We start from the raw sequence: 111,755 nt of genomic DNA, 5'->3' as shown, positions 1-111,755 counted from the left end.
ATGTTCGCCATGGTGTTCTCGCACTGTTAGGTTTCGCATAAAGCGGGAACGGTCAACACTGCAATTCCATTTGAATCGGCAGCATTTTTCCTGGATAGTGGATACAACCATGACGTCACGCACCATCCTAATCGTCGATGATGACGAAGACCTGAGGACGACGCTCGTCGAGCAGCTGTCGCTCTATGAGGAATTCGATATTCTTCAGGAGAACACGGCCACGAAGGGCATTCAGTCTGCACGCAACGCGATTGTCGATTTGCTCATCATGGATGTCGGCCTGCCGGACATGGATGGGCGTGAAGCGGTCAAGCTTCTGCGCAAGGGCGGCTATCGTGCACCGATCATCATGCTGACGGCGCAGGACACCGATTCGGATACGATCCTTGGCCTTGAGGCCGGCGCCAACGATTATGTCACGAAGCCGTTCCGCTTTGCGGTGCTTCTCGCCCGCATCCGTGCCCAGCTTCGCCAGCACGAGCAGAGCGAGGACGCCACCTTCGCCGTTGGTCCCTATACGTTCAAGCCCTCGCAGAAACTGCTCATCGATGAACGCGGCGGCAAGATCCGCCTGACAGAAAAAGAAGCCGCGATCATCAAATACCTCTATCGCGCCGAGCAGAAAGTGGTGACGCGCGACATCCTTCTGGAAGAAGTCTGGGGATACAATTCCGGCGTTACCACCCACACGCTCGAGACCCATGTCTACCGTCTTCGGCAAAAGATCGAGCGCGATCCTTCCAAAGCTGAAATTCTTGTGACAGAAAGCGGTGGTTATAAGCTCGTTCCGTGAGACTGCGCCATGAGGGCGTTCGGGGATCGCCGGGAACGGGTCGGGGACAACGTCAATGGCGCTGGACGATGATATTCGCATTCTGTCCGGCGTGGGTCTGTTTGAGGGATTCACGCGCGAACAGTTGCGCCTCATGGCATTCGGCGCCGAAAGCATGACGCTTTCCGCCGGACGGGAAATCTATGCCGAAGGAGCACCTGCCGACTGCGCCTTCATCGTCGCCTCCGGAAGCGTTGTTCTGTTTACCGAACGGGATGGCGAACGACAGATTGTCGAAAGGCTTGGGCCCGGCGACATGATGGGCGAGTTCGCACTGATTGCCGAAGGCCGCCGTATGACAAATGCGATGGCTGAAAGCGAAACGCGGCTTGTGAGGATCAGTCGTTCAAGCTTTCACCGGATCCTCGAGGAATTCCCCGAAACAGCGGTCCGCCTGCATGAGAGAATTGTCGATAATTTGCAACTCATGATCTCCCGGATGGAGCAAATCGCAGCGCGATTCGCCGACTGATTTTTTTTGGAAAACACGCACGTTTTACCCCTTTTTCTTTCAAAAAAGGCGTTTTCGCTGAAAATACGTGAAATTCCCGAAAAATCGGTCAGCCGAAGTCGAAGCCTGCTATGACAGGGACGTGGTCAGACGGCCGGTCCCACCCACGCGCCTCGCGCAGCACTTCGATCCGGTTCAGCGCTGGTGAGAGATTGGGCGACGACCAGATATGGTCGAGCCTGCGTCCACGATCAGAGAGCGCCCAGTCCTTGGCGCGATAGCTCCACCACGTAAAGACTTTCTCCTCCGGCGGTATCTTCTCCCGCATCAGATCCACCCAGCCGCCTTCCTTCCGCAGCCTTTCCAGCCCCTCGGTCTCGACCGGTGTGTGGCTGACGACTTTGAGAAGCTGCTTGTGTGACCAGACATCGGTTTCGAGCGGCGCGATATTGAGGTCGCCGACGAGAATGGTCCCCGAATTGCCGCTCTCTTCGGCGCGCAGCGCATGCATTTCTGCAAGAAAGTCAAGCTTGTGGCGAAACTTCGGATTGATCTCCGGATCGGGCTCGTCGCCACCGGCCGGCACATAGAAATTATGGAGAAGGACGGTGCGCCCCGCGCCCGCATCCAGGGATACGGAAATGTGCCGGCTATCGCCCATCCCGCAAAACGCGCGCTTTTCAACGAGTTTCAGCGGGCGGCGCGCGATGGTGGCAACACCGTGATAACCCTTCTGGCCATGGATCGCCATGTGCTCATATCCAGCCTTTCGGAAAGCCGCGGCGGGGAACTGGTCATCGGCACATTTGGTTTCCTGCAGGCAAAGGACGTCCGGGCTATACCGTTCCAGAAACTGCTCGACGAGCGGCATGCGCAGCCGCACGGAGTTGATGTTCCAGGTGGCGATGGTGAAGGGCATGGAGACAGTCCGGGCTAGAAAGCTTGCAGGAGGCGCAAACCTGCCCGGAACGGGAAAGAATGACAAGCAGATCGGCCTGCCACAAAAGAAAAGGCCGGACTTTCCACAGCCCGGCCACGCACCAATTCGCAGGTATCAGCGCCCGTTGCGGCTCATTTCATCAACCCGCCGGTAATCGATCTTGAATACGCTTGGATCGAAGGTCACGCCCTGCTGGACATTGAAAATCATGACCGTCGTGTCCTTGCCCTGCGCATCGGTGATGGTCCACTGGCGCAGGTCATATGAATTCGTGTCGAACATCATGGTGATGGTCGAATCTCCGAAAACGGACTTGTCGGACATCTTGATCGTCGTGAGATCATTGTCCTCACGCACGGTCTGGACCTTGTCGCCCGAGAGGTCGATACGCTCGTCGAGAAGAAGCTTCAGCGGCGTTTTCGAGAGCGGGTAAAGGTCCGCCGTGTTGAGCTTCTTGTTCATAATGACCACCGAACTGCCGTCCGAGGTGACACGAAAGCCTGACGGTTCCTCATAGTCGAAACGGATCTTGCCCGGCCGTTCGATATAGAACTTGCCGCCGGTCTGCTCTCCGCGCGGCCCGAATTGCACAAATTCGCCCATCATGGTGCGGACGCTGGAAAAATGCGCCGCGATCTGGTCAGCACTCTGCGCAGCCTGCGCCGCCAGAGGCGCAACGCACAACGCCGACAGAGCGATCGCCGCGATCGCGATACGCCGGGCCAGAAAGTCGGTTACCCCAAAATTCATCGTGTTCGATCTCCACATTTGCCCTCCCGAATAACCAACCAGTAGGGCCGAAATTTGGCTGCAGGTTAACGGCCAGTGCCGACGCCGGTTCCAGCGCCGGGCATGATCAGACCTCGTCCTGCTCCGTCGGCACGAGAATCTCGCGCTTGCCCGCATGATTGGCGGGGCCGACAATGCCCTCTTCCTCCATGCGTTCGATGATCGAAGCGGCACGGTTGTAGCCGATGCCCAGGCGGCGCTGGATATAGCTGGTGGACGCCTTTCCGTCGCGCAGAACCACCGCAACCGCCTGATCGTAGGGATCGGCAGAATCGCCCAGATTGCCGCCGCCCGATCCACCGCCACCGGCAGACCCGCCATCCTCCTCGTCATCATCCTCGGTAACAGCGTCAAGATAATCCGGCACGCCCTGCATCTTCAGGTGACTGACGATGCTCTCCACCTCGCCATCGGAAACGAACGGGCCGTGGACACGCTGTATACGCCCGCCACCGGCCATGTAGAGCATGTCACCCATGCCCAGAAGCTGCTCGGCACCCTGCTCTCCCAGGATCGTGCGGCTGTCGATCTTCGATGTCACCTGGAAGGAGATACGTGTCGGGAAATTCGCCTTGATCGTGCCGGTGATGACGTCCACCGAAGGCCGCTGTGTGGCCATGATCACATGGATGCCGGCGGCGCGCGCCATCTGAGCCAGACGCTGCACGGCGCCTTCGATATCCTTGCCGGCGACCATCATCAGGTCGGCCATCTCATCGATGATGACGACGATGAAGGGCATCGGCTCGAGATCCAGATCCTCGCTCTCGTAGATCGCCTCGCCCGTCTCGCGGTCAAAGCCCGTCTGCACCGTGCGCTTGATCGTCTCGCCCTTCTTCTTGGCGGCAACGACACGCTGGTTGAAGCCCTCGATGTTGCGCACGCCGACCTTGGACATCTTGCGATAGCGGTCTTCCATCTCCCGCACGGTCCATTTGAGCGCGACGACCGCCTTCTTGGGGTCAGTCACAACCGGGGTCAGGAGATGCGGGATGCCATCGTAAATCGACAGTTCCAGCATCTTCGGATCGATCATGATCAGGCGGCACTGCTCGGGCGTCATGCGGTAGAGCAGCGACAGGATCATGGTGTTGATGGCAACCGACTTGCCGGAACCGGTGGTACCGGCCACCAGAAGGTGAGGCATCTTTGCGAGATCTGCGATCACCGCTTCACCATTGATGGTCTTGCCCAGCGAAAGAGCAAGCTTGGCCTTGCTCGCCTCGAAATCGCGGCTGGCAAGCAGCTCGCGCAGATAAACGGTTTCACGCGTGGAATTCGGCAGTTCGATGCCGATGGCGTTGCGGCCGGGGACGACCGCGACGCGAGCCGCGATGGCGCTCATCGAGCGGGCGATGTCATCGGCAAGGCCAATGACACGCGACGACTTGATGCCGGGTGCAGGCTCCAGCTCATAGAGCGTGACCACGGGGCCCGGACGCACATGGATGATCTCGCCCTTGACGCCGAAATCCTCCAGAACGCCTTCGAGAAGGCGGGCATTCTGCTCCAGCGCATCCCGGGAAAGCGAAGGGTCCTTTGTCGAGGTTTTTGGTTCCGCAAGCAGATGGAGTTCTGGAAGTTCAAAGGTTCCGCTGTCGAGGAAAGAGGGCTGTGCCTCGCGGCGAACACGCGCACCTTCCGCCGGTCTTGGTGCAGGATTCTCAACCCGTTGCGTCGCAGGCGCGGACACTGCCTGCCGCGATGATGCGGCAATAGGCTGCGGCACCGGGGCGTCAAATTCGGGTTCAACGCGCGCGCGCGGGGCTGCAGGCGCCTCGTTGAAGTCCGGCTCAACCCGGGCATCCATATCAAAATCGTCGAAGCCCGTCTCTTCATCCTCGTCCAGATCCATCGCCCGCATCCGATGGCTATCGCGAGGGCCGGCACGGACAAGGTTGCGTCGGAAAAATGCGCAGAAGGACAACCACCAATGGGCCATATAGCCAAGGATGACCGAACCTCCGCTTTCATCATCTTCATCCAAAGCATCGAAGGCAGCGTCGTCGTCTTGCTCCTCGGCAAAGTCGTCGGCTGAGGGACGCGAAAGCACGCCGGCGCCGAAGGCAAGGAGCCAGCCCGCCGGCAGGCCAAGAATTGCAGCGATCACGAAACCCGCAAAGCCGCGCGGATAAGCGCCCGTGAATTTCGCAGGGACGGAAAGGATCATGTCCCCCAGCACGCCGCCAAGGCCCGTGGGCAAGGGCCAGGTTGGCGGCGGCGCGAAAGCGCCGACAATGCCGGCGGCCAGAACCGCACCAAGGAACCATGCACCGGCGCGCTTCACGGTACGATCAATCTGCCGCCCGAGCAGAAGAAGAGCGCCCCAGCACACCGCCGGCACAAGCCCGATCAGCGCCGCCAGGCCGTAAAACTGCATGGCAAGATCGGAGAAAACCGCCCCGGGATACCCCATCGCATTGGTGACAGGATTGGCAGTGGCATGGCTGAAGCTCGGATCGGCAACGTTCCATGTGGCAAGCGCCGCCACACCAAACGCCACGAAGGCAAGCAGCGCAAGGCCGCCTGCACGCGCTGCCTGACGGCGCAGGAAGGCCTGCAGACCGTAGCTGTTTTCATCCATCGCCAAGAATGCCGAAGACCCGGAACTCATGCGCTCAATTCTCCGCTCGCGCGTTGCTTTCGACGCGAAACGCGCCGTGATGACTCGCCTGTGACCCTAGCGAGCGGATGGTTAAGACGGCATTAACCATGGAGGGGCGGGTTGCAATTTCTCAAATCAATAAAAAAGGGCCCGGCGAACCGGGCCCCTTCAGGAAGGCAACCGGCCCGAAGGCCGATTGTCAGGCAAGTGCTTGCCCGATCAACGCCCATGCATGGGCATGAACTCGGGATAGGCTTCGACACCCACCTCGGCGACGTCGAGACCACTCATCTCGTCTTCCGCGCTCACGCGCAGTCCCATGGTGGCCTTGAGGATCATCCAGACCACGAAGGAGACGACGAAGGTGAAGACACCATAGGCAACGATGCCGACGATCTGGACACCGAAGCTGGCGTCGCTGTTGGTGAGCGGAACGGCGAGCGTTCCCCATATACCTGCAATCAGGTGAACCGGGATGGCACCGACAACATCGTCGATCTTCAGCTTGTCGAGCAGCGGCACGGTGAGCACCACGATGACACCGCCAATGGCACCGATGATGATGGCCATGAACGGGCTCGGCGTGAGCGGTTCAGCGGTGATCGACACCAGACCGGCCAGAGCACCATTGAGCACAAAGGTGATGTCGACCTTCTTGTAGAGGATCTGCGTGAGGATCAGCGCAGCGACGACACCTGCAGCGGCGGCCAGATTGGTGTTGGCGAAGATGCGGCTGATGTCGGATGCATCGGCATTGGAGCCCATGGCAAGCTGCGAGGCACCATTGAAGCCGAACCAGCCGAGCCAGAGAATGAAGGTGCCAAGTGTGGCAAGCGCCATGTTGGACCCTGGAATTGGCGAGACCTTGCCGTCGGAGGAAAATTTGCCATTGCGCGCGCCCAGAAGGATCGCACCGGCAAGAGCTGCCCAGCCACCCACGGAGTGAACCAGAGTGGAGCCAGCGAAATCCTGGAAGCCCATGGCATCGAGCCAGCCGGCACCCCATTTCCACGAACCTGCGATCGGATAGATGAAGCCGGTGAGCACGACGACGAAGATCAGGAACGGCCACAGCTTGATTCGCTCGGCCAGCGTGCCCGAGACGATGGAAGCAGCGGTGGCGACAAAGACCATCTGGAAAAACCAGTCGGAGGCGACGGAATAATCGCCCTCATTGGCCGTGCCGGCAGCAGGCCAGCTATAGGGCGCGAAGGTGCCGATATAGCTCGACACATCCACATACATCAGGCTGTAACCCACCACCCAGTACATGATGCCGGCGATGGAATAGAGCGCGACGTTTTTCAAGAGCTGCATGGAAACATTCTTGGTGCGCACCATGCCCGCTTCGAGCATGGCAAAACCCGCCGCCATCCACATGACGAGAAAACCGCCCATGAGAAAGAGCAGGGTGTTGAAAATAAACGCCGTCTCAGAAGCCGAGGCAAATTCCGGGGCCGCCTCAGCGGAATCCTGTGCCAGAGCCGGAAAGGACATGGCTGCCAGCGCGAGCCCGCCCAGCGCCAGCGGACCCGCGGCGCTCTTCAGTGTTCGATACATCATCTGATTCTCCATCGGAATATGCTGCCGCTTAAAGGGCTTCGACGCCGGACTCGCCGGTGCGGATGCGCACCGCCTTGTCGAGCGCGTGGACAAAGACCTTGCCGTCACCGATCTGTCCGGTGCGGGCGGCCTCGACGATGGCTTCAACCACCTGGTCGACCATGTCGGAATCGACCGCCACCTCGATCTTGACCTTGGGCAGGAAGGTCACGGCGTACTCGGCGCCGCGATAGATTTCCGTGTGTCCTTTCTGTCGTCCGTAGCCCTTGACCTCCGTGACGGTGAGGCCTTGGATGCCGAGGCCGGTGAGCGCTTCGCGCACGGCCTCCAGCTTGAAGGGCTTGACGATTGCCATCACTATTTTCATGGCAGTTCACCTTTGCTGTTGCGGGATCCCGCGGGTTGCCTGCATCGCGCGAACCGCCATGCGGACCGCGACAGCAAAAGAGAATCAAATGCCGTGCCAGTTCGAATGAACAAGCTTCAAGCTATTGAAAAATATAATAAAGTAATCGGCCCGCTCGGGCAGAGGAGAATCTGGCGCCGCAAGATCTGCGCAATAAATAGGCAAAACTTTCATTTTGCCTATTTTGTGCGCAATCGCACCAGTCCTTCTTGAGCAACAGATGCGATCAGCGTGCCATCAAGCGCATAGAGACTACCACGGGAGAAGCCACGCGCGCCCTGCGCCGATGGGCTGTCCTGCGTGTAGAGAAGCCAGTCATCGAGCTTGTGCTGCCGATGAAACCACATGGCGTGATCGAGGCTTGCCATCTGGATATCCGGATCGAACCCGTTGCGACCATGGGCGAAGGTGGAGGTATCGAGCAGCGTCATGTCGGAAAGATAAGCAAGCACAGCGGCCTGCAGTGCCCGATCGTCCGGCACCGGACCCGTGGTGCGGATCCACACGTCCTGGCGCGGCGGCAGCTTGTCGCGGCTGGTATAGTGCTCAATGATGACCGGTCGCACCTCGATGGGACGCTCGCGCGCCCAGTAGCGACGGATGTTTTCCGGCACACGCTCGCCGAACTCGGCCAGAAACTCGCGCTGGGTGCGCAGATTTTCCGGAGGCGTGACGCCCTCAGGCATGGGAAGCTGATGATCGAGGCCGGGCTCCTCTTTCTGGAAAGAGGCGGAGAGCGAAAAGATGGCGTGGCCATGCTGAATGGCAACCACGCGGCGGGTGGTGAAGCTGCCGCCATCGCGGATGCGATCCACTTCGTAGATGATCGGCACTGCCGGATCACCAGGCCGCATGAAATAGCAATGGAGCGAGTGGACATGACGGGCGGCATCGACGGTGCGCTGGGCGGCGACGAGCGCCTGACCGATCACCTGCCCGCCGAAAACGCGTTGCCAGGCCGATTGCGGACTGCGACCACGAAACAGATTGTGTTCGAGCGTCTCAAGATCGAGTATGGCAAGCAGGTCTTGCATGGCCGACGACATGAATGGCTTCCCTCCGGCAGCGAATGTTAGGGCTGATGATGTCCAAGACGAAGGCGGGAACCAAGTCAAGGCCCCCGGATTGGGTCAGAGACACGCTGGAACGCTGATTTAAATGAGGTGCCGCTATGGCCAGGAATACGAAACAGACATCCAGGCGCGAACTCGACATCCTGATCGCCGGGGCCGGCTATGTGGGGCTGGCGACCGCTGTTTCCATTGTGCGCGCCCAGCCAGGTCTCAAAGTGGCGCTGGTGGACGCCGCGCCCGAAGGGGTGTGGCAGCGGGACGGGCGCGCTTCGGCCATCGCGGCTGCGGCCTGCCGCATGCTCAAACGGCTCGATTGCTGGACAGAGATAGAGCCGGAAGCTCAGCCCATCACAGAGATGGAAATCACCGATTCGCGCACCGCCGATGTGGTGCGGCCGGTGTTTCTCACCTTTGGAGGAGAGGCCGGGGAGGGCGAGCCCTTCGCCCACATGGTGCCGAACCGCGTGATGAATGGCGCATTGCGCGCCCGCGCTGCCGAGAGCGGCATTGAGATTATTGACGGTGTCGCAGTCGACGGCTTTGCCAATATGGGTGGCCATGTGACGGTGAGCCTTGCAGATGGCACGACCTGCCGCACCCGGCTTCTCATTGCTGCCGATGGCGTGCGCTCGCGCCTGCGCGACATGGCCGGTATCAAGACGGTGAAGTGGGATTACGGCCAGTCGGGCATCGTGTGCACCGTGGCGCATGAGCGCCCGCACCATGGTCGCGCGGAGGAGCATTTCCTGCCCGCCGGCCCGTTCGCAACGCTGCCGTTGACAGGCAACCGCTCGTCCATCGTGTGGACTGAGCGCACGGAAGATGCTGAGCGCCTCGTGAGCGAGGATGACCTCGTCTTCGAGCAGGAGCTGGAGCTGCGCTTCGGCCTAAAACTGGGCGAGATACGCGTGGAAGGCCCGCGCCGCGCGTGGCCTCTGGGGCTCACGCTGGCGCGCGAATTCGTGAAACCGCGCTTCGCACTGGCGGGCGATGCGGCGCATGGCATCCACCCCATTGCGGGGCAGGGTTTGAATCTCGGCTTCAAGGACGCGGCAGCGCTGGCCGAGGTGATTGTGGAGGCCGAACGGCTGGGCGAGGATATCGGTGCGCTCGACGTGTTGCAGCGCTATGAGCGCTGGCGGCGGTTCGACACGGTGCAGATGGGTGTGACAACCGACATTCTGAACCGGTTGTTCTCCAACGATATCGGCCCGGTGCGGGCGCTGCGTGATTTTGGTCTTGGCCTGGTTGAACGAATGCCGGCCATGAAGCGTTACTTCATCCAGCAGGCTTCGGGACTGGCCCCCGGCACGCCGAGACTGCTGCGCGGAGAGGCGATCTAGCCTTTTGGCTTCAACGCACTATTTCCAATAAGGAGAAGACCATGGCAATGAAACGGCATGCGGACGTCACCTGGAAGGGATCACTGGTCGAAGGCTCGGGCAGCCTCGACACACAGAGCGGTGCGCTTTCGGGCCTGCCCCTCGGTTTCAAGGCCCGTTTTGAGGACGAGAGCGGCAAGACGGGCACCAATCCCGAAGAGTTGATCGCGGGCGCCCATGCCGGCTGTTTCGCCATGCAACTCTCCCACATGCTGGCCGAGAGCGGCACACCGGCGGAGAAGCTGGACGTGCGAGCCGACGTCTCCCTGCAGCCGGCCAAAGGCGGCGGCTTCGAGATTACCAAAAGCGCCCTAACGCTTGTGGGCAAGGTGCCGGACCTCGATGAGGCAAAGTTCGTTGAGATCGCCGAGAAGGCCAAGGCCTCCTGCCCCGTCTCCAAGGCGCTCGGCGCAATCGAGATAACGCTGGACGCCAAATACGGCTGACGACACTTTCGCGATGAAAAACCGTCGGCCGACGCAATGGAAGGTCGTTCGATGGCACCACTTCGCAACCAAAAATCAGGCGATGCAGCTAGAATTTCCTTACGAAACAAGTCGTTCGGGAGGAATGACATGCTGCATACTCACACACCGCGGACGCTGAAAACCGCGGCACAGAAACCCTCACTCACCATAACCGACATCACGGCCGAGGCCGCGAAGCTGGACGCGTTCGACAATCACGAACGCGTCTGGCACGGCCGCGACGGGGAACGTGGCCTGAACGCCATCGTGGCAATCCACAACACCGCGCTTGGTCCCGGTCTCGGCGGTACGCGTGTATGGCCGCACGAGAGCTTCGAGGCGGCCCTCACCGACGTCTTACGCCTGTCGCGCGGAATGACATTCAAGTCGGCGGTGGCGGGCATGGATTTCGGTGGTGGCAAGGCACTGATCATCGCCAATTCCAAGACCGACAAGACGCCGGCCCTGCTTGAGGCCTATGCGGAGATGCTGGCAGCGCTCGACGGCCAGTATTTCACCGGAGAAGATGTCGGTTTCACTGTCGCTGATGCGGATTTTCTGCGCGAGCGTACCCCAAATGTGACCGGCACCACCGTGGGCGGCAGCGGCAACCCTTCGCCCGTGACCGCCCATGGCGTGTTTCTGGGGATCAAGGCCGCGCTGAAGCACCGTGGCGTCGCCACGCTCGACGGCGTGCACGTTGCCGTGCAGGGGCTTGGCTCGGTGGGCTGGACCCTGTGCGAAAAGCTTCACGCGGAAGGCGCGAGGCTTTCGGTGACCGACATCGACGCAGCCCGGATGGAGCAGGCGAAAGACACATTCGGCGCAACACCGGTTGCGCTGGACGACATTCTGAAAGTGAACGCCGACGTATTCGCCCCCTGCGCGCTGGGTGGCGTGCTCTCTTCCGAAACGATCCCGGCGCTCGGCGCGCAGATTGTTGCGGGTGCCGCCAATAACCCGCTGGTCCGACACGAGGATGCCCGGCTCCTGATGGAGCGCGGTGTGCTCTATGCGCCTGACTATGTGATCAATGCCGGCGGGCTCCTGAACGTTGCAGCCGAGCTCGCGCCAGGCGGCTACGACCGTGAAGCCACGATGGCGAAAGTGGCGAAGATACCCGAGACTCTCGCAGACATTTTCACCCGCGCCGAGGCACAGAAGCGCGCCACCAACGATGTGGCCGCAGAGATCGCGTTTGAGCGGATCAACGCGGCGCGGTAGCGCTGAACAACTGGCGGGTTGCGCGCGATGGGCGCAGCCCGCTCAGTTCAAACGCGGATCACTTGATCCCCGTAAAGGCCGCCTCACCCCAGACCTGGCGAACGCGTGCATCGCGACCGCAGCCCTCGCGGTAGCCCTTGTAGGCGTCTTTCTTCTTCACCAGCCCAAAGCGGGAGAGGATGTGCTCGTCGCTCTGGTAATAATTCTGGTGGTAATCCTCCGCCGGCCAGAATTTAGCAGCCCCGAGTATCGGCGTGACGACATTGCCACCGAGCGCGGCGCTTGCTTCCTGTTTGGCTTTCTCGGCTGCAGCCTTCTGTGCATCGTCAAGCGCATAGACTGCTGTTGAATAACTCTCGCCCCGGTCGCAGAACTGGCCGCCGGCATCGGTCGGGTCGACCGAACGGAAGAAGATTTCCAGCAACCGGTCATAGCTGACCGTCGCATCGTCGAAATCGATCTTCACCACCTCCCGGTGGCCGCCCGAGGAATAGGTGCGGTAGGTCGGGTTTTCCGTGCTGCCGCCCGCATAGCCGGACACCGTGTCGAGCACGCCGGGGACCTTGTCGAAATCGGCCTCGACGCACCAGAAACAGCCCCCTGCGAATATGGCGGTCTGCTTTTCAGCCGATGCTGGCTGTGAAAACGTCGCAATGGCGGTAAGGGAAAAGGCCGCGGCCAAAAGGGAACGTCGCAACATCGATATCTCTCCTGTATTCGCCACAGAGCTACAACGTAGGCCGGCGAATTCAAATCAACCCGCTACACGCTTGCGTGAGGTGAATGAAGCTGAAGAGAGGGGGCAGCGATCCTCCCTGCCGTGACACACAGCGGGCAGGGAGGAAAGACGTATTCTAGACGCGGCGCTCGACCATCATCTTCTTGATGTTGGCGATCGCCTTGGCCGGGTTAAGGCCCTTGGGGCAGGCCTGTGTACAGTTCATGATCGTGTGGCAACGATAGAGCCGGAAGGGATCTTCCAGATTGTCAAGACGCTCACCCGTCTTCTCGTCGCGCGAATCGATCAGCCAGCGATAGGCCTGAAGAAGCACGGCAGGGCCGAGATAACGTTCGCCATTCCACCAGTAGCTCGGGCACGAGGTCTGGCAGCAGAAGCACAGGATGCACTCGTAGAGCCCGTCGAGCTTGGTGCGGTCCTCATGGCTCTGCTTCCACTCGGTCGCAGGCTCCGGCGTGATGGTCTGCAGCCAGGGCTCGATGGAGGAAAGCTGCGCATAGGGCACGGAAAGGTCCGGCACCAGATCCTTGACCACCGGCATGTGCGGCAGCGGGTAGATCTTGACCGCATCCTGCGCCACCTCATCCATGCCCTTGGTGCAGGCCAGCGTGTTGGTGCCGTCGATGTTCATGGCGCAGGAGCCGCAGATGCCCTCACGGCAGGAGCGGCGGAAGGTCAGCGTCGGGTCGATCTTGTTCTTGATGTAGATCAGACCGTCGAGAACCATCGGCCCGCAATCGTCCATGTCGACATAATAGGTGTCGACGCGCGGGTTCTCTTCATCATCCGGCGACCAGCGATAGATCTTGTATTCGCGCAGATTGGTGGCGCCTTCGGGCTTCGGCCAGACCTTGCCCTCCTTGACGCGGGAGTTCTTGGGAAGGGTGATTTCAACCATGACTTCCTCAGCTATCAGTAAACCCGCGCCTTGGGCGCGATTTTCTTGGGATCGATGCCGCCATCTTCCGGCTTCAGCATCGGATCGGTGTGAACCGGACGATAATCGAGCGCGACCTTGCCGCTCTCATCGACCCAGGACAGCGTGTGCTTGCGCCACTCCTCGTCATTGCGGCCGCCCATCGGACCATCCTTATAGTCCTCACGGGCGTGCGCACCACGGCTCTCCTTGCGCGCCTCGGCGCTGTAGACCGTGGTGATGGCGTTGGCCATCAGGTTCTCCAGTTCCAGCGTCTCCATGAGATCGGAGTTCCAGATCATCGAACGGTCGGAGACCCTTACGTCGGGAAGCTCCTTCCAGACAGCACTGATGCGCTCGCAGCCCTGCTCCAGCGATTCCTGCGTGCGGAACACGGCGGCGTCTTCCTGCATGGCGCGCTGCATCTTCTCGCGCAGATCCGCCGTGGGCGTGGAACCGGAGGCATGACGCAGCCGGTCGAAGCGCTCCATGATCTTTTCGCAGGCTGCCTCGTTGAGCGCGGGCACTGGCGCATCGCGATCGACAACCTCACCGGCGCGGATGGCGGCGGCGCGACCGAAGACCACGAGGTCGATCAGCGAGTTAGAACCAAGACGGTTCGCACCATGCACGGAGGCACAGGCCGCCTCGCCGACGGCCATCAGGCCGGGCGCCACCGCATCCGGGTTGTCCTTCGTCGGGTTTAGCACCTCACCCCAATAGTTGGTCGGGATGCCGCCCATATTGTAGTGGACCGTCGGCAGGACCGGGATCGGCTCGCGGGTCACATCGACACCGGCGAAGATGCGGGCCGATTCGGCGATGCCGGGCAGGCGCTCGTGGATCACGGCCGGGTCCAGATGGTCGAGATGCAGGAAGATGTGATCCTTGTTCTTGCCGACGCCACGGCCCTCACGAATCTCCATGGTCATGCAGCGCGAAACCACGTCACGCGAGGCAAGGTCCTTGGCCGATGGCGCATAACGCTCCATGAAGCGCTCGCCCTCGGAGTTGACCAGATAGCCGCCCTCGCCGCGCACACCCTCGGTGATGAGGCAGCCGGCGCCATAGATGCCGGTGGGATGGAACTGCACGAACTCCATGTCCTGCAGCGGCAGGCCGGCGCGGGCGATCATGCCATTGCCGTCGCCCGTGCAGGTGTGGGCGGAGGTGCAGGAGAAATAGGCGCGGCCATAACCGCCCGTCGCCAGCACCACCATCTTGGCGGAGAAGCGGTGAATCGTACCGTCTTCGAGGTTCCACGCCACGACACCGGTGCACACACCATCGTCGGACATGATGAGATCGAGCGCGAAATACTCGATGAAGAACTCGGCGTGATTCTTGACGGACTGGCCGTAGAGCGTGTGCAGGATGGCGTGGCCGGTGCGGTCTGCCGCCGCACAGGTGCGCTGCACGGGCGGGCCGTCGCCAAAATTCTGCATGTGGCCGCCGAAGGGACGCTGATAGATCTTGCCTTCCTCGGTGCGCGAAAACGGCACGCCGTAATGCTCCAGCTCGTAAACGGCGGCGGGCGCCTCACGGGCGAGATATTCCATGGCGTCGACATCGCCGAGCCAATCCGAACCCTTCACCGTGTCGTAAAGGTGCCACTGCCAGTGGTCGGGACCCATATTCTTGAGCGAGGCGGCGATGCCGCCCTGTGCCGCCACCGTGTGCGAACGGGTCGGGAAGACCTTGGTGATACAGGCCGTTTTCAGACCCTGTTCGGCCATGCCGAGCGTGGCGCGAAGGCCGGCACCACCGGCTCCGACGACGACGACGTCGAACTTGTGGTCGACATAGGTGTAGGCGCTTCCCGCCTTCTTTTCTGTTGCCTTTGCCATAACCGGGTTCAGCCTCCGAGGGCGATCTTGACGAGGGCGAGGAGAGAAACGACGCCCAGAATGAGTGTGAAGAAGATGTTGCCGATCAGGAGCGCGACCTTGCCGCCCTCGCCGTGGACGTAGTCCTCAATGATGACCTGCATGCCGAGTTTCATGTGGTAGAGCACCGACAGGACGGCGAAGGCCAGAAGCACGGTGACGACCGGATTGGCGATGGCCGCGCGAACCTCTTCATAGGAAGCGCCATTGTTGGCGATGACGAAGCCGATGAAGAAGATGACAAGCGGAATGTTGGCGATGGCCGTGAGGCGCTGACGCCAGAAGTGATCCGTGCCTTCCTTGGCCGAACCGAGACCGCGAACGCGGTTGAGCGGTGTGCGCATGTCGCTCATGATCAAAACCCTCCACGGACGGCATAGCCGATGATCCAGACCAGGATGGTCAGCACGATGGAGACGGCGATAGTGGCCTTGGCCATTTTCGTGGCCGTCGTCTTTTCAAGGCCGCGCCCCGTGTCCCAGACGAGATGGCGAAGCCCGCCGACCAGGTGATGGATCATGGCCCAGGTGAAGCCGAGCAGGACGAGACGGCCGAACCAGGACCCGTAGATGCCGTTGACGGTGTCGAAGGTTTCCTTCGAGCCGCTAGCGGCGGCAAGCCAGATGACGAAAAGCACCATGCCGAAATAAAGCGCGCCACCGGTGATGCGGTGGACGATCGACATAAGCATTGTCGGAATGAGGCGATAGACTTGAAGGTGAGGCGAAAGCGGCCTTGCCTTTACAGTTGCGGTTTTGCTCATGGCTTCCCCAATTCGATACCGGCGCGGCGGGGTGGCTGTTGCGAGAGCGACATCGGGTCCCGAACTCGCGCCCTGCGGCTGTGGCTTTCTAATGCGGTTTTTGCAGTGCGTCAAAGCCGCAAAAGCAATCCTTTGGCCGAATATATTGCAGCGCGCGCGCAGGACGACCAGCATTGTGCGACTTCAAACGATTGAAGGCATTTTTTTGCCTGTCGACACAGCAGCCCTTCTATCTGCGACAGGTAATTGGCACCTTGCCGCTAACCATCCACAGCGCCTCGCTACCCTCGATCACAACAGCGTAAAGCGACTCGCCGTAGCGGACGCTTTGCCCCGGCGGCGACGCCGGCAAATCCAGCTCCAGCCCCCGAGGGCTGACCACGGATATACCGCCACGCCTCGGGGAAATCGTCATCTCCATACCGTCATCGCAGGCCAGCTTGACCGGTCCTGAAAAAGCAAGTCCGGTGGCCTTGTTCGCCTCCTGAGAGGATGGCGCGACACAACCAGCCAACCCAGGCACAGATGCGGTGAGCAGGAAACCGAGCATGCCGAACTGGCACGTCCGCCATGAAGGCAGTCCTGAAAACGTCATTCGAAAGCCTCTATTGCGGATCTGAAGCCGGCATACGTTCGCTGGACTGCTCAAAACGGATGACATGTGTAGTCCAGTCTGCCGGGGCCGCCATCGCCTCGTAAAGCTTGCGCCCTTCTTCCGGCTGGCGCGGCGCATTGAGCGCCAGGCGCGCCCAGCCGCGCTCTTCGGCCTGATCGGCAATAACATCGACCAGTGCCTTGCCGATACCCTTGCGGCGGTGATCGTGATGTACGAAGAGATGGTCGACCAGGCCATGACGCATGCCGGAAACCGGATCCGGCAGATCGTAGAACAGCGCGAACCCGACCAGGACGCCGTCGAGACTGGCACCGACCACCTCCACGGCGCGATCCTGCAACAGCGTTTCGGCGTAGTATTCGTCGGGACGACGCGGCGCACCGCGCTTCAGCGACTGGGTGTAGGCTGCCAGCAGGGGCGCCAGAGCATGCGCATCCCTGAGACGCAGCGGATTGATATCGATCTGATGATTCTCGCCCATGGAGCACCCTTCCCCGAAATTAACCACGTCTGTCAATCGGCATGTTCATAAAACATGCTCCGCGTGACAAAGGTTAAGAAAGGATTAATGTACGGAGAATGAGGAGGCCACGAGGATTCAAGGAGCGATGGCGCATGCCTTTACGACCTCTATTCGTGGCAGCGGCCCTTGCGGTCGCAGCGATCACTGTCCCGGCTGTGGCCGGGGGTTTTCATGATGCAGGCGGTGGCCGGGTTTACGCGGATGCCTATGGCAATCTGGTGATCCACAGCCGCGCCGGCTTCAAACGTATCCTGGTCGGCAAGGGGCACCTGGCCGACGATTACCGCGCGCTTGGCATCGAAGCGCCGCGCCAGACCGCCTATCTGGAACGCAGCGGCGGGAAGCTCTATCTGCGCCGCGCCGCACCGTGCAGCGCCGGGGCCCTGATCAAGGGCCGCAGCTATATGTACGGCCTGTCCGAGGGCGAGCTCCCGGTGCTTGTTTCACCCTGCGACTGACCGCGACCCATGAACTATCAACGCACGGCGACCGCAGACTGGGCATTCGCGATCAAGCGGGCAATAACGCCCGTTAACGGGTCCGTGCTGCGTGCCGCCGTGGTCGGCGCGGCGATTGGCGCAGCGGTTGTTCTCGGGATGGAGTTGCGTGAACTGACCGATCGGCAGGGTGGCCTTCAGGCAAGCTTGCGCATGGCATTGGATTATGCAGCGCAGCGCGTGCAGCTTGTTGCTGGCTCGGAAAACAGACATCCTCTATGGCAGCGCCCGGCGGAGGATACCGCTCCGCCCCGACGACCGGTTTCATCATCAGCGTCCGGCCTCATTTTCACGACCGGACGAAACGGCGTCCTTTCGCTCAAGGGCGTGATCCAGCCGGGGAGCGCCAGCCGTCTGCGTGATGTGCTGACCGCATCGGCATTGCCGATCACCACTGTCACGCTCGATTCTCCGGGGGGTGCGCTTAACGACGCCATGGCCATGGCGCGGTTGATTCGCCAGCGGGGGTTGGCGACCCGGGTTGAGGCCGGCGCGACCTGCGCCTCCTCATGTCCGCTGGTTCTGGCTGGCGGTACGGAGCGCCATGTCGGCCGCAATGCGACCGTCGCCTTGCACCAGTTCCACAGCCCCGGGAGCCTCTTCGATCCTCGGCAGGCCCTTTCGGATGCCCAGCTGGTGACCGCAAGGATTTCCCGCCATCTGGACGAAATGGGTGTCGACCCGGCCCTTTGGCTGCATGCGCTCGACACCCCGCCGCGTGCGCTCTACGTGCTCTCTCCGGAGCAGATGATCGCTTACCGGCTTGTTACAGATACCCGGTCGCTGGCGTTGAACTAGGCCGGCATGTGCCGCGACAGATTGGCCGGTAGCCGACGCAGCGAGGGCCCTGTCAGCTCTCTTCCACGTCCGGCTGATATTCAAGAATGTCACCGGGCTGACAATCGAGCGCCCGGCATATCCTTTCGAGCGTCTCGAAGCGGACACCGCGCACCTTGCCCGATTTGAGCAGAGAGACATTCTGTTCAGTGATGCCGATCTGCTCGGCCAGTTCCTTGGAACGCATCTTACGGCGCGCCAGCATGACATCGAGATTGACGATTATCGGCATGGCGATCACACAAAGTCGCGCTGTTCAGCGCGCACCTCTGCCGCCACCGCCATGAGCCGCCCTGCCATATACATGACGCAGGCGATCAGAAGCGCCAGAAGCTCGGAACTTCCGAACCCTATCGACAAGGCCTTCTGACCAGGTGGATTGCCAAGGGTCAGAACGAGGATCATCAATGTCTGCAACAGGATGCTTCCTCCCGCCACGGCCACGAATGCAAGGCTGGCTCGGCGCAGCCAATGGGCCGATTCAACCGACAGCGGCTCCTCTGCTGCAAAAGCACCAAACATCCGCCAGACACAATAAAGCGCAGCCGCGAGCAGCCCGAACTGAACAACCATCAACGCGACCGTGGCACCCACGGCCAAAGGCGTAAAGGTCAGCGGACCGGAAAGAGAAAGACCATTTCGAACAAGCTCCTCGAAACGAGCCGGCTCCCCGCCAGCACTCAGCACCAGCCAGCAAACCGCAAGAGCGATCAGAAGGCCAACACCAAGGACAATGTGCTGCATCAGGCGCCCAAGACGGCGCAATTCGGCCACGTCATGCATCAAATCACCTCTTGCTTGATTTAATTAATGTATTACGATAATTAATTATCCTGTTTCAACCTTTTTCAAAAGGACTATCTCCATGTTTCCCCCAAAATCCATCGGACGCACCGCCCTCCCCCTCTGTGCGCTGGCAGCTTTTACCTTGAGCCTGGCGGCAGGCCCCGCCAGAGCAGAGAATTTTGATCCATTGAGTGCCGATCCGGCCACGCTCGGGATTGCCGTCAAGATCAATGGGAATTTGCGTCTGCAGAAAGGCGATGCCGTGCTGGTGATGCAGCTTCCCAGCGAACGCAGGGAATGGGCGATCGATGAAACCTTCATTCTCGACATCGCCAAGGTCCAACAGGACGTGAAAAGTTCGAACGCGTCCGAGACCACGGATCATTACGAACTGGCGATGATTGCGCCAACCGACCGCAGCCGATTCAAGGAAGCGCTGAGAAAGGCGCGGGAAGCGAGAGAAGCGACCGCCACCGGCGGGAAAGGGTCGATCAGCGTGTCTGTAACGGGAGGCTGCAAGACAGGCCCACTGGATCCTGCCGTCGCGACCCTGCAGGGCTTTCTGCGCGCCAGCGCAGACGCCCCGCTAGTCCCTTTGACCGGCACGATGAAACTGTCGGATGTTTTCCGGCAGGCCGGCGTGCCTTTTACAGCCATTCCTGACTGTAAATGAGTTAGAAAGCGGCGGGGCTTAGCCCTGCCGCGGCCACTCGCGGATATCCACGAAATGCCCGGCAATGGCAGCAGCGGCAGCCATTGCCGGTGAAACCAGGTGGGTGCGGCCCTTGAAGCCCTGACGCCCCTCGAAATTGCGGTTCGAGGTGGACGCGCAGCGCTCCCCGGGCTTCAGGCGGTCGTCGTTCATGGCAAGGCACATGGAACAACCCGGCTCACGCCAGTCGAAACCGGCAGCCTTGAAGATCTTGTCCAGCCCTTCAGCCTCGGCCTGCGCCTTCACGAGACCGGAGCCCGGCACGATCATGGCATTCAGACCGTCCTTGACCTTCTGGCCCTCGGCAATCTTCGCAGCTTCGCGCAGATCCTCGATACGGCCATTGGTGCAGGAGCCGATGAAGACACGATCAACGGCAATGTCGGTGATCTTCGTGCCAGGCGTGAGGCCCATATACTCGAGCGCGCGCTTCTTGGAGAGGCGCTTGGTCTCTTCGGTGATGTCATCCGGGTTCGGCACGACACCGGTAACGGAAACGACATCCTCGGGCGAGGAACCCCAGGTGACGATGGGCGGCAGATTGGCGGCGTCAAGCTTGACGACGCGATCATACTCGGCGCCTTCGTCGGTCCGCAGGGAATCCCAATAGGCAAGCGCCATGTCCCAGGCCTTGCCCTTCGGCGCGCGCGGGCGATCCTTGATATAGGCATAGGTGGTCTCATCCGGCGCAATGAGGCCGGCGCGGGCACCGCCTTCGATGGACATGTTGCAGACAGTCATGCGGCCTTCCATGGAGAGCGCGCGGATCGCTTCCCCCGCATACTCCATGACGTGTCCGGTGCCGCCAGCCGTACCGATCTCACCGATGATGGCGAGGATGATGTCTTTCGCAGTCACACCTTCGGGCAGAGCACCATCCACCTCGATCAGCATGTTCTTCGCGCGGCGCTGGATCAGAGTCTGCGTGGCAAGCACATGTTCGACCTCGGACGTGCCGATACCGTGCGCCAGCGCACCGAACGCGCCATGCGTGGAGGTGTGGCTGTCGCCACAGACGATGGTCATGCCCGGAAGGGTGAAACCCTGCTCGGGACCGACAATGTGCACAATGCCCTGACGTTCGTCGTTGGCGTCGTAATATTCAATGCCGAAGTCGGCGGCATTCTTCGCCAGCGCTTCGACCTGGATGCGGCTCTCGGGGTTCTTGATGCCGAATTTGCGGTCGGGCGAGGTGGGAACGTTGTGGTCGACCACCGCGAGGGTCTTTTCCGGATGACGGACATTGCGGCTGGCCATGCGGAGCCCCTCGAAGGCCTGCGGGCTGGTCACCTCGTGCACCAGATGCCGGTCGATATAGAGCAGGCATGTGCCGTCGTCCTGCTGATCGACCAGATGGTCGTCGAAAATCTTGTCGTAGATCGTGCGTGCTTTGGTCATTTTGTTCATCCCTAGCGGAGCGAAATGGAAGGCTGGCCGGCTAATCTTGTGTCTCGTTGCATTCCCGATCGATAGACTGGATGGGAATGCCGAGCCGGTTGGCGTGTCCGCCTAAGGCAGTCGGCTCAGAAGCGAGCCGGAAACCCGCGCAAAAAAGCGGCTCGGCAGGCGCTTGACGTCCTGCAGAACAAAGCCCTTATAGGCCGGGTTTCCAAAAAGTGCTTCCATGAGAGGGCTAATACCAGCCTTTCATGGGATCGGCAATCGCCACGGCACGGCCGACTGCCGCTCAGGCTGCCTCATGCTCCACGCAGATATGGGTCGCATCCTCATCACTGAGTGGTTCCTTCAGCAATCCACACAGATGCTTTCCCGGACCGCGCTCACCTTCGCGGAAATGACGGCATTCACGGCACAGGCCGAATGGCCTGCCACCATCGGCAGCGATACGCGCACTGAGCAGCGCCGACAGCCCGATCCGGAGCGCCCGGCGCTCCTCCTCGTTCATCGTTTCCATCGCCGCTTCAAACCGCAGGGTTTCATCCCGTGGCAGCAGGGATAGCGCCGCCTCCGTCAATTCGAGCCGCACCGAGCGCCGGTCGGCGGGGTCGGCGGACTTACGGATCAGTCCGGCGCGTTCGAGAGCCATCAGCGTCTGCGAGACCGTGCCTTTCGTAGCACCCAGATAAGCCGTCAACGCCCCCGGCGTGCGCGAAAAGCGATTGGCGCGCGCCAGATAGCGCAAGGCCTCCCATTGCGCAGGCTTCAAGCCGGCGGCATGGCCGTCATGGGTCACGATGCGGGCAAGGCGCCCGATCATCGCCAAGGCGTCGGAATCGTTCATGGCGAAAAAGTATTGTGTCGACACCATGATTGCAATCCCCTCATTCGCATGCTAGCAATTATGTATCGAGTCGATACTAAAGGAAAATCCGATGACCGTCTCACCCAATCGCAAGTGTACGTTTCTCAGCCCCCGGACAGCGTTCGGAGCCGCGCTTACAACCATGTTCCTTCTGACGGGCTCGCTTGCCGCGCACGAAATTGAAAGCGCGGCCGATGCCGCTATCGAGCCAGCCTTTGATATTCGTCGTGCCGGCGCGACGGCCACCGACCGGCTCATGACCTTTTCGATGGAACTCGCCGGCGAAGCGGGCAGCATAAAGCCGGCGGCGACTGGCGATCTGCCGGGGGCAGGCGTTGCCGCCTATGTCTGGCCGACCGGTCTCGACCCGGCGACGGTCGGTTTCGACAAAGCGTCCGGCATTCTCGCGCTTGCCATCACCGCCCATCCGGATTTCGACGACACGCCGCTGTTCGACGAGAATGCCGACGGCGATCCGGCCAATGACGGCGCAGACTGGCATTCACACTGGGTAGTACTGGAAAAGGCCGAAGCCTGTGGCGCCGGATACAAGGTGCGCGATGTCTCTCCCGGCGTCGATGCGTTGCCGTCAACCGCACCGATGCTGCCCATCGCACTCGACAGCCCCGGCATGTCGCCGCGTCTCGACGGCAACGCCGTCCGTATCACCGTGCCAATGGCCAACGGTGCCGACGTCGCCTTCGATGCGGTAACGGCCGAGCTGCGCGTGCACCCGCAAGGCAAGATGCCGCTACTTTGCGTTACCGGCGTTCACGACATTGCCTCCGGTGATCTTTCGCTGCCGGGCCGCGTCATTGCGGAATAGGCCATTGGCAGTTTAAGCCCCGAAGCGGCCGCACCTGTGACCGCTCCGGCCCATTGCTGCAGGCCACATCCCGGCACGGGATCTAACGCCGGGCCTGGCTCTTGCGCATGCGCTGTTCGAGCGCCCGAAGGGCAAGAGACAGACCAACAGTCAGAATGAGATAGATATAGGCGACGATCGAGTAGGTCTCGAAGAAGCGGAACGAGCCCGAAGCATAGATCTTGCCCATCTGGGTGATGTCGGCAACGCCGAGCACCGAGACCAGGGAGGAGTCCTTGACCATCGCCACAAAGTCATTGCCAAGCGGCGGCAGGATGGTGCGGATCGCCTGCGGCAGGACGATCAGGCGAAACCGCTGTAAGCGTGAAAGCCCGAGCGCCTTGGCCGCTTCCACCTGGCCTTCGTCCACCGATTGGATGCCTGCACGAAACACTTCGGCGATAAAGGCCGAGTAACCGATACTGAGTGCAATGATGGCGCGCCATAGAAGCGAGATGTCGCGGACCTTAAGCTCATCAAGAACCCCGGCTTCCTGCAATGTCGCCGTCATGGCATTCCAGCCGGTCACGACGATGGGCACGCCGGCAAAGGCGATCCAGAAAAGGAGAACGAGGACGGGCACACCGCGAATGATCTCGACATAGAAGCGCGCAATCTGCCGAAGCGCCAGCGACCCAGACAGGCTCATCAGCGCGATACCGAGGCCAACCGCCGTCGCGAGTGCAAATCCGACAACTGTCACGAACACCGTGATGCCGATGCCTCTGGAGACGATCGCGAAGACCTGCGCATAGAGATCGCTGGTGGCAATGAGAATAGCGACGCCGAGCGCGATGCTCCCGGCGGCAACCAGCCACCAGGGAAAATCCCGCTTGGCAGAAGGTCTGGAAGACGTCACCGCCACAAGCTCTGAATGCTTCTCGAAAGACCGGCGGTCAGGCCGGCGGAACGCGGGTCGGCCACGCCTTATTCACCCATCTTGTATTCGAGAAACCATTTCTTGTTGAGCGCGTCCAGCTTGCCATCTGCCTTCATCGAAGCGATGGCTGCGTTGACGGGCGCGACAAGGTCGGAGCCCCTGGCGAAAATAAAACCGAAATCTTCCGAGCCAAGCGGCTCGCCGAGAAGCTTCAGCGCACCGTTCGACGCGTCCACATAGCCCTGCCCACCCGTGCTGTCGGTCAAAACCACGTCCACATCGCCCGCACGCAGCGCCTGCACGGAAGCGCCAAAAGTCTCAAACAGCTTTATGCGCGGATTGGCCTCGTCGCCATCGAGCACCTCATAGACCGCGGTGTAGAAGGGCGAGGTGCCCGGCTGAGCCCCAACGAGACCATCTTCATAGGCAGCGAAGCTTTTCGCGTCGGTGAAATTCGTTTCGTCGCTGCGCACGAGCATGTACATTTCCGAGCGCATATAGGGATCGGAGAAATCCACCTTCTCCTTGCGGTCGTCCCGAATGGTGATACCGGTCATGCCCATATCGTACTGGCCATCGGAGACAGACTGGATCATCGCGTCCCAACTCGTATTCTGGTAGGTGACGTTGATGTTGAGCCTCCTGGCGATCTCGTTCACGGCATCATATTCCCAGCCGACCTGCTCACCGGAGTTGGGATCTATGAACTGCAGTGGCGGGTACGCGTTTTCGGTGACCACGACAACTTCGCGGCCCTGAAGGTCCGGTAGATCGTTCGCATAGGCAGAAAAACCAGAGACCGCGAAAACTGAGGCCGCGAAGGACGCAGCCAGAAGGGACGTGCGCAACGTCATAACCAATCTCCCTGTGGCAGGCCGATGCTCGGCCGGGTGATTGCTTTTCCTTAAAGCAGAGCGATTTCGAGTAAAAGAGCCAAGACGATTTCAAACTGTGGCAGCGGGACCGTCAAATGCAAAAAAGGCGCGCCGAAGCGCGCCTTTTGAGGAATTTCGATGCCGAATGAGACTATTCGGCGTTGTTCTCGGCGGCAGCAGCTTCCTGCGCCTTGGCAGCCTCTTCAGCAGCCTTTTCCGCCGCGAGCGCCTCGGCAGCGGCAACCTTCTCCGCCTCAATGCGGGCTTTCTCTTCGGCAGCGGCCTGACGCACGGCATCATTCAGGCGGCGTGCGCGCACGCCGGTGTTCTCGGTGATGCGAGCCGATTTGCCGCGGCGATCACGCAGGTAATAGAGCTTCGCGCGGCGAACCTTGCCGCGGCGGACCACCTCGACGCCCTCAACGAGCGGAGAGTAGACCGGGAAAACACGCTCGACGCCTTCGCCGTAAGAAATCTTGCGGACGGTGAAGTTTTCCTGGAAGCCGGAGCCGGAACGGGCAATGCAGACACCCTCATAGGCCTGGACGCGGGTGCGCGTGCCTTCGGTGATGCGCACCAGAACGCGAACCGTGTCGCCGGGCTGGAATTCGGGAAGCTGACGCTGTGCAGCAATCTTCTCGGCCTGCTCGGCCTCGAGCTGACGGATAATGTCCATCTCTGTGTCCTCTTGTTCTTCGCGAACCGTCAGAGCGCTCATCCCAGTGGCAGTTTCAACACCGCCTGAAGAGTGCCCTCCGCAAGGAGGAACAGGAGCGAATTCACGTGTTCTTTGGTTAGATCCAAACCGGCCTTGGCCGTTTACGTGCGGGGCACATACACGACATTCCTGCCGGAATCAACATGAGAGACGTCTCAATTGCCGTTTTCATAACGTTTCCAGAGATCCGGGCGGCGCTCACGCGTCAGCCTTTCCGCCTCGCCGCGGCGCCATCTGGCGATCTTCGCATGGTTGCCGGAAAGCAGGACTTCCGGGATGGGCATTTCCTCGAAAAGCTGCGGGCGCGTATATTGCGGGTGTTCCAGAAGCCCACCTTCAAAGCTCTCCTCCTCGCCCGACGCATCATTGCCCATGACGCCTGGCAGAAGACGGATCACCGCATCGAGCATAACCAGAGCAGCCGGTTCACCGCCCGAAAGCACATAGTCGCCGACAGAGATCTCTTCCAGGGCTCGCCCCTCGATCACGCGCTGATCGACCCCCTCAAAACGACCGCAAAGAATGACCGCGCCGGGCCCGGCAGCCAGTTCACGCACCCGCTGCTGATCGAGCGGCCGGCCGCGCGGGCTCATCAGAAGGCGCGGCCTTGGATCTGCCGGCGGCGCGGCATGGTCGATCGCGCGTGCAAGCACGTCGGCGCGCATCACCATACCCGCACCCCCGCCAGCGGGTGTGTCATCCACATTACGGTGTTTCGTCGTCGCGAAGTGGCGTATCTGGACCGTCTCCAGAGACCACTTCCCCGCCTCACGCGCCTTTCCCGCCAGAGAAACATCAAGCGGGCCCGGAAACATTTCGGGATAAAGCGTGAGGATCGTCGCGCGGAACGTCACGTGCTCTCTCCCTCCCCCTCGCGCGGCATCTCGGGATCCTCGTCCTCTACCAGACCGGCCGCGACACGGTCGATCTCGACCTGACCCTTTGATACACGGACATGAGGCACGGCCGCGCGGGTGAATGGAACCATCGCCGAGCCACCTTCGGCCAGCAGAACCTCGAGAATGTCACCTCCCCCGAAATTGTGCAGCGCTCGCACCTTGCCGACCCGCTCTCCCTCGCCATCAACAACCGCGAGCCCGATCAGATCGGCGTGATAAAATTCCTCTTCCTCAAGATCATCCGGCAACGCTTCGCGCTCGACATACAGCGCGGTTCCGTTCAGCGCCTCGGCGGAGGTGCGGTCGCCAATCTCTGCAAAGCGCACCACGACCACGTTCTTTGCCGGCCTCACATTGAGAACGGTCAGCGTGCGTCCATCCTCCGTGCTCAGCGGCCCATAATCTCCAATAGCCAGGGGATCGGCGGTGAACGTCTTAACGCGCACCTCTCCACGCAAGCCCTGCGCCGCCCCGACAATGGCGAGCTGAATGCGGGTATCGCTTGTCTTCTGCCTGTTCATCTGCCTGATTTGCCACTAAGTCGTTCGGAAAAACAGGCTTATGCGCCGTTTTACGGCTTTCCGGCAAGCTTTCCGGCAAGACTTTCCATGCGCGTGGCGAGATCGTTGAGCGCGCCGGTCACGGCCGCGTCGTTCTTGCCGGACTGGTTGAGGGCTTCATCCCGCGTCTTGCGAAGCGTCGCGACCTCTCCTTCCATGGTGCGCATCCGCTTCTGCAGTTCCGAGAGCTCGTCCATCACCATGATCCCGGCCATGACTGCCAGCCGGTGGTCTCCGATCTCACCGAAAGAATCTTTCAGATGCGTGATGTATCGGTCGAAGCGCTGCGCAAGATTGACAAGATGCTCTTCCTGTCCCTCATCGCACGCCATGCGATAGGACTTGCCGTCGATCGTGACTGTAACCTGTGCCATGGCCCGCCCTACCGATCCAGCACGGCACGGATGGTCTCCATGGCCGTGACCAAACGCCGCGAGACTTCGCGGTTCACCTCTTCGAGACGCTTGGCGCGTGCCTCGGATTTGTCGATCTCCTGAGCGAGACGCGCGCGGTCCGCGTTCATGCGCTGCAGTTCGGCATCGGAATCCGCAACCGCGCGGTCCCGTTCCAAGCGTGCCTCAACCGCATCCTCCAGCGAAGACAGCGCCTTGCTCAGGCGCTCGATCGCCCCCTTGAGCGTGCTTTCACCACTCATGGCCGCCACCCCCAGTCGAGCATTCCCGGAACATGCCGGCCGCCAATGCGGCCAAGGCACGCGGTCTCCGAAAATGTTGTGACACAGGCAATCTTGCTTACTCTCATCCGCCCAGTGATGCACCCGGACACGTGCCGGCAGACAAATGCGCGACAGCTTTTACGAGGCCTCGGCTGCGAATCGCTGGCCTTACTAACCAGTTACGCCGAAAAGATTAGGCGGCGTGTGAAGGTCCCGTCAACAAAACACGACGGCTAATCCCCCAAAATGCTGTAACAAGGTTGATACAAAATCCTCCTTCCCCTGGGGCAGGCAGCGGCCTGCAAACCGCACCTTTGTTGACTTCAAGGCCGCAACTGCTATGTGTCGCCTGCTTTTTCCAAAGGGCCCGGGCTGCCCGTGCAGCCTGCCCGACAACTGCCTAAAGCGGACCAGCGAGCAATCATGATCTCACGCGACAAACACGACCGGATGGCCAACGCGATCCGCTTCCTATCGATGGATGCGGTGGAGAAGGCCAATTCGGGTCACCCCGGCCTGCCCATGGGCGCAGCCGACATCGCCACCGTTCTTTTCACCCGCTTCATGAAGCACGACCCCAAGAACCCCGATTGGGCCGACCGCGACCGGTTCATCCTGTCCGCCGGTCATGGGTCGATGCTGCTCTATTCGCTGCTTTACCTGCTGGGTTATGAAGACATCACGATCGACGAGATCAAGAACTTCCGCCAGCTCGGCTCGCGCACGGCCGGCCACCCGGAATTCGGCCATGCGGCCGGTATCGAGACAACGACCGGACCGCTGGGCCAGGGCCTCGCAAACTCCGTCGGCATGGCAATCGCCGAACGCATCCTGAATGCGCGCTTCGGCGATGATCTCGTTGACCATTACACCTATGTTCTGGCCGGCGACGGCTGCCTGATGGAGGGCATCAGCCAGGAAGCGCTGACGCTTGCCGGGCACCTCAAGCTGAACAAGCTGATCGTTCTTTTCGACGACAACCAGATCTCCATCGACGGCTCCACCTCGCTGACAGACTCCACCGACCAGTGCGAGCGCTTCGAGGCTTCGGGCTGGAACACGATGCGCATCGACGGTCATGATCCGGATGCCATTGCCGGCGCCATTGAATCCGCGAGGAAGGCGGACAAGCCGACCCTGATCGCCTGCCGCACGACCATCGGCTTTGGCGCACCGTCCAAATCCGGCACGGCAAAGGTGCACGGCTCCCCGCTTGGTGCGGAGGAAATTGCTGGCGCACGCAAGGCGCTTGGCTGGGATGCCGATCCCTTTGTCGTTCCTTCCGACATTCTTGACGACTGGCGTCTGGCCGGCCTGCACTCCGCCAAGGAGCGCAAGGCCTGGGAAGACCGTCTTGCGGCTGCCGACGCGGAGACACGCGGGGAATTCGAGCGCCGCATGCGCGGAGATCTGCCGGAAACCTTCTCTGCCGCCATGCTCGAATACAAGGAAAAGCTCGCAGCCGAGCCTCCAAAGGTGGCGAGCCGCAAGGCTTCGGAAATGGCGCTCGAAGCCATCAACGCAGTGCTGCCTGAAACCATCGGCGGCTCTGCGGACCTGACCGGTTCCAACAATACCAAGACGAGCCAGACCGGCCCCATCAGCGCCGAGGACTTCTCCGGTCGCTATATCCACTACGGCATCCGCGAGCACGGCATGGCCGCCGCCATGAACGGCATGACGCTGCATGGCGGCATCATACCCTATGGCGGCACCTTCCTGACTTTCTCGGACTATGCCCGCCCGGCGATGCGTCTCGCCTCGCTGATGCAGATTCGCTCCATCTTCGTGATGACGCATGATTCCATCGGCCTTGGCGAGGACGGCCCGACCCACCAGCCGGTGGAGCACCTGGCCGCGCTGCGCGCAATCCCCAACCATCTCGTGTTCCGCCCGGCAGATGCGATCGAAACAGCTGAATGCTGGCAGGTGGCGATCGAAAGCCGCAAGGCGCCATCCACGCTTGCCCTTTCGCGCCAGAACCTTGCACCGGTACGCACCAGCCATGAAGCTGACAATCTCTGCGCCCGTGGCGCGTATGAACTCGCCGGTTCCGAAGACGACGCCAGGGTGACGCTCTTCGCCACCGGCTCGGAAGTGGAAGTGGCAATGAAGGCGAAGTCCCTTCTCGATGCCGCCGGTCACCCGGCCCGCGTTGTCTCCGTGCCGTGTTTCGAATTGTTCGAACAGCAAAGCGATGACTACCGCAAGGCAGTGATCGGCAACGCCCCCGTAAAGGTGGCAATCGAAGCTGGCATTCGGCAGGGCTGGGATGCGATCATCGGGTCCGACGGTATCTTCATTGGCATGACCGGGTTCGGCGCCAGTGCGCCCGCTCCGGAGCTCTACAGGCATTTCGGCATCACTGCCGAGGCTGCTGCAAACGCCGCCCAGAAGCGGCTGGCAGAGATCGGTTGAGGCCAATATCGGGCTTGTTATGGTTTGGGACGGACGAATGCCTGCCCCACCATCTGGATTCTCGACGCAGACGCCGCTATGAAGCGGCGTCTCCTTCCGTGCCTGCGCACGACCACCCACTCTCCGGAGGAAGTTCATGACCGTCAAAGTTGCCATCAACGGATTTGGCCGCATCGGCCGCAATGTCGTACGCGCGATCTACGAGTCGGGCCGCAAGGATATCGACATCGTCGCGATCAACGATCTCGGCCCAGTCGAGACCAACGCCCACCTTCTGCGCTATGACAGCGTGCATGGCCGCTTCCCCTCCGAGGTGAAGGTCGACGGCGACGCGATCAACATCGGATCCGATTCCTTCAAGGTTTTCGCAGAGCGTGACCCGTCCAAGCTCCCCTGGGGTGAGCTGGGTGTCGACATTGTGATGGAATGTACCGGCATCTTCACTGCCAAGGAAAAGGCATCGCTCCATCTCGATGCCGGCGCAAAGCGCGTGCTGGTTTCGGCTCCGGCCTCCGGTGCCGACCTGACGGTGGTCTATGGTGTCAACCATGACAAGCTTTCCAGCGAACACCGCGTCGTCTCCAACGCTTCCTGCACCACAAACTGCCTGGCGCCGGTCGCAAAGGTTCTCAACGATGCCTTCGGCATCGAGAAGGGCTTCATGACCACGGTTCACGCCTATACGGGTGACCAGCCGACGCTCGATACGATGCACAAGGATCTTTACCGCGCCCGCGCTGCCGCCATGTCGATGATCCCGACATCGACGGGTGCGGCCAAGGCTGTCGGCCTCGTGCTGCCGGAGCTCAACGGAAAGCTGGACGGCGTATCCATCCGCGTTCCGACCCCGAATGTTTCGGTCATCGACTTCAAGTTCGTGCCGAAGAAGAAGGTCACTGTCGAAGAGGTCAACCAGGCGCTGGTCGCTGCCGCCGATGGAAGTCTCAGGGGCATACTCGCCTATACCAACGAGCCACTCGTTTCCATCGATATGAACCACAACCCGGCCTCCTCCACCTTCGCGCTTGACCAGACCAAGGTGATCGAAGGCGACCTGGTGCGTGTCATGTCCTGGTACGACAATGAATGGGGCTTCTCGAACCGCATGGCCGACACGGCCGTCGCCTTCGGCAAGACCATCTGATACGGTTTACAGGCCATTCTGAACGCCCGGCCGTCGCGCCGGGCGTTTTTCTTTTGGCCCGGCTCTTGCATCTCACTTCCGCCGCACCTTTTATGAAAAAAGAACAGCAACTTGCGGCAGGCGGGATCAAGAGACGCGGATGGATCAGGGAATTTATGTTATTACGCTGGTGGGCACGACCCTCGTGCTGTTTGCCGCATTTTCCAGCGTGATTGCTTTCCGCTTCGGCGCACCGCTGCTTCTCATCTTCCTCGGTATCGGCCTCGCAGCAGGAACAGATGGGCTCGGGCTTGATTTCGACAATGCTGCCATTGCCTATTTCATTGGCTCGCTCGCGCTCGCGGTCATCCTCTTCGATTCGGGCTTCGGCACATCCATAGCTGCGTTTCGGCAAGCCGCAGCGCCAGCGATCATTCTGGCAACAATCGGTGTTTTGCTGACGGCGGGCCTCGTGGGTGTCGCAGCCTATTATGTCACCGGCTTCAGCTGGCTTGAATCCTTTCTGCTGGGAGCCACCGTAGCATCTACAGACGCCGCGGCTGTGTTCTTTCTGCTCCGGGTGGGGAACATCTCGGTGCGTGAGCGCGTACGCTCGACGCTGGAAGTCGAATCCGGATCGAACGATCCGATCGCGATCTTCCTCACCCTCTCGCTGGTTGGCCTGATCGCCGGTGGCGAGGCCATCAAGGCAGGAGAGCTTGCGGCTGACGTGGCTCTCGGCTTTCTGCAGCAGATGGGCATCGGTCTCGCCGCGGGTCTCCTCGGCGGCTGGAGTATTGTCCGGCTGGTCATTCGTCTCCGGCTCGAGCAGGGGCTCCTGCCAATCTTCGTTATTGCATTGTCGCTACTCGTGTTCGCGCTGGCTGGGGCAGTGGGCGGTTCGGGCTTTCTTGCCGTTTATGTGGCTGGCCTGATCGCCGGCAACGCCAAGCTCCGCTCGACCGCCATGCTCAAACGCTTTCAGGACGGCGTGACCTGGCTGGCCCAGATCATCATGTTCCTCGTGCTCGGTCTCTTTGCCACGCCTTCACAATTTGCCGAGATCGTATTTCAGGCGCTCTTCATCGGCCTGTTCCTGATTTTCATCGCCCGGCCGATTGCGGTGACCCTTTGCCTGATGCCGTTTCGGTTTTCACCGGCGGAAAGCGCGTTCATCTCATGGGTGGGCCTGCGCGGCGCCGTGTCCATCCTGCTTGCGATCACGCCATTGATCGACGAACTGCCCAATGGCCGGCCCCTGTTCAACATCGTCTTCATCATCGTGCTTGTTTCGCTGATCGTGCAGGGCTGGACGGTGGGCCCGCTGGCCCGCCGGCTGGGGCTGACACTGCCGCCACGCATGGGTCCGCTGAACAAGGTGGAACTGGAGTTGCCCGGCTCGGCCCGCCACGAGCTTCTCGCCTATCGGGTGGTGGCGGGTAGCCCTGTGGAACGCGGCCAGCGGATCCCACGCTGGGCGAAGCCTTCCCTCGTGGTACGCGACGGACGCTCGATGACCTACCAGTATGCCGGACGGCTTGCAGCGGGCGATCACGTTTATATTTTCGTGCCTGATCGCTATCCCCGTCTCCTCGACCGCCTGTTTGCCAGCCCCGTGGAGATGGACCCGGAAGACGCAGAGTTTTTCGGAGCCTTTGCAGTCGACCCCGAGCGGCCCGCATCCGACATCGAGGCGGCCTATGCGACCGGTCTCAACGAAGAAGACCAGAAGAAGACTATTGCCGATCTCCTGCGGGAGCGGCTGGGCGGACGCGCAGAGTATGGCGACCGCACGACGCTTGGCGAGATCGAGCTGATCGTACGGGATGTCGACGAGAACGGACGCATAAGCGCCGTGGGACTTTCCGTCGAACCGCAGGCACCGGAAACCCGTTTGCCGCTGCTCCTCAGTCCTCGCGATCTCGTGCGGCGTATTTTTCAAAAACCATAGGCATTGCCAGCTTATAATCAGCACCCTCCATCTTGCACCAGCCGCAAGGCATTGTATGGTCCCGACAAATTCACATCCTTCTTCAACCCGCGGTTCCGGGCGTCCGATTTCTCCACCCCGAGGAACCCCTTAAAGGAGACTTCAACGCGCCATGCCGGATTTTAAGACCCTCGACGATCTCAACGATATCGCAGGCAAGCGTGTACTCGTACGGGTCGACCTGAACGTGCCCGTAAAAGATGGCAAGGTGAGCGACACGACCCGCATTGAACGCGTCGCGCCAACCATCCAGGAGCTTTCCGGCAAGGGCGCGAAGGTGATCCTGATGGCACATTTTGGTCGGCCTAAGGGCAAGCCAGATCCGGCAGCTTCGCTGGAACCCATCGCCTATGCGGCGGAGAGTGTGCTCGACCATCGCGTGCATTTCGCCAGGGATTGCATCGGAACCCCGGCGGCAGACGCCATTGCTGAAATGGCCAATGGCGACATCCTGCTCCTTGAGAACACGCGCTTCCACGAGGGCGAGGAGAAGAACGATCCGGAGTTCGCAAAGGCGCTGGCCGGGAATGGCGATATCTACGTGAACGACGCATTCTCCGCCGCCCACCGCGCCCACGCCTCCACGGAGGGGCTCGCGCATCTGCTGCCAGCCTATGCCGGGCGCACCATGCAGGCGGAGTTGGAGGCGCTGGAGAAGGGGCTCGGCAAGCCGGCCAAGCCGGTGCTTGCGATTGTCGGCGGAGCAAAGGTTTCCACCAAGATCGATCTTCTCATGAACCTTGTGAAGAAGGTCGACGCACTGGTTATAGGCGGCGGCATGGCCAACACCTTCCTCGCCGCGCGCGGAACGGAAGTGGGTAAATCGCTGTGCGAACACGACCTGGCATCTACGGCCAAGCAGATCATGATCGAGGCAGCAGAATCCGGCTGTGCGCTTGTCCTGCCCGTGGATGGCGTGGTCGCGCGCGAGTTCAAGGCGGGTGCTGAGAACGAAACGGTCGCGATCGAAAGCGTTCCGTCAGACGCCATGATCCTCGATGTAGGACCGAAGAGCGTCGAGAAGGTGAACGAATGGCTCGACCGCGCCGACACGGTGGTGTGGAACGGCCCGTTGGGAGCCTTCGAGATCGAGCCATTCGATGCGGCAACCGTTGCTGCGGCAAAACACGCGGCACACCGCACCTCAGAAGGATTGCTCGTTTCAGTCGCCGGCGGCGGCGACACGGTGGCAGCGCTCAACCACGCCGGCGTGGCCGAAGAATTCTCCTACGTGTCGACCGCAGGCGGGGCATTTCTTGAATGGATGGAAGGCAAGAAACTGCCCGGCGTGGAGGCCCTTTCGAAGTCGCGTTAAGCAAAATGTGAATAGTCTGTCATTTCAATCGATTAGGGGTCTTAAGGGCGCATTCCGTTTGTCATCGGCATCTGCTATCGCCCGGTCATGAACAGACAGGAGACCTGAAATGAGCGAACGGCTTGAGGATATTGCATCCGCCATGGTGACCCCCGGACAGGGGATTCTGGCGGCGGATGAAAGCTCCGGCACCATCAAGAAGCGTTTCGACACGATCGGCCTGGAATCGACAGAGGAGAACCGTCGTGACTATCGCGAGATGATGTTCCGCGCCGAGGCGGCGATGAAGGACTGCATCTCCGGCGTTATCCTCTACGACGAAACGATCCGCCAGAAGGCCGCCGACGGCACGCCGCTGGTGGATGTCATCAAGGCCTCCGGCGCTGTTCCGGGAATCAAGGTCGATGGCGGCGCGAAGCCGCTGGCCGGTTTTGACGGCGAGACCATCACTGAAGGTCTCGATGGCCTGCGCGAACGTCTTGCGGAATATTACGGTCTTGGCGCGCGCTTTGCCAAATGGCGCGGTGTGATCTCGATTTCGAACGATCTGCCAAGCTGGGGGGCCGTGAAGCAGAACGCACAGGCCCTCGCCCGCTACGCGGCACTTTGCCAGGAAGCCGGCATTGTGCCGATCGTAGAGCCCGAAGTTCTGATGGATGGCAAGCCGGGCGATCATTCCATCGACCGCTGCTACGAGGTGACCGAGTGGGTTCTGAAGACCGTCTTTGCCGAGCTCTACGATGCGCGTGTTTCGCTTGAGGGCATGGTCTTGAAACCGAACATGGTGATCGACGGCAAGAACGCCCGCAAGGCGAGCCGCGAGGAAGTGGCTGAAAAGACCGTGCGCTGCCTGAAATCGACCGTGCCGGCCGCGGTGCCCGGCATCGCCTTCCTTTCGGGCGGCCAGTCGGATGAAGAGGCCACGGCGCATCTCTCGCTCATGAATGCTGGCTTCGACATGCCCTGGGCTCTGACATTTTCCTATGGTCGCGCGCTGCAGGCTGCGGCGCTCAAGACCTGGGCCGGCAAGAAGGAAAACGTGGCAGCAGCGCAGAAGGCTTTCGCGCACCGCGCGAAGATGAACAGCCTTGCCGCCACCGGCCAGTGGAAGCAGGACCTCGAGGCTGCCTGATCAGGCGGATTTGAAGACACGGAATCGGCCCGTCGGCGCTTGTCGGCGGGTCTTTTCTTTTGGTCTCCTACGGGAAAAGGCCTACTCTCCCCCACGCAGAAGGATCGTGAGCGAGACCATGGCTAGCGCGATCAGGGCCAGCTTCCAGAAATCTGCCCGCCGCCTGAGGCCCGGAAGGCCGAGCGGCTTTATAATGTGCACGATCATCATCGCCAGGATGAGAAGAAGCAGGATCTTGGTCATGAAGGCCCGATTCGCGAAGTCATGCCCTGTTGTGCCTCCCTGCCGGCCTGCTGTCAAAAGCGCACCCTTCACCGCAAGTCTGATTTACGCACGACCCTGCGATCCGCTAACCTCTCAATAAAGAGGCTCAAACCGCAGGGAGGAGGCGGGATGACGTCGCGCTATCACGAGGTTTATTCGGGCTGGCAGCAGGATCCCGAGGGGTTCTGGGTGAAGGCCGCGGCCGAGATCGACTGGTTCAGTCCCTGGGAAAGGGTTTTCGACGTAGAGACCGGCGTCTATGGACGCTGGTTTCCCGGCGCGACCTGCAACACGTGTTTCAATGCGGTGGATCGGCATGTCGAGGGTGGGCGAAAGGATCAGCCCGCCCTTGTCTATGACAGCCCCATCAGCGGCCGGAAGAAAAGCTTCACCTATGGGGAAGTGAAAGACGAGGTTTCGGCGCTGGCCGCCGTACTGAAGGATTTCGGCGTCGGCAAGGGCGACCGCGTGGTCATCTACATGCCGATGGTGCCGGAGGCTGTGTTTGCCATGCTCGCCTGCGCGCGCATTGGTGCCGTGCATTCGGTGGTGTTTGGTGGGTTCGCCGCAAGAGAGCTTGCAGCGCGCATAGACGATGCAACGCCAAAGGCGATCATCTCGGCCTCCTGCGGACTGGAGCCCGGCCGTGTGGTTGCCTACAAGCCTCTGCTCGATGAGGCGATCCGTCTCTCCGCCGCCAAGCCGAAGGCCTGCCTGATCCTGCAGCGGGAGGATCGGCGCTGCGACCTGACGGAAGGCCGCGACCATGACTATGCGGAACTGGTGGGCGCTCACCGGGCAGCAGGAAGCGTGGTGGATTGCGAGCCCGTGCTTGCGACCGACCCGCTCTATATCCTCTACACGTCGGGCACGACGGGGCGGCCCAAGGGCGTGGTGCGCGACAATGGCGGCCACATGGTGCGGCTCAAATGGTCGATGTTCAACGAGTTCGGCATTGAGCCCGGCGAGACGTTCTGGGCAGCCTCGGACGTGGGCTGGGTGGTGGGCCATTCCTACATCGTCTATGCGCCGCTGCTCCACGGCTGTACCACAGTGCTTTTCGAGGGCAAGCCGGTCGGTACCCCTGATGCCGGCGTATTCTGGCGAGTGATCGCGGAGCACAAGGTGGCCGCACTCTTCACCGCGCCGACCGCGTTTCGCGCGATCCGCACGGCAGACCCGGACGCAGAGATGCTGGCCCCGCACGACCTCTCCGGCTTCCGCACGCTGTTCCTTGCCGGCGAAAGGGCAGATCCCGACACGGTGAAATGGGCGGAGAAGACCCTGGGCGTCCCGGTGATCGATCACTGGTGGCAGACGGAAACCGGCGCACCGATCAGCCAGGATCCGGTCGGGTTAGGAATGCTGCCTGTGAAATACGGCTCGCCCGGCGTGCCGATGCCGGGCTACGACGTTCAGGTTCTGGACGATGCGGGCCACCGGGTGCCGGCGGGCACGCTCGGCAATGTGGTGATCAAACTGCCGCTGCCTCCAGGCGCGCTTCCGACGCTTTGGAACGACGACAGGCGCTTTCGCGATGCCTATCTCACCGAATTTCCCGGCTATTACAAAACGGCGGATGCCGGCATGCTGGACGAAGATGGCTATCTCTTCATCATGGCGCGCACGGACGACATCATCAACGTGGCGGGCCACCGGCTTTCCACCGGCGGCATGGAGGAGGTGGTGGCCGAGCATCCGGCCGTCGCCGAATGCGCGGTGATCGGCATCGCCGATCCGCTCAAGGGACAGGTGCCCTGCGGCTTCGTGGTGCTGCACGGAAAGAATGCGGCTGATATCCGCACCGTTGAGCGCGAATTGATCGCCATGGTACGCGAGCGCATCGGTCCTGTAGCAGCGTTCAAGAAGGTGGTTTCGGTGAAGCGACTGCCCAAGACGCGTTCCGGCAAGATCCTGCGCGCCACCATGCAGAAGATCGCCGACCGTCAGGAGTGGTCGATGCCTGCCACCATCGACGACCCTGCCATTCTTGATGAAATCGGCGAAGCGCTGGGCAAGACGGATTCCTGATCGCGCGTTGGCGGGCACTTGACCTTCGGGGCCCCTCGTCGCAGGGTCCAGCCGTTTTCGGCACGGGGATTCACCATGGCACTGGACGGCAAGACGGCAATCGTAACAGGCGGGGCGGGTGGCATAGGCTATGCAATCGCAGAGCGGTTTCTGCGCCACGGCGTCAAGGTCGTGATCGCCGACCTGGACAGTGAAAAGGGCAAGCAGGCCCTTTCCGATCTTGAAAAGCTGGGCAATGCGCGCTTCGTGAAAGCCGATGTGAGCAAGAGGCTCGATGTGCACAACCTGCTGGCTGAAACGATTGACGCCTTCGGCGACGTGGACATTCTCGTCAACAATGCCGGCGTCGTGCACGCGGCGGGTTTCCTCGATTTGAAGGAAGAGGATTTCAACCGGGTTCTCGACACAAATCTCAAAGGCACTTTCCTCACTGGGCAAGCTGTCGCGCGCTATATGGTCGAAAAGGTCGAAGGCGGCGGCGCTGCAGGAACGATCATCAACATGTCGTCGATCAATGCCATTCTCGCCATACCGGAGCAGATTGCCTACACGGTGTCGAAGGGAGGTGTCAGCCAGCTTACCCGCGTCATGGCGCTGGCGCTGGCGCCCTATGGCATACGTGTAAACGCCATTGGACCGGGCTCGATCGCGACCGACATGTTGTCCAGTGTCAACAGCGATCAGACCGCACGCAACCGTATGCTGTCGCGCACCCCGCTCGGGCGTGTTGGAGAACCGGGCGAGATCGCATCGATAGCGACCTTTCTGGCCGACGACGATTCGAGCTATGTGACCGGGCAAACCATCTATGCCGACGGAGGCCGGCTGCCGCTGAATTACACGGTCGAGGTCAAGCCGGAAACCTCCTGACAAAACGCTGTCACCACCGGCAGGCGATAATGCTCCCGCCAGAATCAGGAGATTGTTGCCATGTCAGACTTCCCCGGAAGCCTCCTCAGCGCTGTCCGCCGCTGGGCCGACCAAACCCGTGATCGCCGGCGGCGTCGGTTGACCAGACGGATGCTGAACGACCTGCCGATAACAGTGCAACGCGATATCGACTGGGATCCAACCGGTCGATACCGGCGATAGGCCCTCCAGAGATCTCAGGCAACACTTTTGCAGCCCTCCTGACGGAATGTTGTCAGGAGGGCTGTGTCATTGTCACCCATCGACAATGGAGGGTTGCGAAACATGTCCGATACGTTGCCGCTAAACGCAGTGGTCTGGGCGGAAATTCCTGTGACAGATCTCGACCGTGCGCGGGCCTTTTATGCCGCCGTGGTCCAGAACGAGCTGGTGCTGCGCGAGGATGGGCCAAATCCTTTTGCCATTTTTGACACCCGAGACCCGCAGGATTCTGTCGCCGGACATATCTACCCCGGCAAGCCGGCCCCGGAGGGGACCGGTCCGACAGTTCATCTGGCCGTGCCACCCCCGCTTGAAGACGCCATGGAGCGTGTCACAACGAATGGTGGTAAACTGGTATCACCCATAATCACTATTCCTGCCGGTCGTTTCGTGTATTGTCTCGACCCCGACGGAAACAGCTTCGGAATTTTTGCGTGAGGAGAAATACGCATGCGCCGTGCTGACCGACTTTTCCAGATTGTCCAGCATTTGCGGGGCGGGCGCCTGGTTACGGCGCGTCTTTTAAGCGAACGCCTCGAGGTTTCGGAGCGCACGATCTATCGCGATATTGCGGATCTTCAGTCCACCGGTGTGCCAATAGACGGTGAGGCTGGGGTCGGATATCTGATGCGGGAGGGGTTCGAACTTCCACCGCTCATGTTCACGCGTGACGAGATCGTGGCCCTCGTCGCTGGCGCGCGTATGGTCCGCGCCTTTGGCGGCGCCGCCATGGCCCGTGCGGCGGAAGAGGCGCTGGTGAAGATAGGAACCGTCCTGCCGGAGCCGGAGCGCGACCGCATTGCACGCACCGAAATCCACACACCGCGCTGGGTCGTCAGCGATATCGAGCGCGAGGCCATCGACACGCTTGAACGCTCTGTGGAAACGCGGGACGTGCTTTCTATCGATTATCGCGACGAAGCCGGACGCACCTCAAAGCGAGACGTTCGCCCGCTTGGTCTGTGGTTCTGGGGAAAGGTGTGGACGCTGGTAGCGTGGTGTGAGTTACGCGGAGATTTTCGCACGTTCCGCATCGACCGCATCGCCACCATGACCCTCGCCGGGCGAACGTTCCGTCCCGAGCGCGGCAAGCAGCTTGCCGACTTCTATAGGCGGATGGAAATGCACGAGGCCATGATGGGCAGGGCTTGCGCGAGCTGAGGCGATGCTCCCCGATGGCCGGGGAGCGCCTCTATTTTCAGATCAGGACCGCTCGTCCTCGTCTTCTTCGTCCGCATCACTGGATTTCAGCGACGACAACTTGGCGAAAACTGCATCCGCGTCCAGTTCCTGTTCATCGGACGAGGTGTCGGCGGCTGCCTGGTCACCAAGCGGCAGGTCTTCCGTTTCCGAAGCGGGGAGCAGGGTTTCACCGGTGTTCTCTTGGGGCGGGAGGTATTTTGCCGCGCGCTGCACTTCCAGATCGAGATCAATCTGCGAGCAAAGCCCCAGCGTCACCGGGTCCATGGGAACGAGGTTCGCCGAGTTCCAGTGCGTACGCTCACGGATGGCCTCAATGGTCGATTTCGTGGTGCCCACGAGACGCGAGATCTGGGCGTCCTTGAGTTCAGGATGATTGCGCACCAGCCAGAGAATTGCGTTGGGGCGGTCCTGGCGTTTGGAAAGCGGCGTGTAGCGCGGTCCCTTCCTTTTGGCCTCGGGAACACGGACCTTCGGCTCAGACAACCGCAATTTGTGGTTCGGATTTTCCTCCCCGAGGGCGATCTCCTCGCGGGTAAGCTGTCCGGTCATCACCGGATCCATACCCTTGATGCCCTGGGCAGCGTCACCATCTGCAATGGCGCCCACCTCAAGCGGATGCAGTTTGCAGAATTCGGCAATCTGATCGAAGGTCAGTGCCGTGTTATCGACCAGCCAGACGGCGGTGGCCTTGGGCATGAGAAGCGTGTTGGCCATGTTTCAAGAATCCTCTTCCTTCGCCCGCGTCCCTAGCGCGGGCGGTGGTCACAACCACCGATGTTGGGAAATATCGTCCGCGTTATAAACTGAAATACCCGGCAGACGCAACAAATTGCGCGCTCCCTCAATTGGGGAGCGTCACCGAACCGTCATCGATGTGTCATCGGGATGAAATCAACCCTCTCGATTGTGCCGCTCCTATGGGTCTTGAGGGAGTTTTCAGACATGGGACGCCAAGCAATAATTCTGAGCCTGCTGGCAAGCACGGCGACCGTTTTTCCTGCCTATGCGGATATGGCATTCAACCGTATCGCTACATTTCCGGTAGCAGAGAACCTGCCCGCAGAAACCGAAGCCGCGACCGAAACCTCATCCGAGATCATCGCACGCAGCGCGGACGGCAAGACATTGATCTACTCCGACAGTCCGCTGGGTGGCGTGGGTTTCGTGGATATCAGCGACGCCAAGGCCCCGAAGGCCGGCGGGATGCTCAAGCTGGAGGGTGAGCCGACCTCAGTGGGTGTGGCGGGCCAGAAAGCCATAGCGGCCGTGAACACCTCCGACAGTTTCACCAGCCCTTCGGGCAATCTCGTCGTGATCGACATGGCGTCGAAAACCGCCCGGAAGTCCTGCGACCTGGGCGGCCAGCCGGATTCCGTAGCCATTAGCAATGACGGCCGTTTCCTTGCCGTCGCCATCGAAAACGAGCGCGATGAAGACCTGAACGACGGTGCGATCCCGCAAATGCCCGCCGGTGACCTGAAGGTCTTCAATCTCACCGACGGCGTACCGGATTGCAGCAGCATGAAATCAGTGGCGCTGACCGGCCTCGCCGAGATCGCACCGGAGGATCCCGAGCCCGAGTTCGTCGATTTCAACGACGCCGGCGATATCGTCGTTACCCTCCAGGAGAATAACCATATCGCTGTGGTTTCGGCGGAAAGCGGCGAAGTAACGGGCCATTTCTCCGCGGGCCAAATCAGCCTTGAGAACATCGATACGCTGGACAATGGCTCCATCGATTTCAACCAGACAGCCAACGAGTTGAAACGCGAACCGGACGCTGTGAAATGGCTGGACGATGATCGCATCGTCACTGCCAACGAAGGCGACTATCAAGGCGGATCGCGCAGCTTCACCATATTCAGCAGGTCGGGCGAGGTTCTGTTTGACAGCGGTAACGATCTCGAGTTTCGCGCCGCGGCTGCCGGCCATTACCCAGACAAACGCTCCGACGCCAAGGGAACGGAGCCGGAAGGTCTGGAAGTCGCGACCTTCGGCGATCAGCGGTATATTTTCGTGGCGCTGGAGCGCGCTTCTCTCGTGGCGGTTTACCGCGACACTGGCGCTGAACCGGAATTCGTCCAGGTCCTCCCGTCCGGTATCGGCCCCGAAGGCCTCGTGGCCATACCCGAACGTAACCTGCTTGTTACCGCAAATGAGGCCGATCTTGCTGAGGACGGCGCCGCCCGCTCTCACGTGATGGTCTACGAACTGACCGAGGGAAAGCCTGCCTATCCGACCATTGAATCGGCTCTGGACGACAGCGGGGCACCTTTCAGCTGGGGCGCCCTCTCTGGCCTCGTGGCAGACGCTGAAAAGCCGGGCACGCTCTACGCCGTGTCCGATTCCTTCTACAGCAACCAGCCGGCCATCTTCACCATTGATGCGACTGAGAGACCGGCGCGGATCATCGCCAAGACCGTTGTCACGCGTGACGGGATGACCGCCCAGAAGCTCGACCTCGAGGGCATCGCCAATGACGGCGAAGGCGGTTTCTGGCTCGCTTCGGAAGGCCGCACCGACCGTCTGACGCCGCATGCGCTCTTCCGCGTCGATGCAGCCGGCGAGATCAGGGAGGAGATCGCACTTCCCACCGAGCTCCTCGCAGGCGAAAAGCGCTTCGGAATGGAAGGCGTGACGGTCGTCGGTGAAGGCAATGACCGGATGCTGGTCATGGCCATTCAGCGCGAATGGAGCGATGATCCGAAGGGGCAGGTAAAGCTGGTAAGCTACAGGCCTGGTTCCGGCGAGTGGGCCGCCGTGCGTTACCCGCTTGATACAGCCGAGAAGGGCTGGGTCGGCCTCTCCGAGATCACCGCTCACGATGGAAAACTCTATATCATCGAGCGTGACAACCAGATCGGCACGTCTGCGAAGATCAAGAAACTCTACAGCGTTTCCCTTGATGATTTTCAGCCTGTGGCACTCGATAAAGAGCTGCCTCTGGTCGAAAAAACGCTGGTGCGCGACCTACTGCCTGACATGAAATCCGCCACCAACGGCTATGTCGTTGACAAGATTGAAGGCTTCGCCATCGACATGGAAGGCACGGCTTACTTCGTCACTGACAATGATGGCGTGGATGATTCCTCCGGCGAGACGATTTTTGTCAATCTTGGCAAACTCGACGCCACCAACTGACGCAGCCTCCCAGGGCAGCGAAGCTCCGGCGCCAACGCCGGAGCTTCGTTTTTGTCAGGCGACCTGAAGCACGATCTTGCCTATGTGAGCTCCATCCTCCATGCGCTCATGCGCACGCCACGCCTCCTCCAGCGGAAAGGTCATGTCCATGACTGGAGAGATGCGGCCGGCGGCCAGAAGCGGCCAGACATGCGCTTCCAGTTCCGTGGCAATACGAGCCTTGAAGGCAACCGATCGGGGCCTGAGGGTGGACCCCGTATGGACAAGCCGCTTGCGCATGATCAGCGAGAAATCGACCGTGGCGCGGGATCCCTTCAAAAAGGCGATCTGCACGATGCGTCCGTCGATGGCGGCCGCATCGTAATTGCGTTCGATATAGTCGCCGCCAATCATGTCGAGAATGACATCAGCGCCATGGCCGTCCGTCTCTTCCTTCACGGCCTCGACGAAATCCTCATTGCGATAATTGATCGAGCGCACCGCACCCAGCGAAGCGCAGGCGGCGCATTTCTCGGCAGAGCCCGCTGTAGCGATTACCCTGGATCCCAAAGCCGTCGCCATCTGGATCGCCGTCGTTCCGATTCCCGAGGAACCACCATGAACCAGCAGTGTCTCGCCCTCCTTCAGGCTCCCACGCTGAAACACATTGTGCCACACAGTGAAGAAAGTTTCGGGGATCGCCGCCGCTTCCGCAAAGGTGAGATCGTGTGGGATCGGCAGGGCATTTGTCTCGTGGGTCAGGCAATACTCGGCATAGCCACCGCCAGGTGTGAGCGCGGCAACGCGGTCGCCAACCTGCCAGCGCTTCACGCCTTCGCCAACTGCAGCCACCTCGCCGGCAACCTCCAGTCCGGGCAGGTCCGAAGCACCGGGGGGTGCCGGATACAACCCCTTCCTCTGAAAAACATCCGGCCGGTTTATGCCGGCCGCGCGCACCCGGATAAGGATTTCCCCTTCGCCCGGCTTCGGCACATCCCGCCGCTCCGGTTTCAAAACACCCGGTTCGCCCGGTTCGCTGATTGCCACCGCCGTCATCTTCTCTGGAAGTGCTGTGTTGTTCATCATGCCCCTGTTGATTTGAAAAACATCTGACAACACAATCGGCGAGCGATGCAATTGGATCAAGGCCAATCCTGAAGGCTGCGAGCCTGTCACGGTCGGCAGGCTGAAAGCTTCGCCGGCATCCGAGGACAGCAATCCAGATGACGGGAGAACAAACAATGGGCATTTTCGACGAGGAAGAGAGAAAGCCGGCTACTCCCCACCAGCTTGGGCAGGATCTCTCCCTGCTATCGGTGGATGAGCTCAAGCACCGGATCACGCTGCTTCAGGACGAGGTATCGCGGCTTGAACGAGAGGTCGAAAGCAAAGGCGCAACCAAAAATGCGGCCGAGGCGTTGTTTCATCGAGGCTGACACGGTTCAAATTGCGCTATCGCGGCCTTGAACGACGGTTTTGCGATGCAAACCACGGACTTATTCGCACATACTGTCAATCGCGTGTCTCGAAGACGCCACCAATCATTCTGTGGCCTTGCTCACGCCATCTTTGGATGGCGGGGGCATCTGGCAACAGACGCCCGGCCTGTTCGAACCCATACCCTCCTCGGAAGCATCTCATGCTGTCACCTCTCGGCTCAATAATCGCTCTTCTACTCGGCACTGCCTTCCTGTTGACGGGGTCGGGTCTTCACGGGCTTCTACTGCCCCTGCGCGGCCAGATGGAAGGGTTTCCCACAGCTTCTCTGGGCGCTCTGGGCGCTGCCTGGGCGGTGGGTTTCGTGGCCGGCTGTTTCATTGCGCCCCGTATCGTCCGCCGAGCCGGCCATGTACGCGCTTTTGGCGCTTTTGCTGCTTCGGGCGCGATCATTGCATTGCTCACCGGCATGTGGGTGGACCCGGCCGGCTGGGTGGTCCTGCGTATATTCACCGGCTTCACCATGGCGGGCGCTTTCATGGTGATCGAGAGCTGGTTGAACGAAAAGTCGACGAATGAGAATCGCGGCACCGTTTTCGGCATATACATGATGCTGACCTACGCATCGCTGACCGCGGGACAGATGACAGTAGCCTTCGGCAACGTTTCCAACACGATCCTTTTTATGACAACGGGCATACTGTTCTGCATGGCGCTCATCCCGACAGCGGTCTCCAAGGCTGTGAGCCCCGAGCCTCTGGCGCAGGTATCGCTGGACCTAAAGGGACTGTATCAGAACTCGCCGGTCTCATTTCTCGGCTGTGTGCTCGTCGGCATCGCGAACGGCGCCTGGGGCACGCTTGGAGCTGTCTACGGCGGGCTGATAGGCATTTCGACACTGCAGATCGCCACGATGATGAGCATCGCCGTTCTTGCAGGGGCGGCACTGCAGCTTCCCGCAGGGCGCCTCTCCGACCGGATCGATCGCCGCCTCGTCATTGCGGGCGCCTCCTTCGGCTCGGGTCTGCTGGGACTGCTCATTCTTTTGAGCGCACCGCGCGACGGAACCTCTGTGATCGTGATGACCGCGATCTACGGCGCTTTCGCCTACACGCTCTATTCGATCATCGTGGCGCATGCCAACGATCACGCCACCCCGGAAGATTTTGTCAAAGTCGCAAGCGGACTGCTCTTCCTTTACGGCTTCGGCACCATGCTTGGGCCATTGATCGGAGGCGTGCTCATGGAAATCATGCGGCCGGAGAGCCTGTTCCTCATTACCGCGCTCGCGCATTTCGGCCTGGGCGCCTACGCCCTGCTTCGCATCTCGCAGCGCGCTCCGGTTCCGGTGGACGAGCGCGAGGCCTTCAAGACGCTGCCGTCCGAACGCGCCGTCACACCGCAGGCAGCCGTTTTGGATCCGCGCAGCGACACCGAGGAGAATTTGGTTGAGACTGTCGAATAAGATTCACGAAACCAGTCTATGAGTCTCGTGGCAGCGCTGAATCCAGATTGCGCCAACGACAAGGCCCCCGCACCCGGAAACATTCGAGGCGGAGGCCGAAGGCCCTGTGCGGACCGCATGTCAAAAAGCAATCCGCCAGCCACGGGAACATCTGTGATGTCCGGCTGACAGTCCTGCCACAAGACGAAATCTCTTCAATCGATTTCGCTTCGCAAAGTGCCCCTGAAACATCGGCCGGAATGGGGCTCCGGCTTTCAGTTGATCAGACGTTCCGTCTATGCGTCAGGTTGTTTCACGCGCATCCGAATGGATGTGCAATGACCTAGTGACGGGTAACCGCCGACTTGAGCTTTTCCATCTCGTCCTTGATGGCCAGCTTGCGTCGCTTGAGTTGAGCCACATCGAGTTCGTCTACAGATGGATGGAGCTTCGCATTGTCGATTTCACGCTCCAGTTCGCCGTGTTTACGCTTCAACTCTGCAAGATGGGATTCAAGAGACATGATTGGGATCTCCTTTGCTTCCTCGAGAACTCACCGGCCCCGATGCCCGCCCGCAGGAACCGGCGATCAGAATAGTGTGCCATCACAAATGTGGCTTGTCGAACACCGTCTGGTAGCATTTCCTGAAACACTGAAATGTGGTATAAGCGCCGCCGCTGCCGGGATGATCTCGACGGCGTCGCTGGGTTGCGGACTGAGATGCGGACTCAACAACGGACCCCGCATTTGTGTTTGCAGCCAAAGTTTCGCGCATGTAGGTCAACTGACTGTGGTGACATCTGAACAGGAACAGGCGGAGATACGTCTGGAATTCGCCCGCCTCAAACAGGATCACGCGGATTTCGATGCCGCAATCAACGCGATGATCGCCACCGGTTGCGATCCACTTCGCATCCAGCGCATGAAGAAAAAGAAACTGGCTTTGAAAGACAGGCTCCAGGAACTGGAAGACAATATTATCCCGGACATCATCGCCTGAGTTCTCTTGAATGGGGGACTTGCCGCCAGGCAAGCTTGCGATGGCGTCCGGTTTTGACTACAGCCTCATTTTTGAATGCGAGGGGATTTGATGGCTGAGCGGTCCGCCCGAGTGGCGATTATCATGGGGAGCCAATCCGACTGGGCAACAATGCGGCATGCCGCAGACACGCTCGACCAGCTCGGTGTAGAATATGAGGCGAGAATTGTCTCTGCGCACCGTACGCCGGAGCGTCTCTACGACTTCGCCAGGAACGCCCGCGACGAGGGTTTTCAGACGATTATCGCAGGCGCTGGTGGCGCTGCTCACCTTCCAGGCATGACCGCCGCATTGACCCCGCTTCCCGTCTTTGGCGTACCGGTAGAATCGAAAGCGCTTGCCGGGCAGGATTCACTTCTTTCCATCGTGCAGATGCCGGCTGGTGTCCCGGTGGGAACACTTGCCATCGGCCGCGCCGGCGCGATCAACGCAGCGCTGCTGTCCGCGGCCGTGTTGGCGCTCCACGACGAGAACCTGGCAGACCGGCTTGATGCCTGGCGCACAGAACAGACGGCGAGCGTCGCCGACTATCCGGTCGATTGAGCATGAATGCTCCGCTCCCTCAAGGCGCCACGATTGGAATCCTCGGCGGAGGCCAGCTTGGACGCATGCTGGCGATGGCCGCAGCGAAACTGGGCTACCGCACCGTGGTGCTGGACCCCGCCGGTGACAGTCCCGCAGCTCAGGTTGCCAACACTTTCATTCACGCCGCCTATGATGACACGCCCGCTCTCAAGGCACTCCTCCGGCAGAGCGATGTCATAACCTACGAGTTTGAGAATGTGCCTGTAGCAACGGCCTTGTCTCTATCCGAGGAAGTTTCCGTCTTCCCCCCTCCGGAAGCTCTTGAGGCAGCACAGGACAGGCTGGCGGAAAAAATTTTCCTGAACGCCGCAGGGATATCCACAGCCCCCTTCATGTCTGTGGACAATGATGACGACCTTGCGCGCGGGCTCGAGCGTTTTTCAGGTGGTGTGCTCAAGACGCGCCGAATGGGCTATGACGGCAAGGGCCAGCGTGTCTTTCGCAACGTCGATCCCGGCACACACCAAGGTGTTTTCTCCGAAATGGGAGGCGTTCCCCTCATTCTGGAAGCCCTGGTTCCGTTCCGACGGGAAATTTCCGTAATCGCTGCGCGATCAATAGACGGAAGCATCGCCATCTACGACCCTGCTGAGAACGAGCACAGGGACGGCATCCTGCATCGCTCAACCGTGCCCGCCCGTGTCGACCCCGGAACTCTCGGCGCGGCAAAACAGGCGGCGACTGAAATTCTGGGTTCGCTGCACTATGTGGGCGTGCTTGGCGTGGAGTTTTTTGTGCTCGATAGTGGCAAGGTCCTCGTCAACGAGATTGCACCACGAGTCCACAATTCCGGACACTGGACCGAAGCGGCCTGCACCGTCTCCCAGTTCGAACAGCACATTCGCGCCGTGGCCGGCCTGCCGCTCGGCGACACACGCCGCCATTCAAACTGCGTGATGGAAAACCTGATCGGCGATGAAGTGCTAAGCGCACCGGAACTGCTCAGAGAACCTGATCTGATGCTCCATCTCTACGGCAAGACCGAAAGCAGGCCTGGCCGCAAGATGGGCCACTTCACGCGCCTCACACGCAGCTGAGATCGCCTTCCTCGCATTCGGCAAGGGCCGCCAGCTGCTCTGTACGCTCCTCGGTGAGCTTCTGAAGGCATTGAGCGCGGATCATTGGTTCTATGGAACCGCCGCGCACGGCCAGTGTCTCAAGATCGCAGTGAGCGTCACGAAAGCCGATCCACGCCCGCTGCGCGTCGCGCAACAGGGTGCGTGCATCCTCATTCCCTGAATACCGCTGTCTCACAGAGGCATACTGAGCGTTCAGCGCCTTGTCGGCAGCTTCATACTCCCTGGCTGCACACTGCGTCATGTCGAGTTGCGTCTGCGCATTGTCGCAGTCCAGATCCTCAGCGTGGGCTACGAAACCGAAGGGGGCAAGTACCAGTGCCAGGATGGCGACCGAACAAAGATAATGGCGAAAAGACATATCAAACTCCTCTGAGCTGCATCATCGATGCAGGACCGACATTTTCAGCCGCCTGAATCACGCGATTCATCCACCGCGACCCGCCGAAAGGTTGACACGGACAAGCATCCTCGTCTATGAGCCCATCGACTTGTGGCGCGCCATGGATGCGCGCCTTCTCATTTCGGGCCGCAAGGCCAACCACGGACAAGAACGATGAAGATCAAAAACTCGCTCAAGGCGCTGAAGACCCGTCACCGGGAAAACCGCATGGTCCGTCGCAAGGGCCGCATCTACATCATCAACAAGTCCAACCCGCGCTTCAAGGCACGGCAGGGCTGATCCGCCGATTCTGGCGGTCCTCACGCGAAATTCAGTTTCTCTTTAACCATGCCGCGCCTATGATTGCGGCATGGTACGATTCATGATCGCTATTTTTGTTGCTGCTCTCATGGGCCTGCCAATGGCGCAGGCGGCGGAAGGCAGTAGGCCGGCGCCAGGCTTCGAAACCCAGGCGCCCGACAGGCAGGCGCGCCTCAATGCGCTATTCCTTGATCTCAAGAAAGAAACCAACGAACGCGCCGCGCGTCGCATTGCACTGCGAATTGGCGAAACGTGGGCCAATTCAGGCAGTGATACCGCGAATCTGCTCATTGGCTGGGCGAACGATGCCATCAAGGCGGAGAAGTTTTCCGTAGCGCTCGATTTTCTCGATCAGGTGGTCATGCTGTACCCCGACTATGCCGAGGGATGGAATCGTCGGGCCACGGTTCATTTCATGATGAACGACTATGCCCGCTCGATGGCGGACATATCGCGCACGCTGGAGCTTGAGCCGCGCCATTTCGGCGCCCTGGCAGGAATGGCGCGCATCCTGCAGGCCACAGGCCGGCAGGAACAGGCGCTCACCGCCTATGAGCAGGTTCTGAACATCTACCCGATGCTTCGCAGTGCGCAGAACGCCGTCGCCGAAATATCTGACAAACTGGCCGGTCAGGGCATCTGAGAAAACTTCAGGCGTAAAAATATCCCGTGACCTTAAACGACCGGCGGACGCGCCGGCCGGTCGTCAACACATTCAACACCGGGTCAGATACCGCCCAGACCGTCCGAACCGATATAGGCGATGCGCAGCATATTGGTCGCACCGGGCGTACCGAGCGGCACACCGGCCGTGACGATCACGCGATTGCCGGGCTTCGCAAACCCTTCTTGATAGGCAATGCGGCAGGCACGGTTGACCATGTCGTCCAGATCTGCCGCATCCTCTGTAACAACGCAATGCGTGCCCCAGACGAGCGACAGGCGTCGTGCGGTCTCCACCACCGGCGACAGAGCAATGATCGGCACCTGCGGCCTCTCACGAGCCGCGCGCAGGCCCGTAGTGCCCGAGGAAGTGTAGGAAATGATCGCCGAAAGGTTGAGCGTTTCCGCGATCTGACGCGCGGCCATGGAGATCGCATCGGCGCCGGTTGGCTCTGGCTCGGTCCGCTGGCCATAAATGATGGTCGGATAGGTGGGATCCTGTTCCACCTTGGTAGCGATCGAGTTCATTGTCGCAACCGCCTCGACCGGATAGTCCCCCGCCGCAGACTCCGCCGACAGCATCACCGCATCAGCTCCCTCGAAGACGGCGGTCGCAACATCGGAAACCTCCGCGCGGGTCGGCACAGGGGCGGAAATCATCGATTCCAGCATTTGCGTGGCCACGACAACCGGCTTGCCTGCGCGCCGGCAGGCACGGGTGATCTGCTTCTGGATGCCCGGAACGGCCTCGAGCGGCATTTCCACGCCAAGATCGCCGCGCGCCACCATCAGCGCATCGGAAAGCTCGATGATCTCGGCCAGGCGCTTCACCGCCTGCGGCTTCTCGATCTTGGCAAGAAGCGCAGCCCGACCGCGCGCCACCTTGCGCACCTCGGCCAGATCTTCGGGTCGCTGAATGAAGGAGAGCGCGATCCAGTCAACGTCGGAAGAAAGCACCGCATCGAGATCCTTGCGATCCTTATCCGTGAGCGCCCCCATGGGGAGGTCCGTGTCCGGCAGGCTGACGCCCTTGCGGTCGGAGATTTTGTTGCCGGCCACCACCTCACAGGTGATCGCCTTGCCGTCATTTTTGACCGCCTTGAGTTGCAACCGCCCGTCATCGATAAGCAGGCGGTGTCCCGGCTCCACCGATTTCAGGATTTCGGGGTGCGGCAAATGAACCCGCTTGTCATTGCCGGGCTCGGAATTGTCATCGAGAGTGAAGGTCTGACCGATGGAAAGCTCGACACTCTTCTCGGCAAAGGTGCCCACACGGAGCTTGGGCCCCTGCAGATCGGCCAGAATGCCGATGGGATGGCCCACCTTCTTCTCTACTGCACGGATGCGCCCCACCAGCGTGCGCATCAGATCGTGGCTGGCGTGGCTCATATTGATGCGGAACACATCGGCCCCGGCCTCGAAGAGGCGCTGGATGCTCTCTTCTTCTGAAGAAGCGGGCCCGAGTGTGGCGAGAATCTTGACCTTGCGATTGCGCCTCATTGGGAGGCATCCGAATTCGTCAGCGTACTGTTGTCGGCCGGTCCGTCGGTCAAATCCACCATCCAGTTTTCCTGCTCACGCGTGTCATATTCCTGGAAGCCGGCACGCTGGAAGCCCCGCGCAAAACAATCATTGGTACCGGCAATCTTGAACTCGGTCAGTGCAACACACATCTGTACATTACCCTCCCATCGGCCGCCGCTGGCAGCGTCCTCGGCGTAGAGGTAATAATAGCGTGATTCAAGCGGCCCCTCGATCAGGGTCTTGCAACTTGATTTCTCGATCCGCCACCATCCCTCGCTCACCCAGCCCGAAGCTGTGCGATAGCCTATGGCGACACCAACAAGATTCTGTGTGGAGTTACAGACGCGAAAATCTGCAAACGCCGGCGTGGGCGCGAAAACAACGCCCCCCAATCCGGCCGCTGCAGCAAGCAGAAGAGCCCACCGGCGTTTCGCGTGCGACGCCCGTCGAAGCATTTTTGAGAACCTTGAATTCGACCTGAGCATATTTTCCTTTTCGGCAATGTCCGGCCCCCTGTCAACGCGCCATTGCCTGCGAGCGCGTGTTTTCCATCACTGCCTTGCAGAACAGCGCGCATCATGAAAGGACGAGATTACGCCGTGATAGGCGCACATTTATGACCGCACCAGTTTTCCCGGGACCTGCCTGATGAACGCCCTCACCTTCACATCACCGTTTGAATTGATTCCCGGTGATCCCGCCAGGGGGCTGGTCCTGGTTGCCGACCACGCAAAGCGGGCGCTGCCTGAAACATACGGCGCGCTAGGTCTGCCGGCATCAGAGCTTGAACGTCATATTGCCTACGACATCGGCGTGGAGGCGGTGACCCGCGCCCTCTCCGCAAGGCTTGGCGTACCTGCGGTTCTGGGCGGCTTCTCAAGACTGCTCATCGATCCCAACCGCGGCATCGACGACCCGACCCTGATCAGACAGCTCTACGACGGAACGATCATTCCCGGAAACTACCCTCTGCCCCCGGAGGAGCGGCAAAACCGGATTGAACGCTTTTATCAACCCTTCCACCACGCCGTGGCCGAGGCGGTGGATGGAGTGCGGCAAACAACCGGTGGCGCACCATTGATCATCGCCATCCACTCCTTCACGCCGTCGCTGCTCGGCCGCAAACGGCCCTGGGAGGTGGGTGTGCTTTGGGACATCGACAACCGGGCGGCAGGCCCGCTGATTGCAGCGCTGAGAGCCGATGGCGATCTCACGGTAGGCGACAACGAACCCTATGACGGCGCCTATCCTGGCGATACCATGCATCAGCACGCCACGACGCGAGGCTTTCCCTATGCGCTCATCGAAATTCGCCAGGATTTGATTGCCGGCCAAGACGGTGCAATCGCCTGGGCAGAAAGGCTGGCCCCGATGCTTGAAGCCATCAATACGCGGCCCGATATCCATCAGGTGAAGCACTTTGGGTCTCGAACGGATCATATGTGAGGGAGAAGGCATGACAACGCTGAGTGAGGAAAAAAAGCGCGACCTGGAAGCCGCCGCGTTTCGCCGTTTGATCGATCACCTGCGCGCCCGGACAGATGTCCAGAACATCGACATGATGAACCTGGCCGGCTTTTGCCGCAATTGCTTGTCCAACTGGTACAGGGACGCCGCCGAAGCTGAAGGGATCGCGCTTTCCAAGGAGGAGTCGCGTGAGATCGTCTACGGTATGCCCTATGCGGAATGGCGCGAGAAATATCAGACCGAGGCAAGTGCGGAACAGAAAGCGGCTTTCGAGGCCAATCGTCCGGAAGAAAGCTGACCAACCGTCAACCTGGCAAGCAAGAGCTTCGCCCAGATCAGCAAATCCCTTGACCGATGGGGCTCTCTGGGGCATCGAACCTGCCACGCCTCAACGCCCGACTCGCGGGCTTTCAGAACAATCGACCGGAGTTTCGCATGGCCGACGACATCACGACCGAGACCGCCGACACAGTGGCCGCTGGCCAGCTTCGCGCCTTCATTGAGCGTGTAGAGCGACTTGAGGAAGACAAGAAGACCATTTCGGAGGACATCAAGGAAGTCTACGCCGAAATGAAAGCCAACGGCTTCGATACCAAGGCCGTGCGCACAATCGTGCGCCTGCGCAAGAAGGACCAGGCCGAACGCCAGGAAGAAGAAGCCATGATCGACCTCTACAAAGCCGCACTCGGAATGGAGTGAACCCGGCGGAAAACCGGATAAAGAAAAGGGCGGCCCGAAGCCGCCCTTTGCAATTAATGGCCTGTGTTCCTATTCGATGTCGAAGGAGACGCCCTGTGCGAGCGGCAGCTCCTTTGAGTAGTTCACCGTATTTGTCGCACGGCGCATGTAAGCCTTCCAGGCGTCGGAGCCCGATTCGCGGCCACCGCCGGTTTCCTTTTCGCCACCGAACGCACCGCCGATCTCAGCGCCGGATGTGCCAATGTTGACATTGGCGATGCCACAGTCTGAACCACGTGCGCTGAGAAATTCCTCGGCCTCACGCATATCGGTGGTGAACACGCAGGATGAAAGCCCTGCCCCCACGGCGTTGTGAAGTTCAAGCGCCTCGTCGAAATCGCTGTACTTCATCACGTAGAGGATCGGAGCAAAAGTCTCTTCAAGAACGACACCCGCCTGTTCCGGCATTTCGACCAGAGCCGGATGGGCGTAGTAGGCATCGGCATCACCGCTGTCGAAACGCCCGCCGCCAACGACCTTGCCGCCGAGCTTCTTCGCCTCTTCAAGCGCTTTCTGCATATTGTCGAATGCACCCTTGTCGATCAGGGGGCCAACCAGCGCATCGGTCGTGAGCGGGCTGCCGACGGACACCGATTCATAAGCCTTTCGCAGACGCGGCAGGAGCGCGTCGTAGACGGATTCGTGCACGAAGAGGCGGCGCAGTGTGGTGCAGCGCTGCCCGGCGGTGCCCATGGCACCAAAGGCAATGGCACGCAGCGCCATGTCGAGATCTGCCGAAGGGCAGACAATGCCGGCATTGTTGCCACCAAGCTCCAGCAGCGCGCGGGCAAAGCGCTTTGCCAGGCGCGGACCGACTTCGCGGCCCATCCGCGTGGAACCGGTGGCCGAAACCAGCGGCACCTTCGGATGATCGACCATCACTTCCCCCACGGCGCGATCACCAATGAGGACGGTGAGAAGATCTGCCGGCGCGTCATCTCCAAAGCGCTTGACTGCCCGTTTGAAGATGGCCTCGCAGGCAAGCGCTGTCAGGGGCGTCTTTTCGGACGGTTTCCAGACGACGCTGTCGCCGCAAACGAAAGCAAGAGCGGCATTCCACGACCACACCGCCACCGGGAAGTTAAAGGCGGAGATGACGCCGACGACGCCGAGCGGATGCCAGGTCTCCATCATGCGATGTCCGGGGCGCTCGGTGGCAATGGTCAGGCCATAGAGCTGCCGTGAGAGGCCGACCGCGAAATCGCAAATGTCGATCATCTCCTGGACCTCGCCGAGGCCCTCCGAGCGAATCTTGCCGACCTCGATCGACACCAGACGCCCCAGGTCGTCCTTTGACGCACGCAGTTCCTCACCAAGAAGCCGCACCAACTCGCCGCGCCGCGGCGCGGGCACATTGCGCCATGTCTTGAAAGCCTCTTGGGCGCGCTCGATGGCAGCACCGGTCTCGTTTGCCGAGATGGAGGAGACTGCGGCGATTTCCTCGCCGGTGACCGGCGTGCGCACCGAGAGGTCGCCACCGGTAAAAGCCTTCTCGTCAACGCCGAGGCGCTTCAAAAGCTCGCGTGTTTCATTCTTGACGTTCATGGGTGCTTCGCTCCCTGGATAATCTTTTTGCGAAACGCGGACAAATGCCGCGCGGCCAGACCGGCCCCTGCCCGGAATGTAGGGAGGGCCGCTAAGGATGGGAAATGGAAAATCGGACTGTATTCATGATGTAGGGTCATGCAAACCAGCCTGACCGGTGGCAAGGCAACACAAGGACCACCACGCTAGACCTGCGCGAGAATCCACGAAACGAAGGCGTCCGCCAGTGGGTTTTCGACACCCAGCGGCCGCACGATGAAATAGCTGTTCTGCGTCTTGAGGGCTGTGTCCCCCACCTGAACCAGAAGGCCGGAGCGCAACTCCTCTTCAATGAGGTAGGCAGGCACAAGCCCGGCCCCAAGCCCCGCAGCCGCACCGGCGATGACCATGGTGAACTGATCAAACTGTTTGCCGGGGAGCGCTGGAACGTCCTGCAGCCCGGCCTCATGCATCCAGTCACCCCAGGCTCCCGGTCTGCTCTGGAGATGAAGAAGCGGTGCGTCGAGAAGGCCTTCCGGGCCACGAACTCCGTTCATCTCCATGAATTGCGGCGAGGCAACCGCGATCATCTCCTCATCGCAGAACTTGGTTAGCTGCGCATCTGGCCAGTTGTCACGCCCGAAATGAATGGCCACGTCAAAGCGCTCGTGAGCCAGGTCGAAGGGATTGATGCGTGCAGTCAGATTGATCCCGATGCCCGGATGCGCCTTCTCGAATCCCGGCAGTCGCGGGATGAGCCATCGACTGGCAAAGGTAGGCAGGCTCGCCACATTGAGCGTTGCCCCCGACATCCCGGCGGCGATGGCCCGATGCAGGGTCTGGGTGATGCGACTGAGATCGTCCTCAAGGGCATCGGCGAGATTTTTGCCAGCCGGTGTCAGGACCACGCGCCGCCCCACACGCCGGAACAGGCTGAAGCCGAGCGCAGTTTCCATGTCGCGAATGTGGCGGCTGACAGCGCTCTGTGTCAGATTGAGCTCCTCCGCAGCCAGGGTGAAGCTCTGATGCCGCGCGGCGGATGCGAAGCTGCGCAGAACGGAGAAGGAAGGCAGAAAGCGCCGCGCAAACCTGTCCACCATCGTAGAATAAAGCTCCCCTATGCGATCTGCCGCCGACTTGAATGCTTTTGACACTTATAGCCGCGCAGAGACCGAATTCACACATCCGGCCTGAAATTGATGGATTTGCGGCGATCAGGCTTGAGCGAGGATGCTGCGGGCGCTCTCCTCGTCCGTGATGAAGACTGTCGGCTCAACGAGTTTCATGGCGCCGATAAGCGCTTCGATCTTGTCATCACCACCGGAAGTCAGGATGCGCATCGGCGCCCGGCGCAGACGATCGACATCAACGGACATCACACGATCGTTGATCGGATGGTCCACGAGTTGCCCATCAATATCGTAGAAGTGATAGAGAATGTCACCGACCGCGCCCTTTTCCTCGAGAGCAGCGCGCACTGCCTCGGTCAGATAGCCTCCGCGATAAAAAGTGGTGGCGGACGCTAAGCCACCCACCGAGACAATAACGGCGTCCAGCGTATCGGCAAGTGCGAGGATTTCATGCAGACCGCAACGCTCGACCAGAGCCGTTTTCGTTTCGACGCTGTCGACCACGGCAGGTGCGGGAATGAGATAGCCATCGCCCTGGAAGGCGCGCGCAAACCGCCATGCGAACTCGGCGGGATTAAAACGCCGGGCAACGCCCACGCCACCGAGAAGCGAGATCACCTTGAAATCTGCCAGCGGTCGCGCTCGAATGAAGGGCAGAGAACCGAAAAGCGTGCGCCCCCAGCCGACACCTACCGACATGCCGGCCGCCATCACATCTGATACGAAACTGCCGGTGGCCGCACTGATTGCGGGAATGGGGTCTGCGTTGGGGTCAGAAAGCGGCGCGACAACTGCACGCTCCAGCCCGAAGCGATCCTCCAGCGCGCGCTCGATGCGGGTTATCTCCGCAAGGTCGCCTTCGATGGTGATCTTCACTTCGTTGCGGGCGCGCGCATCGGCAAGCATCCGCACCACGCTGACCCGGCCTATACCGAGGATCTCTGCGATTTCGTTCTGCGTCTTCTGCTCGACGAAATACATCCATGCGGCACGCACGCGCAGTCGATCCGTCTTGCTGGTCACGCCTCCCCTGCCTGGCACAATCGCGATCTCCCCGGAACTGGTCGTACCGGCGGGCTGCCCAGCGGACTGTTTGCGCGCCTTCGCCTTGCTCATATGGTCTTCCTGCATTTTTCCCCCGGGGCGGATACAAGCATCTGGCTTGATTTCCGGAAAGACCAAAACAATGATGTCGCCATCGGGTCAATGCCCGGTAGCAGAAAACTGATTACCCAGGGATACTACTTTATGCTCCGTGACGCCTCGCAAGACATGGCGATTCATCTCAAGGACCGCTTGCGGGACATACGAGACTTCCTGCGTTCTCACAGGCATGAGCGGCAGGCGACAACCGCCGCAGGCAAGCACTTCAGCGACATGGAGAAACTCCTGGGGCGTGCCGCGAGCATGGTAGACGACACACTGACGCTGGCCGAAACCGCATCCCGGACCGTACTTCCAGGTGCCCAGAAACACGAACTGGTCCTATGGCCGCTCGGCGATTATTTCAGTGATCCAAACGCTGGTGAACACGCTTTCAGGCGCCACATGTATCGTGCAGCAAAAATCCTGGCGGCCACCCTCGAGTCTGCCGGGCCCCCAGTGATTCGCGAAACCGGGTTCACCGCGGCCCATGAGGCGCTACGTCGACGGCAGGGCCACATGGTTCTGGCTCTGAAGAATGCCACCGAACACGAAGCGAAGCGTGCACTGATCGCTGGCATGCTTGCACATCTCGTTCAGGACATTTGCCGCAGCGCTTTGAGCGATCCGGCAGCGTCGCCTTCCACACAGGATGCGAAAGCAGGCATACTTGTCTTTGCACCGGGGCTCCTCGCCTCGGCGCTGATCGGGTTCGACGAGAGTCTGCCCGCTTCGGATCTGCTTGACATCGCCACGATGGCCATTTCAGCGCGCCGGGATCGGATGGCCCGCAGCCTCGCGGCGGACCAACCGATCGCCGACCTGACGGCGGTCTTTGAAAGCCTGCTCACCCATCTTCCATAGACGGTGTGATCAGGCCGTTGTCTCAAGAAGCTCCGAGAGCTGTTTCTTGGTTGCCTGGATGGACGCGGGGCTCATGCTGAGCTCCGTCAGCCCCATGCGGATGAATTCCGGTATAAGATCGGGGCGCGCGGCGGCCTCGCCACACATGCCGATTTCGATACCCGCTTCCACCGCAGCCTTTGCCGCCTGCTCCACCGCCGCCATCACGGCCGGATGAGCGGCGTCGTTAAGATTGGCGACCGAGGGATTGAGGCGATCCGCAGCCATCACATACTGGGTCAGGTCGTTGGTGCCGATCGAAAAGAACGAAACCTCCTTTGCCAGTGCTGCTGCACCGAAAACGGCAGCCGGCGTCTCGATCATGACCCCCAGCGGAAATTCGCCGCAGGCCACCCCTTCGGCTTTCAGCTCGGCTGCACATTCATCGATGAGGGCGCGGGTGCGGCGCACTTCCTCAACATCCGAGACCATCGGCAGCATCACTCGCAGATTGCCATGAACGGCAGCGCGCAGAAGCGCGCGAAGCTGCACCTTGAAGATATCCGGCCGATCAAGGCACATGCGAATGCCGCGCCAGCCAAGAAAGGGGTTCTCTTCTTCCGGAAACTCCACGCCGGAGATCGGCTTGTCACCGCCAATATCGAGCGTGCGCACGATAACCGGATGGTCCGGAAAGGCACGGGCGAGTTCCGCATAGGTTTCCGCCTGCATGTCCTCAGAAGGAAGGTGCATATGGCGCATGAAAAGAAGCTCGGTGCGGAACAGGCCAACGCCCATCGCGCCGGCCTCCTGGGCGGCTTCGACCTCTTCCAGCGAACCGAGATTGGCGGCAACCTGGATGACCGTTCCATCCGCCCGACGCGGCACCACATCCTTGTAAGCTTTGAGAGCTTCCTTTTCACGCGCGGCAGCCCCGATCATCTCGGCAAAACGGGCACGGGTCTCCGCATCCGGCTCGACAACAACCTGCCCTGTATGGCCGTCGATGGCTGCTTCCTTGGCTTCACGCAACTGGTTGACGGCCTCACCAAGGCCAAGCACCGCCGGAATGCCGTGGGTGCGGGCGATGATCGCCACATGCGAGGTAGCGCCGCCATGTCCACACACCACACCGCCAAGACGCTTGAGTGGCGCGCGCGCCAGATCCCAGGCACCGATGTCCTCGGCAACCAGAATTGCACCGTCTGGGATGTCATCAAGGCGGGCATCTTCCTGCCCGAGAAGCGTCAGACATATCTGCCGCGCAATGGACTCCATGTCCTCGGCACGAGCCGCCATATAGGCATCGTCCAGCTTGCGAAACTCATCTGCCAGGTTTGAGGAGGCGGCGATAACGGCGGACACGGCATCGAGTCCACCGTCTATGGCAGCGAGGGTCTCATCGCGCAGCGCATCGTCGGAGGCAATGTCACGCAGGGCCGCGACAATTCCGCGGTCGCTTTCCTGCATGCCATCGGATGCAAGCGAGCGGTCGAGCTTCTCCTGAAGCCGCAACACCGCATCTTCAAAGCGCTTCTTCTCCGGGCCGATTTCCTCGGCTGAAAGCGTCTTGTTGGCAGGCACGATCTGTTGCGGGAAATGCGCAAAGACGGGGCCAAGCCCGAGGCCGGCGCTAGCAGCGACACCATGCAGCCCTGCCTCATCGGTCAGATTTTCTGCATCAGCCGCCTTTTTTTGAGGAATAGCCTCTTTCTGAGGCTCAGACGGCTGCGCCGTACTCTCGCCGGCACCCTCTTCGATCCCCGAAAGCGGGTTTTCCAGATAGGCAATGAGCGCATCGACGGCCTCTATGGCATCGGCACCCTCGGCGCGAATGGAGACTTCGTCATTCTCCTTCACGCCAAGCAGCATCAGCTTAACCGAACTCTTGGCACTGACTGCCTTCTCTCCCTTTACGATCTCCACCTCACTCTCGAACCCCTTGGCGAGGCGCACAAAGCGTGTGGCAGGTCGGGCGTGCAGGCCATCCTGCACTCGGACGATAGTCGAGCGTTCCATACCGGTCTCGTGTCTTTTTCTTCGATTTCGTAACGGCGTCAGGCGCCGATGGTGATCACGGCATCCGCCTTCAGCGCCGCGACAAGCCTGTCCGGCTCTACAACAGATGCGCAAATCTCACCAGGGCGCTCCACGGCAGTCGCACCATTAAAATTCACCACGACGTGTCCGATCTCGCGCACCTTGTTCCAGGCTGCGTCGCCCATGGCGGTAATCTCTGCAGATACACTGTCGCCGACGCTGACACGCGTGCCGGGCACCGGTGCTTCGGTAGACGGCCCATCCTGAACCGCATGAAGAACGGAAACCTCGGCAAGTTCCTCCGGCGCACCATCAGCGAACAGAATCAGGACACCACCTTCCGCCAGATCCGCCACTTCCGGACCGACTGCGGTTATGCGCGTTTTGAGAAACACCGACATTCAAGAAAACTCCATGCAAACCAGAGCATCGGACCGAAAAGTGGAATCCGGTTTTCGGGCTACTCCGATGCTCCATCAATAGTTTAGATCGTCCATTGTGCGTCCGGATGGACGCACGGTGATCTGGTAATCCGGAGGCGGCGGCCACCCCAAGGCAGCCGCCAGCTCCGATGGTTAGAGCACCACGAGGCTCACAGCCCAGGCGAGTGCCACGGAAACGGGACCCATGATCTGACGGCTGATCAACACCGCCGGGACGCCGATTTCGATTGTCTTCGGCTTCGCTTCGCCGAGAGCCAGGCCCACGGGCACGAAGTCACAGCCCACCTGCGTGTTGTAGGCGAACAGGGCCGGCAGCGCCATGGCGGGCGAAATCGTGCCATTGGCAATCTGCGGACCGATGATCGCCACGCCAATCACCTGCGCAATAACCGCGCCCGGCCCGAGAATGGGTGACAGGAACGGCAGACCGCAGATGGCCGAGATGATGAGCAGGCCGATAATGTTGTTGGCAAGCGGACCCATGGGCTGAGCGAGCACATCGCCGATGCCCGTATAGAGGATCAGACCGATCAGCATGGTCACGAAGGCCATGAAGGGAAGCACGTTGCGGACCACCTGGTCGATGGTGCGACGGCCAGCGTTGAAGAAGATGCCAACAACGCGCCCCATGACGCGACCGACGCTGCTGATAAGACCGACAAGGCCACCCTCATTGGACGGCGCAGGTGCCGCCGCGGAGGCAGTGGCCTGTTCGCCGGCTTCCGCCCCGCTGGCAGCGCCGCCAGCAACAGTCGCCGCCTCGCTACCGTCAGCCATCTCAATGTTCTCCGGCTTCACACCGGACACATAGATGTCCTCGGTGATGAACTGGGCGAGCGGACCAGCCTGGCCGACCGGTGTGAGATTGACGGTCGGAATCCGCTTGCGCGGATACACACCGCAACGCGCGGTACCGCCGCAATCGACCACGACGACGGCCATCTCGCTCTCGATCGGCGGGCTCTTGAACCCGTCGACCACTTCGGCGCCGGTCATGTCCGCAATGCGCTGTGCAACCGGATGAATGCCGCCACCGGTAACGGACACAACCTTGTTGCGCTGCGCCGTCGGTTCGATAACCAGCGGGCCACCCCAGCCGGAGGAACCCTTCGTGATCTTTACTGCTTTGTATGTTTTCGCCATGTCCTGCCCCTCCCCTAGAGCTCAACGCCCTGGCGGCGTGCCATGATGGCCGTGATCTTTTCGGTCAGAATGCCCTTGAGCAGAATGACCACAAGACCGACCAGCGCATACCAGATGGCCACGGTGATGTGGTACCCGCCCGGAACAACGCCCTGGCTCTCAAGCTCCAGAAGCGCGACAAGGATGCCACCCCAGACGAAATACTCGCCCGGATTGATATGCGGGAACAGACCAAGCGGCGGATGCACATAGGAGACCGCAGCATCATAGAACGCCGGCTTGTGCTTCTCTTCCAAGAATGAACCGAACGTGTATGCCATCGGGTTGGTGAGGAAGAAAACCGCAAGCACCGGAAGAACCGTGTACCGCGTGAGCGCAATGCGACCAGCGCTTTGGGCAAGCCCGTGAACGCGCTTCTCGCCCACCAGCTCGGTGATGGCGTAGAATGCGGTCATCAGAACGACCAGCGTCGGAATGATTCCGGTGACGAAGCCGGCGAACACCTCGCCGCCTTTCTGGAAAATGCCGATGAAGTATTTGCCCGCGGCTGTCAGCCAGCCGAGTTGTTCCTCCTGGGCAACCGAATCCAGCTTCTGCCGGAATTCCTCGACAGAGATGTCGCTGCCCGCCTGGGCCAGAACGACGAGATCATTTGCTGCCGCCTTGGCGGCCAGCTTGCCGGTGAGTGCGGCATCACCGGCCACAGCACCAGCCATGTGCAGCCCCTGCATGGCCGTATCGGCATGCTGGGCCATTAGTGAAATGACAGACATAGTCCTCCCTCTCTCTTCTGCTCACCCCGGTGATTGAGCCCCGGTGAGCGTGCAGTCCCGTATGTCATGCGTTTGCTGAGGCCAGGGATTCCCGAAGCGGCGGTTCATCGCCCGCGCGCGTACGGTCTATCTGTGCCACCGCCTGGGTAATCGCCGCAGTGAGCCCCGGCTTGTCTTCGCCGAATAGCGCCGGCTCGGCCCGCAGCTGATCGAGGGACATTCCCTCGAACTCTTGATGTCTTTTAAACTTTGCAAAAACGGAGCGACCGCTCATGGTCAAAATGCGACGAACGGAAAGGTCCGGCGCGATTACGACAATGGCGATCGCTCCGCGCTTCAGAAAGCGCCCGTGAAAGGCACCCGTTCCGACAAATCCGTCAGTGAATTTTTGCGTGATGCCCTTGAAGACATCGGAGTAGTGCCGCATCTGCAGCCACACGCCGTAGGACTGCAATGCCCATACGACCGCGAGGAGCAAAAGCCCCCATTGCCATATTGCCATCAGGCCGCTCCTCCCGAAACGCTCATCCCAAGCGCACGCACTGCAAACACCTTAATCCCGAAACTAAGAACATTTGTTTTTTGAAATGTCAAATTGTATATTCCCCTCAGCCTGAACGCGCAGCAAATTTGATTGGAACCGTTCTGCCGCGTGCTATTGTCCAGGCTAAGGAGTTCATCGTTGGATCTGGATTTCAAGAACGAACTTGCGGTCATGCCCGATCTGCGCCACCGGCTGCGCCAGTTGCGCTGGTTTCGCGCCACGTTTCGCGGCAACGCGAAAGCCGTAACGCAGCATTACGGCGTCGAGTTTGTAGTGAACGAGGAAAAGCTGACGCGAGTCTTTCTCGACTGGGTGGAAATGGTCGATGCTCACAAGGCCTATGCCCAGTTTGATCGGGCCGATTTCATTATTTACTCTGCGGGTCTCGCTCTCAAGGAATTGATCCGCCACGCACCTGTCACCGTCGTCGGCGGGAGCACCGCGTCTCGCGATGCCGACAATGCCGAGATTGTGAAATTCTGGCCGGAGGGTTTTCTCTATACAAACTATTGTGTCTGCGCGATCGCTGCCATCTTCGAGCAGGAATTCGGCCAGGCACCGGGGCTCGACCACTGCGCCGACGATCTGCGTACATGGTGGTCTTATCGCGAAAACACGCGCGAGATGCCCGCCACAGCGGTCGCTTTTCTCGACCGGTTTCTCGGAGCGGAGCCCAACTGGGTTGCCCCCGACCTCGTGGAAGGGAGACTTGCCATGCGCTCAGCCATCGAGGCCGGACGGAAAAGCATCGACGCTCCTTCCATCTTCCCCGATCCGGCCAGCTGAAATTCAGCCCCGGCCATCTCCCTTTCACACCAGCTCTACGTCAATTCCGGAGTTTTCATGAGCAAGCCCCTGATCATATTCGATTGCGACGGCGTCCTCGTCGACAGCGAACCGCTGGCCGCAATCGCCTATGAACGCGTCTACAACAAGCATGGCCTCGCGCTGACCCGCGACGTCGTTTCCCAATGCATCGGCATGAAGCAGGCCGACATCATCCTTCGCATCAAGGAACTCACCGGACACGCCTTCCCTGCCCATGCCGAGGACGACATCTGGCTGGAGACAAAGGCGCTTCTGGAAGAAGAGCTGAAGCCAACACGCGACATCCTGCCATTTCTCCGTAACCTTGAAGCGGCCCGCTGTGTCGCGTCATCGTCATCCATGGAACGGATCGCGCTCAGCCTTGAAGTGGCCGGAATAGCAGAATTCTTTGCGGACAATGTCTTCAGCACATCAATGGTAGAGAACGGCAAGCCGGCTCCCGACATCTTTCTATTCGCAGCGAAAAAGCTGGGCGGCGAGCCGGTCTCCTCGGTAGTGATCGAGGATTCTCCCTTCGGTGTGCAAGGCGCTGTTGCCGCCGGCATGACTGCCATCGGCTTCACAGGGGGAAGCCATACCTTCGAGGGCCACGCCGAAAAACTGCGGGCTGCCGGTGCTCATGCGATATGCGGAAGCTGGAACGCGGTGGAGGCCGAGCTGACCCGGCGCGGCTTCATCCGCGAGACCGTGGCGGATATGTAAAGAAAAAGGCGCTGCCCGTGATGATCCAGGCAGCGCCAGCTGACGCGGTCAAAGTTCCAGGGTTATCCCCCGGTTACCCACCCCAATAGCGGCCCTCATCCAAAAATGAATGCAGACCGCTCCCCCTCCGCTGCCCCGGCCACGAGCCCCTCTGCCAGCCGGGGCCGCGTATTACACCAGCATCGCCATCGGATTCTCGATGACCTTCCTGAAGGCTGCGAGGAGTTCAGCGCCAAGCGCGCCATCCACCGCGCGGTGATCGGTCGAAAGCGTCACCGACATCACCGTTGCAACCTTCACTTCGCCATCCTTCACCACGGCCCGCTGCTCGCCAGCGCCAACCGCGAGGATCGTCGCATGCGGCGGGTTGATGACGGCGGCAAAATCCTTGATGCCGAACATGCCGAGATTGGAAACGGCCGTGTTGCCGCCCTGATACTCTTCCGCCTTCAGCTTGCGCGAGCGCGCCCGCGCGGCCAGATCCTTCATCTCGTTGGAAATCGCCGACAGCGTCTTCTCGTCGGCGCGGCGGATGATCGGCGTGATCAGGCCACCGGGGATCGACACGGCCACGCCCACATCGGCATGCCTGTGCTTCACCATGGCGCTCTCGGTCCAGGAGACATTCGCCTCCGGCACCATGGCAAGCGCTTTCGCATGCGCCTTGATGACCATGTCGTTGACCGACAGCTTGTAAGCCGGATTCTCACCATCCTCCGTCTTCACCTTCGGCGCGGCATCGTTCAACTGCTTGCGCAGCGCCAGAAGCGCGTCGATCTCGCAGTCGAGCGTCAGGTAGAAATGCGGGACGGTGGATTTCGCCTCGACCAGACGGCGGGCGATGGTCTTGCGCATGCTGTCATGCGGGATGAGCTCGTAGGAGCCTTCCTCGAACAGTTTCATGACCTGATCGTCGGACATGGCCGGCTGTGCGGCGGGCGCTGCAGAAGGTGCTGCTTCGGCTGATTTCGCGCCACCATCCTTCGCCGCTGCTTCCACATCGGCCTTGACGATCCGCCCCTTCGGACCGGAGCCCGAAATGGCCGCAAGATCGAGCCCGACTTCCTTCGCCAGACGGCGCGCAAGCGGGGAGGCGCGAACGCCTGCGGAAGAGGCAGTGACTTCGGCTGCGGGCGCAACGGGCGCGGCAGCCTCGACGGGAGCCAGCGCTTCAGCCTTTGCAGGCTCCTCGGCAACCGCTTCTGCCGGTGCGGCAGCCGGTGCATCGGCCACGGCCTCGCCTTCCTCATAGATCCAGGCAACAACCTCCCCGACGGCGATATCGACGCCTTCCTTGCCGGTGATGTTGCGCACGATGCCCGCGGCGGGAGAATCGATCTCCATGGCCGCCTTGTCGGTCTCGATCTCGAACAGGAGATCGCCCTTCTTCACGGTCGCGCCTTCCTCGACATGCCAGGAAGAGATGCGGCCGGTCGCCATGTCCATGTCGACCTTGGGCAGGATGACTTCAACAGCCATGTCAGCGCGCTCCCGTGACGAGATCGCGGGCGGCCTTGACGATGCCGTCGACCTGCGGAACCGTCGCCTTCTCCAGCTCCGGATTGTAGGGGATCGGCGTCTCCGCGCCACCCAGGCGAACGACGGGGGCATCGAGATAATCGAAGGCCTCGCTCTCGGCGATCATGGCAGAGATTTCCGCCCCGACACCAAGCGTCTTGACGCCTTCATAAACGCACATCAGACGCGAAGTCTTGCAAACGCTCTCAATGATGGTCTGGCGATCCATCGGGCGGATGGTGCGCAGGTCAATCACCTCGACGTCAATGCCCTCTTCGGCAAGCTGCTTTGCGGCATCCAGCGACTTGTGCACCATAATGGACGTGGCGACGATGGTGAGATCCGCGCCTTCGCGACGAACCTCGGCCTTGCCGATCGGCACCGTGTAATAGCCTTCCGGCACTTCGCCCTTCATCTTGTAGAGGAGCTTGTGCTCGTAGATCATCACCGGATCGGGATCCTCGATGGCCGCAAGCAGCATGCCCTTCGCATCGTGTGGAGTGGCTGGCTGGATGACCTTCAGGCCGGGCACATGGCCGAGCCACGCTTCAAGGCTCTGGCTGTGCTGTGCGGCAGCGCCCGTGCCGGAACCGGCCGGGAAGCGCATGACGACCGGCACCGAAACGGCGCCGCCCAGCATGTAGCGCATCTTGGCGGCCTGGTTGACAATCTGCTCCATGGCAAGTGTGGCGAAATCGGAGAACTGGAATTCGAAGATCGGACGCATGCCGGTGACAGCGGCACCGACTGCAACACCTGCACCGCCCAGTTCCGAAATCGGCGTGTCCATGACACGGTCGGTGCCGAAACGCTCGACCAGATCGCCGGTGACCTGAAAAGCACCGCCATAAACGCCGATGTCCTCACCCATTAGGAACACGCGCTCATCACGCTCCATGGCAATGGCCATGGCTTCCTGGATGGCCTGCGCGTAGCTCAGTTCACGCGTGGCTGTCTCGACTTGCGCGTCCATCAGGCCTGCTCCGTGTAGACGTATTTCTCAAGATTGGCGACCTCGGGCATCGGGCTTTCCTTGGCAAATTCGATGCCGGCCTCGATTTCCTTGCGGACCGATTCGCGGATCTCCTCGATCCCGTTCTGATCGATGACACCGAATTCCATAAGCTGCGATTCAAACGCCTCGATCGGATCGCGCTCGGTCATCCACTCCTCGATCTCTTCCTTGGTGCGGTAGCGGTTGCGATCGCTCTTGGAATGGCCGCGATAACGATAGGTCTTGCATTCGATAAGCGTCGGACCCTCGCCATTGCGCGCGCGCTCGGTCGCGTCGTGCATCGCTTCGGCCACATCCGACACGACATTGCCGTCGACGATCACGCCAGGCATCTCATAGGCGGAAGCACGGTCGGCAATGTTGGGAACCGCTGTCGCGCGGGCGACGGAAGTCGACATGCCATAGCCATTGTTTTCGCACACGAAGATCACCGGCAGCTTCCAGATGGCCGCCATATTGAGCGCCTCGTGGAACGCGCCTTCGTTGTTTGCACCGTCTCCGAAGAAGCAGACGACAACATTGCCGGTCTTCATCTTCTTGGCGGTCAGCGCGGCGCCGACGGCAATCGGCAGACCGCCGCCGACAATGCCGTTTGCGCCGAGATTGCCCGTCGACACATCGGCGATGTGCATGGAGCCACCACGGCCACGGCAATAGCCGGTGGTCTTGCCGAAGAACTCGGCGAACATGCGCGAAACATCAGCACCCTTGGCGATGCAGTGGCCATGGCCACGGTGCGTGGAGGTGATCTGGTCTTCATCGGAAAGCCCGAGGCAGATGCCGACGGCACTTGCCTCCTGGCCGATGGAAAGATGCATCGTGCCGTGGATCAGACCACGCATATAGCTTTCTTCCGCGCCTTCCTCGAACTGGCGGATCAGATACATCTTGCGCAGCGCATCGCGCAGCTTTTCCTGATCATAATGCCTGTAAATGAAAGGCTGGTTGGCGCCGTCTTTTTTCGCGGCACCCTTCTTGGCCGTGGCCGACATATTCATGCTCCTGTCTAGCCGTAAACGAGCTTGTCCTGACGCGCGCGCAGCTCGGCAATCTTCGAACCGGCCGGCGGCGCAGCATTCTCGGACGTGATGAGTTCACCCTTCTTGATGGGTTTGGTGACCTTGCCGCCCTGAAGTAGGCCGCAGGGTATCGCGCTGGAAGCGCGGGCTTCCGGCACCGTCATGATCCATGCGCGGTAGCAGTATTCCCCGATCGCATCGAGCGTATCGCCAGGCTGCATGTCCTTCTTGGCAACGGCACAAACCTCGGCAACCGGCTTGTCGAGCGGCACCATGTCCGGCTTGCCATAGAGCACCACGCGGGCGCAGGTGAGCGGCACTTCCAGCGAGGTCAGATGATAGGGACGATGGAAGGTGAAGTAAGGCCCCTTGCCCATCTTGAGATCTTCCATACGCTCCGAAATACGCGGATGCGACATGTCGGCGACGACGAAGACGCCGGGCGCGACGCCCTTGCCGATGGAGTAATCCACCACGCCGACGCGCGAGAGCACGCCGCCATCCTTTTCCGGCACCAGCACGGAAGAAAGTTCATCGAGCGTGGCCTTGGGGCCATGCATGCCCGGCTTGTCCGGCACGAGACCGGTAGCGTTGGCAATGGCAGCCATCTCGACCATGGTCTTCGAACCATCGACGAACTCGACAAGCATGCGCACATTCATGTTGCGGCGCGCTGCTTCCTCGGCATAGTCGTCCGGGATCGCATCGATGTTGAGCGGGTTGTTCTTGCCCTTGCCGGCCGCCACAATGGGATGCCCCATGGCGGAGACGAACTCGATCAATTCCATACAGGAAGACGGCTCGTCGCCGGCGCCCAGAGAATAGGTCACGCCAAGACGATCGGCTTCGCTCTTGAGATAGGCGCCAATGGTCACATCCGCCTCGACATTCATCATGACGAGGTGCTTGCCGTGTTCCATGGCTTTGAGGCCAATCTCCGCGCCGACGGCCGGAACGCCTGTCGCATCGATCACGACATCGATCAGATCGTTTTCAAGAAGCAGGTCGGCATTGTTTGTGACGGCCACCTTGCCGCCTTCCATGGCCGTGGTCATGGCCGACTGGCTGTCCACTTCCTTGGCATGGCCTTCTTCCTGATAGGCGATATCCACGGCACGGCTGGCCGCAGGCAGGTTCAGCTCCGAAATGGCGCCGATTTCGATACCCGGCATATGTGCGACGCGGGTGACGATATCGGTCCCCATTTCGCCAGACCCCACGAGGCCGATACGGATCGGCTTGCCGGATTTGGCCCGATCCTCAAGATCCCGGGCAAGACCGGTAAGCGCAACATTGGCAGACATTTCTGACCACTCTCCCAGATGGACGTTTCCTCGACCCGAGGCTTATTGAACATCTGTTTTGGTGTCAATACGAATGTCCATTCTTGGAGAATGCTCCACCGACCCGTCAGCGCCAAAGAGATCGCCGCGATGGAAGGAAGCTGCCCTGAAGGAAGGTGCAGATCGTAACATTCCAGGATTTGTGAACGCTCTGTTTCAAAATTACGATCTGACGAAACGAACAGTGGCTCCCTAAATGAGGAACCAGCAAGGGAATAACCCCATGCTGAAAGTAATATCACATCCTTCTTGAAGGAAATGTGAATGGCTTGTTGAAAGCTATCAGGAGTATTAAAATGAAAACTGTTCTTTCTGCCCTCGTTATTTCATCTTTCGTTGCCGCCCCCGCTTTTGCTGTTGAGCCTATCAAAGGCAGCATCAGCTTTGATGGACCTTCCCAGTCCACTCTCAGCAAAACTCCGGTTGGCTCTGTTCTTCAGCACCAATTTACTTCGAACGGAAAAGATTATATCGAGATTTATGTTGTTGGCTCAGACGGTCGCCCGGAATTGGTAAGCCGTTCGGCCTCGAACAACAGCTAATGCTCGTAAATTCAATTTGACAAAGGCCCGGAAATCACTCCGGGCCTTTTTCTATCCAGCGCCATCATTTCTGCTCGACCAATACCACTTTACAAGAGCATGCTATCTGTTGCGCAAGACCACACATGGCAACCCATTCCGGCGGAAGTTCCCACAGACCTGAACGGCATCTGAGCGGCTGTCAGCGCCGATCCGTACAGCATAGATACCACGCCATCCCCGCGATGAGCGGACCCGCGCAATGACCGGCTCGTAATCCTCCAGGAGCACCGCGTGCCTGCGCAGCACCATCTGCCATAGCCTGATCGCCACATCACGGCGGAAGTGTCCTGCAACCTGCACACCCCAGGGCTTTGTGTGTACGCTGGTCATGGCCATGACAGCACGCGCAGAAACGGGTAGATCACGGCACGCCACATCGAAGGTCTTTTCTGGATGCAGCGGTTCGATGCTGACATCCGGCTTCCGGTCTGAAAACGTGTCGGCTGGCGCACCCAGTATCGCCATAACGTAGTTCTCGGTTTCCAGTGGCAGGAACCCTCCTTTCTCGAGCCAGCGGGAAACGCGCCCTTCTCCGGCATTGTATGCTGCGGCCGCCAGGCCGAGATTTCCGAATTTCTTTCTCAGCTCCGCCAGATATATGGCCGAGGCAGGGATGGCCTTCTCGATGTCGAATGCATCGTCGAGGCCCCTTAGCGCCGCCGTACCCGGCATGAACTGTGCCACGCCCTCGGCGCCCTTTGGGCTGACGGCATTGGGGTTGAAACGACTTTCCTTCCAGAGCAGCCGCGCCAAAAACGCAGGATCCAGCAAGTTTTCCCGGGCGTTGAACTCCACCAGACGGCAGATCGAAGCAACCAGTCTGGTCTTTTCGGTCTCGCCGGATGCTTCCTCGGCAACCACAGCGGAGACCCCCAGCACAAACAGCCCCAAAACGGCGCCAAGTCCGAACCGGCTGCAAGGACGCGCATGTCGCATCGGCCACCCCTTCTCTTCGATGAAAGCCTAGGACGCGCGACGTGGACAGACAAGATCACGGAGCCGGGCCGGACAAATCTGCGGCGGAGCCAAAGAGGCCGGGCTGCAAAAGCCGGTCGGCAGTACAACTTTCCAATTTGGGAGAGGCCGAAATTTCTGGATGGGGGAAATGTCAGGCGGAAGTCACGGTCAACTGCCAGCCAGCGCATCGGTCTCTTTGACGATTGCGCTCAGAAGAAGTCGGGATTCCCATGAACATCTCCTCCCCGAGAAACGCGGCTTATGAAGATTTCGACAGCTGTTACACTGGTGAAATCGAGCTGGCGCTCACCCGCGCAAACCAACACGGGAATCGGCACGAACAAAAGGACGAGCGCCACTCAAGCGCGGACAGCGGCACGACGGAGCGTCGTGATCGCGGGACCTCGATGGCGAACCCGTCAAACTCGAAATGGCTCTTTCCGGGGACGGCCTTGTGACCGCCCCAGTAAACCAGCTGCTCCGACAAGCGCAGCATCGTGATTGATTCGATGTTGCGGCTGACCGCTTCGCGGCTCGCAGACTCGCGCATTTCCCGAGAAGCTGTGACTTCCCGGCCGCGCCGCTTTCTTTGAGGCGTTGCAGTATGGTGCCGCCGATTTCCCGGTTGCCGGCACTGCAGTGGTTGGAGAGAATGGGCCCCTTGTCGAAAAGAGTCTCGTGGACCTCGCTGGTCAGAAGTTCCTCGCCGCTCGCGACATGCTGCCGATTGACCGTCCTCGGGGTCAGGCAGGGCCCGCAAAGTCATATCGAAGTCCCGTTCCGGCACTTTCCCCAACCGGACCGTGTTTTCGCTCCCCTGGTTACGGCAACTGTCGCCGCCACCCGCAGCTCATAGTTTTCTACGGTGCCTTCATGCGCGCCAGCCAGAGGACAAAACCCCTCGTCGCCCGCAGTGGACCCAGGCAATTGCGAAGACTTGTGCCAACCGCACTCATTCTCGTGACAGGCGGCAAAAAACTACTGCTTCAGGGCAGTCACTTCCAACTCCACCTTCATCACTTCCTCAGCGAAACCGCAAATGATGGTGGTATTGGTGGGGCGTGGATCAGAGAACGTTTTTCCGAGCACTTTGGAGACCGGAATCACATCCTCGCGGTTGGCCAGATAAACCCGGACACGAACAATGTCCGACATGGCCGCACCGGCTTTTTCAAGCGTCGCTTCGATGGTGCGCAAAGCCTGCCTGGCCTGCTCGGCGGCATCATCCGAAATCGAGCCATCCTCGAAATTGAAGCCCGCGGTACCGGAAACGAAAATCCAGTTTCCCTCAATCACCGCCCGGGAATAGCCGGCCAGTTCCTCAAAGCGGGAGCCGGAGTTGATCGTCCACCTTTTCGTGTCGCTCATAAATTTTAACCTCGAAATGTCTTGACGTGATCACGTGATCACAAATAGGCTCCTGGGTCAAGAAGCAACAAAAAGGGGAACCCATGAGCGAAAGCCTACCCCCAGGGGATAGCGCAAGCGGACTTTCGATCCGCGCGAGCAGCGCAGAAGGCGCGCGCCGTGGCCGGCTTGAAGCCGCCGGCGTGGTGAAGACATTCGGTGCCAATCGCGCGGTGGATGGTGTGAGCTTTGCCGCCGAAGCAGGGCGCATCACCGGGCTGATCGGACCGAACGGGGCCGGCAAGACGACGCTGTTCAACGCCATCGCCGGCGAATATGCGCTGGATGGCGGATCCGTGCGGCTGGACGGCACGGAGATCGGCTCGCTTCCGCCCTATCGCGTGTTCTCGAATGGGCTCGCCCGCACCTTTCAGATTCCGCGTCCCTTTGCCGGCATGACGGTACTGGAGAACGTCATGTTCGTTCCCGAGCGCCAGGCCGGAGAGCGTTTCTGGAACAGCTGGGTCCGCCCGGGCACAGTGGCGCGCGAGGAGCGGCAGAACCGGGAGCGGGCGCGCGAAATCATCGAATTCTGCGGCCTCTCGCCTGTGGAACGGCAATTGGCAGGCTCTATCTCGGGCGGTCAGCAAAAGCTGGTCGAATTGGCGCGCGCCCTGATGGCGGATCCGAAAGTGCTCCTGCTCGATGAACCGGGTGCCGGTGTCAATCCCGCTCTGCTCGACACGATCGTCGACCGCATTGTCGAACTGAACAAGCGCGGTCTCACCTTCCTTATCATCGAGCACAATATGGATTTCATCATGTCGCTCTGCGACCACATCGTGGTCATGGCCACGGGCCGGGTGATCGCCGAAGGCACGCCGAAAGAGGTGATTGCACAGCCGCAGGTGATCGAGGCCTATCTCGGCGGAGCCGTGGCATGAGCGCGCTTCTCGACGTTCAGGACGTGGTGGCCGGCTACAAGCCTGACCTGCCGATCATTCACGGGCTCTCGCTCACCGTCGCCCCGCAGGAGATGGTCACCATCATCGGGCCGAACGGAGCAGGAAAATCCACCCTCATCAAGGCACTGGCGGGCGTGCTGACCGTTTCCTCCGGCACGGTGCGGCTCGAGGGCCGCGACATCACCAACCTGCCGACCCACCGCATGGCGGAGGCCTCCATGGCCTATGTGCCTCAGGTGGCCAATGTCTTCACCACGCTCACCATCAACGAGAACCTTCTGGTCGGCGCGTCGAGCCTCCCGAAGTCGGAAGCGAAAACCCGCATCGAGCGGGGCTATGAGGCCTTCCCGGATCTGAAGCGCTACCGCGACAAGAAAGCCGGCGTGCTGTCGGGCGGACAGCGGCAGATGCTGGCGGTGGCGCGCGCCCTTCTCACCGGGCCGCGCCTTCTGATGCTCGATGAACCGAGCGCAGGTCTCTCACCGCTCATGGTGAGCGAGGTTTTCGAGCGGTTGAAAGCGCTGGTCGAAGACGGTGTGGCAATCCTGATGGTCGAGCAGAACGCCAAGGCAGCGCTTGCCATCTCCCACCGCACCTATGTCTTCGCCGAGGGACGCAACCGTATCGACGGACCTTCCGCCGCCCTGGCCGAGGATCCCGAAGTCACTTCCATCTATCTGGGCGCCGGGGGGCGCAAACGCTGATGCTGCAAGCCATTGCCGACGGCATATTGAGCGGGTCCATCATCGCGCTTGGCGCGATCGGGCTCACCTTGACCATGGGGATATTGCGCTTTGCCAATTTCGCCCATGCGGAACTTGTCACCTGGGGCGCCTATATGGCGCTGGGTGTCCTTTCACTCACCGGGGCCTTCATGGGGCCGCTTGCGCCCTTCTCCTTCGGTGTGCCGCTTCTCATGGCAACTCTGGTCGCCATGGTGGCAACGGCGCTTCTGGCGCTCGCCATCGACTGGCTGGTCTACCGCCCCCTGCGCGGCCGCGCCAATCATCTGACGCTTGTGTTCGGCTCCTTTGGCGTCTCGCTTCTGGTGCGCATGGTGATCCTGCTGCTTTTTGGCGGCGCGGCGCAGTATTATTCCAACACGCTGCAGATCGCCATGAAGGTTGCGCCGGGTCTGCGCATCATGCCCGACCAGATCTTCACTCTTGGCCTGACGGCTGTGATCGTCGTGGCGCTGCATCTCTTCCTGCAGAAAACGCGGCTGGGCCTGTCGATGCGTGCCCTTGCTGAAAACCCGGAGCTTGCCCGCGTCAATGGCATCGACACCCGTCATGTGGTGCGCTGGACCTGGATCATCGGCGCCTCGCTCGCCGCCATTGCAGGTGTGCTTTACGGTCTCACCGTGCAGCTTCGGCCCGAGATCGGCTTCCACCTTCTTCTGCCGCTCTTTGCCGCGGCGATCCTTGGTGGTGTGGGCAATGTCTTCGGCGCGGTGATCGGCGGGCTGATCGTCGGCCTTGCCGAATCCATCTCCGTCCTCTTCATCCCCGCAGGATACAAGCTGGCCGTGCCCTTCATGATCCTGCTTCTGGTTCTCTACATCAGGCCCACCGGCATTTTCGCCGGCACGGTCGGGGGAGGCAAATCATGACCGGCTTTGCTGCCTATCTCGTTTTCTTCCTCATCGTCGCGCTCACCTATTCCATCGTGGTGATGGGGCTCAACATCCAGTGGGGCTATACCGGGCTCTTCAATGCCGGCGTGGTGGGCTTTTTCGCCATCGGTGCCTATGGCACGGCAATCCTCGTCGGCCCCGACCGTGCTCATCTCATCGGCGGGTTCGGCCTGCCCTTCCCGCTTGCCGTTCTTGGCGGCATGGCACTCTGCGCGCTTGCGGCGCTGATCGTGGGGCTCGCCACGCTGCGATTGCGCGAGGAGTATCTCGCCATCGCCACTTTCGGCATCGCCATCTCGATCCAGCTCGTCGCGCTCAACTTCGAGAGCCTGACCGGCGGAGCGCAAGGGCTTGTCGGCCTGCCGCGTCCGCTGTTTGGCCTGTTCGATAGCCCCGCCGGCTACAACCTTTTCTATCTGGGCGTCGTCGCCGTGATGGCCGGTCTCGTCTACTGGGCGCTCGAAACGGCTGTTCGCTCGCCCTGGGGCCGGCTTTTGAAAGCCGTGCGTGAGGATGAGACCGCAGCCCGCTCGCTCGGGCGGAACCCTGCACGGGTGCGGCTGGAGGTCTTCGTGCTCGGCTGCGTTCTGATGGGCCTGGCCGGCGGGCTTTATGTTGGCTTCATCGGCTATGTCAGCCCGCTCGATTTCCTGCCCATCCTCACTTTCCAGATCTGGGCCATGCTGATTGTGGGCGGCAGCGGCAACAATCGGGGCGCCATTGTCGGCGCGGTCGGCGTATGGGCCCTGTGGGCCATGAGCGGGCTCGCCATCAGCCGCTTCCTGCCCGTCGCCTATCAGTCTCAGGGTGGCGCTATTCAGGTGATCCTGATCGGCCTTCTGATCGTCCTAACGCTGATTTTCCGCCCGCGCGGCCTGATCGGCGAAGCCGAATCCGTGTCGAAACACGCGGACTGAGCCGATGAGAACTGCTCACCCCGACACATTGTGGCGCAAGACAGCCGGGCCCAAACCGGTTTTCCCCGCCGCCACGGGTGCGCGCAGGGCAGATGTGGCTGTAATCGGAGGCGGCATTGCCGGCCTGACAACAGCACTGCGGCTTGCAGAGCGCGGGGTGAGCACGGTTCTCCTCGAAGCCGAGCAAATCGGCTTCGGTGCCAGCGGACGCAATGCGGGTTTCGTGGTCCCCAATTTCTCCAAGGCCGATCCCGAAACGGTGGTTCGACGCCTCGGCGATGAAAAAGGCAAGGCCCTGCTGGACCTCGTCGGCAGGGGTGGCGAGCGCGTCTTCTCCCTGGCAAACGCCATGGGGCTTGGCAAGCAGGCAGAGCAGACCGGCTGGCTGCAACCGGCGCATTCACAAGCCGCAGCGAAGGATTTGCAAAAACGCGTTGCCGCCTGGCAGGCGCTTGGCCGACCTGTCACATGGCTAAACGCGGAAGAAACGGCCACCCGCACCGGCATGCCGCTCTACCATGGCGCGTTGCATGATGCGTCGGGCGGCATGATCAATCCGCTGGCCTATGTTCAGGGTCTCGCTCATCTGGCGAACACCGCCGGAGCGGCCATTGTCGAAAACGCTCCGGTGACCGGCATATCCGCGCGCAATGGTGGATGGGTTGTGCAGACGCCCCATCTGGAAATCACTGCCCGGCGGGTGGTCATGTGCACCAATGCCTCCGAAAGAGGCATCGCCGCTCGTCTTGGACATGCCATCCTTCCGCTCACCGTATTCCAGATGGCGACCGAGCCGTTGCAGGGTGATGCCGTCAGGCGCTTCTCACCAAACCGCGAACCCGTTTCAGACACGCGTGCCAATATCTTCACCTACAGGCTCGATGCCGCCAATCGGCTGATTTCCGGAGGCATGGCGCTCAGCCCCTTCACCGGCGAGCGTCGCATGGGTGAGAAGATCCTCGACCGCCTGGTGAGCGAATTGGGCCTCGACCATCGACCCCGGCTCGCCCATGCCTGGCGTGGCACGGCAGCGGTCACCACCGATTTTCTGCCCCATCTCTACAGGCTTGGACCGGGTTTCGTCGGAGCGATCGGCTGCAATGGCCGCGGTGTCGCCTTCACCACCATGCTGGGAGACGTGCTCGCCGACGCCGCCACTGGCAGGGATCTCGGCTCTCTGGCCGTGCCGCTCGCACCGGCGCGTCCACTTCCCTTCCGCCGCCTCGCCGGCCTCGCGCCCCGTTTCTACCTTGCGAAAGGCATCTGGGACGACCGGCGGACGACGAAAATGCGGCCCAAAGGCCATGTGACAACCAAAACGAAGAAAGGGGAACTGACATGAAATCAATGATCGCCTCCGGCCTGATGGGGGCCGGGCTCGTATTATCGGGAGCAGCAAGCGCACAGGCGCAGGATTGCAAGATCGCCGTTGGCTCGGTGCTCTCCATCACAGGCTCCATGGCGGCCATCGGCTCGGCCATTGGCGATGCCGGAAAGCTCGCCATCGACCATTTCAACGAGGCCGGCGGCGTCAATGGCTGCGAGGTCAATTTCATCCTGCGCGATGATCAGGGCTCGCCCAATGTCGGCGTCGATGCCGCAAAGACCCTCGTCGAAATCGAGAAGGTGCCGGTGCTTCTGGGCGCCATCCAGTCCGGTGTTTCGCTGCCGATTCTCACCTCGGTCACGGTGCCGGCCAAGGTCACGCAGATTTCCTGCTGCTCCAGCGCGCCGAGCTTCACCGAACTGGCCAGGGAAGGTGGCACGCAAGGCTATTGGTTCCGCACCCTGCCAACCGACCGCCCACAGGCGGCAGTACTTGCCACCATCGCTGCCGAGAAAGGCTACAAGAAAATCGCCGTCATCCATGTCAACTCGGATTACGGTGTCAGCCTCGCTACCCGCTTCAGGGACGATGCCGAAAAGCTCGGTATCGAGGTGACGGGCGTCACGCCCTATAATCAGGAGCAGGCCTCCTACCGCGCCGAGGTGAATGCGGCGCTTCAGGCCGAGCCTGACGCCCTGTTCCTCGTCGCCTTCCCGGCGGACGGAGCCACTGTTGCCCGCGAGTGGATTTCTTTCGGCGGCAGCCAGAACCTCATCCTCAGCAATGCGCTTCGCGCGGATGAATTCGTGGAATCCGTCGGCGCTCAATATCTCGAAAATGCCTATGGCATCGACAATGCACAGGTCGAGGGCGAGTCGGTGGAAGCCTTCAACACGAGCTGGAAGGACGCCAAGGGCTCCGACCCGAACGGCCCCGGCCTCCACGTGATGTATGACGCTGCCGCTGTCGCACTTCTGGCAATGGAACAGGCGGGCGAAGCCGATGGCACCGCAATCCGCGACAATATCCGCAAGGTGACTGGCGGCGAAGGCGAGCCGATCTATCCTGGCGCCGAGGGCTTCAAGAAGGCCAAGGCCCTGATCGCCGAGGGCAAGCCCATCCGCTATGTGGGTGCGACCGGGCCCATCACCTTTGACGAGAACGGCGATGTGACCGGCCCTTACCTCATCTACGGCGTCAAGGACGGAGAACTGGCAACGCTCGACCGCTGGGACAAAGCCCGCGTCGAGGCAGCGCTCGAAAAACTGCAATAGCAGTCAGGGGCTGGCCTTCGCTCTCGCAGCCCGGCCAGCCCTTTTGTTTCAAAGCCCCAATGACAGGACTGAAATTCCATGCCGAGTTTCGCAAAACGCATCACCCACACGTCCAAGAAGAGCTACGGCATGGTTGCCAAGGCGGCCGCGCTCCCTACCGAAGGTCGGGACATCATTCATCTCGAACTCGGCCAGCCCATTCACGACACACCCGACCATATCAAGGACGCCGCCATTCAGGCCCTCAGGGACGGGCACGTCCACTACAGCGATCTACAGGGCATCCTGCCGCTGCGCGAAGCCATGGCGGAGAAGGTTCGCAGCTATAATGGCATCGATGTTTCGGCTTCCGAGATCGTGGTCACCAACGGACTGACCCAGGCTTCTTTTGCTGCCTTCATGGCGCTGCTCGACCATGATCAGGAGTGCATTCTTCTCGAACCCTATTACCCGCAGCATGTCGGCAAGATCGAGATGGCAGGCGGCAAGCCGGTCATGGCCCCGCTCGACCGGGAGAACGGATTTGCCATCCGACGCGACCTCATCGAGAAGCACATCACCCCCAAAACGCGCATGATCGCCATCGTCAACCCGTGCAACCCAACTGGCCGCGTCTATACGCGCGAGGAGTTGCAGGTGGTGGCGGACCTTGCCATCGAGCATGATCTGTGGGTCATCGCGGACGAAGTCTACGAGCAGATTCTTTTCGACAACGCCAGACACATCAGCATTGCCTCCCTGCCTGGCATGAAGGAACGCACCGTAACCATGTTCGCCTTTACCAAGGCTTACGCGATGGATGGCTGGCGGCTCGGCTACATCGCCGCCGATCAAAGCCTGATCTCCGCCCTGATGAAAATCACCACCACCGAGGTCACCCACGTCAACACCTTCATCCAGCACGCTGCGATAGCCGCCCTCAAGGGGCCGGCCTCCGCGCTTCAGGACATGGTGGATGATGATTGTCGCAAGCGTGATATGGTGGTGAGCCGCCTGAACCAGATGCCCGGCGTGAAGTGCACCCGGCCCGAAGGCACGATCTATGCCTTTCCCGACATCAGCGGAACAGGGCTAAGCGCACAGGCTGCCGCCGACGCCATTCTGGAAAAGGTCGATGTGGTGGTCGAGGCGGGAAGTTTTTATGGCACAGCCGGCGAACACCATCTGCGCGTGTGCTTCGGGTCGCAAAGCCACGAACGCCTCGAGGAGGCCATGGATCGTCTTGGACGCTTCTTCAACGATCTGTAGAGCGAGGACCGCAGATATGGACCCTCGCCCATTGTACGGCTATCAAGGGGCCGAGCGGCACAAAACGAGGAAACGGCGATGAGTGAATTGCAACTGGGGGAAGGACTGCAGCCCGTCTCCACTCGAGTCACCATCGGCGACGGCGTCTACCATCAGTTGCGCAACGCATTGATTGTCGGCCGGTTTGATCCGGGCCAGATCATGACCATAAAGGCGCTTGCCGCCACCTTTGGCACCAGCCCCATGCCAGTCCGTGAAGCCTTGCGTCGGCTCGGCGCCGAAAATGCCCTGGAAATCGCGGCCAACGGCTCAGCACATGTGCCGCCCGTTTCCGCCCGGAGGCTCGACGATATCTGCCAGGCGCGGGTGGCGCTTGAAGGACTGGCAACCGAGCAGGCCGCCGAACGTATCAGCGACGAGGAAGTTGCCAATCTGGAGCGGCTGGTCGAAGCGCATGAATCCATTCATGCGGCGGGTGACGTTTATGAAATGCTGCTCAAGAACCGGGATTTCCACTTCGCCATCTATGCGGCATCACGTTCTGATGTGCTTATGCAGCTGATCGATTCCTTATGGCTGCGCTACGGCCCCTATATGCGGATGCTTTCATCCTATATCGCGCCGAAACTTGGGACAGGGCTGCATGAGCCATTCTCCAAGCACCACCACGCTATTGTCGGAGCTCTCAAACAGCGCAATGCCGTGGAAGCGCGCGCCCATATGGTCGCCGACATCACTGGCACGCAGGCCCTGCTGCGCCAACTCTGCGAGGATGACACCGCCTAGTGCGCCGCATATCAGGCGAAAAGTGCCTCGCACTGCGCCTTGATCAGAAAAATCTCAGCCTCGTGGGCCCGGCGAAGCCGCTCCCATCGCGCTTCATCCATTCCAGCTGAACGCCACGCGTCAAGCGTCAGGTAACAACTGCCTTCTTCAAGCCCGCAGACTTCTGCCGGGATGATGCGCGCCGAGATGCGCGGCTGGCGCTGTTTGAGATCCCCCAGGCGGAAATCGACGATCAGCCGCTTTTCATCGGCATCGATCTCGAAAAACCCCATCCCGCCATCAAACAGCGAGGTGCCGGTATAGACCCCTTCCAACTCGGTCGGCCTCGTCTCCATGCAGCCCAGCGACCAGCGACCCAGAAGCAGCGGGTCGCACATGAAGGCGAATGCTTTTTCTGCCGGCACATTCACAAGCGCCGTGACGGAATGGGCAAATTCAGAGCTCGTCACTGTCCAAGTCCTTCCGCATCACGCAAGTGCCGGAACAGCGCCTCGATCCCTTCCGGCTTTGTAACGATGCCCGGCGAAAGCCGCATGACCGGCCCCCGGCAATCGGTGAAGACACCGATCTTGCGCAGCCGGTCGATCAGCCCTGCGCCATCGACATTCTCCGGCAGGCGCACCATCAGGCTGCCGCCGCGCCTCTCGTCTTCGCGAGGGGTCACGAGATCAAGTCCAAGCTTGTCAGCTTCCGCAATGATCATTGCGCCCAGTTCGCGGTTCTGGGCAAGCAGTGCCGTCTGGTCCTGCCTCCCATGCCATTCCAGCGCCGGCACGGACCCTGCGCAGGCGAGAACCGATGGCGTTCCATGATCAAAGCGCCGCGCATCGCCGGCATATTGAAATGCATCCAGATCCCAGGAGAAAATATTCTCCTGGCTGAACCAGCCACGCAGTTCCGGACTGCACGCTGCAATCAGCTCCGGCTTCATGTGCAATATGCCCGCCCCCGGCGTGCCGCAGAGCCATTTGAGCGTAGTGGAAACGGTGAAATCCGCATCCGTCTCTTTCACGGAGTAAGGAACAAGCCCCGCCCCCTGCGTGATATCGACGCCCACCAGACTGCCCATCTTGCGCCCATGAGCGATAAGCCGGGCGACATCGCTCCTGTGCGACGCGGTGGAGGTGACGAAGGTCAAAAGCGCTACGCCGACACTCTCGTCCCAGGCGGCCATCATGTCTTCGTCGCGCACCCAGCTTTCACCCGCGCGCAAGGGCACGGTCTTCAGCGTGAAGCCAAGGCGCGGCGCAAGCCCTGCCAGTAGAAAATGCAGGCTCGGGAAACAGTCGCCGGCCACCAGAAGCGTTTTGCCCTTCAGATGCTTTTCCGGCAGGCTACCGACAACGCTGTAAAGCGCAGTGGTGACATTCTCCGCTGATGTCAGCGTCCCGGGATCCGCCGCAATCAGATCACGCCACAGATCGATGAATCGCGCGCGCAGGGTGAGCGCCTGCATCCACTGCCCGTCATCGAGCGCCGCCCAGAGCCCTGAGAAATCGGTGAAGGCTTTCGCCATCGCCTCGCCCTTGCCGGGATACATGCCGATGGAGTGATAGAGCAGATAGCCCGATCCATCGGAGGGAAGCGGTGTCGCAGTCATGAAACCATCCTTCAAAAGCCGAGAATGTGCGGCAGCCACAGGCTGAGCCCGGGAAAGGCCACGATGATCGTCAGCGCAATGAGATTGACAAGGAGAAAGGGGGCAGTGGCCCTGAGAAGCGCCGCAAAGCCGCAATTGGCAATACGCTCCGCCGCAAAAAGACACACACCCAGAGGCGGCGTCAAAAGCCCGATGTTGAGATTGAGGATCGCGACGACGCCGAAATGCAACGGGTCGATGCCCGCATGGCCAGCAGCTGCCGAAAGCAGGGGCCCGAACAGGATGATCACCGTGGTCGGATCGATGAACATGCCGAGCACGAGCAGGATCACGTTGAACACCAGCATGGTGCCGATCAGGCCGAGATCCCAGGTCGAGATCATCTCACCCACCATACGCGGCACGTTCTCCATGCCCATCACCCATGAAAAGGCCGCACCACAACCCACGATGATGAGAAGCTGACCGGAGAACAGCGCAGAACGGTTGAAAACGGCTGCCAGCGAAGAGAATGTCACGCTGCGATAAAGCACCAGCGAAACAACCAGCGCATAGACCGCCGCGACACCGCCGGCTTCCGTGGGTGTCATGATCCCGCCCAGCATGCCGGCGAGGATGATCACAGGGATCATCAGCGGCACGATTGCGTGGCCCGTAGCCGAAGCGACAGCGGCAGGATTGCGATCCATCTCTATGCGGGGAAAATTGTTGAGCCGCGCCTGAATGGCAACAAGGATCATCTGCGCCAGACCGATCAGCAGGCCGGGAATGAGTGTGGCCGCCATCAGCGCGCCGATGGAGAGACCGGTCATCGATCCATAGATCACCGCCACCAGCGAAGGCGGCACCATGGGCCCGATGATGGAGGAGGAGGCGGTGACAGCCGCCGCATAAGCGCTGGAATAGCCCTGTTTGACCATGGAGGGAATGAAGACGCGTCCCAGCGAGGCAATGTCGCCCAGCGCCACGCCGGTGATGCCGGCAAACAGGATTGACGCGCCGATATTCACCTGCGCCAGCCCGCCGCGCATCCAGCCGAACAGCACATTGGCGAAATGGATCAGCCGGTCGGTGATCTTGCCTTCATTGACGAGCTCACCGGCGAGGATGAAAAGCGGGATCGCCATAAGAACGAAGGAATCCATGCCCTGATAAAGCCGCTCCGGCACGATGGGCAGAAATGCCCATTGGCCGGTAAAGGCCATCCATGCGATCACCGCCGCGATCATGCCCCAGGCAATGGGGAGCCCGACAATGATCAGCCCCAGAAAGGTGATGAGAAGAACGGAAAGGGACGCGCTCATGACCGGGCGACGCGCTCCTTGAGGCGCAGAAAAGCAAAGAGCGCTGCAAAGACAAAACTCACCGGCACCGCCAGATAGGGATAGGAGAGCGGCAGGCGCAGCCCTTCGCTGGTCTGGCCAGCGGCGAACATCACCATGTCCACGCCATACCAGATGAGCACCAGAAAGCCGGTCAGCGAAACAAGGTCGAGCACCGCCTCAAGCGCCAGATTGAGGCGCGGTGCGAGACTTGAAAGCAGACCGGGCACGAAGTCGATGCGGATATGGCTTGCCTCGCGCACGCCCACGGCAGCGGCCAGCAGCGACATCCAGATCATGGCATAGCGCGCCACTTCCTCGGTGAAGATCGGCACCGAGCCGATGCCGTAGCGCGCCACCACCTGAAAGGTGACAAGCAGGGTCAGGCCGGCAAGGCAGAGCGCGGCGACGACGCGCAACGCCGTCTCCACACCCCGTATCAGCCTTGAAGCAAAGCCCGCGCTCACTGGTTTGCGGCAGCCTTGACGGCAGCTTCCGCAGCGTCGATCAGATCCGGATTGTCTACATTCTCTTTGAGCCATGCCCGTGCCGGCGGCTGCATGACACCCTTGAAGGCCGCACGCGCCTCATCGTCGAGTTCGATGATCTCCACACCCTGCTCCCTGGCAAAAGCGATGGCATTGGCCTCGATCTCACGCGATTTCTGGCGGTTGAAGCTGATGGCCTTTTCCGCCGCATCGGTGATCACCTTCTGCTTGTCTTCCGAGAGACCGGAGAAGAAGGCATCATTGATGCCGAGCGGGCCGAAGGCGTAGGTGTGGCCGGTCAGCGCCAGATGGGGCTGGACCTCATAAAGCTTGACGAGGTTGAACACGGAAACCGAATTGTCCTGCCCGTCGACGACGCCGGTCTTGAGCGAGGTGTAAAGCTCGCCAAAGGCGATCGGCGCCGCCGATGCGCCGAGCGCTTCCGCCGGAATGGTGGCAAGCGGGCCGAGCACGCGCATTTTCAGACTCTTCATATCGTCCGGGCCGTTGATGGCGCGGCTGGCGCTGAAATGCTTGAAGCCACCCGATTCCCACCAGCCCAGCACACGCACGCCGGTCTTCTCGCGGATGGATTCGGCAAGCTCGTCGCCAAAGGGACCATCGAATACGGCCCATGCCGTTTCCTCATCGGGAAACAGGTAAGGCATGTTGAGGATCTGCACATCGCTGTGAATGGTCGCGAAATTACCATCGGCCGCATCGCTCATCTGTATGACGCCGCGACGCATCTGCGCAAGGCGTTCATTGGGGGCGCCAAGCGCACCGGCATAGACGAGATCGACCGTCATGTCGGAATTGGCTTCCACCTCGGCCTTGAAGGTCTCATACATGCCGTTGACGAAGTCGAAGCCGGGCAGATCCTGTGGCAGCGAAAGGCCAACCTTGATCTCCTGAGCCTCTGCGCTACTGAAAGCGGCAAAGCCCGCGATGGCCAGCGTAGCGATGAATTTTTTCAATGTTCTTCTCCCTGATTGTCACGATCAGCGTTGACCTCACCGTGTGCAGGTGTCGATGGTTTCGCCAAAGGCTGAAGACTGATGCGCCCAAAGAACGGCCTGTCGTCCGCGCGGCCCATGCCGAAAACACTTCCCGACATCGCGGCTAAGAGTTCCCCACAGTTTGATGATCATATGATCACAGAACGGACTGTCGATCAATAATATCTTTCAAACTTGAAACATCGACAGCTTGCTCGGCAATCCATGCGAGCGTCCTTTGACCTGCGGAACTCGTGCATCCGAAGGCTCCCCCCGGCATCCCTCTGGCTTCCGGACATCAGAGAGAGAGCTTTCTTCGTTGCAGAAGCACTTCCCCCGGATCCCGCAACGCCCTTCAGAATGTGCCTGAAGCGAGACGCGCCAGAGCAGCCCACTCGTCGGTGGGAGAAGGCGAATGACAGCGCTTATGGCGCCGCGCAGGCGTGCCCCCCGACATTATGAGCCTCAGAAAGTCACGAGAACACGATCCCGCCATCGACGTTTAGCGTCTGACCGGTAACGAAGCCCGCATCGTCGGAAGCGAAGAAAGCAACAGGGCCGATCACATCTTCAGGATCGCCAATGCGGGCCATTGCGGTTTTCGATTTCCAGGCATCGCGCACGAGCGGGTCATCCAGATTCACCCGTCCCATATCGGTCAGGATAATCCCGGGGCATACGCAGTTCACGGTGATCCCCAGCGGCCCGACCTCCTGAGCAAGAACGCGTGAAAATCCCATCACCGCAGCCTTGGAGGCGGAGTAGTGCGCCTGTTCCGGAGCACCATGCTTCCCGCCGATGGAGGCGATATTCACGATACGCCCATAGCCGCGGCTCTTCATTGAGGGCAGGAGCGCCTGGATCACCATGAACGCGCCTTTCGCATTCACATCCATCACTGCGTCCCAGGTCTTCTCGGGAAGGCCATCGACCTCACCGGCAATGAGGATGCCGGCATTGTTGACGATAACATCGATCTTGCCGAAAGCTTCCAGCGCCTTCTGGGCCATGGTCTCGACTTCTGCTTTGTTGCTGACATCCGCATAGAGCAGCTCCGCTCGCTGACCCAGAGCGCTAATGTCTTCCGCCACCCGCTCGAGATCGCTTTTTTGCCGCTCAATATCATTCAGCGCCACATCATACCCACGTTTCGCCAGCCCTCTGGCAATCGCCGCCCCAATGCCACGGCTTGCTCCTGTCACGAGAGCCGTTCTGCCGGCGGAGCCCGAATGTTCATGAGCCGTCATGCCAAGACCTCCTTCAAAGCCGGATAAAGCGCAGCGTATTTCGCGTAAATTTCATCGTATCTCGCGACACTGTCTGCACGGGGCTCGATCAACCTGCCCGCATGGACCATCGCTTCGATACCCTCATCGATGGTTGCGAAGCGGCCAGCTCCCACTCCGGCAAGCACCGCCGAGCCCGTCGACGGTGCATCGGGCGAAGCCGGTACCCGCACCGGAATACCTGCCGTGTCCGCATGGATTTGCAGCCACAGATCCGAACCGGTGGCACCGCCTCCCACGGTCATCTCCTCGCCGGCATACCCGGCCGACCGGAAAGCATCGAGAATGGCGCGGGTACCGAAACCAATACCCTCCATGATGGCACGAAAGACGTGGTGAATTTCATGGCCGAGCGTAAGTCCAACGATCGCACCACGTGAAAGTGGATCGGTATGTGGCGTGCGGTTACCCTGAAAATGATCCTGAACGATGAGCCCGTCACACCCCGGTTCCAGGGCTGCGGCCTTTCGGTTGAGATCATCGAAATCGAGCGGGGCACCCTTGAGCCGCGAAAGCCAGTTGATGATGGAGCCTGTGGAAGTCTGACCGCCTTCCACTATCCAACGGTCGGGATACACAATGTCGGCGTAGCTGCCCCACACGCCGGGCGCATGGATGGGGCTCTCGGTCACCCCGAACTGAAGATGGGAAGAGCCTGTGATCATGGCCAGCTGTCCAGGTTTGTGAACCCCCAGACCAATCATGCCGATGAGCGCATCCGCGCCACCCTGTATTACTTTCACATTCGCCGACAGGCCCAGCTCGTTGGCCGCAGCCGAGGTGAGCGTACCGATCACCTCGCCCGGCGCCACCACCCGCTCGGGCCATTTCTGTTCAAGCTCCGACAGGTCCAGTGCGGCGAGCAGGCTTGAGGCCCAACCCCCCGAGCGGGACCGGTAGTGCCAGCGCAGTCCGGCATTGTCGAGGCTCGCCGCCCATGTGCCTGTGAGGCGGTAGGTGAGAAAGTCCTGGTACTCGCAGATCCTGTGGGCATTCGCGAAGGTCCGTGGTTCGTTGCGCTTCAACCACAGGGCTTTCGGGATCATCCACTCTGCGGAGACCGGACCCTGCCCAGCCCCATTCAAAAGCAGGGCTTCATCGCCCGTGGCCAGCACATCCTCAGCCTCCTGATGCGCACGCACATCCATCCACATGATGGCAGGGCGCAGGGCACGGCCGTTTTCATCAAGGGCAACAACGGTACAGCAGGTTGTGGCGTAGCAGATGGCCTCGATGCCATCTGAGTTAACGCCTGCTTTGCGGATCGCTTCGCGCGCGGCGCGAACGAAGTTCGCCCACCAGTCCTCCGGATTTTGCTCTACGCGCCCGGGCTTGAAATCGGTCTGGTAAGGCACCGCACTTGTTCCAAGGCAGTTTCCCTTCAAGTCATAGACACGCGCTCGTATGCTCTCGGTCCCGCCGTCAGCCGTCAGGAAATAAGCCACGGATTCCTCCTCCCATCTGACCCGCCTCAACGATCCATAGGCTCTGCAAGGCGGCTAAACTTCTTTGGTTCGAAAACTCGAAAAGCAATCCTCGTTTTCGTCGAACTGCCTCCGGCGCTGTTTAGAGCTCCCGAAACGCCTCCATCGCCTTGCCGGCATACATGACGGCAGGTCCGCCGCCCATTTCGACCGCCACCTCAAGAGCCTCGACAAGAGCCGCTTCTTCCGCGCCATGCCGCTTCGCGGCATCCACATGATAGAGAATGCAATCCTCGCAGCCGCTCGCCACGGCAATGGCTGTCGCCAGCAATTCACGATCGGAAGCGGAGAAATGACCCTGCCGTGTCGCCACCGCGGAAATGGAAGCGAAACCTTTCATCAGTTCCGGGGCGGATCTGGCAAATCCCCCCATCCGCGCTTTTGCAGCCTTCAATCTTGTTCGGATATCAACCTCGGTCATGGGCCACCCCCTTTTTGATGATCGCCGCCGCCTCGGCTGGTGCATCCCAGTGAGGCATGTGACCAGCGGCTGGAAAAACATGGAGTGCGATGGCCGGCGAGACATCGAGAGTGTCGCGCCAGTTAAGAATTCGATCCTCCGTACCCACAAGGATACGCACCGGAATTTGATTGGCGAGCGATGCAAGAGCGCTTCGCACGTTCACCAATTGCCTGCCCTCGCGGCAAATATCATCCGCCAGGCGGGACAGACGGCCACGCGAGAGAACCTTGTGGATTTGCGCTACCAGCGTCGGAGAGAATGCATCGGCGCGGCTTGAGAGCCTTCGCAGCAAATGACCTACCGCGCCCACACTGTCGGCTTGAGCCATCCCGGAAACAAACTCCGCATCGATATGCAATCCGAGACCGGCCGGCGCGATGAGAGTGAGCGAGGAGACACCGCCCTTGCGGTTGGCCGCCGCAATCGCCGCCGCTGCCCCGAGTGAGTGGCCAACCAACGCGACCGGGCGGGACGGGTTCAGCTCACCGCACAATGCGTCGACAAGATCATCGAACGTCTGAGCCTCCGCCTCCGTTTCTCCGTGGGAAGGAAGATCAATCGCCCGCACAGAAAGCTGCGCCCGCCCCAGCGCCCTGCCCAGCTGATCGAAGGTCTGGCGATCCCCCGCAAAACCGTGAACGAGGAGCACGGGCGAGCCAGTCTCGGAACCCCAGCTTTCCGCTGCAAGTGCGGAGACTGGCTCGCCGGAGATGGAACGCTCGACGTCAGACAGTTCCACACGTCCTCTGCGCCCTGTGCCGGGGACGGCCTCTATGCTGATCCCCGCACGGCGGGCCGCACGGCGGGCCAGAGGAGTGGCACGCACGCGGCCACCCTGTTCGGACGAAGCCATTGGAGGCTCGGCATGCTTCTGCGCATCCGTAGCCTCATCAATGACCGCATCGTCCGGCTCATCGCTCGCGGCAGCCTGATTTTCCTGCCCTCCGGAAACCCAGTCCTCTTCTCCCATCAGATCAATCTCGGCAATCGGGTCGCCCACCTGAACAAGATCACCCTGGGTGACCAGTGTGCGAACCAGTCGTCCGGGCCCGAGCGCAGGGTACTCGACAGCAGTCTTGTCGGTTTCAAACTCCACAAGAGGCGTCCCGCGATCAAAAGCCTGCCCTTCGGGCACAAGCCATTCAGAGACGGTTCCTTCCTCCATCGTCTCGCCCAGGCGAGGCATTGTGAGCATGACGGTGCTCATGCCGCACTCCTCAAACCCACAAGTTTTTCACCCGCCGTCTGGATAAAGGCTGCAGTGGGCACGGAGTTCTTCTCAAGTTCGACGGAAACCGAAATCGGAATATCTTCACCACAGACGCGGATCACCGGCTCGGCCAGGAAGTCGAAACACTCCTCGTGGATACGGGCAGAGAGCTCCGCCCCGACGCCGGCAGTCATCACACCCTCGGAGACGACCATCACCCGACCGACGCGTTCAACATGTGCCCGCACGGTATCGAAATCGAGCGGATTCAGGGAGCGAAGATCGATCACCGTCGCTTCCACGCCTTTCCGGGCCATTGCCTCCGCGGCTGCGAGCGCATGGTGCAATTGGCGGGAATAGGTCACGATCACCAGATCGTCTCCCGTACGGTGAACCCTGGCTTTCCCCCATTCCGGCGCAGGGGCGGCCAGATCCACATCTTCCTTCATCGTGTAGAGCGCCTTGTGCTCAATGAAGACGACCGGATCCGGCTGCCTCAGCGACTGCCGCAGAAGATGATAGGCATCCGAGACGGTTGCTGGCATGACGAGCCGAAGGCCAGGCGTATGCATCACATAGGCTTCGAGCGATTGGGAATGCTGGGCACCGGCCGAACGGCCTGTTCCGCCCTGGGTCCGCAGCACCATGGGCACACCCACCTGACCGCCGAACATATAGCGGATTTTCGCTGCCTGATTTCCAAGCTGATCCATCGTCATCCCGATGAAGTCGACATACATGAGCTCGGCAACGGGTCTCAGGCCGGACATGGCGGCACCCACTGCAGCGCCAACGATCGCCGGTTCGGAAATCGGCGTGTCGATCAAGCGGTCGGGACCGAACTCCTCGTACAGGCCTTTGGTAACACCGTAGGCGCCACCATAACGGCCAACTTCTTCACCGATCACCATCACGGTATCGTCTTCGGCCATAGCATCGCGCAGAGCCTGTTTGAGCGCGTCTCTATAGGTCATCTCTGCCATAGTCTCAGTCCCCTGCCAGAATGCGGTCGATGCGGGCTGCCACGGATTCCGGCTCCGGTTCACCAGGCGCATAAACGTCGCGGAACATCGTTTGCAGTGCCGGTTCACGCGCGGCGACCGTAAAGTCGATGGTCGCATCCATTTCCCGTGCAATCTCGGCGTCGAGGGCATCGAGGACAGCCTCGCTGCTCTCCCCGCTTTCAACCAGGGCTTTGCGGGCAAACCCGACCGGATCCTTGGCGCGCCCCCGCTCCTCATCCTCAGGCGTACGATAGGGGCTCTTGTCCATGCGGGCATGGCCGAAGAAGCGGTAGCATTCGACCGCGAGAAAGCCGGGCGTGCCTCCCCGGGCACCATCGATAATCCGGCCCGCCGCCGCGCGTACGTCGCGCACGTCCAGCCCGTCCACGGTTTCCGAGTTGAGCCCAAATGCCAGACCACGCTCATGAAGCGCGCGGCCTTTTGTTGCCTGCTCGATGCGTGTGCCCATACCGTATTGGTTGTTGATGCAGACGAAGATGACCGGCAGGTCCCAAAGCGCAGCCATGTTCATGCTCTCATAGAGAATGCCCTGCTGCATCGCGCCATCACCGAAGAACGCGATGGAGACCGCACCCTTGCCCTCACGCTTTGATGCAAGTCCGGCACCGACCACGGCAGGGATGCCGCCGCCAACAATGGCGTTGGCACCCAGGTGTCCGAGCCCCATGTCGGCAATGTGCATGGAGCCGCCTTTCCCGCGACAGTAGCCCTCTTCCTTGCCGCCGATCTCCGCCATCATGCGATTGGGATCTGCACCGCGCGCAAGGAATATCCCATGGCCCCGGTGGTGGGTGGTGAACGTGTCTCCATCCCTCATCAGGGAGGCCACGCCCACTGCCGCCGACTCTTCGCCAATGGACAAATGCAGCATGGAGCCTGCCGATTGCCCGCGAACGAAAAGCTCGCCAACCCGCTCCTCGAATGTGCGCACCCGGCGCATCTGCCGGTAGAGCGCGAGAAGCCCGGTGTTCGAGCGCGGCACTTTTTCCGCAACTGCCGTGTCGATGGGTGCAGTCATGTTGCCTTCCTTACAGGAGATTGAGTTTGGTGGTGCGCGATACGATGGCGACCGCGACGAGAATGATCACACCCTTCACGATGTTCTGGATGTAAGTGTCCATTCCGATGAGGTTCAGGCCATTGTTGATCACGCCGATGAAGAGAGCGCCGCAGAGTGTTCCGAGCACCGTCGCAGTGCCGGGTCGGAACATGGTCATGCCGATGAACACGGTGGCGAGCCCATCGAGCAGGTAGCGTTCACCTGCATTGGGTTGCCCGGACCCCAGTCTTGCAGCCAGCAGAGCGCCGGCGATAACCGCAAAGACGGAGACCAGTATAAGTGCCGCCATCCGATAGGGCGTGATATGCACGCCCGATAGCTCCGCCGCCTTCTGGTTTCCGCCAACCGCGTAGACATAGCGGCCGAACACCGTTCGCTCCATCACGAACCAGGCAATCGCCACAGCGATGATCATGAAGTAAGCCAGATTGGGAATTCCAAAAATCCGCCCCTGGCCAAGCATGAGATAGGCATCAGGCAGCCCGCCATATATCGCGCGGCCTCCGGTCATCAGAAAGTTGATACCGAAGAGGATGGATCCCACCGCGAGAGTGGCGATAAGCGATGGAATACCGATTTTCGTGACCAGCAGGCCGTTGACGAGACCAACTCCGATGCCGGCCGCCAATCCGGCGCCAAGAGCGACCGCAAGTGGATATCCCATCGTCAGAAGCAGCGGCACCAAGATGCCCGAAAGGCCCACCGTATAGCCAACGGAAAGATCGATCTCCCTGGCTGCGAAGCCAAATGTCAGTCCGGAACCGACGATCGTCAGGATCGCGATTTGCTGGAAAATGTTCGTCAGATTAAATGGCGTCAGAAAGCGATCCACGAAGAGCGAGAACCCGAGGAACATGAGGATGAGAACCCCGAGCGTCGAGTAACGCTGGATGAAATCGGAGCGGACAGACTTGCTTTCGGCGGCAGCGGGGGCCTTGCCGAGGGAGCCGGCTTGCGGTGTCATGCGGCATCTCCAGTGATGGCTTGGATGAAACGGCTTTCGGAGAATTCGCAGGCCGGTATGTCATCGCCTGGCCTGCCGTGAACAAATGGGACGGCGCGATGGCACAGTTGTGCAACCTCGCCGAGATCCGACGAGGCGATGAGAATTGCCGCTCCACGCTCTGCGAGACGGCGCAGATGAGCATAGATTTCCATCTTCGCCCCGATGTCCACGCCTTCGGTCGGCTCAACAAAGATCAGGACGCTATACTTGTCGTCGGCACCATACAGCCATTTGCCTATGGAGACTTTCTGCTTGTTTCCGCCCGAGAGATTGCGGATCAGCTGGCGCTGGCTCGGTGTTTTGACGTTCAAAAGGTCGATGATGCGCGCCGCTTCTTGGCTTTCCACGCGGCGGCTCAACACGCCGGCACGCGCAGCAAACTGCGAATGAACCATGGTCAGGTTCTCAACGACGCTTCCATCGCCGGCGAGTGCGTTCTCCATACGCTGATCGGGAACCAGCGCTACGCCGGCTCTTTGCATGGCGCGAATTCCCCCAGCGCGAACCTCGCTGCCGTTAACGGAAATCGTCCCGCGCAATTTGCCGTGGCGCGTGTAGAGCGAGCGCGCAAAGCCGAAATGTCCGGCCCCTGTCAGCCCTATCAGCCCGACAATCTCGCCCCGCCGCAACACGAAACGGTCCACTTCGACTGCTCCTGTCTTCCAGCCTTCGACAGACAGCACGACTGGTTCTGTAGTTGTGGCCAGTGCGTGGTCTTGTGGCTTGCGGGTGTCGGATGATTCCGAATGGGCATCCTGTTCCCGCCTCAACATGAGATTTGTGAGACCGGCCTCTGTCGCGTCGCCCTTGTCCAGCGTCCCGACATGTCTGCCGTCACGCAGAACGGTGATCCGGTCGCACAGTGCGACGACCTCGCTCAGGAAATGGGAGATCAACACGACACCCACGCCCTTTTGCGGCAATGACCGGATAATGTCCCAGAGCCGTTTCTTCTCCCTCGCCTCCAGTGTCGCTGTGGGCTCATCGAGAATGAGAAGGCGAATATCCCCCCTGAGCGCGCGAACGATCTCGATGACTTTCTGGTCGGCCATCGCAAGGTCCTTGACCGGCCGGTGAAGGTCCGTCTCCAAACCCGGGAACCATGTGGACATGAGGCGTTCGGCTTCGCTTCGCAGAGTGCGCCGGCGCACGATACCAAAAGGCCGGCGCGGCTCTGCCCCAAGCATGATGTTCTCCGCGCCGGTCAGCGAGGGAACAAGGCTCCCTTCCTGGCTAACATGCGCAATGCCATAGCCAAGCGCGACGCGTGGGCTGGAAAGAACCACCGTGCTGTCATTGACGGTAACGGATCCCCGCGTGGGCTGGAGCGAACCACCGAGAATGTTGACGAATGTGCTTTTTCCGGCACCGTTTTCGCCGACGAGGCCGTGCACCTCATCATACCGGAATGTCACATCGACGCGATCCAGTGCTCGCGTACCCGGGAACTCCATGAAGATATCGGCAAGATGCACCGACATGCACGGTCTCCTGTAAGATTGGTGAGCTGGGTGGCGTGGGACGGGCCGCGCAACGCGCCCCGTCCCGCAGGGGCTGCACGACTACATGAAATCTTTGCAGTTCTGCTTCGTCACGAGAGGTGCATCCATGTAGACGATGTCGCTTGGGATCACCTCATCGCGCGCCTTGCCGTCAACCACGATGGATTTGATCCACTCGCCCACCTGTGCGCCCATGCCTTCGAAAGGCTGGCTCACAGTTGCGATCATCATGCTGTCCGGCTTGCAGACCTCTGCAACGGCTTGCGGGTGGCCATCGATGCCGATGACTTTCACATCGGTCAGACCGGCAGCTTTCATGACGTTGATGGTCGCTTGCGCCGGTTCATCCCAGGGCGCCCAGACAGCGTCAATCTCCTCACCGAAGCGTGCCACGTAGTCCTGCATCGAAGACGTCGTATCCTCGAAGAAGGCGGTATAGTCGATGTTGTGCTCTGCCAGCACTTTCACATTGCCGTATTCCTGAAGAACCTTCTCCATGACGTCGCCGCGCTTGCGCGTTCCGTGGTGCTCGGCCATGCGGAAGAAGACGAGATTGCCCTCGCCGCCAATCTGGTCGAGAAGATACGGAGAGACATCGGCGGACATCGCCCAGTTGTTGGTGGTGACATCCACCTGAATGCCCTCCACGAAACCGCTATCGACGGAAAAAACGGGGATCCCGGCCTCGATGGCGACGTCGATTGCCGCCTTGGATGCGCGCAAATCGGACATGGTGATGATGATCGCGTCCACACCGCGCGAAACGGCATCCTGAAGATTTGACGCGGTGGCCTCGCCCGACCCCTGGCTGTCGAGGAAACTGACATTCCAGGAGTTTCCGCTCTCACCCAGCCATTCTTCGAAGCCGGCCTTCACCCGCTGCTCGGACTGCGCTGCGGCATTTGAATGAACCCACGCAATATCGAGTGCATCCTGCGTGAAGCCGACAACGGTTGTTGCTGCAAGAACGGTCCCTACGGCCACGCAGCCCGCCAGGTTCTTTGCAAACTTGTTCATGTTTTCCTCCCTGAATTGAAGACGCCCACGGCCCTCCCGATGGCATCCACGAGCCAAACGTGACGATGCTTGATACATTTGTCAAGCATCGATACATTTGTAATTCGCTACCGATATTCGATTGTCAGTGCAAGCCCCACCGTTTAGGAAATCATCATGATCGAGAATGATGACCACGAACTGATGAGCCGCGCGGCATGGATCTACTATGTTGGAGGTCTCAATCAGGAAGAAACCGCAAACCGCCTGGGCACCACCCGAGCGCGGGTGAACAAGCTGCTGCAAAGCGCCAAGGATGCCGGCATCGTATCGATCTCGATCGATTCACGCAGCAACGGGCTTCTGGAGGTGGAGGACAGGCTGCGCCAACGCTTCAATCTCGAACGGTGCATCTGCTCCCCGGCTCTGGGACTTAGTAGAACCGACAAATTGCCTGGTAATCTTTCCGAATACCCGCGCCGCGCGGTAGGTTCGCTTGCGGCGACGCTGGTCAAAGAGTTGATCGCACGCAAGGGTGATGCCGTGATCGGTACGGGCTGGGGTCGCACCCTCGACCAGATCACGCGCAACATGGCCGGCGTTAGCGCACCCAGAGCGCGCTTTGTCAGTCTTATGGGCTCACTCACCGCCAACAGCGCCTTCAACCCTTTTGAAGTGGTTCAGGCCCTGGCGAGGGCGACCGGTGCGGAGGGCTATTTCCTGCCAGTGCCGTTCATCGCAAACACTCCGCGGGACCGCGACATACTTCTGTCGCAGACCACCGTGCGGTCAGTTCTCGAAATGGCCCGGCAACCGGACATGGCCATCATCTCCGTTGGTGAACTCACGGAGCACTCATTGCTCCGTCGTTCAGGCATGATCTCGCAACTCGAACTCGACGAGCTTCACGAGGCCGGCGCTATCGGTGACACAAATGGCATTTTCTTTGATGCCCACGGAGCGCCTGTCAGGCATGTTCTCAACCAGCGGACGCTGGCCGTGAACTTCGACGCACTCCGCGCCACCCACACGGTTTTGCTGTCGGGAGGCATCGAGAAAGCGGAAGCCACCTGCGCCCTGCTCGAAAGCGGCATCGTCAAAACACTTGTGGTGGATGGCGATACCGCACACGCAGTTTACAAGATCGCTGTAAATGAGAGCGGCGCTTCCGCTTGACCTCCTGAACACGCTCATTGGATATCAGCTTATCCGCCGCTCGCCAAACAGGGACGGCCAGAAGGTCAGGAGAAGTGTACATCGTATTCTGACGGCAATGTCCGCATGGCTCCACCCGACAAAGCGGACCCTGACGCAAACCTCATTCGGCAGTCACTCGTTTCCATAAGTGATTTTTCACAGACGCCTGATCCAGAATAGCCCCCAGACCCGGAAGCGGGTTGAGGGGCATTCGGCCATTCCTCACATTGTCTTCCCACGGATTCTCGAGGATTGGCCGAAAATCCGGCTCCTTTGCATAATCGGGAAAACACTCCAGAACCATGAAATTGGGGATGCATGCGGATAGCTGCGCGGAGATCGCCGTGGCAAGCGTGCTTCCGTAATTGTGCGGGGCAACCCGGGCGTTGTAGATTTCCGCCAGTGCTGCAATCTTCTTCCCCTCCATCAGCCCACCCGTGTTGCAGATGTCCGGCTGGACGATGGAAATGGCTTCGGTTTCGAGCAGAGAGTGGAAGCCGAAACGGGTGTAAATCCGCTCGCCCGCCGCGAGAGGAATAGATGTCGTACGGCCCACCCTTGCCAATGCACCTGGCAGTGCAGGATCCACCGGCTCCTCCACGAAACATGGATTGAAGGGTTCCAAGCGTTCCAGAAGCGGCAAAAGCTGATCGCTGGAAAGCCCGCCGCCGAAATCAAGCATGATCGCGATGTCTTCGCCGACGGCCGCGCGAAGCTTCTCGACACGCTCGATCACAAGAGCGCTCTCGCCTTCGCGCAGTCTACGGCGTACCGGATGCCGGATTACCGTGACAGGGTCGGCCATGCCGAGCGGATAAAGCTTCAGTCCGCGATAGCCACGTTCAACCGTGCGCAGGCCCGCCTCCGCAAACTCGCTACCGCTGTTGCAGCCAAGCCACCAGCCATTGGCATACACCTCGAGTTCGGGCTCGATCGGGCCACCGAGCAGCGTATAGACCGGCACGCCGAGCGCCTTGCCCTTGATATCCCAAAGCGCGTGGTCGATGGCGCTTAGACCGGCCATCGAGATTGCACCGCCCCCCTTGGTCCAGAAGCCCTGGTCGTAGATGTCGTTCCAGATCAGCTCGACGGGCGATGGATCGCGGCCAATCACCAAACGTTCAAGCATCGCCACCAGCATCTCGGCCGCCGCTGTCGTACCAAGACCGTAGGCAATGCCGGCTTCGCCCAGCCCGGTTATGCCTGCATCGGTTTCCAACTCCAGAATGACGGCGCGGCGAAAGCCTGTCGGCACGACATAGATATTGGCGGCAGTGATTTTCATGAACATATCCAGACCGGTTGCTTACACCCGACTGTCCAATGCCGGGGCAGGCATCACAATGGAATTATGGTCAGAGGCCTGTGCCTGGGAGGAATAGGCTCCCGCCTGAAATCAGCCCAGCATCTTGGCAAGCTGCCGCTCTTCCTGCTCCATCTCTGCGATCAGCCAGTCCCGCACGAGCTCAACCACGGGGCGGATTGCCCGCTGGCTCGACGAGACGAGGTGATAGCTCCGGTCAGTGAGAATGACCCTGTCGCTGGCGCTTACCAGCATGCCATCAATGACAAGGCGCGACACCACTGAGGTCCAGCCGAGCGCCAGGCCCTGCCCGCTGAGTGCTGCCTGCAACACAACGGAATAGTCCGAAAAGGAGAGCTGGTTCCACGTGGTGGGAATTCGCCTGCCCGCTTCCAGCGCGAACTCGGACCAGCCAAACCAGTGATCAGGCAGGTTGATCAGCGTGTGTGGTGAAACCGGTGTATCGAAGGTGCCACGTTCGCGAACGTATCCCGGCGCACCGATGGCAAGAACCCGCTCGGGGGCGAACCAGCCGCCGAGCTTGCGCGCATCGTCGCCGGCCGCGACCCGCAGGCCCAGATCACAGTTGGCCAGCGGTCCGCCCACACTGCCCGGCAGCAGCTGGAACTGCAGGTCCGTGTTCGGAAACTGTTCGCGGAAACTGCTATAGCGCGGCATCAGCCAGTGAGTTGCCATGCCCGACGAAATTGAGAGCATCACCACCTCGCGGGTGCCGTCGCGCCCCTCGATCTCATCCAGAACGTCTTCAATGGAATGAAAGGCGCGGGTGGTGACCCGGCTGAGCTTCTTGCCGGCTTCGGTGAGCGCAAGGTTTGGGCCAGAGCGGATGAACAGCTTCTCCCCAAGATGCTTCTCAAGCGACGCCACTGCGTGGCTGACAGCAGGCTGGGTGATGTTCAGTTCGTCTGCGGCTTTGGAAAAGTTCGAATGCCGGGCCGCGACCTCGAAAACGAAAAGCGTGCTGGGAGAAGGAAGATGCCGACGCAATACCATAAGCAGAGCTTATACTGAGGATGAATCTTTTCAACCTGTTTAAACCCTAAATCCCATGGCAACTTTACAGGCAACCAATCGCAAGAGCGGCAAAAAATAATAAGCGGAACGCTATGCTTGCGCACGACGGGAACGTTGCCGGGCTTTATTTCCGAGATGAGAGCAGAAGGTCCGGGCATGGCATTGGACACGCAACGGCTACGGGCTGAAACGCCGGGCTGCAGACCAGAACTGGTTCATTTCAACAATGCGGGTGCCAGCCTCATGCCGCGACCGGTTATCGAGGCGGTTGAGCGTCATTGGACCGAGGAGATCATGTCGGGAGGCTACGAAGCAGCGGAAAGGATGGCTGGGCAGATGCAGGCGACCTACGATGTCACGGCGCGGCTTGTCGGTGGCGCACCGGACGAGATAGCCTTCTTCGACAACGCCACCCGTGCCTGGCAAGCCGCCTTTTATGCCATTGGCTGGAAATCGGGGGATCAACTGATCACCGGTCAGTCTGAATACAATTCCAACATGATTGCCTTTCGCCATGCCGAAGCGCGTTTGGGAATAAAGGTGATTCTGGCGCCGGATACACCCGCCGGTATCGTCGATGTAGCGGCGCTCGAAACGCTGATTACCGACCGCACGCGCCTCATCGCCATCTCGCATATGCCGACAAACGATGGTCTCATAAATCCGGCGCAGGAAATCGGAGCGGTTGCCAACAGGCATGGCGTCCCGTTTCTGCTGGATGCCTGCCAATCGGTTGGCCAGATGCCGATCAATGCGAAAGCCCTCGGCTGCACCATGCTTTCGGCCACGGGCCGCAAATATCTGCGGGGCCCCCGCGGAACCGGTTTTCTGTGGGTAGACCGTGCGTCGCTGCACGCGCTTCAGCCCCATGCACTCGACATCCAGTCGGCGCACTGGACAGACGTAGACCAGTTCGAACTCGCAGCCGGTGCACGCCGCTTCGAACTCTGGGAACGCAATGTTGCCGCCCAACTGGGGCTTGGCGCTGCCTGCCGCTATGCGCTGGATATCGGACTGGAGAACATCTGGGCTCATATCAGCGATCTTGCGACGCAAATGCGTAGAATGCTCACCGGGCTGCCGGACATCACTGTTCAGGACCGTGGCCTGGAGAAGAGCGGCATCGTGACCTTTTTCCACGAGACCGTGCCGTCGGAGACGCTTGTAGGCGCATTGCGCGAGCGCTTCGGCATCAACACATCGGTCTCCAACACCCAGCTCACCCGCAGGTCGCTGCGGGCACGGGGCGTAAAGACACTGGTGAGGGCATCGGTGCATGCCTACAACACGGCTGACGAGGTCGAACGCCTGGGCGAGGCGCTTGCGAACCTGACGGCAGGGAAACAGCCAAAGACAGAATTGAACGCAGGACAGAACGCCTGATCTGACCTGGTTCGGGGAACCCATAAATCAGAGCAAAAAAACAGAGGAGAACGGCCATGACATTCAAGCCGACGAGACGAACGGTACTGACCGGAATGGGGTTTGCCGGTGTTGCCGGTCTGTGCGCACCCGGACTGATCAGACCGGCTCATGCCGCCAGCGGTGAACTCAACATCTGGGCCTATGACGGGTTCATCACCGACGCCTTCCGCAAGCGGTTCGAGGACGAAACCGGCATTCGCCTGAACATCCGCACCGTCACCGACCAGGGCGAACAGTTCAATCTGATGGCAGCGGAGAACGGCAAGTTCAGCGCCGACATCGTGACCTGCGCCGGCCACCGCTTCTACCAGTTCATCGATGCTGGTTTCCTCGCGCCCATCGACCGCGCAAAGCTCGGAAACTGGAGCCGTATCGAGGACGAATATGCGAGCGCCTCCTGGGTCTCGCGCTCGGGAGAGCAGTGGGGTGTGCCGCTCGTGGTGGTTTCCACCGGCCTTCTCTACAATACCGAGGAGATCGAAGCGCCGACGAGCTGGGACGTGATGTTCGACAAGGCCAATGCCGGACGCACCGCCTACCAGATCCAGGATTTCTTCCAGATCGTCATGAACTATCTTGGCTATGACGGCTCGGCCGCCTCCTACATGAACACGCCCGATGTCGCGCAGCGCGCGGTTGATGCAACGCGCGATTTCCTCATCGAGCACAAGCATATGGTGCGGCGCTACTATGAAGCGGCAACCGAAATCCAGCAGATGATGGTAACAGGTGACGTGGCGCTGGCGCAGGCGGGTTCCGGCCCGTCCTCGCAGCTCATCATCGACGGCTTCCCTGCGGGCTACACCATCCCCAAGGAAGGCGGGCTTGCCTATGCCTATGGTTTCAACATCACGAAGGATGCGGCGAACATGGAAAACGCCTACACCTTCCTGAACGCGCTTCTGGCGGATGCAGAAAACGGTGCGGAGATCGTTCGCTCCACCGGCCTCTCTTCCACCATCAAGGGCACCGAAGCACTGCTGACGGATCAGGAGAAGGAAGCACTGGCTCTGACTGCCGAAGAGCGCAGCCGTCTTTCCTGGGTGGATGTCGAAACGGCGCCCTTCATCTTCGATCTGATCGACAAGGCGGCGGAAGAAATCCGCGCCGCCTGATCCATGATCCGGAACTGCCGGCTGCCTCTCCGGCGGCCGGCATCGAAGTCGAAAACGAGTATCGATGACCAGCCTGCTCATTCATCTGCGACGGTTCTCCGTCTATCGCGGCCTGACCGACCTCTATGCCCGCTCGCCGCTGGCGCGGCTCTTGATCGTCAGCATCGTGCCGCTTCTGTGGATTCTCGGCACAACCGCCGCGCCCCTGGCGCAGATGGTGATTGTCAGCTTCTATGAGAGCTTTCCGGTGGCCGAGGGCGAGACAGCGCGCTGGACGCTCGCCAATTATGCAAGCTTCTTCGAGCGTCCGCTCTATCTGACCGCGTTCCTTCGGTCTTTCGTCTTTGCCACAGTGGTCACCCTCCTGACGCTGCTCGTTGTCTTTCCCATCGCCTATTACATTGCAAAAGTGGCACCGCGCGGCCGCCGCACAAGGCTGCTCCTGCTCGTGATCGCGCCCTTCTGGGTGAGCGAGATCATTCGCAGCTTTGCCTGGATCGTGATGCTCGCCAATCGTGGCGCGGTGAATTCGTTTCTCTCCTTCATCGGCATTCCCGGCACGCCGGTGGAGCTGCTCTACAACAATGTTTCGCTGACCATCGGCGTCATCTACCTGACCTCACTCTACATGCTCCTGCCGCTCTATGCTGCGCTGGAGAAAATCGACGACAACGTTCTGGAGGCGGCAGCCAATCTGGGCGCGCCTGGCTGGCGGCGCTTCCTGCGCATCGTCCTGCCGCTATCGCGCGACGGCGTTGTGGCCGGGTGCTCGCTCGTGTTCCTGCTGGTAATCGGACTTTACGCGATGCCGCAGCTTCTGGGCGGGCCGGGCAACACGTTGTTTGCGACGACAATCGGCCAGATATTCGCCAAGGCCGGTGCATCCTGGCCGCAGGGCAGCGCCTTCAGCATCATCCTGACAGGAGCAGCGCTAGCCTATGTCGGCCTGTTCGTGGCAATCTTTCAGCGGCGCGGCCGCGGGGGGGCATGAGCATGAAACTGCGCCATCTCGCGCTGCCTGGCCTTTTCTGGCTGTTTGTCGCCTACCTCTTCCTCCCGCTTCTTGTCATGGCGGCCATGGGCTTCCGTGATTCCAATTTCGTTGCCTTCCCGATTCATAGCTGGACCACGAAATGGTACAGCGAAGTGCTGCTTGACCGCGACGTGATGGAAGCGCTGTGGCTTTCAGCCAGGGTGGCGGTCTTCTCAACGCTCATCTCGGTCGCTGTCGGCCTGCCGGTTGCTTTCGCCGTTGCCCGCACATCCGGCATCGCGCGCGGTCTGCTGATCGCACTCATTCTCCTGCCCGCATTCCTGCCGGTGGTTGTCTCGGCGATCTCGCTGCGCATCTTCATCGGCCGTATCGGTCTCGAAACGGGCACTGCGGCAATTGCCTTCGGGCATGCTGTCGGCTCAGTTCCCTTTGTCGTCATCATGATCCTGACCCGTCTCAACACGATGGGCCGCAACATGGCCGATGCGGCACGCAATCTCGGTGCGGATGATGTCATCATTCTGGTGCGCATCGTGCTGCCCTATCTGTCGCCGGCGCTTCTGGGCGCATTCATGTTCTGCCTGCTGCTTTCGTTCGAGGACTTCGTGCGCTCGTTCTTCCTCGGCGGGTTCGAGCAGACCTTCCCGGTTCTCCTGTTCGCCCGGCTGCGCTTCGGCTTCGATCCGGGCCTTGCCGCCATCTCGACAATCGTCCTCATCGCCACGACTGGCTTTGGCCTCTATGCCGAACGCTTTGTCCGAAAGCGCAGCCTGCGCAGCGAAACCTCCCTGACTTCCGGTGCCAAGAATGACTGATCCCGTACCCGCCATCGAGATGAAGAACATCTGCAAGGCCTATGGCGCCCTGCGGGTCATCGACGATGTTTCACTGAAGATCGAGCGGGGCGTGTTCATCACCCTGCTGGGGCCATCCGGCTGCGGAAAATCAACGCTGCTGCGCTCCATTGTCGGTCTGGCCGAGCCTGACAGCGGCGAAATTCTGGTCGATGGAAAAGACATCACCCACGCCGCCGCGCACAACCGCCCGGTGAAAATGGTGTTTCAGGACTACGCGCTCTTTCCTCACATGACCGTTGCCCAGAACATCGGCTTCGGCTGCGAGATGCAGGGCATGGAGAAGGGCGCCATTGCCCGCCGCTGCACCGAACTTCTGGAACTGATCCGCCTGCCAGACATCGCCAATCGCTACCCCGATGCTCTGTCGGGTGGTCAGAGGCAGCGTGTTGCGTTGGCCCGTGCGCTAGCGCCCGATCCGGCGGCACTGTTGCTCGACGAGCCGCTTGGCGCGCTCGATCTGAAATTGCGGCAGGACATGCAGCGCGAGCTGAAGGCGATCCAGCGGCGCACGGGCAAGACCTTTGTTTTCGTCACCCACGACCAGCAGGAAGCCATGTCCATGTCGGATCTGGTGGCTGTGATGAACAAGGGCAAGATCGAACAGCTCGACAGCCCCGAAAACATCTACGCCAACCCCGCAACCCTCTTTATCGCCGACTTCGTTGGCGCAACCAATATCTTCGGAGCGAAGGTAGAGGCGGCTGACGGCGATCATCTCATGCTGGCCGTCGGCGATGCCCGGTGGCGCGTGCCTGCCGCACGCGTGACCTCACGGAGCAAGCCGGCAATGGGCGAAACCGTTTCCGTGGTGATCAGGCCGGAGGCGTTCAACATCGGCGCAAGCCGTCGAAAGGACGACATCGTGCTGTCGGCTCGCCTGACCGACCAGACCTATCTCGGCGACCGTGTGCATCTGAATGTCGAGACCGTGGATGGCGCATCGCTGCTTGTCGATGCCCGGCCTCCGGTAACCGCCAGGCAGAATGCGGAAATCACCCTGCACTGCCGGCCCGACAACCTGGCAATCATCGCCGGCTGACCGGCGCAAGAAACAAACTGAGTGTGAAATGGAGATTTTTTGATGGAAATGATCGATGCCCGGCGGGTGCATGAACTGCTAGATTATGAAGGCCTGTTCGCAGCGCTTGAAGCCGCGCACAGGGGCGGCATGCCCAAACAGTCCGACCGCCTGATCTATCAGGAGCTGAATCCCGATGGCCAGCCGGACATCTTCATTATCCTGCCCGCCTGGGAGCCGCAGGAAGGCATTCTGGCAAAACTTGTCACCTCCTTCCCGAACAACAAGGCACGACACAACCTGCCGACCGTCAACTCCATCTATGTCTTCATCAATGCTGACACGGGTGTTGCCGAAGCGGTGATTGACGGCGAGGCCGTGATCTTCCGCAAGACCTCTTCGGATTCGGCCTTCGGCTCGAAGCTTCTTTCACGTGAGGATGCGGAGAACTTCCTGATGATCGGCGCTGGCGGGCTGGCACCCTTTCTCGTCAAGGCTCATCTCACAGCCCGTCCGAATCTGAAACGTGTCACGCTTTGGAACCGCACCACGGCCAACGCCGAAGCACTCGCAAAGACGCTCGCCGCGGAAGGGATCGAAGCGGAAGTCGCCTCCGACCTCGACGCGGCCGTGAGTGAGGCCGACATCATCTCAAGCGCCACTATGGCAAACGAACCGCATCTCAAGGGCAGGCTGCTGAAGCCCGGCGCGCATGTGGATCTTGTCGGCTCCTTTACGCCGGAGATGCGCGAAGCCGACGACGATGTCCTCAAACGCGCCTCGATCTTCGTCGACCACCGCCAGACCACAACGCGCTCCGGCGAGTTCCTGGGGCCCTACGAGCGCGGCATCATCACGCCGGAGGATGTGCGCGGCGACCTCTTCGAACTTTGCCAGGGCAAGGTGAAAGGCCGCCAGTCTGCCGATGAAATCACAATGATGAAGAATGGCGGCGGCAGCCACATCGACTATTACGTCGCCAAATATCTGATGGACCGGCATCACGGCCGGCCGTTCTCGACACGCTGTTCGAGCTGATCCAGTGGTGGCGGCGAAAGCGCCGCCGCCACCCTTTGACGATGAACGTGAGGTGAAGACAAGGGGAGTGTCATGGAACTGCCGCGACGTTTGATCCCTTCCGTTTCTGGCCTGATCGCCTTCGAGGCGACGGCAAGACATCTGAGCTTTTCGCAGGCCGCCAAGGATCTCTCGCTTTCGCAAGGCGCCGTTTCCAAACGAGTGCGCCAGCTGGAACAAATGCTTGGTGTGGCACTTCTCGCCCGCAACAATCATCAGGTCCACCTGACGGAGATGGGGCGGCGCTATCTTCCGCAGGTGCGCACCCTTCTGGGGCAACTGGAAAGTTCGACCCGTGCGCTGATGCAGGGTGCAGATGGCAAGGCCGTCATCACCGTCGCGGCACCGGTCGGTCTTGCTGCGTGCTGGCTGGTCTCGCGTCTTGGCATATTCCAGAACCGCCATCCCGGCCTCAACATCAATCTTCTCACGTCACGGCCGCTTCTGGAGGCCGATGACGAAGCCGTCGATTGCGCTATCGTGCAAGGCATGCCGCAATGGGGCGGTGTCGCATGCACGCCCCTTTTCGAGGAAGAACTGCTGCCGGTGGCAAGTCCGCACTTCATGCGCAACCGGCGACCCAATTCGCCCAGTGTGCTCCAGGAATGCACGCTGCTTCACCTCACGGATCAGCCGGACCTTTGGGTGGAATGGTTTGAACTGGCCGGGTTTCCACGGCCAGGACTGCCGCGGGGGCCGCAATTCGATCAGTTCCCGCTCCTGATCATGGCCGCAGTGCATGGTCAGGGCGCCGCGATCATCCCTCGCTTCATGATCGAGCGAGAGCTGGCATTGGGTGAACTGGAGGTGGTGCTCGACATACCGCTCCGTAACCGGAAAGCTTATCATTTTGTCATGCCCGCACGCTCGGAGAGCGACCGAAACATCCTCGCTCTGCGAAACTGGGTTCTGGAATGCGTGGCAGGCGATGCGGGCTGCAGCCAAGCGGCTTGAGGCTGCCCGTCGGCCTTGCCTGATAGGCACTGCCCTATTCCAAAAAGCGATTTGAGCCCATCCAGCCTCAAGGGCAGACTTTCTTTGGGAAGCGCGGCATTCCGGATACCTGTCCAGTGAAGACGGGAGCGGATTATCAGCCGGGCGAGAACCAGAGGAGAACCAACAATGCCCGGTAGAACACACAACTTGCTTTATGCCACCGCTCTGGCCGCCGCAGTCTTTGCTGGCGGTTCGACGGTTGCCGCTGCGGAAGACGAAATCAGTTTTCTTGTGGTCGATTACGAAGCGCCCGGAATGGGTGACTGGTGGCAGCTTCTCGTTTCGACCTATGAAGAGAAGACCGGCAACAAGGTGGTGCCCCGCAACACGCCGGCAAGCGAATATTACGAACAATTGCTTATTCAGGCCGCCAGCGGCACCGGCGCCGATATTCTAACCGTCAATCCAAACAACATCGGCGAGCTTCTGGCCGCCGGCCAACTCATGCCATTGACGGAATTTCTCGAGAGTTCGGGGGTAAAGGAGCAGATCGTCAAAGGCGGTTTCGATGCCTTGACGGCAGATGGCGAAATCTACGCTTTGCCTATCACGGGCCGCACGCTCGAGCTCATCTACAATGCCTGCTATCTGGAAGAAGCCGGTTTCGAGCGTCCACCGCAAACCCCGCAGGAATTTCTGGATTATGCCACCAGGCTGACTGTCAAGGACGATTCGGGGCGCGTGACCCGCTATGGCGCGAATATGGTCAACGCCAATGAAGACCCCACTTATGAGATGCTTCTCATGTGGAGCATCGCAAATGGTGGCTCCTTTGCTGACGAGAACGGCAACTTCACTCTGGATTCCGAGCCTGTGATCGCCGGTCTGAAACAGATGAAGGCGCTCTACGACGCAGGTGTCGTTCCCAGGGGAATGAGTGAAACAGACCAGCGCTCGCTCTTTGCCACCGGCGGAACCGCCATGACCATCGACGGGCAATGGCAGTTTCCCTTCATCGAGAAGAACAACCCCGACAATTTCGACTGCTACAAGTCAGCGCTTCACCCGTGGGACGGGCCCGGCACTGGTGGCGTCAACATGGCGCTGGCGATCAATGCAGCAACATCAAACCCGGATGCTGCCAAAGCCTTCATCGAAACCGCGGCCAGCGCCGAGATGCAGTCCGCATTCTCCGATCACAGCCCCTATATCCCCTATGGAGTGAATGCGCTGACGGACGCTCAGAGAGAGGCTCGCCCCTATCTGGAACCCTGGATCGCGAGCAGCGGAAACGCGCATCCGGTGGCGATTCCCGGCCACGCAGACCAGTTCAACGAGATATGGCCGATTGTTGTCGACGCCGTGTTGCTGACCCTGCGTGACGGCAAGCCCGCCGAAGAGAGCCTCGCAGAAGCGCAGGCCAAACTGGAAGACTGCTGCGCCAAATAGGCGTGGTGGGTCGCGGGTATGCAGATTTCGAACAACAACAAGAGAGAGGGTGGACAACGGGCCGTAAATGGCAGCCGGGTCACCACTTTCCTGACGGAAGGAGGAGGTTTCCTTCTGATCATGCTGCTGCCCGCCCTGCTGGTCCTGGGATTTGTGATCGGCCTGCCGATGCTGAAGGCACTCATACTCAGCTTCGACACGATCAACTTCCGCAGGCCTGCAGCGGCGGGCACTTTTGGTTTGCACAATTACGAGAAGCTCATTTTCGACGCGCAGGTGTGGCATGCGGTCTGGCGTTCGGCGCTTTACATGGCGGGCACCGTAGCTGGGTCGATTGTGCTTGCCCTTTCGGCAGCGCTTCTCACACGTCGCATCGTACACTTTCGCGCACTGGCGCGTCTTGCCTTCCTCATTCCATGGACGGTCCCGGCCGTGGTCACTGCCCTGGTCTGGGGGGTGATGTATGAGGGCAATTTCGGGGTTATCAATCGCCTTCTGGATCCTTTGCCTTTTCTCGACCGGACAGATTGGCTCATAGACCGGGACACGGCCCTTCCCGCTTTGATCCTGGCGCAGGTGTGGAACGAATTCCCCGTGGCCTACATCTTCTTTCTGGCAGGGCTTCACTCCATTCCCGAAGAGCTCTACGAGGCCGCGCGGATCGATCGCGCGAGCGCCTTCAACCAGTTTCGCTACATCACGCTTCCGCAGCTCAGTTCGATCACGGCCGTGATCGTGATCCTTCTTATGATCATGGGCTTCAAATCCTTTCCCATCATATTCATCCTCACCGGAGGCGGACCAGCCGGCGCAACCGAGACAATGACCGTGCTCACATACAACACCGCCTTTCGAAAACTCGATTTCTCATATGCGGCAACGCTCGGCATTCTCGCCGTCTTCATCTCGCTCGCCATGGTCCTTGTCTACCTGCGCGTGATGAAGCGAGCGGAACGCGGCGTCGACGGAGCCGTTTGATCTTGGCGCGCCCCGTCGGAAACTCCACCGGAACCGAGATCCTGCGTGTCTGCGCATTGGTGCTCCTGGGCATGATCGTCCTCTTTCCGGTCTACTGGATGGCAATGATCGCACTGACGCCGACCGGCTTCAGCCGCAGCCTCTCCGGCATCGTTCCCGAACAGATCACCTTCGAGAACTTCATCATATTGTTTACCGAGCGACCGATGCTGCGCTGGATGGGGAACAGCATTTTTGTTGCAGCGGCGTCATCTTTCCTCTCGCTCGCCTTTGGCGCGTCGTGCGGCTATGCGCTCAGCCGTATAAAATTCCGCGGTTCAGGGCTGGTTCTCATCCTGGTACTGGCCACACAGATGATGCCGGCCACCAGCATCGTGGTGCCGCTTTACATTCTGTTCCGCGACTTCGGCCTGCTCGACACGATGCAGGGCATGGTGCTCGGGCACATCTCGCTCGTGGCTCCACTGGCAATCTGGATGAGCAAGGGGTTCTTCGACAGCATCCCTGCAGACCTCGAAGGCGCAGCGCGCATTGATGGCTGTTCCCGCCTTTCGGCCTATTGGCATGTGACCCTGCCTCTGGCCCTGCCGGGACTGGCGGCGATCTTCATCTATGGCTTCGTAACAAGCTGGCACGATTTCCTCTTCGCCAAAACCCTCATCAATTCTCAGTCCCTCTGGACGGCGGCCACTGGCATCTCCTCCTTTCGCGGCGAGTATTTCACCCTTCACGAATTGCAGATGGCGGCGGCCCTGGTCTTCGCGCTCCCGGTCATCATCGTCTTCCTCATCATGCAGAGACGCATTGTCTCCGGCGCGCTCGCCGGCAGCGTACGCTGATCGCAAAACAGGCATTGGAACAGCCATGGCAACCGTGACGTTCTCAAAAATCGTCAAAAAATACGGGCAGACCGAAGTCATCCACGGCGCTGATATCGACATAGAGGACGGTGAGTTTGTCGTTTTCGTCGGCCCGTCCGGCTGCGGAAAATCGACGCTTCTGCGCATGCTGGCCGGGCTCGAAAGCGTGAGCGGGGGCCAGATTCGGATCGGAGAAACCGTGGTCACCGACCTCCCGCCAAAGGATCGGAACGTGGCCATGGTGTTTCAAAACTATGCGCTCTATCCGCATATGAGTGTGGCCGACAATATCGGCTTTCCACTGAAAATGACCGGCGTGCAACGGGCGGAGCGAACACCCAGAGTGAGCGAAGTGGCGCAGCTTCTTGGCCTTGACGGTCTCCTGGACCGTTATCCGCGCCAGCTCTCGGGAGGCCAGCGTCAGCGTGTCGCCATGGGTCGTGCCATCATACGTCGACCTTCGGTTTTCCTGTTTGATGAGCCTCTATCCAATCTGGACGCGGCGCTGCGCGTGCAGATGCGCCGCGAGATCAAGCTTCTGCACCGGCGTCTGGGATCCACGATGATCTTCGTCACCCATGATCAGGTGGAAGCAATGACCATGGCCGATAGAATTGTGGTCTTGCGCGACGGGCGCGTCGAACAGATCGGCACACCGGATGACATCTACAGAAAGCCGGCAAACAAATTCGTGGCCAGCTTTATCGGCGCCCCTCCCATGAATGTGATCGAAGGGACGGTCGCTCTATTGCAGCAGGGTCCTGTTTTCATGCCGAACGCCGAGCCAAAGCTTGCAATTGATTTACCTGCAGACGCGAAAACACATCTGCACGCAGCCTTTCTGGGCATCCGACCCGAAGACTGTTCTCTGCAAAGTCGAAGCGGGCCTTCCCAACTGGAAGGCTGTGTCAAATTCATTGAACGAAGCGGTCCTGAAACCCAGTTGACCATCGCACTCGGTGCGACCGGAAGACTGTCCGTTGTTTCCGTCAACTGGGATGGTCAGAAACACGCGATCGGTGATCCTGTGCGCGTTGCCTTTCCTGCCGAAAGGCTGTGCCTGTTTGACAAGGAGGGAAACCTGTTACATGGATCGTGAATTGCATCTGTCCGACGTCAGCGCTCATGGCAGAGGTTAAAGGATGATTTGGGTGTCAGCACGGTGACACGGGAGCAAAGATGAAGCCACATCCTCTTATCCGGAACGGCTGGCCAAAGCTCCTGCTGAGCGGATGGTGAAGAGAACCCGCCATTGCACCTGATCCAGAAGTTCAGCTACGAACTCTAGAGATTTGTTCCCTAGTGCGTGGGGCAAGCCGGCTTTCAAGCAGTTCGCCACTTTCGCTCAAGATCGGATAGGCAGCGGTCGCCAGAAGAGAGTTGATCTCCTTTAGGGACCGCACGACCTCAAGATGCATGTCACTGGTCTCGATGCTTTCGACCATTCCCGACTGCAGCCGCATCAGGTGGCAATTGTGGCTTTCCCGCTCGAGAAGGCGCATCTGCTCCTTCTCCCTGACCAGCTGGCGTGCCGTTTCCAGATCACCCGACACCAGCACATTCAGCGCAAGTTGCATATTGGTCCGCACTCTTTCATGCAGACGCGTCATCTCGGCAAAGCCTTCCTCGGAAAACTGCAGCTTGCGACGCGCTTTCTTCTCTGCCAGCGGCAGTAGCGACTTGGCGATGATGTCTCCGATGTGCTCGAGATTGATGGCGAAGTCAGTCAGTTCGATGCCGCGCTGCGCTTCCTCCGCCGTCAGCCGCGCCCGGTTCACCTTCGCAATAAAGAGCTTGATATCAGTGTGCGCGCGGTTGACTTCTTCATCCAGCCGAGTAACGCGCGCCACCTGATCGCTATCTCCATCATCGAGT

Annotated in this window: 115 protein-coding genes (1 of these 115 only partly in view); 53 read left to right on the top strand and 62 right to left on the bottom strand. The window is 60.5% G+C overall.

Translation table 11 applies throughout. The features are described 5' to 3' along the window. Positions 1-109: 109 nt before the first annotated feature. Positions 110-793, top strand: coding sequence for a response regulator transcription factor (locus P2W41_RS02775; RefSeq protein ID WP_025031550.1), 684 nt, complete (start codon positions 110-112; stop codon positions 791-793). A gap of 55 nt (positions 794-848) precedes the next feature. Continuing rightward, on the top strand, positions 849-1,304 hold the full coding sequence (locus tag P2W41_RS02770; protein ID WP_404934240.1) for a cyclic nucleotide-binding domain-containing protein: 456 nt from the start codon (positions 849-851) through the stop codon (positions 1,302-1,304). 88 nt (positions 1,305-1,392) lie between these two features. Here P2W41_RS02770 and P2W41_RS02765 read toward each other — a convergent pair whose 3' ends face one another. From P2W41_RS02765 to tesB, 6 genes are all read right to left on the bottom strand, one after another. After that, on the bottom strand, positions 1,393-2,202 hold the full coding sequence (locus P2W41_RS02765) for an exodeoxyribonuclease III (protein ID WP_292898042.1): 810 nt from the start codon (positions 2,200-2,202) through the stop codon (positions 1,393-1,395). 135 nt (positions 2,203-2,337) lie between these two features. Beyond that, a complete protein-coding gene (locus tag P2W41_RS02760) occupies positions 2,338-2,973 on the bottom strand; it encodes an outer membrane lipoprotein carrier protein LolA (RefSeq protein ID WP_292898043.1) in 636 nt (211 codons plus the stop codon). Between the two features lie 106 nt (positions 2,974-3,079). Next, positions 3,080-5,626: a DNA translocase FtsK 4TM domain-containing protein gene (locus P2W41_RS02755; RefSeq protein ID WP_404934239.1), complete on the bottom strand. Its 2,547-nt coding sequence runs from the start codon at positions 5,624-5,626 to the stop codon at positions 3,080-3,082. A 210-nt stretch (positions 5,627-5,836) separates the two neighbouring features. Further along, the gene (gene amt / locus P2W41_RS02750) at positions 5,837-7,180 is read right to left on the bottom strand and encodes an ammonium transporter (RefSeq protein WP_292898045.1); all 1,344 of its coding nucleotides are present in this window, start codon (positions 7,178-7,180) and stop codon (positions 5,837-5,839) included. Between the two features lie 28 nt (positions 7,181-7,208). Then, entirely contained in the window at positions 7,209-7,547 is a 339-nt protein-coding gene (locus P2W41_RS02745; protein ID WP_065816944.1) for a P-II family nitrogen regulator, read from the bottom strand. 218 nt (positions 7,548-7,765) lie between these two features. Beyond that, positions 7,766-8,632: an acyl-CoA thioesterase II gene (tesB, locus tag P2W41_RS02740; protein WP_292898046.1), complete on the bottom strand. Its 867-nt coding sequence runs from the start codon at positions 8,630-8,632 to the stop codon at positions 7,766-7,768. 125 nt (positions 8,633-8,757) lie between these two features. Between tesB and P2W41_RS02735 the strand changes: the two genes are divergently transcribed. The 3 genes from P2W41_RS02735 to P2W41_RS02725 all read left to right on the top strand — a co-directional run bounded on the left by P2W41_RS02735 (position 8,758) and on the right by P2W41_RS02725 (position 11,732). Then, positions 8,758-10,002, top strand: a complete 1,245-nt coding sequence (locus tag P2W41_RS02735) for a ubiquinone biosynthesis hydroxylase (protein ID WP_292898047.1) — start codon at positions 8,758-8,760, stop codon at positions 10,000-10,002. A 47-nt stretch (positions 10,003-10,049) separates the two neighbouring features. Continuing rightward, positions 10,050-10,487, top strand: coding sequence for an OsmC family protein (locus P2W41_RS02730; RefSeq protein WP_404934907.1), 438 nt, complete (start codon positions 10,050-10,052; stop codon positions 10,485-10,487). Between the two features lie 129 nt (positions 10,488-10,616). Then, positions 10,617-11,732 (top strand): Glu/Leu/Phe/Val dehydrogenase, encoded by a 1,116-nt coding sequence (locus P2W41_RS02725; RefSeq protein WP_404934238.1) that lies wholly within the window; start codon positions 10,617-10,619, stop codon positions 11,730-11,732. Between the two features lie 58 nt (positions 11,733-11,790). Here P2W41_RS02725 and msrA read toward each other — a convergent pair whose 3' ends face one another. The 7 genes from msrA to P2W41_RS02690 all read right to left on the bottom strand — a co-directional run bounded on the left by msrA (position 11,791) and on the right by P2W41_RS02690 (position 17,133). Next, positions 11,791-12,432, bottom strand: a complete 642-nt coding sequence (gene msrA / locus P2W41_RS02720; protein ID WP_404934237.1) for a peptide-methionine (S)-S-oxide reductase MsrA — start codon at positions 12,430-12,432, stop codon at positions 11,791-11,793. 154 nt (positions 12,433-12,586) lie between these two features. Continuing rightward, positions 12,587-13,369 (bottom strand): succinate dehydrogenase iron-sulfur subunit, encoded by a 783-nt coding sequence (locus P2W41_RS02715; protein ID WP_065816939.1) that lies wholly within the window; start codon positions 13,367-13,369, stop codon positions 12,587-12,589. Between the two features lie 14 nt (positions 13,370-13,383). Beyond that, a complete protein-coding gene (sdhA, locus tag P2W41_RS02710) occupies positions 13,384-15,234 on the bottom strand; it encodes a succinate dehydrogenase flavoprotein subunit (protein WP_404934236.1) in 1,851 nt (616 codons plus the stop codon). An 8-nt stretch (positions 15,235-15,242) separates the two neighbouring features. After that, complete coding sequence (sdhD, locus tag P2W41_RS02705; protein WP_292898050.1) at positions 15,243-15,626, bottom strand: succinate dehydrogenase, hydrophobic membrane anchor protein; 384 nt, start codon at positions 15,624-15,626, stop codon at positions 15,243-15,245. A gap of 2 nt (positions 15,627-15,628) precedes the next feature. Further along, on the bottom strand, positions 15,629-16,036 hold the full coding sequence (sdhC, locus tag P2W41_RS02700; RefSeq protein WP_292898051.1) for a succinate dehydrogenase, cytochrome b556 subunit: 408 nt from the start codon (positions 16,034-16,036) through the stop codon (positions 15,629-15,631). 229 nt (positions 16,037-16,265) lie between these two features. After that, positions 16,266-16,631: a hypothetical protein gene (locus P2W41_RS02695; protein WP_292898052.1), complete on the bottom strand. Its 366-nt coding sequence runs from the start codon at positions 16,629-16,631 to the stop codon at positions 16,266-16,268. A gap of 10 nt (positions 16,632-16,641) precedes the next feature. Then, positions 16,642-17,133 (bottom strand): GNAT family N-acetyltransferase, encoded by a 492-nt coding sequence (locus P2W41_RS02690; RefSeq protein ID WP_404934235.1) that lies wholly within the window; start codon positions 17,131-17,133, stop codon positions 16,642-16,644. A gap of 134 nt (positions 17,134-17,267) precedes the next feature. On the opposite strand from P2W41_RS02690, the gene P2W41_RS02685 reads away from it, so the two are divergent. Together P2W41_RS02685 and P2W41_RS02680 are read left to right on the top strand one after the other, a co-directional pair. Next, positions 17,268-17,633, top strand: a complete 366-nt coding sequence (locus P2W41_RS02685; RefSeq protein WP_404934234.1) for a hypothetical protein — start codon at positions 17,268-17,270, stop codon at positions 17,631-17,633. A gap of 9 nt (positions 17,634-17,642) precedes the next feature. Continuing rightward, entirely contained in the window at positions 17,643-18,470 is an 828-nt protein-coding gene (locus P2W41_RS02680; protein WP_404934233.1) for a hypothetical protein, read from the top strand. Between the two features lie 52 nt (positions 18,471-18,522). On the opposite strand, the gene P2W41_RS02675 is transcribed toward P2W41_RS02680, so the two are convergent. Then, positions 18,523-18,741, bottom strand: coding sequence for a helix-turn-helix domain-containing protein (locus tag P2W41_RS02675; protein ID WP_404934232.1), 219 nt, complete (start codon positions 18,739-18,741; stop codon positions 18,523-18,525). A 5-nt stretch (positions 18,742-18,746) separates the two neighbouring features. Next, the gene (locus P2W41_RS02670; protein ID WP_292898057.1) at positions 18,747-19,292 is read right to left on the bottom strand and encodes a DUF2975 domain-containing protein; all 546 of its coding nucleotides are present in this window, start codon (positions 19,290-19,292) and stop codon (positions 18,747-18,749) included. Between the two features lie 82 nt (positions 19,293-19,374). Between P2W41_RS02670 and P2W41_RS02665 the strand changes: the two genes are divergently transcribed. Continuing rightward, complete coding sequence (locus P2W41_RS02665; RefSeq protein WP_404934231.1) at positions 19,375-19,968, top strand: hypothetical protein; 594 nt, start codon at positions 19,375-19,377, stop codon at positions 19,966-19,968. An 18-nt stretch (positions 19,969-19,986) separates the two neighbouring features. Here the strand turns inward: P2W41_RS02665 and leuC are convergent, their stop codons facing one another. Together leuC and P2W41_RS02655 are read right to left on the bottom strand one after the other, a co-directional pair. Continuing rightward, on the bottom strand, positions 19,987-21,405 hold the full coding sequence (gene leuC, locus P2W41_RS02660; RefSeq protein WP_292898059.1) for a 3-isopropylmalate dehydratase large subunit: 1,419 nt from the start codon (positions 21,403-21,405) through the stop codon (positions 19,987-19,989). Positions 21,406-21,694: 289 nt separating this feature from the next. Next, entirely contained in the window at positions 21,695-22,276 is a 582-nt protein-coding gene (locus P2W41_RS02655) for a MarR family winged helix-turn-helix transcriptional regulator (RefSeq protein WP_292898060.1), read from the bottom strand. Positions 22,277-22,412: 136 nt separating this feature from the next. Here P2W41_RS02655 and P2W41_RS02650 point away from each other — a divergent pair, with 136 nt between their 5' ends. Next, complete coding sequence (locus P2W41_RS02650; protein ID WP_404934230.1) at positions 22,413-23,096, top strand: hypothetical protein; 684 nt, start codon at positions 22,413-22,415, stop codon at positions 23,094-23,096. An 82-nt stretch (positions 23,097-23,178) separates the two neighbouring features. Here P2W41_RS02650 and P2W41_RS02645 read toward each other — a convergent pair whose 3' ends face one another. From P2W41_RS02645 to P2W41_RS02615, 7 genes are all read right to left on the bottom strand, one after another. Continuing rightward, the gene (locus P2W41_RS02645) at positions 23,179-23,994 is read right to left on the bottom strand and encodes an amino acid ABC transporter permease (RefSeq protein WP_404934229.1); all 816 of its coding nucleotides are present in this window, start codon (positions 23,992-23,994) and stop codon (positions 23,179-23,181) included. A 68-nt stretch (positions 23,995-24,062) separates the two neighbouring features. Then, positions 24,063-24,869, bottom strand: a complete 807-nt coding sequence (locus P2W41_RS02640) for a transporter substrate-binding domain-containing protein (protein WP_404934228.1) — start codon at positions 24,867-24,869, stop codon at positions 24,063-24,065. 172 nt (positions 24,870-25,041) lie between these two features. Next, positions 25,042-25,566 carry a 50S ribosomal protein L19 gene (gene rplS, locus P2W41_RS02635; RefSeq protein ID WP_292898064.1) on the bottom strand — a complete coding sequence of 175 codons (525 nt, stop codon included), beginning with the start codon at positions 25,564-25,566 and terminating at the stop codon, positions 25,042-25,044. A gap of 197 nt (positions 25,567-25,763) precedes the next feature. Beyond that, positions 25,764-26,462 carry a tRNA (guanosine(37)-N1)-methyltransferase TrmD gene (trmD, locus tag P2W41_RS02630; RefSeq protein WP_404934227.1) on the bottom strand — a complete coding sequence of 233 codons (699 nt, stop codon included), beginning with the start codon at positions 26,460-26,462 and terminating at the stop codon, positions 25,764-25,766. Continuing rightward, positions 26,459-27,028, bottom strand: coding sequence for a ribosome maturation factor RimM (gene rimM, locus P2W41_RS02625; protein WP_292898066.1), 570 nt, complete (start codon positions 27,026-27,028; stop codon positions 26,459-26,461). Before rimM ends, trmD begins: the two co-directional genes overlap by 4 nt. Before the next feature lie 50 nt (positions 27,029-27,078). Beyond that, positions 27,079-27,441, bottom strand: a complete 363-nt coding sequence (locus tag P2W41_RS02620) for a cell division protein ZapA (protein WP_229449616.1) — start codon at positions 27,439-27,441, stop codon at positions 27,079-27,081. A gap of 8 nt (positions 27,442-27,449) precedes the next feature. Beyond that, a complete protein-coding gene (locus P2W41_RS02615; RefSeq protein ID WP_292898067.1) occupies positions 27,450-27,722 on the bottom strand; it encodes a DUF4164 domain-containing protein in 273 nt (90 codons plus the stop codon). A gap of 444 nt (positions 27,723-28,166) precedes the next feature. Here P2W41_RS02615 and tkt point away from each other — a divergent pair, with 444 nt between their 5' ends. The 5 genes from tkt (at position 28,167) to P2W41_RS02590 (ending at position 35,721) form a co-directional block, all read left to right on the top strand. Next, complete coding sequence (gene tkt, locus P2W41_RS02610) at positions 28,167-30,161, top strand: transketolase (RefSeq protein WP_292898068.1); 1,995 nt, start codon at positions 28,167-28,169, stop codon at positions 30,159-30,161. 136 nt (positions 30,162-30,297) lie between these two features. Further along, on the top strand, positions 30,298-31,305 hold the full coding sequence (gene gap, locus P2W41_RS02605; protein ID WP_404934226.1) for a type I glyceraldehyde-3-phosphate dehydrogenase: 1,008 nt from the start codon (positions 30,298-30,300) through the stop codon (positions 31,303-31,305). A 139-nt stretch (positions 31,306-31,444) separates the two neighbouring features. After that, positions 31,445-33,235 carry a potassium/proton antiporter gene (locus tag P2W41_RS02600; protein WP_292898070.1) on the top strand — a complete coding sequence of 597 codons (1,791 nt, stop codon included), beginning with the start codon at positions 31,445-31,447 and terminating at the stop codon, positions 33,233-33,235. Between the two features lie 151 nt (positions 33,236-33,386). Next, the gene (locus P2W41_RS02595; protein ID WP_404934225.1) at positions 33,387-34,589 is read left to right on the top strand and encodes a phosphoglycerate kinase; all 1,203 of its coding nucleotides are present in this window, start codon (positions 33,387-33,389) and stop codon (positions 34,587-34,589) included. Positions 34,590-34,698: 109 nt separating this feature from the next. After that, positions 34,699-35,721 (top strand): class I fructose-bisphosphate aldolase, encoded by a 1,023-nt coding sequence (locus P2W41_RS02590; protein WP_404934224.1) that lies wholly within the window; start codon positions 34,699-34,701, stop codon positions 35,719-35,721. Positions 35,722-35,802: 81 nt separating this feature from the next. On the opposite strand, the gene P2W41_RS02585 is transcribed toward P2W41_RS02590, so the two are convergent. Then, positions 35,803-35,964, bottom strand: coding sequence for a hypothetical protein (locus P2W41_RS02585; protein ID WP_292898073.1), 162 nt, complete (start codon positions 35,962-35,964; stop codon positions 35,803-35,805). Positions 35,965-36,114: 150 nt separating this feature from the next. On the opposite strand from P2W41_RS02585, the gene P2W41_RS02580 reads away from it, so the two are divergent. The 4 genes from P2W41_RS02580 (at position 36,115) to P2W41_RS02565 (ending at position 40,308) form a co-directional block, all read left to right on the top strand. After that, on the top strand, positions 36,115-38,016 hold the full coding sequence (locus tag P2W41_RS02580; protein ID WP_292898074.1) for a propionyl-CoA synthetase: 1,902 nt from the start codon (positions 36,115-36,117) through the stop codon (positions 38,014-38,016). Positions 38,017-38,091: 75 nt separating this feature from the next. After that, entirely contained in the window at positions 38,092-38,886 is a 795-nt protein-coding gene (locus P2W41_RS02575) for an SDR family NAD(P)-dependent oxidoreductase (RefSeq protein ID WP_292898075.1), read from the top strand. Between the two features lie 324 nt (positions 38,887-39,210). Then, positions 39,211-39,585 (top strand): VOC family protein, encoded by a 375-nt coding sequence (locus P2W41_RS02570; RefSeq protein WP_292898076.1) that lies wholly within the window; start codon positions 39,211-39,213, stop codon positions 39,583-39,585. Between the two features lie 12 nt (positions 39,586-39,597). Next, positions 39,598-40,308 carry a helix-turn-helix transcriptional regulator gene (locus P2W41_RS02565; protein ID WP_404934223.1) on the top strand — a complete coding sequence of 237 codons (711 nt, stop codon included), beginning with the start codon at positions 39,598-39,600 and terminating at the stop codon, positions 40,306-40,308. Between the two features lie 42 nt (positions 40,309-40,350). Here the strand turns inward: P2W41_RS02565 and P2W41_RS02560 are convergent, their stop codons facing one another. Next, a complete protein-coding gene (locus tag P2W41_RS02560) occupies positions 40,351-41,064 on the bottom strand; it encodes a DUF1013 domain-containing protein (RefSeq protein WP_292898078.1) in 714 nt (237 codons plus the stop codon). Between the two features lie 228 nt (positions 41,065-41,292). Here P2W41_RS02560 and P2W41_RS02555 point away from each other — a divergent pair, with 228 nt between their 5' ends. Beyond that, on the top strand, positions 41,293-43,491 hold the full coding sequence (locus tag P2W41_RS02555) for an esterase-like activity of phytase family protein (protein ID WP_404934222.1): 2,199 nt from the start codon (positions 41,293-41,295) through the stop codon (positions 43,489-43,491). 54 nt (positions 43,492-43,545) lie between these two features. Here P2W41_RS02555 and P2W41_RS02550 read toward each other — a convergent pair whose 3' ends face one another. Continuing rightward, on the bottom strand, positions 43,546-44,526 hold the full coding sequence (locus P2W41_RS02550; protein ID WP_404934906.1) for an NAD(P)H-quinone oxidoreductase: 981 nt from the start codon (positions 44,524-44,526) through the stop codon (positions 43,546-43,548). Positions 44,527-44,711: 185 nt separating this feature from the next. Here P2W41_RS02550 and P2W41_RS02545 point away from each other — a divergent pair, with 185 nt between their 5' ends. Both P2W41_RS02545 and P2W41_RS02540 read left to right on the top strand, forming a co-directional pair. Beyond that, on the top strand, positions 44,712-44,906 hold the full coding sequence (locus P2W41_RS02545; RefSeq protein WP_404934221.1) for a DUF1192 domain-containing protein: 195 nt from the start codon (positions 44,712-44,714) through the stop codon (positions 44,904-44,906). 203 nt (positions 44,907-45,109) lie between these two features. Further along, positions 45,110-46,372, top strand: a complete 1,263-nt coding sequence (locus P2W41_RS02540) for an MFS transporter (protein ID WP_404934220.1) — start codon at positions 45,110-45,112, stop codon at positions 46,370-46,372. Between the two features lie 322 nt (positions 46,373-46,694). Here the strand turns inward: P2W41_RS02540 and P2W41_RS02535 are convergent, their stop codons facing one another. Further along, positions 46,695-46,874, bottom strand: coding sequence for a YdcH family protein (locus P2W41_RS02535; RefSeq protein ID WP_404934219.1), 180 nt, complete (start codon positions 46,872-46,874; stop codon positions 46,695-46,697). A 268-nt stretch (positions 46,875-47,142) separates the two neighbouring features. Between P2W41_RS02535 and P2W41_RS02530 the strand changes: the two genes are divergently transcribed. From P2W41_RS02530 to P2W41_RS02520, 3 genes are all read left to right on the top strand, one after another. Further along, positions 47,143-47,352, top strand: coding sequence for a YdcH family protein (locus P2W41_RS02530; protein WP_171900098.1), 210 nt, complete (start codon positions 47,143-47,145; stop codon positions 47,350-47,352). Between the two features lie 90 nt (positions 47,353-47,442). Then, positions 47,443-47,934 (top strand): 5-(carboxyamino)imidazole ribonucleotide mutase, encoded by a 492-nt coding sequence (purE, locus tag P2W41_RS02525; RefSeq protein ID WP_404934218.1) that lies wholly within the window; start codon positions 47,443-47,445, stop codon positions 47,932-47,934. Between the two features lie 2 nt (positions 47,935-47,936). Further along, the gene (locus tag P2W41_RS02520; RefSeq protein ID WP_404934217.1) at positions 47,937-49,013 is read left to right on the top strand and encodes a 5-(carboxyamino)imidazole ribonucleotide synthase; all 1,077 of its coding nucleotides are present in this window, start codon (positions 47,937-47,939) and stop codon (positions 49,011-49,013) included. On the opposite strand, the gene P2W41_RS02515 is transcribed toward P2W41_RS02520, so the two are convergent. Continuing rightward, positions 49,000-49,413 (bottom strand): lysozyme inhibitor LprI family protein, encoded by a 414-nt coding sequence (locus tag P2W41_RS02515; RefSeq protein WP_404934216.1) that lies wholly within the window; start codon positions 49,411-49,413, stop codon positions 49,000-49,002. The two genes, P2W41_RS02520 and P2W41_RS02515, sit on opposite strands and share 14 nt — an antisense overlap. Before the next feature lie 195 nt (positions 49,414-49,608). On the opposite strand from P2W41_RS02515, the gene ykgO reads away from it, so the two are divergent. Beyond that, on the top strand, positions 49,609-49,734 hold the full coding sequence (gene ykgO / locus P2W41_RS02510; RefSeq protein WP_007008283.1) for a type B 50S ribosomal protein L36: 126 nt from the start codon (positions 49,609-49,611) through the stop codon (positions 49,732-49,734). Positions 49,735-49,804: 70 nt separating this feature from the next. Further along, on the top strand, positions 49,805-50,398 hold the full coding sequence (locus P2W41_RS02505; RefSeq protein WP_292898086.1) for a hypothetical protein: 594 nt from the start codon (positions 49,805-49,807) through the stop codon (positions 50,396-50,398). Positions 50,399-50,481: 83 nt separating this feature from the next. Here the strand turns inward: P2W41_RS02505 and pyk are convergent, their stop codons facing one another. Next, the gene (pyk, locus tag P2W41_RS02500; protein WP_292898087.1) at positions 50,482-51,918 is read right to left on the bottom strand and encodes a pyruvate kinase; all 1,437 of its coding nucleotides are present in this window, start codon (positions 51,916-51,918) and stop codon (positions 50,482-50,484) included. After that, the gene (locus P2W41_RS02495; protein ID WP_292898088.1) at positions 51,915-52,397 is read right to left on the bottom strand and encodes a DUF1036 domain-containing protein; all 483 of its coding nucleotides are present in this window, start codon (positions 52,395-52,397) and stop codon (positions 51,915-51,917) included. The genes pyk and P2W41_RS02495 overlap by 4 nt, the downstream gene beginning before the upstream one ends. Before the next feature lie 193 nt (positions 52,398-52,590). Between P2W41_RS02495 and P2W41_RS02490 the strand changes: the two genes are divergently transcribed. From P2W41_RS02490 to P2W41_RS02480, 3 genes are all read left to right on the top strand, one after another. After that, positions 52,591-53,388, top strand: a complete 798-nt coding sequence (locus P2W41_RS02490; protein WP_404934215.1) for an N-formylglutamate amidohydrolase — start codon at positions 52,591-52,593, stop codon at positions 53,386-53,388. A gap of 10 nt (positions 53,389-53,398) precedes the next feature. Further along, a complete protein-coding gene (locus P2W41_RS02485) occupies positions 53,399-53,707 on the top strand; it encodes a DUF1244 domain-containing protein (protein ID WP_404934214.1) in 309 nt (102 codons plus the stop codon). 137 nt (positions 53,708-53,844) lie between these two features. Beyond that, entirely contained in the window at positions 53,845-54,108 is a 264-nt protein-coding gene (locus P2W41_RS02480) for a DUF2312 domain-containing protein (RefSeq protein ID WP_229449591.1), read from the top strand. 69 nt (positions 54,109-54,177) lie between these two features. Here P2W41_RS02480 and P2W41_RS02475 read toward each other — a convergent pair whose 3' ends face one another. The 3 genes from P2W41_RS02475 to P2W41_RS02465 all read right to left on the bottom strand — a co-directional run bounded on the left by P2W41_RS02475 (position 54,178) and on the right by P2W41_RS02465 (position 57,917). Next, a complete protein-coding gene (locus P2W41_RS02475; protein WP_404934213.1) occupies positions 54,178-55,692 on the bottom strand; it encodes an aldehyde dehydrogenase family protein in 1,515 nt (504 codons plus the stop codon). Positions 55,693-55,877: 185 nt separating this feature from the next. Further along, entirely contained in the window at positions 55,878-56,771 is an 894-nt protein-coding gene (locus P2W41_RS02470; protein ID WP_404934212.1) for a LysR substrate-binding domain-containing protein, read from the bottom strand. 114 nt (positions 56,772-56,885) lie between these two features. Next, complete coding sequence (locus P2W41_RS02465; protein ID WP_292898093.1) at positions 56,886-57,917, bottom strand: sugar-binding transcriptional regulator; 1,032 nt, start codon at positions 57,915-57,917, stop codon at positions 56,886-56,888. Between the two features lie 156 nt (positions 57,918-58,073). On the opposite strand from P2W41_RS02465, the gene P2W41_RS02460 reads away from it, so the two are divergent. Continuing rightward, positions 58,074-58,808: a hypothetical protein gene (locus P2W41_RS02460; protein ID WP_404934211.1), complete on the top strand. Its 735-nt coding sequence runs from the start codon at positions 58,074-58,076 to the stop codon at positions 58,806-58,808. Between the two features lie 9 nt (positions 58,809-58,817). On the opposite strand, the gene ptsP is transcribed toward P2W41_RS02460, so the two are convergent. The 5 genes from ptsP to P2W41_RS02435 all read right to left on the bottom strand — a co-directional run bounded on the left by ptsP (position 58,818) and on the right by P2W41_RS02435 (position 63,688). Next, the gene (gene ptsP / locus P2W41_RS02455) at positions 58,818-60,806 is read right to left on the bottom strand and encodes a phosphoenolpyruvate--protein phosphotransferase (RefSeq protein WP_404934210.1); all 1,989 of its coding nucleotides are present in this window, start codon (positions 60,804-60,806) and stop codon (positions 58,818-58,820) included. A gap of 38 nt (positions 60,807-60,844) precedes the next feature. After that, positions 60,845-61,228, bottom strand: coding sequence for a PTS glucitol/sorbitol transporter subunit IIA (locus P2W41_RS02450; protein ID WP_292898096.1), 384 nt, complete (start codon positions 61,226-61,228; stop codon positions 60,845-60,847). Positions 61,229-61,402: 174 nt separating this feature from the next. Further along, the gene (locus tag P2W41_RS02445) at positions 61,403-62,413 is read right to left on the bottom strand and encodes a PTS glucitol/sorbitol transporter subunit IIB (protein WP_229449582.1); all 1,011 of its coding nucleotides are present in this window, start codon (positions 62,411-62,413) and stop codon (positions 61,403-61,405) included. A gap of 14 nt (positions 62,414-62,427) precedes the next feature. Beyond that, positions 62,428-63,168, bottom strand: a complete 741-nt coding sequence (locus tag P2W41_RS02440) for a PTS glucitol/sorbitol transporter subunit IIC (RefSeq protein ID WP_404934905.1) — start codon at positions 63,166-63,168, stop codon at positions 62,428-62,430. An 82-nt stretch (positions 63,169-63,250) separates the two neighbouring features. Next, positions 63,251-63,688: a transcriptional regulator GutM gene (locus P2W41_RS02435; protein WP_292898098.1), complete on the bottom strand. Its 438-nt coding sequence runs from the start codon at positions 63,686-63,688 to the stop codon at positions 63,251-63,253. A 180-nt stretch (positions 63,689-63,868) separates the two neighbouring features. On the opposite strand from P2W41_RS02435, the gene P2W41_RS02430 reads away from it, so the two are divergent. Together P2W41_RS02430 and P2W41_RS02425 are read left to right on the top strand one after the other, a co-directional pair. After that, complete coding sequence (locus tag P2W41_RS02430) at positions 63,869-64,516, top strand: hypothetical protein (RefSeq protein ID WP_292898099.1); 648 nt, start codon at positions 63,869-63,871, stop codon at positions 64,514-64,516. Positions 64,517-64,573: 57 nt separating this feature from the next. Then, positions 64,574-65,260: an HAD family hydrolase gene (locus P2W41_RS02425; RefSeq protein WP_404934209.1), complete on the top strand. Its 687-nt coding sequence runs from the start codon at positions 64,574-64,576 to the stop codon at positions 65,258-65,260. Positions 65,261-65,431: 171 nt separating this feature from the next. Here the strand turns inward: P2W41_RS02425 and P2W41_RS02420 are convergent, their stop codons facing one another. From P2W41_RS02420 to P2W41_RS02405, 4 genes are read right to left on the bottom strand one after another with little or no spacing between them, the layout of a single operon-like run. Continuing rightward, a complete protein-coding gene (locus tag P2W41_RS02420; RefSeq protein WP_404934208.1) occupies positions 65,432-66,739 on the bottom strand; it encodes a pyruvate dehydrogenase complex dihydrolipoamide acetyltransferase in 1,308 nt (435 codons plus the stop codon). Between the two features lies 1 nt (position 66,740). Further along, positions 66,741-67,751 carry an alpha-ketoacid dehydrogenase subunit beta gene (locus P2W41_RS02415; protein ID WP_292898102.1) on the bottom strand — a complete coding sequence of 337 codons (1,011 nt, stop codon included), beginning with the start codon at positions 67,749-67,751 and terminating at the stop codon, positions 66,741-66,743. Next, complete coding sequence (locus tag P2W41_RS02410; protein ID WP_404934207.1) at positions 67,751-68,785, bottom strand: thiamine pyrophosphate-dependent dehydrogenase E1 component subunit alpha; 1,035 nt, start codon at positions 68,783-68,785, stop codon at positions 67,751-67,753. The genes P2W41_RS02415 and P2W41_RS02410 overlap by 1 nt, the downstream gene beginning before the upstream one ends. A 14-nt stretch (positions 68,786-68,799) precedes the next feature. Next, positions 68,800-70,116, bottom strand: a complete 1,317-nt coding sequence (locus tag P2W41_RS02405) for an NAD(P)H-dependent oxidoreductase (protein ID WP_292898104.1) — start codon at positions 70,114-70,116, stop codon at positions 68,800-68,802. A 335-nt stretch (positions 70,117-70,451) separates the two neighbouring features. On the opposite strand from P2W41_RS02405, the gene P2W41_RS02400 reads away from it, so the two are divergent. Then, on the top strand, positions 70,452-70,697 hold the full coding sequence (locus P2W41_RS02400; protein WP_292898105.1) for a hypothetical protein: 246 nt from the start codon (positions 70,452-70,454) through the stop codon (positions 70,695-70,697). 102 nt (positions 70,698-70,799) lie between these two features. On the opposite strand, the gene P2W41_RS02395 is transcribed toward P2W41_RS02400, so the two are convergent. Together P2W41_RS02395 and P2W41_RS02390 are read right to left on the bottom strand one after the other, a co-directional pair. Then, the gene (locus P2W41_RS02395; RefSeq protein WP_404934206.1) at positions 70,800-71,675 is read right to left on the bottom strand and encodes a lytic transglycosylase domain-containing protein; all 876 of its coding nucleotides are present in this window, start codon (positions 71,673-71,675) and stop codon (positions 70,800-70,802) included. A 999-nt stretch (positions 71,676-72,674) separates the two neighbouring features. Continuing rightward, entirely contained in the window at positions 72,675-73,064 is a 390-nt protein-coding gene (locus tag P2W41_RS02390) for a RidA family protein (RefSeq protein WP_292898107.1), read from the bottom strand. Between the two features lie 83 nt (positions 73,065-73,147). On the opposite strand from P2W41_RS02390, the gene P2W41_RS02385 reads away from it, so the two are divergent. The 8 genes from P2W41_RS02385 to P2W41_RS02350 all read left to right on the top strand — a co-directional run bounded on the left by P2W41_RS02385 (position 73,148) and on the right by P2W41_RS02350 (position 81,196). Continuing rightward, positions 73,148-73,987 carry an ABC transporter ATP-binding protein gene (locus P2W41_RS02385; protein ID WP_404934205.1) on the top strand — a complete coding sequence of 280 codons (840 nt, stop codon included), beginning with the start codon at positions 73,148-73,150 and terminating at the stop codon, positions 73,985-73,987. Next, positions 73,984-74,712, top strand: coding sequence for an ABC transporter ATP-binding protein (locus P2W41_RS02380; RefSeq protein ID WP_404934204.1), 729 nt, complete (start codon positions 73,984-73,986; stop codon positions 74,710-74,712). The genes P2W41_RS02385 and P2W41_RS02380 overlap by 4 nt, the downstream gene beginning before the upstream one ends. Further along, the gene (locus tag P2W41_RS02375) at positions 74,712-75,620 is read left to right on the top strand and encodes a branched-chain amino acid ABC transporter permease (protein WP_292898110.1); all 909 of its coding nucleotides are present in this window, start codon (positions 74,712-74,714) and stop codon (positions 75,618-75,620) included. The genes P2W41_RS02380 and P2W41_RS02375 overlap by 1 nt, the downstream gene beginning before the upstream one ends. After that, positions 75,617-76,561, top strand: a complete 945-nt coding sequence (locus tag P2W41_RS02370) for a branched-chain amino acid ABC transporter permease (protein WP_292898111.1) — start codon at positions 75,617-75,619, stop codon at positions 76,559-76,561. Before P2W41_RS02375 ends, P2W41_RS02370 begins: the two co-directional genes overlap by 4 nt. A gap of 4 nt (positions 76,562-76,565) precedes the next feature. Further along, the gene (locus P2W41_RS02365; protein WP_292898112.1) at positions 76,566-77,903 is read left to right on the top strand and encodes an FAD-binding oxidoreductase; all 1,338 of its coding nucleotides are present in this window, start codon (positions 76,566-76,568) and stop codon (positions 77,901-77,903) included. Beyond that, complete coding sequence (locus tag P2W41_RS02360; protein WP_404934203.1) at positions 77,900-79,162, top strand: ABC transporter substrate-binding protein; 1,263 nt, start codon at positions 77,900-77,902, stop codon at positions 79,160-79,162. The genes P2W41_RS02365 and P2W41_RS02360 overlap by 4 nt, the downstream gene beginning before the upstream one ends. Before the next feature lie 78 nt (positions 79,163-79,240). Beyond that, positions 79,241-80,410, top strand: coding sequence for a pyridoxal phosphate-dependent aminotransferase (locus P2W41_RS02355; protein ID WP_404934202.1), 1,170 nt, complete (start codon positions 79,241-79,243; stop codon positions 80,408-80,410). Between the two features lie 78 nt (positions 80,411-80,488). Continuing rightward, complete coding sequence (locus P2W41_RS02350) at positions 80,489-81,196, top strand: GntR family transcriptional regulator (RefSeq protein ID WP_404934201.1); 708 nt, start codon at positions 80,489-80,491, stop codon at positions 81,194-81,196. 11 nt (positions 81,197-81,207) lie between these two features. Here P2W41_RS02350 and P2W41_RS02345 read toward each other — a convergent pair whose 3' ends face one another. The 14 genes from P2W41_RS02345 to P2W41_RS02280 form a co-directional block, all read right to left on the bottom strand. Continuing rightward, on the bottom strand, positions 81,208-81,645 hold the full coding sequence (locus tag P2W41_RS02345) for an SRPBCC family protein (RefSeq protein WP_292898116.1): 438 nt from the start codon (positions 81,643-81,645) through the stop codon (positions 81,208-81,210). Next, positions 81,642-82,796, bottom strand: coding sequence for an aminotransferase class V-fold PLP-dependent enzyme (locus P2W41_RS02340; RefSeq protein WP_292898117.1), 1,155 nt, complete (start codon positions 82,794-82,796; stop codon positions 81,642-81,644). The genes P2W41_RS02345 and P2W41_RS02340 overlap by 4 nt, the downstream gene beginning before the upstream one ends. 11 nt (positions 82,797-82,807) lie before the next feature. Next, on the bottom strand, positions 82,808-84,100 hold the full coding sequence (locus tag P2W41_RS02335; protein WP_292898118.1) for a TRAP transporter large permease: 1,293 nt from the start codon (positions 84,098-84,100) through the stop codon (positions 82,808-82,810). Next, positions 84,097-84,585, bottom strand: coding sequence for a TRAP transporter small permease (locus P2W41_RS02330; RefSeq protein ID WP_404934200.1), 489 nt, complete (start codon positions 84,583-84,585; stop codon positions 84,097-84,099). The genes P2W41_RS02335 and P2W41_RS02330 overlap by 4 nt, the downstream gene beginning before the upstream one ends. Then, positions 84,582-85,583, bottom strand: a complete 1,002-nt coding sequence (locus tag P2W41_RS02325; protein ID WP_404934199.1) for a TRAP transporter substrate-binding protein — start codon at positions 85,581-85,583, stop codon at positions 84,582-84,584. The genes P2W41_RS02330 and P2W41_RS02325 overlap by 4 nt, the downstream gene beginning before the upstream one ends. Positions 85,584-86,077: 494 nt before the next feature. Continuing rightward, entirely contained in the window at positions 86,078-86,851 is a 774-nt protein-coding gene (locus tag P2W41_RS02320) for an SDR family NAD(P)-dependent oxidoreductase (protein ID WP_404934198.1), read from the bottom strand. After that, positions 86,848-88,335: a ribulokinase gene (locus tag P2W41_RS02315; protein WP_292898122.1), complete on the bottom strand. Its 1,488-nt coding sequence runs from the start codon at positions 88,333-88,335 to the stop codon at positions 86,848-86,850. Before P2W41_RS02315 ends, P2W41_RS02320 begins: the two co-directional genes overlap by 4 nt. 121 nt (positions 88,336-88,456) lie before the next feature. Continuing rightward, the gene (locus P2W41_RS02310) at positions 88,457-88,795 is read right to left on the bottom strand and encodes a carboxymuconolactone decarboxylase family protein (protein WP_292898123.1); all 339 of its coding nucleotides are present in this window, start codon (positions 88,793-88,795) and stop codon (positions 88,457-88,459) included. Next, positions 88,782-90,044 (bottom strand): alpha/beta fold hydrolase, encoded by a 1,263-nt coding sequence (locus P2W41_RS02305; RefSeq protein WP_404934197.1) that lies wholly within the window; start codon positions 90,042-90,044, stop codon positions 88,782-88,784. Before P2W41_RS02305 ends, P2W41_RS02310 begins: the two co-directional genes overlap by 14 nt. Then, entirely contained in the window at positions 90,041-91,030 is a 990-nt protein-coding gene (locus tag P2W41_RS02300) for an alpha-ketoacid dehydrogenase subunit beta (protein WP_292898125.1), read from the bottom strand. Before P2W41_RS02300 ends, P2W41_RS02305 begins: the two co-directional genes overlap by 4 nt. A 4-nt stretch (positions 91,031-91,034) precedes the next feature. Then, positions 91,035-92,090, bottom strand: coding sequence for a thiamine pyrophosphate-dependent dehydrogenase E1 component subunit alpha (locus tag P2W41_RS02295; RefSeq protein ID WP_292898126.1), 1,056 nt, complete (start codon positions 92,088-92,090; stop codon positions 91,035-91,037). Between the two features lie 10 nt (positions 92,091-92,100). After that, a complete protein-coding gene (locus tag P2W41_RS02290) occupies positions 92,101-93,096 on the bottom strand; it encodes an ABC transporter permease (protein WP_404934196.1) in 996 nt (331 codons plus the stop codon). Beyond that, entirely contained in the window at positions 93,093-94,619 is a 1,527-nt protein-coding gene (locus tag P2W41_RS02285) for a sugar ABC transporter ATP-binding protein (RefSeq protein ID WP_292898128.1), read from the bottom strand. The genes P2W41_RS02290 and P2W41_RS02285 overlap by 4 nt, the downstream gene beginning before the upstream one ends. Before the next feature lie 81 nt (positions 94,620-94,700). Beyond that, positions 94,701-95,657, bottom strand: a complete 957-nt coding sequence (locus tag P2W41_RS02280) for a sugar ABC transporter substrate-binding protein (protein ID WP_404934195.1) — start codon at positions 95,655-95,657, stop codon at positions 94,701-94,703. A gap of 156 nt (positions 95,658-95,813) precedes the next feature. On the opposite strand from P2W41_RS02280, the gene P2W41_RS02275 reads away from it, so the two are divergent. After that, positions 95,814-96,812 (top strand): sugar-binding transcriptional regulator, encoded by a 999-nt coding sequence (locus tag P2W41_RS02275; protein ID WP_292898130.1) that lies wholly within the window; start codon positions 95,814-95,816, stop codon positions 96,810-96,812. Positions 96,813-96,954: 142 nt separating this feature from the next. Here P2W41_RS02275 and P2W41_RS02270 read toward each other — a convergent pair whose 3' ends face one another. Beyond that, positions 96,955-98,118 carry a mandelate racemase/muconate lactonizing enzyme family protein gene (locus P2W41_RS02270; RefSeq protein ID WP_292898131.1) on the bottom strand — a complete coding sequence of 388 codons (1,164 nt, stop codon included), beginning with the start codon at positions 98,116-98,118 and terminating at the stop codon, positions 96,955-96,957. A 111-nt stretch (positions 98,119-98,229) separates the two neighbouring features. Next, positions 98,230-99,150: a LysR family transcriptional regulator gene (locus P2W41_RS02265; protein WP_292898132.1), complete on the bottom strand. Its 921-nt coding sequence runs from the start codon at positions 99,148-99,150 to the stop codon at positions 98,230-98,232. Between the two features lie 177 nt (positions 99,151-99,327). On the opposite strand from P2W41_RS02265, the gene P2W41_RS02260 reads away from it, so the two are divergent. The 11 genes from P2W41_RS02260 to P2W41_RS02210 all read left to right on the top strand — a co-directional run bounded on the left by P2W41_RS02260 (position 99,328) and on the right by P2W41_RS02210 (position 110,979). Further along, entirely contained in the window at positions 99,328-100,554 is a 1,227-nt protein-coding gene (locus P2W41_RS02260) for an aminotransferase class V-fold PLP-dependent enzyme (RefSeq protein ID WP_404934194.1), read from the top strand. Positions 100,555-100,610: 56 nt separating this feature from the next. Continuing rightward, on the top strand, positions 100,611-101,711 hold the full coding sequence (locus P2W41_RS02255; RefSeq protein WP_404934193.1) for a PotD/PotF family extracellular solute-binding protein: 1,101 nt from the start codon (positions 100,611-100,613) through the stop codon (positions 101,709-101,711). A 64-nt stretch (positions 101,712-101,775) separates the two neighbouring features. Continuing rightward, the gene (locus P2W41_RS02250; RefSeq protein ID WP_292898135.1) at positions 101,776-102,702 is read left to right on the top strand and encodes an ABC transporter permease; all 927 of its coding nucleotides are present in this window, start codon (positions 101,776-101,778) and stop codon (positions 102,700-102,702) included. A gap of 2 nt (positions 102,703-102,704) precedes the next feature. Next, positions 102,705-103,520, top strand: coding sequence for an ABC transporter permease (locus P2W41_RS02245; protein ID WP_292898136.1), 816 nt, complete (start codon positions 102,705-102,707; stop codon positions 103,518-103,520). Further along, positions 103,513-104,601 (top strand): ABC transporter ATP-binding protein, encoded by a 1,089-nt coding sequence (locus tag P2W41_RS02240; protein ID WP_404934192.1) that lies wholly within the window; start codon positions 103,513-103,515, stop codon positions 104,599-104,601. The genes P2W41_RS02245 and P2W41_RS02240 overlap by 8 nt, the downstream gene beginning before the upstream one ends. Before the next feature lie 42 nt (positions 104,602-104,643). Further along, positions 104,644-105,618, top strand: a complete 975-nt coding sequence (locus tag P2W41_RS02235) for an ornithine cyclodeaminase family protein (protein WP_404934191.1) — start codon at positions 104,644-104,646, stop codon at positions 105,616-105,618. A gap of 72 nt (positions 105,619-105,690) precedes the next feature. Beyond that, the gene (locus P2W41_RS02230) at positions 105,691-106,611 is read left to right on the top strand and encodes a LysR substrate-binding domain-containing protein (protein WP_292898139.1); all 921 of its coding nucleotides are present in this window, start codon (positions 105,691-105,693) and stop codon (positions 106,609-106,611) included. Positions 106,612-106,779: 168 nt separating this feature from the next. After that, on the top strand, positions 106,780-108,042 hold the full coding sequence (locus P2W41_RS02225; protein WP_292898140.1) for a sugar ABC transporter substrate-binding protein: 1,263 nt from the start codon (positions 106,780-106,782) through the stop codon (positions 108,040-108,042). A gap of 18 nt (positions 108,043-108,060) precedes the next feature. After that, positions 108,061-109,020 carry a carbohydrate ABC transporter permease gene (locus P2W41_RS02220; RefSeq protein ID WP_404934190.1) on the top strand — a complete coding sequence of 320 codons (960 nt, stop codon included), beginning with the start codon at positions 108,061-108,063 and terminating at the stop codon, positions 109,018-109,020. 2 nt (positions 109,021-109,022) lie between these two features. Next, the gene (locus P2W41_RS02215; protein WP_292898142.1) at positions 109,023-109,859 is read left to right on the top strand and encodes a carbohydrate ABC transporter permease; all 837 of its coding nucleotides are present in this window, start codon (positions 109,023-109,025) and stop codon (positions 109,857-109,859) included. A gap of 25 nt (positions 109,860-109,884) precedes the next feature. Then, positions 109,885-110,979 carry an ABC transporter ATP-binding protein gene (locus tag P2W41_RS02210; protein ID WP_404934189.1) on the top strand — a complete coding sequence of 365 codons (1,095 nt, stop codon included), beginning with the start codon at positions 109,885-109,887 and terminating at the stop codon, positions 110,977-110,979. 172 nt (positions 110,980-111,151) lie between these two features. Here the strand turns inward: P2W41_RS02210 and P2W41_RS02205 are convergent, their stop codons facing one another. Further along, positions 111,152-111,755, bottom strand: partial view of a Na/Pi cotransporter family protein gene (locus P2W41_RS02205; protein WP_404934187.1) — the end only. 1,091 nt of this gene lie beyond the right edge of the window; the window shows 604 of its 1,695 coding nt (coding positions 1,092-1,695); its start codon lies off the right edge, out of view — the gene reads right to left on this strand; the stop codon is at positions 111,152-111,154.

Origin of the sequence: Nitratireductor sp. L15S-10, from assembly GCF_045011005.1 — a bacterium.
GTDB lineage: Bacteria > Pseudomonadota > Alphaproteobacteria > Rhizobiales > Rhizobiaceae > Nitratireductor.
The sequence above is the reverse complement of the archived record's forward strand: the minus strand, read 5'-3'. Positions and strand labels throughout refer to the sequence as shown.

What these genes read in the sequence shown, in the direction of transcription:
- P2W41_RS02775 (WP_025031550.1), top strand. Translation starts at nt 110, where the DNA reads ATGACGTCACGCACCATCCTAATCGTCGATGATGACGAAGACCTGAGG.
- P2W41_RS02770 (WP_404934240.1), top strand. Translation starts at nt 849, where the DNA reads ATGGCGCTGGACGATGATATTCGCATTCTGTCCGGCGTGGGTCTGTTT.
- P2W41_RS02765 (WP_292898042.1), bottom strand. Translation starts at nt 2,202, where the DNA reads ATGCCCTTCACCATCGCCACCTGGAACATCAACTCCGTGCGGCTGCGC.
- P2W41_RS02760 (WP_292898043.1), bottom strand. Translation starts at nt 2,973, where the DNA reads ATGAATTTTGGGGTAACCGACTTTCTGGCCCGGCGTATCGCGATCGCG.
- P2W41_RS02755 (WP_404934239.1), bottom strand. Translation starts at nt 5,626, where the DNA reads ATGAGTTCCGGGTCTTCGGCATTCTTGGCGATGGATGAAAACAGCTAC.
- amt (WP_292898045.1), bottom strand. Translation starts at nt 7,180, where the DNA reads ATGATGTATCGAACACTGAAGAGCGCCGCGGGTCCGCTGGCGCTGGGC.
- P2W41_RS02745 (WP_065816944.1), bottom strand. Translation starts at nt 7,547, where the DNA reads ATGAAAATAGTGATGGCAATCGTCAAGCCCTTCAAGCTGGAGGCCGTG.
- tesB (WP_292898046.1), bottom strand. Translation starts at nt 8,632, where the DNA reads ATGTCGTCGGCCATGCAAGACCTGCTTGCCATACTCGATCTTGAGACG.
- P2W41_RS02735 (WP_292898047.1), top strand. Translation starts at nt 8,758, where the DNA reads ATGGCCAGGAATACGAAACAGACATCCAGGCGCGAACTCGACATCCTG.
- P2W41_RS02730 (WP_404934907.1), top strand. Translation starts at nt 10,050, where the DNA reads ATGAAACGGCATGCGGACGTCACCTGGAAGGGATCACTGGTCGAAGGC.
- P2W41_RS02725 (WP_404934238.1), top strand. Translation starts at nt 10,617, where the DNA reads ATGCTGCATACTCACACACCGCGGACGCTGAAAACCGCGGCACAGAAA.
- msrA (WP_404934237.1), bottom strand. Translation starts at nt 12,432, where the DNA reads ATGTTGCGACGTTCCCTTTTGGCCGCGGCCTTTTCCCTTACCGCCATT.
- P2W41_RS02715 (WP_065816939.1), bottom strand. Translation starts at nt 13,369, where the DNA reads ATGGTTGAAATCACCCTTCCCAAGAACTCCCGCGTCAAGGAGGGCAAG.
- sdhA (WP_404934236.1), bottom strand. Translation starts at nt 15,234, where the DNA reads ATGGCAAAGGCAACAGAAAAGAAGGCGGGAAGCGCCTACACCTATGTC.
- sdhD (WP_292898050.1), bottom strand. Translation starts at nt 15,626, where the DNA reads ATGAGCGACATGCGCACACCGCTCAACCGCGTTCGCGGTCTCGGTTCG.
- sdhC (WP_292898051.1), bottom strand. Translation starts at nt 16,036, where the DNA reads ATGAGCAAAACCGCAACTGTAAAGGCAAGGCCGCTTTCGCCTCACCTT.
- P2W41_RS02695 (WP_292898052.1), bottom strand. Translation starts at nt 16,631, where the DNA reads ATGACGTTTTCAGGACTGCCTTCATGGCGGACGTGCCAGTTCGGCATG.
- P2W41_RS02690 (WP_404934235.1), bottom strand. Translation starts at nt 17,133, where the DNA reads ATGGGCGAGAATCATCAGATCGATATCAATCCGCTGCGTCTCAGGGAT.
- P2W41_RS02685 (WP_404934234.1), top strand. Translation starts at nt 17,268, where the DNA reads ATGCCTTTACGACCTCTATTCGTGGCAGCGGCCCTTGCGGTCGCAGCG.
- P2W41_RS02680 (WP_404934233.1), top strand. Translation starts at nt 17,643, where the DNA reads ATGAACTATCAACGCACGGCGACCGCAGACTGGGCATTCGCGATCAAG.
- P2W41_RS02675 (WP_404934232.1), bottom strand. Translation starts at nt 18,741, where the DNA reads ATGCCGATAATCGTCAATCTCGATGTCATGCTGGCGCGCCGTAAGATG.
- P2W41_RS02670 (WP_292898057.1), bottom strand. Translation starts at nt 19,292, where the DNA reads ATGCATGACGTGGCCGAATTGCGCCGTCTTGGGCGCCTGATGCAGCAC.
- P2W41_RS02665 (WP_404934231.1), top strand. Translation starts at nt 19,375, where the DNA reads ATGTTTCCCCCAAAATCCATCGGACGCACCGCCCTCCCCCTCTGTGCG.
- leuC (WP_292898059.1), bottom strand. Translation starts at nt 21,405, where the DNA reads ATGACCAAAGCACGCACGATCTACGACAAGATTTTCGACGACCATCTG.
- P2W41_RS02655 (WP_292898060.1), bottom strand. Translation starts at nt 22,276, where the DNA reads ATGGTGTCGACACAATACTTTTTCGCCATGAACGATTCCGACGCCTTG.
- P2W41_RS02650 (WP_404934230.1), top strand. Translation starts at nt 22,413, where the DNA reads ATGTTCCTTCTGACGGGCTCGCTTGCCGCGCACGAAATTGAAAGCGCG.
- P2W41_RS02640 (WP_404934228.1), bottom strand. Translation starts at nt 24,869, where the DNA reads ATGACGTTGCGCACGTCCCTTCTGGCTGCGTCCTTCGCGGCCTCAGTT.
- rplS (WP_292898064.1), bottom strand. Translation starts at nt 25,566, where the DNA reads ATGGACATTATCCGTCAGCTCGAGGCCGAGCAGGCCGAGAAGATTGCT.
- rimM (WP_292898066.1), bottom strand. Translation starts at nt 27,028, where the DNA reads ATGAACAGGCAGAAGACAAGCGATACCCGCATTCAGCTCGCCATTGTC.
- P2W41_RS02620 (WP_229449616.1), bottom strand. Translation starts at nt 27,441, where the DNA reads ATGGCACAGGTTACAGTCACGATCGACGGCAAGTCCTATCGCATGGCG.
- P2W41_RS02615 (WP_292898067.1), bottom strand. Translation starts at nt 27,722, where the DNA reads ATGAGTGGTGAAAGCACGCTCAAGGGGGCGATCGAGCGCCTGAGCAAG.
- tkt (WP_292898068.1), top strand. Translation starts at nt 28,167, where the DNA reads ATGATCTCACGCGACAAACACGACCGGATGGCCAACGCGATCCGCTTC.
- gap (WP_404934226.1), top strand. Translation starts at nt 30,298, where the DNA reads ATGACCGTCAAAGTTGCCATCAACGGATTTGGCCGCATCGGCCGCAAT.
- P2W41_RS02600 (WP_292898070.1), top strand. Translation starts at nt 31,445, where the DNA reads ATGGATCAGGGAATTTATGTTATTACGCTGGTGGGCACGACCCTCGTG.
- P2W41_RS02595 (WP_404934225.1), top strand. Translation starts at nt 33,387, where the DNA reads ATGCCGGATTTTAAGACCCTCGACGATCTCAACGATATCGCAGGCAAG.
- P2W41_RS02590 (WP_404934224.1), top strand. Translation starts at nt 34,699, where the DNA reads ATGAGCGAACGGCTTGAGGATATTGCATCCGCCATGGTGACCCCCGGA.
- P2W41_RS02585 (WP_292898073.1), bottom strand. Translation starts at nt 35,964, where the DNA reads ATGACCAAGATCCTGCTTCTTCTCATCCTGGCGATGATGATCGTGCAC.
- P2W41_RS02580 (WP_292898074.1), top strand. Translation starts at nt 36,115, where the DNA reads ATGACGTCGCGCTATCACGAGGTTTATTCGGGCTGGCAGCAGGATCCC.
- P2W41_RS02575 (WP_292898075.1), top strand. Translation starts at nt 38,092, where the DNA reads ATGGCACTGGACGGCAAGACGGCAATCGTAACAGGCGGGGCGGGTGGC.
- P2W41_RS02570 (WP_292898076.1), top strand. Translation starts at nt 39,211, where the DNA reads ATGTCCGATACGTTGCCGCTAAACGCAGTGGTCTGGGCGGAAATTCCT.
- P2W41_RS02565 (WP_404934223.1), top strand. Translation starts at nt 39,598, where the DNA reads ATGCGCCGTGCTGACCGACTTTTCCAGATTGTCCAGCATTTGCGGGGC.
- P2W41_RS02560 (WP_292898078.1), bottom strand. Translation starts at nt 41,064, where the DNA reads ATGGCCAACACGCTTCTCATGCCCAAGGCCACCGCCGTCTGGCTGGTC.
- P2W41_RS02555 (WP_404934222.1), top strand. Translation starts at nt 41,293, where the DNA reads ATGGGACGCCAAGCAATAATTCTGAGCCTGCTGGCAAGCACGGCGACC.
- P2W41_RS02550 (WP_404934906.1), bottom strand. Translation starts at nt 44,526, where the DNA reads ATGACGGCGGTGGCAATCAGCGAACCGGGCGAACCGGGTGTTTTGAAA.
- P2W41_RS02545 (WP_404934221.1), top strand. Translation starts at nt 44,712, where the DNA reads ATGGGCATTTTCGACGAGGAAGAGAGAAAGCCGGCTACTCCCCACCAG.
- P2W41_RS02540 (WP_404934220.1), top strand. Translation starts at nt 45,110, where the DNA reads ATGCTGTCACCTCTCGGCTCAATAATCGCTCTTCTACTCGGCACTGCC.
- P2W41_RS02535 (WP_404934219.1), bottom strand. Translation starts at nt 46,874, where the DNA reads ATGTCTCTTGAATCCCATCTTGCAGAGTTGAAGCGTAAACACGGCGAA.
- purE (WP_404934218.1), top strand. Translation starts at nt 47,443, where the DNA reads ATGGCTGAGCGGTCCGCCCGAGTGGCGATTATCATGGGGAGCCAATCC.
- P2W41_RS02520 (WP_404934217.1), top strand. Translation starts at nt 47,937, where the DNA reads ATGAATGCTCCGCTCCCTCAAGGCGCCACGATTGGAATCCTCGGCGGA.
- P2W41_RS02515 (WP_404934216.1), bottom strand. Translation starts at nt 49,413, where the DNA reads ATGTCTTTTCGCCATTATCTTTGTTCGGTCGCCATCCTGGCACTGGTA.
- ykgO (WP_007008283.1), top strand. Translation starts at nt 49,609, where the DNA reads ATGAAGATCAAAAACTCGCTCAAGGCGCTGAAGACCCGTCACCGGGAA.
- P2W41_RS02505 (WP_292898086.1), top strand. Translation starts at nt 49,805, where the DNA reads ATGGTACGATTCATGATCGCTATTTTTGTTGCTGCTCTCATGGGCCTG.
- pyk (WP_292898087.1), bottom strand. Translation starts at nt 51,918, where the DNA reads ATGAGGCGCAATCGCAAGGTCAAGATTCTCGCCACACTCGGGCCCGCT.
- P2W41_RS02495 (WP_292898088.1), bottom strand. Translation starts at nt 52,397, where the DNA reads ATGCTTCGACGGGCGTCGCACGCGAAACGCCGGTGGGCTCTTCTGCTT.
- P2W41_RS02490 (WP_404934215.1), top strand. Translation starts at nt 52,591, where the DNA reads ATGAACGCCCTCACCTTCACATCACCGTTTGAATTGATTCCCGGTGAT.
- P2W41_RS02485 (WP_404934214.1), top strand. Translation starts at nt 53,399, where the DNA reads ATGACAACGCTGAGTGAGGAAAAAAAGCGCGACCTGGAAGCCGCCGCG.
- P2W41_RS02480 (WP_229449591.1), top strand. Translation starts at nt 53,845, where the DNA reads ATGGCCGACGACATCACGACCGAGACCGCCGACACAGTGGCCGCTGGC.
- P2W41_RS02475 (WP_404934213.1), bottom strand. Translation starts at nt 55,692, where the DNA reads ATGAACGTCAAGAATGAAACACGCGAGCTTTTGAAGCGCCTCGGCGTT.
- P2W41_RS02470 (WP_404934212.1), bottom strand. Translation starts at nt 56,771, where the DNA reads ATGGTGGACAGGTTTGCGCGGCGCTTTCTGCCTTCCTTCTCCGTTCTG.
- P2W41_RS02465 (WP_292898093.1), bottom strand. Translation starts at nt 57,917, where the DNA reads ATGAGCAAGGCGAAGGCGCGCAAACAGTCCGCTGGGCAGCCCGCCGGT.
- P2W41_RS02460 (WP_404934211.1), top strand. Translation starts at nt 58,074, where the DNA reads ATGGCGATTCATCTCAAGGACCGCTTGCGGGACATACGAGACTTCCTG.
- ptsP (WP_404934210.1), bottom strand. Translation starts at nt 60,806, where the DNA reads ATGGAACGCTCGACTATCGTCCGAGTGCAGGATGGCCTGCACGCCCGA.
- P2W41_RS02450 (WP_292898096.1), bottom strand. Translation starts at nt 61,228, where the DNA reads ATGTCGGTGTTTCTCAAAACGCGCATAACCGCAGTCGGTCCGGAAGTG.
- P2W41_RS02445 (WP_229449582.1), bottom strand. Translation starts at nt 62,413, where the DNA reads ATGGCGAAAACATACAAAGCAGTAAAGATCACGAAGGGTTCCTCCGGC.
- P2W41_RS02440 (WP_404934905.1), bottom strand. Translation starts at nt 63,168, where the DNA reads ATGGCCCAGCATGCCGATACGGCCATGCAGGGGCTGCACATGGCTGGT.
- P2W41_RS02435 (WP_292898098.1), bottom strand. Translation starts at nt 63,688, where the DNA reads ATGGCAATATGGCAATGGGGGCTTTTGCTCCTCGCGGTCGTATGGGCA.
- P2W41_RS02425 (WP_404934209.1), top strand. Translation starts at nt 64,574, where the DNA reads ATGAGCAAGCCCCTGATCATATTCGATTGCGACGGCGTCCTCGTCGAC.
- P2W41_RS02420 (WP_404934208.1), bottom strand. Translation starts at nt 66,739, where the DNA reads ATGGCTGTTGAAGTCATCCTGCCCAAGGTCGACATGGACATGGCGACC.
- P2W41_RS02415 (WP_292898102.1), bottom strand. Translation starts at nt 67,751, where the DNA reads ATGGACGCGCAAGTCGAGACAGCCACGCGTGAACTGAGCTACGCGCAG.
- P2W41_RS02410 (WP_404934207.1), bottom strand. Translation starts at nt 68,785, where the DNA reads ATGTCGGCCACGGCCAAGAAGGGTGCCGCGAAAAAAGACGGCGCCAAC.
- P2W41_RS02405 (WP_292898104.1), bottom strand. Translation starts at nt 70,116, where the DNA reads ATGTCTGCCAATGTTGCGCTTACCGGTCTTGCCCGGGATCTTGAGGAT.
- P2W41_RS02400 (WP_292898105.1), top strand. Translation starts at nt 70,452, where the DNA reads ATGAAAACTGTTCTTTCTGCCCTCGTTATTTCATCTTTCGTTGCCGCC.
- P2W41_RS02395 (WP_404934206.1), bottom strand. Translation starts at nt 71,675, where the DNA reads ATGCGACATGCGCGTCCTTGCAGCCGGTTCGGACTTGGCGCCGTTTTG.
- P2W41_RS02390 (WP_292898107.1), bottom strand. Translation starts at nt 73,064, where the DNA reads ATGAGCGACACGAAAAGGTGGACGATCAACTCCGGCTCCCGCTTTGAG.
- P2W41_RS02385 (WP_404934205.1), top strand. Translation starts at nt 73,148, where the DNA reads ATGAGCGAAAGCCTACCCCCAGGGGATAGCGCAAGCGGACTTTCGATC.
- P2W41_RS02380 (WP_404934204.1), top strand. Translation starts at nt 73,984, where the DNA reads ATGAGCGCGCTTCTCGACGTTCAGGACGTGGTGGCCGGCTACAAGCCT.
- P2W41_RS02375 (WP_292898110.1), top strand. Translation starts at nt 74,712, where the DNA reads ATGCTGCAAGCCATTGCCGACGGCATATTGAGCGGGTCCATCATCGCG.
- P2W41_RS02370 (WP_292898111.1), top strand. Translation starts at nt 75,617, where the DNA reads ATGACCGGCTTTGCTGCCTATCTCGTTTTCTTCCTCATCGTCGCGCTC.
- P2W41_RS02365 (WP_292898112.1), top strand. Translation starts at nt 76,566, where the DNA reads ATGAGAACTGCTCACCCCGACACATTGTGGCGCAAGACAGCCGGGCCC.
- P2W41_RS02360 (WP_404934203.1), top strand. Translation starts at nt 77,900, where the DNA reads ATGAAATCAATGATCGCCTCCGGCCTGATGGGGGCCGGGCTCGTATTA.
- P2W41_RS02355 (WP_404934202.1), top strand. Translation starts at nt 79,241, where the DNA reads ATGCCGAGTTTCGCAAAACGCATCACCCACACGTCCAAGAAGAGCTAC.
- P2W41_RS02350 (WP_404934201.1), top strand. Translation starts at nt 80,489, where the DNA reads ATGAGTGAATTGCAACTGGGGGAAGGACTGCAGCCCGTCTCCACTCGA.
- P2W41_RS02340 (WP_292898117.1), bottom strand. Translation starts at nt 82,796, where the DNA reads ATGACTGCGACACCGCTTCCCTCCGATGGATCGGGCTATCTGCTCTAT.
- P2W41_RS02335 (WP_292898118.1), bottom strand. Translation starts at nt 84,100, where the DNA reads ATGAGCGCGTCCCTTTCCGTTCTTCTCATCACCTTTCTGGGGCTGATC.
- P2W41_RS02320 (WP_404934198.1), bottom strand. Translation starts at nt 86,851, where the DNA reads ATGACGGCTCATGAACATTCGGGCTCCGCCGGCAGAACGGCTCTCGTG.
- P2W41_RS02310 (WP_292898123.1), bottom strand. Translation starts at nt 88,795, where the DNA reads ATGACCGAGGTTGATATCCGAACAAGATTGAAGGCTGCAAAAGCGCGG.
- P2W41_RS02305 (WP_404934197.1), bottom strand. Translation starts at nt 90,044, where the DNA reads ATGAGCACCGTCATGCTCACAATGCCTCGCCTGGGCGAGACGATGGAG.
- P2W41_RS02300 (WP_292898125.1), bottom strand. Translation starts at nt 91,030, where the DNA reads ATGGCAGAGATGACCTATAGAGACGCGCTCAAACAGGCTCTGCGCGAT.
- P2W41_RS02295 (WP_292898126.1), bottom strand. Translation starts at nt 92,090, where the DNA reads ATGACTGCACCCATCGACACGGCAGTTGCGGAAAAAGTGCCGCGCTCG.
- P2W41_RS02290 (WP_404934196.1), bottom strand. Translation starts at nt 93,096, where the DNA reads ATGACACCGCAAGCCGGCTCCCTCGGCAAGGCCCCCGCTGCCGCCGAA.
- P2W41_RS02285 (WP_292898128.1), bottom strand. Translation starts at nt 94,619, where the DNA reads ATGTCGGTGCATCTTGCCGATATCTTCATGGAGTTCCCGGGTACGCGA.
- P2W41_RS02280 (WP_404934195.1), bottom strand. Translation starts at nt 95,657, where the DNA reads ATGAACAAGTTTGCAAAGAACCTGGCGGGCTGCGTGGCCGTAGGGACC.
- P2W41_RS02275 (WP_292898130.1), top strand. Translation starts at nt 95,814, where the DNA reads ATGATCGAGAATGATGACCACGAACTGATGAGCCGCGCGGCATGGATC.
- P2W41_RS02270 (WP_292898131.1), bottom strand. Translation starts at nt 98,118, where the DNA reads ATGAAAATCACTGCCGCCAATATCTATGTCGTGCCGACAGGCTTTCGC.
- P2W41_RS02265 (WP_292898132.1), bottom strand. Translation starts at nt 99,150, where the DNA reads ATGGTATTGCGTCGGCATCTTCCTTCTCCCAGCACGCTTTTCGTTTTC.
- P2W41_RS02260 (WP_404934194.1), top strand. Translation starts at nt 99,328, where the DNA reads ATGGCATTGGACACGCAACGGCTACGGGCTGAAACGCCGGGCTGCAGA.
- P2W41_RS02255 (WP_404934193.1), top strand. Translation starts at nt 100,611, where the DNA reads ATGACATTCAAGCCGACGAGACGAACGGTACTGACCGGAATGGGGTTT.
- P2W41_RS02250 (WP_292898135.1), top strand. Translation starts at nt 101,776, where the DNA reads ATGACCAGCCTGCTCATTCATCTGCGACGGTTCTCCGTCTATCGCGGC.
- P2W41_RS02245 (WP_292898136.1), top strand. Translation starts at nt 102,705, where the DNA reads ATGAAACTGCGCCATCTCGCGCTGCCTGGCCTTTTCTGGCTGTTTGTC.
- P2W41_RS02240 (WP_404934192.1), top strand. Translation starts at nt 103,513, where the DNA reads ATGACTGATCCCGTACCCGCCATCGAGATGAAGAACATCTGCAAGGCC.
- P2W41_RS02235 (WP_404934191.1), top strand. Translation starts at nt 104,644, where the DNA reads ATGGAAATGATCGATGCCCGGCGGGTGCATGAACTGCTAGATTATGAA.
- P2W41_RS02230 (WP_292898139.1), top strand. Translation starts at nt 105,691, where the DNA reads ATGGAACTGCCGCGACGTTTGATCCCTTCCGTTTCTGGCCTGATCGCC.
- P2W41_RS02225 (WP_292898140.1), top strand. Translation starts at nt 106,780, where the DNA reads ATGCCCGGTAGAACACACAACTTGCTTTATGCCACCGCTCTGGCCGCC.
- P2W41_RS02220 (WP_404934190.1), top strand. Translation starts at nt 108,061, where the DNA reads ATGCAGATTTCGAACAACAACAAGAGAGAGGGTGGACAACGGGCCGTA.
- P2W41_RS02210 (WP_404934189.1), top strand. Translation starts at nt 109,885, where the DNA reads ATGGCAACCGTGACGTTCTCAAAAATCGTCAAAAAATACGGGCAGACC.